We start from the raw sequence: 115,343 nt of genomic DNA, 5'->3' as shown, positions 1-115,343 counted from the left end.
CCGCCTGAAACTGAAACTAGTGGCTTAAATTTTGCAATAGAACAGTTAAGCATAGGCACAGTATCCGATGGTTCAGCTGATAATGAGATTAGTTTAGATTTAACTGGTCAAAGCATCGATTTAATAAATGGAATGGAGATTGATTTTAATCTGATTGTTTCGGGAACAAATGTCACTTATGATACTACTCAAAGTATTTCAGTAACTGGTGGATTCAGTTCTGATACAGAAATAGCTAGTGTTACAGTTGATAACAATTTATTCGATTTCACTGATGCAAATCAGGCTTTAGATGAAGAGCTTTTAACAGAGGTGCCTGAGGATATTGATAGTATCTCTTTAAATGGTGCCATTGCTAGATTTGTAATTGACGGATATGATATTGAGAATCTGCTTATCAATTTAGATAATGCTGAGTTTAGAGCTATCTATGAAGATGGTAGTGAAGCTACTATAACTCTATCCTCTATTAGTGGAGGGAGTGCAGTGATTGATAGTACTGATAAGGAGCTATCACTATTGAATGATAGTGGGAATGACTTTTTAGATTGGTTACAAGGCTTAAATCATAAAGAAGATATAACATCTATAAGACTTCTAGGAGATGCTAGAGTTGAAGCTACTGGTTCAGTTACTATCGATTCAGCTGATCAGCTGAATCCTAAAGTAGAGATAGAGGTTCCTTTTGATATTACTCTTAATAAGGATATAGAGGATAGAGCTATCCCCGAAACTGTCGATGATTCACTTAGTGATGATGATGTAGAGCAGATTGATAATTACTTTAAAGAGGGACAATTGATCATTGAAGATTTTAAAAATGATTTGCCTGTTGACGTAGAAGTAATTGTTTATTTAGGAAAAGTTGATGAGTGGGAAGGCAAAGATTTAGATGAGTATCTTGACAGTTTAAGTGAGGAAGAAAAAGAGAGCCAATTAGATAAGTTATATAAATCTGCTAACAAATTTAAAACCTTTACTTTAACTAAACAGGATAGTGGAGAGAAAAAGGTTGTAGATTTAACTGCTAGTGATGCCGATTGGTTAACTGATGATAATTTATATGTAGGTGTTAAATATAAGGTAACAGGTGACAACATTGTATTAAAGAGTACCGATGAGGTAACTATCAATAATCTTTATGCTAAATTAGTAGTCAAAGTCAATCAAAATAAAGAATAAAGTAGGGGGTGAAGAATAAATGCTTAAAACGATCTTAATAATGTCATGCTTTTTATTGGTACTGGTGCTAACATTTGATAATGATATAGAAGCTGCTTCTTCAGCTAAAACAATTGGTCTTGGTGATGAGTTTGCTACGTTGGTAGGAGCTGATGCTCTTTATGGAAATCCTGGAGCAGTCAATGCTACTTCAGATCGATTTACCTTTGAATTTGGACTAGCAGGTAGCCTGTGGAATAACTTGTTGGTCAATGAATATATTGATGAAGAGATGAAGGATGAGCTGTTAGCTGATGTTGAAGATGGATTTTTAGGCGGAGGAGAGTCTAATACTGGATTAAAAGTAATCCTAGGACCAGTAGCTATCAGTTCAGAGGGTAGAGGTGTTGGTTTATTTGATCTATCCTATGATGTAGCTGAGCTATTATTAAAGGGAAATGAAATTGATAAACCCTATGATCTTAATGGTAGTATAGGTTCTGGAGCAGCTTATGGTGATCTTGGGATTAACTTCTCTATCAGCCCTGAAAGCTTAAAAGAGAAGTTGGATTTAAAGGATTTAAGAATAGGACTTACCTATCATCACTTAACTGGAGCAATCTTCTCTTTAGAAGGTGATGGAACTACTATAATTACTTATGATGAAGAGGGGGATCCTGTAGTTAGGGGTGATGGATACTTTGTAGCAAAGTATAATGAACCAGATGGTATCAATGATAGTACAGCAACAGGTTCAGCCTTTGATTTTGGGGTCTATGCTAACTTAAATGATAAGTATAGTCTTGGGTTTAGTGTGATGAATCTAGGAGCTTTAACAGTAGACGGGATTCATGAGGTTAGATATGAGTATAATGAAGTTACAGAGGAGTTTGAAGAGGTTGGAGATAGTGAAGTCGTTAAGGATGAAGAACTAAAGTATAAATTACCAGCTATTATTCGCTTAGGTGGCAAGATGAACTGGACTGAAGACATTGATTTATTTGCAGATTATTCATATACAAGCTATAATGATGGTCAAAAAGACCATAAATTTGCTACTGCAACGGAGATGACATGGTTAAAATCCTTACCTTTAAGAACTGGAATAAGTTATTCTACCCTTGAAAAGGACTTTGACTGGTCAGCCGGAATAGGTTTAGATTTATGGGTCTTTGAAGCTGATTTAGGAGTTTCTGATTTAATGGGATTATTCAATGATTCCAAAGAGGTTGAAGGTGCTTTAAATCTTAAAATAGAGTTTTAAAATAAAGAAGAGGCAGATTGCTAGCAATCTGCCTCTTCTTTATCTTTATTAATCAATAACTATAAACCTAAAAGGCAAGAGCTAAATAGTAACGATAAAAGCTTTGCTATTGATTATCAGTTATTAGTGGTTTTAGTTATATTAAAGATTAAATAAAAGAAGTTAATAAAGTGTTTTAAAGAAAAATTATAATAAATTAATATATTTTTAACAAGGGAATTAATGTAATTACATAGAATTAATATAGGTAATCGTGAGATTAGAAGATGGGAGTGGCTATTATGTTGCAAAAAAGACTATATATAGTATTATTCGTAGCTATAATAATGATTTTTAACTTTACACTATCAGTCTTAGCTACAGATAGTGTTGTCGTTGAGACTGAAGGAAAAGCATATTTAGGTGATGATGGTCTAGTTAATGCTGAAAAAAAAGCCATTAATGATGGATTAAGAAGGGCAGTAGAGCAAGCTGTAGGAACTTTTATTAGTTCTTCAACTATGGTAAAGAATGCCCAGTTAATTGAAGATAAGATTTTAAAGAGTAGTCAAGGATATATAAAAGGGTATCAGGTAATCAATAAATCAATTGAAGATCATATCTATATAGTAAAGGTTAAAGTTGAAGTTGGCAGAAAAACTTTAGCTGGTGACCTAGATGCTTTGAAGTTGAATATAAAAAGGATTGGCAATCCAAGAATTATGGTTTTACTCTCCCAAAAAGTAGAGGATTATTATGTTGACTTACCAGATGGTTTAGCTGAAACCGAGATGATGAAGCAGTTCATAGAATCGGGATTTCAAGTAATAGACCGTTATAAGGTTGACTCATTAATCAATAGAGAAGAGCGAAGGACAATTATCGCTGGAGATTATGATTTGGCTGTTAAATTAGGTTCACAATTAAAGGCTGATTTTGTTGTGATAGCTAATCTTAGGTCAAACTATATTGACTTAAGAAAGACCCTAGATGGTATTGCTGGTAGCTTGAAGTCATATAATTCTCAAGTAGAAGCCCGTGTCATTAATGCATCTACAGCACAGGTGATTGCGGCTGTAACTGGTGATGGTAAGGGTGTAGGTGTTAATAAGGAGATGGCTGCTAAAAAATCAATTATAGAAGCTACAGAGAATATTACAGAAGAATTGATTGATAGGATAAGTAATGATTTAATTAAACAAGAGAAGACGATTCAATTACAGGTTAATAGTGTTAGCTCTTTAAAACAATTAAGTCAATTAAAGAATTCTCTACCTACATTATCTGGAGTAATTAATGTGTATTTTAGAGAATTTGCTAATGAGTTGCTCACCTTTGATATAGATTTAGAGCCTAGTGTAGAGGTTTTAGATATAGCAATAGAGTTGGAAGAAAAGCTTCCCTTTAGTTTTGAGGTTAAAAGTATGTCAGAAGCAAAGCTAGTTTTAGAGATTAGATAATTAAGTTAAGGGGGTTGTATAGAAATGAGTAAGAGAATTAATATCTTGTTAATTACTGTGATGATACTGTTGATGATGACTCAATTCTCCTTTGCAGAGGGGTTATTTGATGAAGATGATAATACAGTTACTGATTGGGAAAAGTCAGTAGTAAAGGCAACTGGGTATGGCGTTGCTCCTGATTATATTACAAATGAGGCTCAAGCAAAGATTATGGCTAGAGAGGCTGCTATTACAATGGCGCAAAGGAGGTTGTTAGAGACGATTAAGGGGGTTCAAATAGATTCTGAACAGACAGTTAAGAATGCTCAAGTTCAGTCTGATATCATCAATAAGAGGGTAAGTGGTATGGTAAAGGGTGCTCAGATTATTGAAGAGAAGAAGGTAGCCGATAATGTATACCAGGTTATAGTTCAGGTTAAATTCTATGGAAAAGACGGCATTATGAAAGCTATCTTTCCTAGTATAAGTGAAGAGAGTACTGAAACCTCTGATAATAATGATAGTTCTGATCTAGATTTTAATAATGACAGTCATGATTATAACAATTCAGAAGAAGTTGATACTTTGGTGCAGAGTGATTATACAGGAGTGATTATTAATACACTGAATATAGATGCCAAACCAGCTTTAGCCCCAAAGGTTTATGATGAGAGTGGAAGTTTAGTTTATGGTATAAGTAAGATTCAAAGTGATGGTGTTATTACTCAGGGGATTGTAGGCTATAATAGAAGTTTGGCAGATGCTAAGGCCAATCCAAGAGTGGGTAAGAATCCATTGATTATTAATGCTATAGAAGCTAAGGGAAGATATGGGACTGATTTAGTCTTATCACAAAAAGATGCTAGAACATTAGATCAAGTAGGAAGAAGTAATGGAGTTTTTAATAACTGTAAAGTAGTTATAGTTTTAAATTAAGTTTAATTTTGAGTGTTTTATTTTTAGTTGACTTAAATTATTATTAGGGGGTTAGTCAATGGAGATTAAATTGAATATTTTGCTCTTATTTATAATTTTATTGGTACTAGTTATATCAACCCCTATTGATGCTAAACAGACTTTAGTCGCGTTGATTCCTTTTAATAATTCTGATTTAGGGTGGAATGGTTTAGATAAAGATAATATTTTGGAAGGGGTTACACAATTAGTAACAGATAAATTGGTTCAAGCTGAAGGGGTTAAGGTTATAGAAAGAAGTGACCTTGAAAAGATACTTTCAGAACAAGAGTTAGGAAGTAGTGGATTAATCGATTCTACTAATGCTGCTGAATTAGGGAGAATATTAGGGGTAGATGCTATAGTGATAGGTACATTGACTCAGATGGAGATTAAAGAGAAAGCAGAGATTGCTTTTGGTCCCTTTAAGACTTCAGGGGTTGAAGCCAAAGTAGTGTTGACAGGAAGATTAGTCGATGCTAATACTTCAGAGATTATTACTTCTTTTAATGGTGTTGGCCAGAGAGCGGACCGTTCTTTTAAGATTTCTAGTTTTAATGGTCTAAGCTTTGGTAGTGAAGCCTTTAAAAAATCAGCTCTAGGCAAGAGCATTGAAGAGGCTACTGATGATTTTGTAAATAATATTGCTAAAAAGATCTCTTCAATTGCTTTGCTGAGGGGCAGAATTATTAAAATAATAGGAAGTAAGCTGATTATCAAAGTTGATAATACCGATAATTTAATAGAGGGTAATTATGGAAAATTAATCAGGATGATAGAAGTTGAAGAGTTGGAAGAAGCAGTAAGTATGCCCCTTGGTAGAGTTAAGATTATTAGTATCAGCAAAGGAGCAGTTATTGCGGAAGTTATAGAATCTGAAGATCTACCGTTGAAGGGTGATATTGTTGAGTTTGAGTAATGGAATCTTTGGATTAATATTTTCTAACATAAAGTTGGTACAATATACTTTTTATTAGTCATTATGATGTAGCATGATTTAATAAATTGAAGGGAGGATTTATGTTGAAAAGATTAAAAGTACTTATGTTATTACTTGTGGTCTCTATAGCTGTAATAGGTTGTCAGAATGATAAATTTATGAATTTAAGGGGTAATGTAACTGATAAGTTCACAGGAGAGCCTTTAGCTGGAATTACTGTAGAGCTTGGAAATAAAGTTGTCAAGACGAATGATAAGGGATATTTTATCTTTAATAGTATTCCTGTAATTGATAATCTAGATAAAAAAGATAGTGTAATCAGCTTGAGTGGTAAAGATTATCTTAGTAAAACTAAGCAGCTTCTCTTAGAAGAGGGAGATAAATCAATTTCTATTAAATTAGAACGAAGTTATATGAATTTAAGTGGTCAGGTGATTGATAGATTTAAAGGAGAGGCTTTAGCAGGTGTTACTGTTGAGCTAGGCAATCAGATGGTTGAGACTGATGCCAATGGTTATTTTAGAATTGAAAGAATTCCTGTAATAGATAATCCTTCTATTGAAGATAGATTGGTAAAGGTCAGTTCGCCAGGTTATAGGGTCTGTACTAAGGTGATTACACTAGAAGGAAGGGATAAAATATTTAATGAGAAGCTTGCTCTTGAGAATAAGAGAGAGGCTAAATTCTTTTTTGTCAGTGATAAAGGAAAGAGTAAGAGCATTTATATGACAGATATCTATGGTAAAAATGTAGTAAGATTAACCGATGATAAGGGTGATGATTGGGCTCCTAATTGGTCTGCTGATGGGGAAGAGCTTCTGTTCCTATCTAATAGAGATAGAGATACAAATATTTATGTAATGGATATAGATGGCTCTAATCTACGGCAGATTACCTTTACCGCAACAGATAAAGAGAGTCCAGTATGGTTAGATAAGAATACTATTTTATTTGCCTCTAATCGAGATGGTGACTTTGATATTTATAAGAGTGATTTAACAGGTAGTTATTTAAAGAGGTTAACTGATAATAATTATTATGATAGTCAGCTTGCTTATTCTCCTAAATATCATTCGATTGCATATATATCAGCAACGACTGGGGAGAAGAAGTTGCATGTGATGCAAGAGGATGGAGCTTCTAAAATCTTATTGAATAATGGATTTGGTACAGATTCTGCTCCAGCTTGGTCAGGGGATGAAGAAGAGATTATATTCAATAATTATAGTTCTGGCAAATCGATATTATATCAAATTGCTCCTAATGGGAGTTCCTTAAAGAAGATAATGAAAGTTAATAGAAGGATCTATAGTTATGCTTTTTGGGATAGAGATGAACAATTAATCCTATATGTAAGTGATGGCACAGAGGGTAAGGAGATTAATTTATTTACCAAACAAGAAAAGAATAGAAAGGTCATGTTTGCACCAAAAGTAAATTATAGTGATCCAGAGTGGCAAGATTAAGTTTATTATAAGTTCTTTTATTAACATAATAGAATCACATTACAGGCTAGTGATAGGTCAATAGTGTTAAGTGATGATTAAGTATATCATTTGTCGTTACTTTATACTATTACTTGTTACTGCCTGTTGTTATATCTGCTTCTAGGTTCGTGAACCTAGAATAAAATTTAACCATGATGTTATCGAGAGAAAAGGTGATATTTAGGAGGTGGGTGGGTAGTGGTTAGGAAAATCCAACTACCTAACCATCCAACCTCTAACTATCTAATAAAAAACTGTCGCACTATCTCCATTAAGTTTCATTTTGAATTCACATACCTATACATAATAGTGTATTAAATTATTATATTATTGAATTTAGAATTATTGGATAATAGTTGTTGGATTAATTAAATTTTATAATAATGGAGGATTTACTGTTCTTTGTGTAGAATATGCAATAAATAATCATATTCAAAAATAATTAACTCAGTATAATAAACTGCTGAATAGAGAAAGGGGAAATTTAAAATTGAAAGTCATGAGAATTATTTCGGTAATTTTAATGATATTTATGTTGGTTTCTTTTGTAGGAACTGATTATGCTCGTGCTCAGAGTATCTCTGCTAGTTCAAGTGGTTCAGATGGAACGGAAAAAGGAATAATTGGAGCTTTGGTTATCTTAGGAGTGTTTGGGATTTATAAGGTAATTAAAAATCATCGTGAAGAGCAATATCAAAACCACCTAAGTAAAGGAGAAATGTTCTTAGAAAAAGAGGAGTATGGCTTAGCTATTAAAGACTTGTCTCAAGCTAAAGATATTAAAGACAGTGCAGAGGTTAATAAATTATTGTATAATGCTAAAGAAGAGTATAAAAAGTGCCATTATCAATTAGGAAGTGACTATTTAGCAGAGGGAAATTGGGAGCTTGCTTATAATGAGTTTAAGAAGGTTAAGATTTATGATAATAATTATTTTGATACCAATGAAAAATACAACTTAGCATATCAAAAGCTTAGAGAGTTAAAGCTAAAGAGAATAGGGGTAATTGATTTTGAGGATACAACCTATAGATATAACTTAGGAAGTAGAGCAACTAGCCTATTTTCTGCTCAATTATTAAATAGAGATCCAAAATTTATTGAGATAATAGAAAGAAAACAACTTAAGGCTATTTTAGAGGAGCAACAATTGGGGGCAACTGGACTGATTGATTCAGCTACTGCCAAAGAGATAGGAAACATTTTGGGTGTTGATTACTTAGTAGTAGGTAAGGTCCTAAGTGGAAATGTAAATAAGGATGAGAGTTCTGAGTATGTTGAAACTTGGGATGGTGAGAAGAAAAAAAGATATCATGTACAGAAACAGGCATATACTAAGATTATATTTAAATTATTGGATGTAAGTGATGCTTCTATTGTCTTAAGTAAGACAGTTACTAAAAAATCCAATTATAGTGAATATTACTATAGAGATGAATCTATAATTATTCCTTCTGATGAAGAGATGATCGATAGAGTATTGACCAATGCTGTAGATGAATTTGCTCAAGATATATATGAGAAGTATGAACTATAAAAAGAAGTGCAGTTATGCACTTCTTTTTTGATTAACTTTTATATTTTTGGATATATCATAATAAATAATGATAACTAGGATATATTAGTATAAGTATATGAATCTATATTTTAATTTAAATCTGTTTTTATAGATATATATTTCAATACTTTATTTTTTTGGTATTTAGGTAGTTAGGGGGGAGGTTGTTAGGTTTAACCCACCACCCACCTCTTATGAGTTGGAAAAGATAACTCTACGTGTAAAGTATTCCTAAAAGGTTGCATTATCCCTATTAATTTTCATTATATTGATAGTAGGTTTTCAAGTTAATAATCAATATTGATTTGACAATTCTCTCTGAATATCGTAATATATAAATATAGTAATGTAGTTATTAGGAGGTACACAAGTGGAAAATATCACAAAGGAGATGGAAATATTAGAGGCTAAAGCTAAAGTCTTAAAGGCTTTGTCCCATCCCATTAGGTTATGTATAGTTAGAGGTTTGATGGAAGAAGAGGGATGTAATGTGTCTAAGATGCAGAGCTGTTTAGAGATTCCTCAATCTACTCTATCTCAACACCTTGCTAAATTGAGAAATTTAGGAATTTTAGAAGGAGAAAGAAATGGAGTAGAGATTAATTACTATGTAATTGATGAAGATGCTAAGAAGATAGTAAAGACATTGTTTTAAGTTTAAGTTTAATTATCTTTTTAGACTAAGATTTAGGCTTAAACTTAAATTTTATAGGTTATATTCTAAAATTAATATATATTGATATATAAATTCATTGAAGGAGGTTTTTAATAATGGGCAAGAAAGTGTTGATTGTTGGTGGTGTTGCTGGTGGAGCAAGTACAGCTGCTAGATTGAGAAGGGTTGATGAAGAGGCTGAGATCATCATTTTTGAAAAGGGTGAGCATATCTCTTTTGCTAATTGTGGTTTGCCTTATCATATTGGTGAAGTAATTAAGGAACGTGATAAGTTGTTGGTGCAGACTCCAAAAGCTATGGAAGCTAGATTTAATATTGATGTACGGGTAATGAATGAAGTATTGAGTATTGATAAAGAAAAGAAAGAGGTTAAGGTGAAGGATTGGGCTAAAGGTGAGGTTTATACAGAAAGTTATGATGCTTTAGTCTTATCTCCTGGTGCTGACCCAATTAAGCCACCATTAGCAGGTATTGATAATAAGAATATCTTTACTTTAAGAAATATTCCTGATACTGATCAGATTAAAGAGTTTGTTGATAATAATAAACCTGAGCATGCCGTAGTAGTTGGAGCTGGGTATATTGGAGTAGAGATGGCTGAGAACTTATATCATCGTGGTGTAGAGGTATCAGTAGTAGAGTTAGCTCCACAGGTTTTAGGACCAATTGATGAAGATATGGCAGCTATAGTCCATAATCATATGCGTAGTAAAGGAATAAATCTATATTTATCTGATGGAGTTAAAGCCTTTAGAGAAGAAAATAATAAGACTATTGTAGAGCTAGAGAGTGGAGTTGAGATTGAAGCTGATTTAGTAGTGATGTCTATAGGGGTTAAACCAAGTACTAAATTGGCTAAAGACGCAGGATTAGAGCTTGGAGAGACTGGTGCTATTAAGGTCAATGAATATTTACAGACCTCTGATGAGAGCATCTATGCTATTGGAGATGCTATTGAAGTAGTTGACTTTGTAACTAAGGAGCCTGCCCATATTCCTTTAGCTGGCCCTGCTAATAAGCAGGGAAGAATTGTAGCTAATAACTTATCTGGGAAGAAGGAAAAATTTATTGGGACTCAAGGTACAGCTATTGCTAAGGTCTTTGATTTAACTGTAGCTGCAACTGGAAATAATGAAAAGCAGTTGAAAAAAGCTGGGATTGATTACCAGGTTTCTTATACAAATTCTAAGAACCATGCAGGATATTATCCAGGTGCTATCCCAATGACTATTAAGATTATCTTTACTCCTGACGAAGGTAAGTTATTAGGTGCCCAAATAGTTGGTTATGAGGGAGTAGATAAAAGAATAGATATCTTAGCTACTACAATTAGATTTGAAAAGACTGTCTTTGATTTGCAAGAACTGGAGCTAGCCTATGCTCCACCTTTTGGTTCTGCTAAAGACCCAGTAAATATGGCTGGTTTTGTTGCAGGAAATATCTTAAATGGGATGGTTGATATAATTCATTGGCATGAGCTTGAAGATTTAAGTAAAGATACTATTGTATTAGATGTAAGAGAAGAAGTAGAGGTTCAATTAGGAAAGATTGATGATTCAATCAATATTCCCCTTAACAGTTTAAGAAATAGACTAGATGAATTAGATAAAGGTAAAGAGATTGTAGTTTATTGTGCAGTAGGATTGCGAGGCTATATTGGAGCTCGAATCTTAATGCAGCATGGATTTAAAAAAGTTAAGAATTTATCTGGGGGATATAAGTTATATAAAGAGATAATGAATGATAAAAAAAAAGTATTAAATGACTGCAATACTCCTGATTGTGATAAGTTAAACACAGCTTCTAATCCTGAAGAAGGTCAGCTAGTGGGAAAGCAGCTAGCAGATAAGCAAGGTGGCAAGAGGATCAAACTTGATGCTTGTGGACTACAATGTCCTGGTCCAATTATGCAGGTAGCAAATAAGATGAAAGAATTAGATGAAGGTGATATATTGGAAGTTATTGCTACAGATCCAGGATTTACAGCAGACATTGGAGCATGGTGTAAGAGTACAGGAAATAAATTATTAGACACTGGTCAAGGTGGTCATAATTTTAGTGCTACTATTCAAAAAGGGCAAGGTAGAACAGTAATTGCTACTGAGAATACTAAGAATAAGAAGACTATGGTTGTCTTCAGTGGAGAGCTAGATAGAGCAATTGCTTCCTTTATCATTGCTAATGGTGCAGCAGCGATGGGCAGTGAAGTTACATTATTCTTTACTTTCTGGGGATTAAATATTTTAAGGAAGAAGGAGAATATCAAAGTTGAGAAATCTATGATGGATAAGATGTTTGGCAAGATGATGCCCCAAGGAAGTGAGAAGCTACCATTATCCAACATGAATATGTTTGGGATGGGACCTAAGATGATTAGAAAGGTAATGAAGGATAAAGGGGTTGATTCCTTAGAGGCATTAATCGGGCAAGCAAAGTTAAATGGTGTTAGATTGGTAGCTTGCCAAATGTCTATGGATGTAATGGGAATCAAGAAGGAAGAGTTGATTGATGGTGTAGAGATTGGAGGAGTAGCCAGCTTCTTAAGTGATGCTGAAGAATCAAATATGAGTTTATTTATATAGAGAAAAGGTGCCTGTTGGCACCTTTTTTCTTTGTAGTTGAGTTTTTAATTAGATTATATGGGTATATTGCGACAGTTTTGTTACTAGCTTATAGCTACTGGTCATTAGCTAAGACCTTAAAAGCTAAAGGCTAGAAGCCAGCAGCGGATTTATCACAAAGGGCTGGTTTTTAGCCCTGAAGGAGTAGCTAATAAAAAAGTGTTTTAATATCTCTCTAGAGTATAACTATTAAATCTATTAAATAATCAAGATAAGGAGTATAATATAGATAAGAGGAGGGATTATATTGTCAAGAATAGATAATTATGAATGTCCTAAATGTGGTAATGGAAGCTATGAAACTGACCAGTTTGCAGCTACTGGTGGAGGATTATCTAAGATGTTTGATGTACAGAACAAGAAATTCACAACGGTGACCTGTGCTAGATGTAAGTATACAGAATTATTTAAAGCTGATGCAAGTATGCTAGGCAATCTATTTGACTTCTTTACAGGATAGTCAGCTGATTTTTTTAGTAGAATAACCTTAGCGGTATTAAAGTATAATAAATTAAGTATTAATTTAAATTTTTAGCAGGAGTTATTATTGTTATTGAGAATAATAGTAATAGTTACTAATTATCTGATAAGGAGGTAGATTGGATGATTAAGTTATATCAATTTGAAACTTGCCCTTTCTGTGCAAAGGTACGCAATAAGTTAGATGAGATGGGATTAGAATATGAAAAGATTGAAGTTCCTAAAGATAGGGAAAAAAGAACTAAAATCAAAGAGTTATCAGGTCAAATTAAGGTGCCAGTAATAGAAGATAGTGATGGAACTGTAGTAAATGATTCAGCAAAAATTATCGAATATTTGGAAGAAAAGTATAGTTAGTATCTTTAAGTTGCCTCAATTGAGGCAACTTATTTTTGATTTAAGGTAGAATCTAATTTATAATTATTTATATAGTTATGATTATATATCTAATGAAAGGGAGAGACGCTATGATTAAAACAGTTAGCTGGTTTGCCTACTTTTGGTTATATCAAATTGCATTATTAGGTTCACTATTAAAGATGAAGTTACTGGAGTTGAAGGGAAGAAATGAGTTAGTAAGAAATTATACTAATAAAGTAGCGAAGGCTTGGGCTAAGAGCCTAGTGGATTTTACAGGCAGCGAGGTAATAGTCAAAGGGAAAGAGAGGTTACCTGATGAGCCAGTATTGTTTGTAGCTAACCACCAAGGTTCCTTTGATATACCTTTATTATTAGGTTATATTAATAAGCCGATAGCTTTTATCGCCAAGTGGGAGCTTAGATATATGCCTTTTATCAGTAGTTGGATGAAGAATATGGAGTGTATTTTTATTAAGAGGAATGATTTTCGTCAGACTTTAAGGGCCTTTAAAGATGCAGGGAGAGTATTTGAAGCAGGGCAGTCTTTAGTTATCTTTCCAGAAGGAACAAGGAGTTGCTCCAATAAATTGGGGGATTTTAAAAGGGGAAGTCTAAAGATAGCTTTAAGGGAGAATATTCCCGTAGTGCCGATTACAATTAAAGGGTCTTATAAATTAAGGGAAGCAAATGGTGGATTGATAAAAGGTGATCGGGTAGAGCTGATAATTGGAGAGACTATATATGTCGATAAGCTAAGTAAGGAAGAGAAAGATGATTTGACCTTGATTGTAAGAGAGAAGATAAAAGATAATTTATAATTAATAATTAATATGACTTTATAGATAATGGTACAATTTTTTATTAGGTAGTTAGGTATAGAGGTGGGTAGATATTTAGGGGTTAACCTATCCACCCAGTAACCTTATAGCTATTATCTACTGAGTTTTATTATCAATAAAAGAAACTAGCTGTAAACTATCAACTGTACACTGAATATCTGGAGTGTTAGCTATGGAGCTTAATATTATACATGTAGATATGGATGCCTTCTATGCTTCCATTGAGCAGAGGGATAACCCTAAGTTAAAAGGTAAACCTGTGATTATAGGAGGAAGAGGCAAGCGGGGTGTTGTCAGTACAGCATCTTATGAAGCAAGAGAGTATGGTGTGTATTCAGCAATGCCTATTGTCAAGGCACGACAGTTATGCCCTCAGGGTATTTACTTACAGGGTGATCATTTGAAATATAGAGAGGTTTCTGGTCAAATTAGAGAGATTTTTTATAGATATACAGAGTTGGTAGAGCCTCTGGCTTTAGATGAGGCTTATCTTGATGTAAAGGGAAATCATAAAAATAGTATTAGAATTGCCAAAGAGATCAAAAGAAAGATAAAGAAGGAGCTTAAGTTAACAGCTTCTATTGGAGTTAGTTATAATAAATATTTAGCAAAATTAGCTTCTGACTTTAACAAACCAAGTGGCTTTAAGATAATTTCCCCTTTTGAGGCTAAAGAGGTCATCTTTCCTTTAGATGTAAATAATTTATGGGGGGTTGGTCCTAAAACTGCTCAAAGATTAAAGGAGCTTGGCTTTTATAAGATTTCTGATATAGCTAAAGGAGATAGAAGTTTACTGATAAGAGAATTTGGGAAGAGAGGTTATCAGTTATATAAACTAGCTCAAGGTGAGGATTATAGAAAGGTTACTCCACCTGGTTTACCAAAATCTTTAGGCAAAGAGACTACTTTTAGGTATGATACAAGAGATAAAGGGGTGCTAAGAGGTTATCTAAAGGATTTGAGCAAAGAGGTAGCTAACAGAGCAAGTAATAAAAATGTTAAGGGTAAGACGATTACTTTAAAAGTAAAATATGAAAATTTTGAAGAGTTATCAAAAAGCAGAACTATTGAAGGGAACATTTCTAAACAGGAAGACATTTATCGATTGGCAGAAATATTGCTTGAAGAGGTTGTTTTAGATAAGAAGATAAGGCTGATTGGTATAACTTTGTCGAATATAACAGAAGATGGAGTTGAGCAATTGAAGTTATTATAGCTTTGGTTATTTACTGAATACTAATGATAAAAAGATTAGAGATTTATTACTATTTTTAGAACAGATTAATTTTTTATTTGACATTTTTCAAGAATATGATATAATAAAAATTGTTAAGAGAGGCATTTGTTACTCTTACATAAAAATTAGAAATTATGAAGTCTTATAAATTAAAAATTAATTGCGTCCATTATTATAGATTTATTAAAAATTTGAGGGCAAGGTTACACTTTGTGAGATCCCCGGTTAACATGTTATTTATGTTAATTGGGGGTCTTTTTGTATTGTAATGGCTTCATAATCATATTCTAATTAATGGCTAAAGAATTGTGATTTTATAATATTCTATTTTTCAGAATAATTGGAATATTTAGGTAATTTTTTCAGTAAAGAAGTTGCTCTAATTACAGTCAATGAGTATTATAGTGTTTACAGAACTGTCTTTTTGGAAATAATGTAAACACCGCTTCTTTTTTAAGAAGCATATTATATATTAAAAAGATAACTTTATAAGAGGGGGAGAATTATGGCTAATCAAGAACCAAAAGTAGCATATTTTTGTATGGAGTATGGTATTACTAGTGACTTTAAAATTTATTCTGGAGGATTAGGAATCTTAGCAGGGGATCACATGAAAGCTGCTTATGATCAAAATCGTGACCTAATAGGAATTGGTATGTTATGGAAACAAGGTTATAATGAACAGATTATTAAAGAAGGAAGACCTTACAAAGCTTATCCAGTTGAGACAGAAAAGTATGATTTCTTACAAGATACTGGTGTAAAGGTAAAAGTAGAAATTAGAGAAAGAGATGTTTGGTGTAAGGTATGGAAAGTAGATTGCTTTAACAATGCTGATTTGTATTTATTAGATACTGACTTACCAGAAAACTATGCTGGTGATGAGTGGATTACAGATAGACTTTATGGTGGATTTAATGAGCACAGAATTGCTCAAGAGATGGTATTAAGTATTGGTGGAGTAAGAGCTCTTAGAGCTTTAGGTATTGAGCCTGATGTTTACCATTTCAATGATAGCCATCCTGTATTTGCAGGAATTGAGTTATTAAGAGAGAAGATGGAAGATGAAGGTATGTGGTTTGATGATGCATTAAGAGAGGTTAGAAAGAATGTAGTATTTACTACACATACTCCAGTTGCAGCTGGAAACGAAGTTCATCCACATAAATTATTAAAGTATATGGGTGCTTATTTACACTTAAATACAGAACAGATGGTAGCTATTGGTGATGCTCCATTCAGTATGACTGCAGCAGGACTAAGATTATCTAGAAATGCTAACTCTGTTGCTAGCTTACATGAGCAAACTGCTAACGAGATGTGGAGCCATGTAGATGGTGCTGCTCCAATCGTAGGTATCACTAATGGTGTTCATAGAGGTACTTGGACAGATGAGAGAGTAGTTAGTGCATTTGAAGGTGGAGATACTAATAAGATTTGGGATGCTCACCAAGCAGCTAAACAAGACTTATTAGACTTAATTGAAGAGAGAAATGGAGTTAAGTTAGATCCAAATAAATTATTAATTGGATTTGCTCGTCGTGCTGCTCCTTATAAGAGAAGTGACTTTATCTTCAGTAAGCCAGAAGTTATTGAAGAGTACTTAAAGTCTGGTGAAGTTCAAATCGTATTTGCTGGTAAAGCACATCCATTAGATAATAAAGGTAGAGAGATTGTTGCTAGACTTATTGAAATGGCAGACAAGTATTCTAATAGCGTAGTATTCTTAGAAGACTATGATATGGTTATTGGTGCTGCATTAACTAGAGGTTGTGACATCTGGTTAAACAACCCACGTAGACCTAAAGAAGCAAGTGGTACTTCTGGTATGAAAGCTGCTATGAATGGAGTATTAAACTTAAGTATCCTTGATGGATGGTGGCCAGAAGCTTGTAACCATGGTGTAAATGGTTGGGCTATCTCTCCAGACGGTGTAGAAGCTAAAACTGCTGAGGACTTCGAAGGTTCTTATGACGAAAAGATTGCTCAATTAGACGAATATGATGTAAACAATCTTTATGATATATTATTAAATCAAGTATTACCTACTTACGCTGACAAAGAGAAGTGGGTAGGAATGATGAAAGAAAGTCATAAAGATACTTATGTTAAATTCTCTGCAGATAGAATGTTAAACGATTACTACAGATTAGTTTACGCTCCAGAAAACAACTAATAATGTTTAATATCATTAGACTATTATAATAAATTTAAGCTTAGAAGGATGCCTATTTTGAATTTATTCAGGATAGGTGTTTTTCTGGTGCTCATATGGAAAAATATTGAAAACTATATTCTTCTATATATGACACGAAAAACAAATTAATTCAGCAACGCCCTGAGAAGGACCATAAAAATTAAAATCCCGCGAAGGGTTAGCTACTCAAACCCGTAGAGATTTATCCGAAGAAGTACTCTTGGGGTGAATTAGATATTAAAAGACTAAATTAAAGATTTAAAATCTTTTGGTTTAAATTCGCGTCTATTCGCGAGATTCAGCCCAGGACTACTTCTTCAGGAAGAGCACCTTCAGGGCGCGTTGCAAAAATAATTTTAGATTTTTAGAATTAAGCATTTTGTAAAATTGTATCTATTATGTTATAATAAAGATATAGAAAGCATATAATTTTATAAGTGATTTTCTACTATAAGACTATAAGAGAATAAGGAGGTCGAAAATCATGAGAAGTAAAGTAAAGTGTCAAGATTGTGGTAGTGTGAACTATACTATTGTTGAACATTGTTCAAATTGTAGTGGGGATTTGAAACAAAAAGGTGGATTAAAATCTAGGCGTTTAATCAGTTCAATTCTTTTATCTTTAAATTTTCCATTTATAGTTTGAGTTTATTTTAGATCAGGAGTCAGCTTGTATACAAGCTGACTCCTATTTATTATAGGTGTCTAATCCTAAAGTGAAGGCAATGGGGATATTAAAACATTTTTAGGTGTTCGATAGATAGGTGGTTGGATGATTAGGTTAAACCTAACTACCTCCTACGAGTCTAAAAAGATGACTCTTCGTGTAAACCACCCCTAACTATCCAACCACCAAAACATAAAGTGTCACATTATCATTCTATAATGGCATAGTTAGACTTTATTTAAAAATTGGATGATTATAGAATTATATCTTTATTTAGCTTTTGATATATTTAATAATTATGTTTTAAGCATATATTAATAGGTTATACATAAAAATATTCTTATAGTATAAATTAATTTTAACTACTAAGATATCTATTTTATTTGATTTCACTTTCTATTTAGAATATTAGTTGCTAACTTTCAATATATTCTAGATATAATATTATATTCTGGTAATACTAAGGTATAATGTATTATTTTTTACTCAAAAATTGATATTTAGATTTTATCGATCTTAACAGGTAGATAATCTATTTATTAGAATTTTTATTGTATCCTGTAACCTAAGTTTTAAGTGAATTATAAAGGAGTTTTTTGTAATAATGTCTAATCTTAAGTATAAGTAATAGTCGCTTATTCTTAATAATTTATTAGATTTATATAATTATTTAAAATAGAGGTGGTAAAGTGAATAACTACTTGGATAGATTTTCTGAATCTGAAAGAGTCTATTTGGAATATAGCGATGAACAGCTAGGTTGTCAATATACACCTGAGAAAACAATGTTTGCTGTCTGGTCACCCAACTCTGATAAAGTAAGTTTGGTATTATATGGTGAGAACTTTGATGAAGAAGAGGCTGACAAAGTATATGAGATGGAAAAGAAGGAGAATGGCGTTTGGACAGTAAATGTTTCTGGGAATCATAAGAATAAATTTTACCAATATAAAGTTGAGTGTGATGAAGAGGTTAATTATGCTGTAGATCCTTATGCTAGAGCTGTTTCTCAAAATGGAGTTAAAGGAGCAGTAGTTGATTTAAAAGAGACAGACCCAAGTGGGTGGGCAGGAGATAAAAGACCGATTTTTGAAGAAATTGAGGATGCAGTTCTTTATGAAATGCATGTAAGAGATTTCTCTATCTCTGAAAATTCTGGAATGAAATATAAAGGAAAGTATTTAGCATTTACTGAAGAAGGAGCTACATTAGCAGGTACAGATATTAAAACTGGAATTGATCATTTAAAGGAGTTAGGAATTACTCATATTCACTTATTACCCATATTTGATTATGGAAGTGTAGATGAGAGTAAAGATGAAGAGTATAATTGGGGCTATGATCCAATGAATTATAATGTACCAGAGGGTTCATATTCGACGGATTCAACAGATCCTTTAGCTAGAATCAAAGAGTTGAAAGAGATGGTCTTATCTTTACATAAGAATGGAATTAGAGTTGTAATGGATGTTGTCTATAACCATACTTATGCTACCTTGACTTCAAGTTTTGGTAAGTTGGCTCCTGAGTATTATTATCGTTTTAAGGATAATGGAGAATTCTCTAATGGTTCAGGTTGTGGTAATGAAGTTGCCTCAGAGATTCCTATGGTACGTAAATTTATCGTAGAGTCTGTTAAGTATTGGGCTGAAGAGTATCATATTGATGGATTTAGATTCGATTTGATGGCTTTACATGATAAAGAGACGATGAAATTAATTGAGAAGACTCTTAGGGAAATTGATTCTAATATTCTAATTTATGGAGAGCCTTGGATGGCTGACTATTCTCCATTACCTGGGGAGCTTCAAATGCGCAAAGGGGAACAGAGAAATTTGGGTATTGGAGTTTTTAATGATAATTTAAGAGATGCAGTAAAAGGAAGTACTAGAGGAGAGGATAGAGGCTATGCGACTGGAAAGATTAGCAATATAAACCATGTAAAAGAGGGTATTGTGGCAGCTATAAACTCTTTTGCTGCTAATCCCAATGAAGTTGTTAATTATGTTTCAGCACATGATGACTTATCATTATGGGATAAGATTGAGAAGAGTAATCCTGTAGATAGCCGAGCAAATAAGGTTAGGATGAATAATTTATGTAATGCTATAGTCTTGACCTCTCAAGGTATTCCCTTCTTACATGGGGGGGTTGAGCTTTTAAGAACAAAGTATGGAGTTGCTAATAGTTATAATTCACCTGATGATATTAATCAGATTGAGTGGGAAAGGAAGACTAAGAACTTTGAATCCTTTGCTTACAATAAAGGTTTAATTGAATTAAGAAGGGAGCATCCTGCTTTTAGGATGAGAGATTCTGAAGAAATTAGGGAGAAGTTAGAATTTTTAGAGGCTGCTGATGGCATAATTATCTATCAATTAAAGGATAATGCTAATAATGATAGCTGGAAGCAGATAGTTGTTATCTTTAATCCAAATCATGAAAGTAAAGAGGTAATACTGCCTGAAGATGATAAATGGAATGTAGTCGTTAAAGAGGAGAGAGCTGGGACTGAAGTATTAGAGGTCATTGATAATCAGAGAGTAATGGTACCTAAGATCAGTACAATGGTATTATATAAATAATTATAGGAGGAGTTAAATATGGGAACTATGAATCAATTTATTGTCTTTAAGTTAGCTTCTGAAGAGTTTGGAGTAGAGATTAATAAGGTGCAGGAGATTCTTAAACCACAGCCAGTCACTAAATTGCCCCAAGCAGCAGGTTTTATTGAAGGAATTACCAATCTTAGAGGAGATATTATCACTATTATCGATTTAAGAAAAAGATTGGACTTTCCCCTTAATGATCAAGGGGAGGATAGGATTTTAGTTGTTAAGATTAATGATATAGACGTTGGCTTTGTTGTAGATGATGCTTCTGAGGTAATTCGAATTGAAGAAGAGCAGATTGCTGCTCCTAAGAAAGGAATAGCAGGAATTAAGACTGAATACTTAGAAGGAATTGCTAAGTTAAAAGAAAGGTTAATTATTATTTTAGACCTTGATAAGATTTTAAGTACTGAAGATCAGATTAAGATAGAAGAAATAGCAGAAAACCATCAATAATAAAAGCTCCCAACTGGGAGCTTTTATTATTGATATATGGATTTAATCCTAAATAAAGTAAATCAGCCAATTTGTAAATTTATAAATTTTATTGTATAATTAATTAAAAATATTTATCATAGGAGGAGAGCATGGAGAAGTTATTAGCAGTGTTAGAGGCTTATAAAGAAAAAGCTATAGAGCGGAAGAAAACTTATAGTTTAGATCCAAGACCTTTAAGTAAAGAAGAGGTTGAGGCTGTTATTGAAGGTCTAACTTTAGATAATTTAGCGGAAGAGAATTTTGTTATATTTGAAGAAGAGAGTTTAGATAAGTTACTTTTGAGATTGATCTCTCAAGAGGTAAGAAGGGGAACATTCCCATCTTCTTATGCAAAGGCTGAGGGATTAGCTAAGTTTGTTAGAGGTCAATTAAGCAGTGATTACTTATCTAAAAATGATGCTTTAGAATTATTAGATAAGATGCAAGGGGGAGCTGCTGCTGTAGAGCTAGTTACTTTATTAGAAGAAGGTTACTATACTGAAGAGATACTAGATATACTTAAAGATACAGTATTGGTTAACCCTTCTGAGTTTAATAGATTAGTAGCTTTAGCTGAGGATAATAGTACAGTTAAAGATGTAATTAAGAGTTGGGCAGAAAGAAAGTTTGCTCAAGGCTGGAAGCTAGCTGACAAATATCAAGGGCTATCGATTAAGGTAGGAAACAATATTACTACAGGACATTTAAGTCCATCTAAGAATGCTGATAGTAGAACTGACCATCCACTACATGCACAGTTTATTATGGATGGTAGAGAAGATGAAGCAGACTTTATGGACAGGTTGAAAGCATTAAAAGAGAAGAATGAGAATATCTTCTTTGTAGCAGGTTCGGCACTAGGGGAAGGTTCTTCTAGAAAATCTGCTACTTATACTATGTTACAGGTCTTAGGTAAGCCAGTTGATGGTGAACCAGAGAAGAAGGCTGGAGGAGTAGTTGTTGCTAAGAGTATGGCTCCAATCTTTAAAATCTCTTTAATGGCATCTGCTATCTTACCAGTTATCTGTGATACAGATAGTATTAATGAAGGAGATAACTTAGAAGTAGATATAGAGAATAAAAAATTGATAATTAATGGAGAAGATGAGATAGATGTTAAGTTACCGATTCCTTTCCAATTAGATAAGATAGCTGCTGGAGGAATGACTTACTTTGATGCAGGTAATGAGTTACAGAAGTGGGCCGTTCAATATTGTTTAGATCATGATATTGATTTTGACCAGAGTAAAGTTCCTGCACCAGTAGAAAAAGAGGAAGAGAGAGTACCACAGACTCTTGCTCAAAAGATTGTAGCGATGAATAGATTAGATGGAAAGGATACCATCTTAGCAGGAGAGACTGCTGAAGTAAAAATCAGAGGTGTATTCTCCCAAGATACTACTGGTCCAATGACCTTAGAGGAGTATCAATTGATGGCAGGTGGAGACTTTGGAGCTGAATTTGTAGTACAGAGTTTATGCCATACTGGAGAATGTCCATCTAGTGAAGATAGAAACAGACATAAGTTCATTGATGAATTTGTGACAAAGCGTGGTGGAGTCTGTCTAGAGACTGGAGAAGGTATCATTCATACTATTGGTAACCGGTTTGTATTACCGACAGATGTAATTGTAGGAGGAGATTCTCATACTAGAACCCCAACTGGAGTATCTTTCCCAGCTGCTTCTGATATTATTGCTGGAGCAATGAAGTATGGTAAGCAGACTATGACTATGGACGAGTCTGTTAGAGTTATCTTCAAGGGGCAGCCTAAAGAAGGAATTACTGCTAGAGATTTAGTCTCTACATTGGTAGTTTATGCTGATAAGACTGTTGGTAAAGATATTTATACTGGTAGAATTATCGAGATGGAGGGTGTAGAGTTCTTAGATGCTGATGAGAGATATATCTTGACAAATGCAGTAGCAGAGAGAAGTGCTTCTGCTGGTACTGTTCCAGCTGATGAAGTGACAACTGAAGCAATTAAGAGTAATTTAGAGTACTTGAAATCTAGACCTGATGCTCAAAAGTCACCATCAGTAAAGGATACAATCAAAGCTATGGAAGAGTATCTAGCTAATCCAGTTCTACTTAAAGGTGATGACGATGCTGATTATGCAGCTACTATCGAAATTCCTTTAGGAGAGGTTACTGAGCCATTAGTAGCTAAACCACATCATCCTGATAATGTAGCACCTTTATCAGAGATAGCAGGAGTAGAATTAGACGAAGTATTTATCGGTAGCTGTGTCGGTGGGGATTTAGAGAGCATTAGAGCAGCGGCTAGAATAGTAGAAGGGCATAAGATCCCTCATGAAGTTAACTTTGTAGTCTGTCCTGCTTCTAGAGATATCTATAATGAACTAGCTAGTGATGGTAGTCTTGCTAAATTAACAGCAGCTGGAGCTACTATTACTATGCCTGGCTGTGGATTATGTATGGGTAATAAGCGTAGAATTGGTGCTGGTTCTACAGCATTAACTACTACAACTAGAAATTATCAATCTAGAATTGGACCAGCTGACTCTCAAACTTACTTAGGTAGTGCCCATGTAGCAGCTATAGCAGCTATTTTAGGTAAATTCCCTACAGTAGAAGAGTACTTTGATATGTTTAAGTAAGACTGATTTTGACTCTAAGATTAAGTATTAATAGATTAAAGCCCCTCTTGTTTAGCAAGGGGGGCTTTGACTTATGTAGATATTTTGGGATTAATAAAAAAGTTTGCTCACTTTTTAAAGTAAAAGTAGTGTAATATCCCTATAGTCCTCTTATCTATTAAAATATAATAATTATAATTATAGGGCAGAATTAATAGCAATGGACAGCTTGAAGATTATAGTTTAAAATAATACAAAAGGAGTGTAGGGATGTTAGAAGAGAAGGTCATAGTCATTACTGGAGCAGGAAGCGGTTTAGGCTAAGTTTAAGTTCAAGTATAATTCTTAAACTTAAACTTAGGTTTAATCTTATAATTTATAATGAGATTAATTCTAAGTCTTTGGGCAAATCAGCTAGATTTATGACTAGTTTTTTAGAATCATTATTCTCTTCTATTTGGCAGATAAAGCTACAACCATTATTAAAGTTTAGTTCGAGGTTATTATTATAGTTGACTTCCAATTTGCTTGGTAGGTTTAATTTATTAAAGCCAATTATCATCAGATCTGGTGAAGTGACTACTCTATAAGAGGATTCAACACCGATAATTAGTTTAAATATCTGGCGGATATGCTGTTCATCATTAATTTTTTCTAATAATTTGCTCATATCTAATAGAATATCTTCTGAATTATTCAGTATGTTTTTAAGCTGGGCAAGTAGGTGATTATTATTCTTGATTTCCTTGTTAGATTGATTGAGCTTTAACTCTTTGAGATTATCTATTTCCTTTTGGACAATTAGATATAGATCATCAACTTGACTACCTTCATAAAAGGTAATTCTTATATCTGCATTATTCTGCTTATTACAGTTAGTTATTCTGTCTATAATAATTTTGGTCAAATTGTCAGAGAATAATTTGGTTTTAATCCAAGCCAAGACTTTATCAGCAAAGTGATAATAATCCTCTTTTAGAGATTCTGGCAGCTTTTCAAATTTACTTAAGTCCCTTTGTTGTATTAGCTTACTACGATTAGTAAATTGTAGGATTATATTATTATCTTTAATTAAATCTTTGAATCTATGGCAGATAATAAAGTTTAGTAGTGGTATATCAAAGGAAAGATAATCTGCTTTAACCAAATCCAGTAGCTTAATCAGATTATCACTATTTAAATAGTAGTTACTATTATTTTCATTTACAGATTTTGAGTTATTATTGATGGTCAATCCTTTGAGATAGTCTTGTAAGAATTTTGGATTTAACTCAAAGTCTTCACTTAAATCCTTGAGTCTATAATAACAAGTCATAGTTAACTCCTCCTTTATATTAGATTGCTTTTGACAGGAGACTTATAATTTAATTATATTACAGTTTTTTAGAAAAACAATATAATATATGTAGTTGCTGATTTTATTATGAGACTATTATATCAATTAAAGTTTAGAAAGGGTGATAAAAATGAATTTTTCTACTGTATTTAATCAGACATTAATCTTATTTTTTCTTCTTTTATCAGGATTTATTATTAAAAGATTAAAGGTTGTTGATGAGCATCTTAGTAAGAACTTAACCAATGTTATTATCTATCTGACTTTACCAGCTTTAATTATTGATTCTATGAATTATGACTTCACTTTAGAGCGCTTAAGTAACTTAAAAAATATATTTTTGATAACTTTGGGTATCTACATAATTATGATTTTATTCTCTTATTTAGTAATCAGGCTATTGCCGACTACAGATAAAGAGCGTGATATCTTTCAATTTATCTTAATCTTCTCTAATGCAGGATTTATGGGTTATCCTGTAGTTGCTGTTATCTTTGGTTCTGAAGGATTGTTTTTAGCAGCGATTTATAATCTACTCTTTAATGTGATAATTTGGACTTTGGGAGTAATGATTATGAGCCGTAGCCATCAGGAAGATAAAGGGATTAATTTTAGTGAGCTACTTAATCCTGGGATTATATCGGTAGGAATTGGCTTTCTTTTATTTGTATTCTCCATTAAGTTACCTATAGCCATTGCAGAGACTTTGGAGATATTAGGTCATTCAACTACCCCTTTATCTATGTTGGTAGTAGGTTCTATATTGGCACAGGTTAAGTTGACAGAGATCTTTTATAATTGGAAACTATGGGCTGTTAGTGCCATTAGATTACTTATCCTACCTATTGGTGTACTGCTTATCTTAAAAGCCTTACCAATAGAATTAAATCCATTAGTTTTAGGTGTATCGGTAATCTTAACAGGAATGCCTGCTGCTGCTAATACAGCTATCTTTGCCCAAGAGTTTGGTGGCGATGCGGCTTTAGCTTCTGAAGGGGTATTTTTAAGTACATTATTATCAGTGTTAACAATTCCGTTGATAGTATATCTATTGTAGTTTAGAAAGGGAGGATTATGCTTTGTTAAGTAAAGATAAATTGGGCTACTTATTTATTATAGTTGCTATGCTAATTTGGGGTAGTATTGGGCTATTTGTCCGTTGGCTTCCTTATCCGTCAGAGCTAATTGTCTTCTATAGAGTATTTTTTGCTTTTTTATTTTTATTACTTATGTCAGTTTACAAAAATGATATGCAAATATCTTTAGAGAAAAATAATAAATATTTACTGATAGTTTCTGGAATAGTACTCTCTTTAAACTGGGTATTCTTCTTTCAAGCAATTAAGAATACAAGTGTCGCTAGTGCTACTTTAAGTTATTATACTTCTCCAGCCTTGCTTGTGTTACTATCAATTTTATTTTTAAAAGAGAGGTTAACTGGGAGAGGAGTGATATCCTTAGCTTTAGGGTTCTTAGGTATATTTATTATGATTTTGATCCCTAACAAGAATATAACTTTAGAAGGTATAACAGGAATAGGTTATGGTTTAATAGCTGCTTTTTGTTATGCTTTATTCACCCTTCTTTCTAAGAAGATCGATGGAATCTCTGTTCGACACTTAACTTTAGTGCAGACAGGTATCTCTATGCTTATATTATTTCCCTTTGCTTGGCAGGGAGAGTTACCAAAGCTCTCTTCACTTTTCTTATTAGCTATTATCGGAATTATCCATACAGCACTAGCTTTAATCTTATATCTAAAGGGATTGAGGTTGAGCAAGGTTCAACGCGATGTAGGAATATTAAGTTATCTTGATCCTTTAAGTGCAATCTTATTTGCAAGGGTCTTTTTAGGGGAGATACCTACTATCTCAACTTTTATTGGAGGAGTACTTATTCTAATTAGTAGTTACTTGGTGATTGGAGAATAGTTTATTTTATTATTTGAAGACTAGATATCCTAATGAATAGCATATTGTTAAAATTTATCATATTTGATTAAAAATGATTAGCTTATTTAGAATTAAAAAACTCTAATTACACATCCTAATCTTGAAAAGGAGGAGGATAATCAACATGCAAATTAGAGATATTATGACCAGTAACGTGTCCACTGTTGCTCCTAACTCTACTGTCAATGAAGCAGCACAGATTATGAAAAATCTTAATGTAGGTGCTGTTCCAGTTACTAATGGAGCTCAACCTGTTGGTATTATCACAGACCGTGACATTGCTATACGTAATACTGCTGCAAATGGAAATGCTAATGATCAAGTACAGAATTGTATGTCTGGAAACTTGGTCTATGGTAATCCTGAAATGAGCGTAGAAGAGGCTGCTCAGTTGATGGCAGAGAACCAAATCAGACGATTACCAATTGTGGAGAATGGAAATTTAGTTGGTATTGTTGCCTTAGGAGATTTAGCTGTCCAAGATAAGAGTGATATGGAAGCAGGTAATGCATTATCAAGTATTTCTGTTCCAAGTAAACCTCAGAAATGATCTATTTAGCTCTAGTCCCTACTCCCAGGAGTAGGGATTTTTCCTTTTTCAGTTCTAATTGAAGAATTAATTGACAAATCCCTTTAATTCTTATAATCTAAAGTTTAAAGTAATTTATTATCTTAGGTTTCGCCTAAAAGGCGACCTACCTTTTTCAGCCCAAGACTACTTCCTACGGGGCGTCCATAGATAAAAAAGTAGGCAAAAAATCATTTAAAAACAGGGAAAACGCTAACACCTATAACTAAAACTTGAGTAATTAAATTAATTAAAGTAGTTCTATGATGAACTATTTCCTTTTTAATAGACCGCTTACTTTCCCAACGAAACACGCTATACTTATATAAGAGATATTAAATTTATTTGGAATTTTTGATTTTAGAATAGCATTAGACTATAACTTAAATACCGCTTATGTTTCTTAAAAAAGTTCTTAAGTCTAAATTTTTAAAGTGAAGCAATATTTCTAAATTGTATCAATATAAAATTATTAATTAAATTATTTATAATAAAGGAGTTATCAACATGAAAACCTTATTAACTACATTAAATTCTAAATACATACATTCATCCTTAGCTTTACGGTATATCAAGAGCTACTGTGAAGATGAGTTTGATATTAATTTGGAGGAGTATACAATCAATCAGCATAGTGATGATGTTGTAGCTGAGCTTTATCGTCAGCAGGCTGATATTATCGCCTTTTCCTGTTATATCTGGAATATAGAGCAGACTTTAGAGATTATCAGTCTTTTAAAGAAGGTACAACCAGATGTAAAGGTTTTATTAGGAGGACCAGAGGTATCCTTTGACCCAATCAAAACAATGGAAGAGAATCCTAGTGTGGATTATATTATTTGTGGTGAAGGTGAGATTACCTTTAAGGAGTTTTTGAACAAGTTAACTACAACTGGAGATTTATCTATAGTAAAGGGTTTGGTCTATCGGGAGGATGATAAGATTATCAAAAACCCTCCTCGACCAGTTATCGATAATTTAGATGAGATACCATCTCCTTATCAGAGTATGGAGGGCTTAGAGAATAAGATAATTTACTTTGAATCTAATCGGGGTTGCCCTTTTAACTGCCAATATTGCTTGTCATCTACCTTATCTTCAGTGAGATATTTCTCTTTAGAGAGGGTAAAAGAGGAGCTATTAAAATTTATTAAGGCTAAGGTCAGACAGGTTAAGTTTGTAGATAGAACCTTTAACTGTAATCCAAGGAGGGCTTTAGAGATATTTAAGTTTTTATTAGAGAATAAGCCAAGTGACCATGAGATGAACTTTCATTTTGAGATAACAGCCGATTTATTGAGTGATGAGATAATTGAATTTTTAGCTAAAGTACCTCAAGGATATTTCCAGTTTGAGATTGGGGTACAGTCTACCAATTCAGAGACCTTAAAATTAATCGATCGGAAGATGAACTTTGAACGATTGAGTGAAGTGGTTAGAAAGTTATCTAAGCCTAAGAATATACATTTACACTTGGATTTGATTGCTGGACTACCACAAGAGGATTATCAGAGCTTTAGAAAATCCTTCAATGATGTCTATCAGCTTAGAGCAGGAAGGCTGCAGTTAGGGTTTTTAAAGTTAATCAAGGGTTCTGGCTTGCGTATAAGAGAAAAAGAGTATGAATATATCTATACTCCAATGCCACCTTATGAAGTTTTAGCAAATAAGAAGATAAGTTATAGTCAGATGTTAAAATTAAAGATGATAGAAGAGGTCTTAGAGACCTTTGGCAATTCCCATCATTTTGATTATAGTGTCGAGTTTATTGAGAAGAACTTCTATGAGAGTCCCTTTGATATGTATGAGTCTTTGGCTGAGTTTTGGGAGCAGAAGGGGTATTATCGATATTCCCATAAGTTAGAGAGTTTATATGAGTACTTACAGGAATTTTATCAAGAATACTGTCAAGATAAAGAGGAGATCTTCAATGAAATATTAAAGTTTGATCTATTGTTAGGAAGGAGAAAAGTAGATTTAGCAGATTTCTTAAATAAATATGAAGTTGAGGATTATAAGTCTAGATTTAAGGACTTTATCAATGATGAAGAGATGGTGAAACAATATCTACCTGAATTAACTGACTTAAGTTCGAGACAGATACAACGGCAGATTCAAGTTGAGACCTTTAAATATAATATTTTCGATATTATTAATGACTTCACTAAAGATATAAGAGAAGATTATACAGTTATTCTCTTTAATTATTATAATAAGGAAAACCTTTTGAATAAAGCTCTATTTAAGGAGATTGATCTTTAATATTTATTTATTCTATCAGCATAAGGTGTTAACTTAATAGATTATTATATGTTTTTATATAATTCTCAATAAATATCTGTATCTTAGAGGATTTATAGATTAATAATAGAATTATATAAGTAGAAGTTAAATTCTAAAATTAGTAGTAAGAGTTAAATTTTATTTAGTATATAGTCTTATAATTGATTAAGAAGTGGTAAGATTTAATTCTGCTTATAACAGTTCTAAGATTTAAGGCGATATACTTTTTTGTAATAATAGATCTACTTGTTTAGATGTAAGGCAATTTTTTATTTATGGCGATTTATGATAACTTTGTTAGCTTTAATATTAATCTTTAAGGCTTGAGCATAGAAAAAGCAAGGACTTATAAGAAATAATAAGTTTTACTAAGCCCTTATTGGACTAGACCAACAAATTTACAGACTTGCTATAGAGGAGGGGGCAAATTATGAACAAATTTAAAAAATTTATAAAAAAGTTGAAGATAAGAGATAATAAAGTGATTAATGGATTATTAAAAACTTTGACCAAGGTACTATCTAGTACAACGATTGTTAGACAGGTACAAGTAGGATTTTTGCTATTGATAGTGGTAAGTCTATTAACTGGAGGAATAATTTGGCAGAACACCAATCAAATTAGTGAGAGAATTAATGAATTAAATAAAAGAGTAATACCAACTGTTAAGTTAAATTCAGCGATATCTAGGGATTCATTTTTAAATCAGCTTAATATTTATCGGATATATACTGATTTAATGAGTCGAGAGGCCTTTGAAATTTTAAATAAAGATGACTCTTTAAAGAACCATCTTGATAGCTTGAGAGAACATATTAATGATGAGAAAATGCTCAGTAAAATAAATGAAGTTAGTGAATTAAATAATGAGTTTAAAGATGATGTTCAAGAATTATTAGAATTTGAAGGAAATGGTATTCGAAAGAAGATGAGATTGAAAAAGCTTGATGATCTTGTCCTCAGTATTAATTTAGCCAACCTTGATTTAAATAAAGATAGTTGGGAGCAATTAGATCAAGATATTAAGCAGGTAATTAACTATACTGACATCATTAAGGGAAGAGTAACTGTAATAGTATTATTGAGTCTTTTAATTGGAACTGTATTAGGAGTTATTATTTCTTATGGAGTTGCTAAGTTGACTACTATAATTAAGGAAAGAACAAATGAGGCTGTTAGTAAAGTAAAGACTGTGACCGAGACATCTCAAGAGATGGAAGGAATTGCTGATGAGGTTGATAAGGAGATTACCCAAGCCTTTTCAGTGATTAAGGATTTAATTTCTGGAAATGTAGAGGTGGCTGCTGCTGTAGATGAAGTATCAGTATCTTTACAGGAGGTTCAAGAAGGGGTTAAGCAATTATCTCAACAGGCTAAGCTGATCTCAAATGCTGGTAAGGATACTTATCAGAGTATAGAGAATACAAGTCAGAAGATAGAGTCAGGAACTAAAATCATTCATGAAACTGCTGATACAATGCAAGAGCTAAGAAAGAGTGCTGATAAGATAGGAAAGATCTCTGATAAGATTATGCAAATTACAGATCAGACCAATTTATTGGCATTAAATGCCGCTATTGAGGCTGCAAGGGCTGGTGAGCATGGTAGAGGATTTGCTGTGGTTGCAGAAGAGATTAAAGAGTTGGCAACTGAAAGTATAGAGGCTACTAAAGAGGTTAAAGGGATTACTAAAGAGATTGAAGGGGTGGTAGAGACTGCTGTTGCTGTAATGAGTAAGTCTAAGGATAGCTCTCAAGAGAGTATTATTGATATCTTTGATGAGATTAATAATTTATCAAAGCAAGTTGAAGATAAGATGAAAGCAGTAATGTCCTCCTCTGAGACCCAGGTTATCTCTAGTGAACAGCTCAACACAGTAGTTGAAGAGATTTCTGCTTCCAGTGAAGAGGTATCTGCTCAGACTGAAGAGACCTTGAATTCAGCTGAAAAGATAAAGGATTTAATGACTGAAGTAACTCATGCAATTACCAACTTATATTTTAAGATTAAAGAAGGTTCAGAGGTCTCCCAAGAACAATTGGAGGCTATCAATCAGGTAGTAGAAGCAAATAAAAGATTGAAAAAATAATCTATAATATTTTAGGCTAAGGTATTGAAATAAAGATTTAAAGTAGATATAATTTATAATAAGGTTACAATAGAATATAAAGCTAGGGGTGCCTAATTTTATAGGCTGAGAGGGGATTTATCCGATTATCTCCAACTCTTCAACCTGATCTGGTTAATACCAGCGTAGGGAAGCGATTTTAGATAGATAAGCTTGATAATAGATTGGGCTTCTTACTTAAAAATGCTCCCTGCGTAGGGAGCATTTTTATTTTATGAAGGAGGGAAAAATGAGAATAAAGGTAAATGGTCAAGAAGAGAGTTTAGAGCAAGAGATAAGACTGACAGAGTTTCTAAAGTCAAAAGGTCTAGAATTGGACCGCTTAGTAATTGAGTACAATAAAAGAGTTGTGAATAAAGAAGAGTGGGAAGAGATTCTTTTGAAGGATCAAGATAGCTTAGAGGTTCTTAGATTTGTAGGAGGTGGGTAAAATGGTAGAAGATAAATTGGTAATTGGTGGAGTGGAGTTAGAGAGTAGATTATTTACAGGGACAGGTAAATTTCCTAGTAAAGAGGTTATTAGAGAGACCTTAGAAGCATCTAACTCTCAAGTAGTAACAATGGCTTTACGCAGAGTAGATTTTGATAATCCAGAAGAGAATGTGATTAATTATATTCCTGAAGATTTTACTTTATTAGCTAATACTTCAGGAGCTAGAACAGCAGAGGAAGCAGTCAGAATAGCTAGAATTGCTAAGGCGGCAGGCTGTGGCAATTGGATTAAGATTGAGGTTATCTCTGATAACAAATATCTAATGCCAGATAACCAAGAGACGATTAAAGCAACAGAGATTCTTGCTAAAGAGGGTTTTGTTGTACTTCCTTATGTTAGTCCAGATTTAATGGTAGCTAAGAGGTTAGAAGAGGTAGGTGCAGCAGCAGTAATGCCTTTAGGGGCTCCAATTGGCTCTAATCGTGGTTTAAAGACTAAAGAGTTGATTAGAATCTTAATTGATGAGATTGAGTTGCCAATCATTGTGGATGCTGGAATAGGTAAGCCTTCTCATGCAGCAGAAGCAATGGAGATGGGAGCAGATGCAGTTTTGGTTAATACAGCTATTGCTACAGCAAATGATCCAGTTAAGATGGCACAAGCCTTTGATTATGCTGTGCAAGCAGGAAGAATAGCTTATCTGGCTGGACCAGGTGCAGTCAAAGATTATGCTTCAGCTTCATCACCATTAACAGGGTTTTTAAAAGGAGAGTAGTTATGAGTTTTTATGAAGAGTATAGAAGGGCAAAGAATATTGATTTGGATAATTTTTTTGCTAAAGTCAATAGATATGATGTAGAGAGGGTTTTAGCTAAGGATAGGTTGAAAGAGGAGGACTTTTTGGTATTATTATCGCCAGCAGCCAATGATTATTTAGAGGAGATGGCTCAGAAGGCTCATCAACTAACGGTTCAGAACTTTGGTAAGGTGATCTTCTTATATGCTCCTCTTTATCTAGCCAATTACTGTGTTAATCAATGTGCCTATTGTGGTTTTAATGTAAAGAATGGATTTAAAAGGGATAAGTTGACGTTAGAGCAGGTTAAGGAAGAGGCTAAAGCTATTGTGAATAAAGGGATTAAAGATTTAGTAGTGCTAACAGGTGAATCAAGAAAGCATAGTCCTGTTTCATATATCAAAGATTCTATAGAGATTTTAACAGAATATTTCTCCTCTATTGCTATTGAGGTCTATCCAATGGGGACTGAGGAGTATAGAGAGTTAGTGGACGCAGGAGTTGATGGGTTAACTATCTATCAGGAAACTTATAATGAACAAATCTATGATCAGGTACATATTACAGGTCCTAAGAAGGACTATCGATTTAGGTTAGATGCTCCAGAACGGGGCTGTCAAGCAGGTATGAGACGAGTCAATATCGGTCCTTTATTGGGTCTTGATGACTGGAGAAAAGAGGCTTTTTTCGCTGGCTTACATGCTAATTATCTACAGAATAAATATTTGGATACTGAGATTAGTCTTTCTTTACCAAGGCTTAGACCTCATATGGGTTTTTTTGAACCAAACTCAATTGTAGATGACCCTGCACTGGTACAGATTATCTTAGCTTATAGGCTTTTTTTACCTCGTTTAGGAATCAGTTTATCTACTAGAGAGAGTGATAAATTAAGGGATAATCTACTACCTTTGGGTATCACTAAGATGTCAGCAGAGTCATCAACAGCAGTTGGGGGTTATGCCGAGAATAGAGGGGTAAATCAATTTGATATCTCTGATGATAGAACAGTTGCAGAGGTAAAAGATTTGCTTCTAAATAGAGGCTATCAGCCTGTTTTTAAAGATTGGCAACAGATATAAGGCATAGCAGTAATCAGTGACGAGTAACGGGTGGATGGGTTAAAGTCAAAACATAAAAATATTATAAATTATACTTTAGACTTGGATATCTATAGTATAAGAGGAGAATTTAAATGAATGATTTTGAGAAGTCGTTAGCAGGTTATATCGGAGCAGAAAATTTAGAGAGGATACAAGGTGTTAAAATAGGAATTGGTGGTGCAGGAGGACTTGGTTCTAACTGTGCCTTTAATTTAGTAAGAAGTGGTTTTAAGCACTTTGTTATTGTAGATTTTGATAAGATCGAGTATTCTAATTTGAATCGCCAATTCTATTTCAGTGAACAAGTAGGTCGGGCGAAGGTATTGGCTTTAAAGGAGAATCTTTTAAAAATCAATCCTGATTTAGAGGTTGAAGCTATAGTAGAACGAGTAAGTAGTGATAATATTAGTCGATTCTTTGATGACTCTGATATTGTAGTAGAGGCCTTTGATGAGATCAAGAGTAAGAAGCTGATAGTAGAGCAATATATCAATTCAGATAAATTTCTAGTCTCTGCTTCAGGTTTGGCTGGTTGGGGAAATACTGATCAAATTCAGACTAAGAGATTCAATGATAATTTTTATATAGTAGGTGATTTTATCACAGAGATAAATGATGATAATCCACCGTTATCTCCACGAGTTAATATAGTGGCAGCTAAACAGGCAGATTTAATTTTAGAGGCTGTATTGGAGGGAAGAATATGAATAAGATAGATAAGTTGACTACAGATTTATATGGTATTACTGCTGAAAAGTTTTCTTTGGGAAGAAGCAATATTGAGGTAGTAGAGGAGATGATTGCTGCTGGAGTTAAGATTATTCAGTATCGGGAAAAGGAAAAAAAGATGCTCTATAAATATGAGGAATGTCAGAGGTTAAGAGAGTTGACAAAAGAAGCAGGGGTAACCTTCATTATTAATGATGATATCCATTTGGCTTTGGTAATAGATGCAGATGGTGTACATATCGGTCAAGAGGATTTACCTCTAGAAGAGGTACGAAAACTGCTTGGTGAAGATAAGATAATAGGTCTGTCAACCCATTCACCTCAAGAGGCTGAATATGCTGTGAAAAGGGGGGCAGACTATATTGGAGTAGGACCTATCTTTAAAACCTATACTAAAGAGGATGTTTGTGACCCAGTAGGTTTAGAGTATTTAGAGTATGTTGCTCAGAATATTGAGATTCCTTTTGTAGCTATCGGTGGGATTAAAGAGCATAATGTAGAACAAGTTTGGGATTTAGGTGCAAGATGTGTCTGTATGGTAACAGAGATAGTGGGAGCAGAAGATATTAGAGCTAAGATAGCTAGTATCAGAAGTAGATTGTAGTACATAGAAATTAATATAGATAAGCAACTGCATAAAGAATTTATAAATTTATACCAGCGTAAATCCTATTTATATTTGCTTGATTTAATGATTATGATATTAATTATAATCAGCCATCCTTCTAGATTTAGTTTTTATTTATCTAGATGGGTGGCTGATTTTTTATTCTACCTAATCCAATTTGTTTTTATAATTAAGCCAAATTATTACTAATCTTTTTCTAAGCATATTACAAAAAGAGCTAAGTTTATTCTATTTATCTATCTGTGTTGAAATTATATAATTAAGATGTAATATATAAGGGTAATAAGTATATTAGAAAATTATAAGTTACTATAAGAGAATAATTTCTATAAGTTGATTCAATCTTCCCCTTTTAGAAAGAATCTTAAAAATAGTGGATAGAGTTATTACTATCTACAGTTATATTTGCTTTTATAATGCTATATAGGTATAAGTCTATAAGTTGTTAAATCATAAGATCCTATATTGTACACCTATTTTTAAATAAGGCTACAATATGGGATCTTATAATTTATTGATGTGATTTTAATCTCTATAGTTAATCTTATTATCTATATATATAGATAATAAGATATATAACCTTGATTTTCAGGGGATTAAATTACTGAGTAGTCATAATTTAAACATCTCTTATAAGGCTTGATAATTACTTATGGATGTTTGAATTTAAGATATAAATACAATCAAAATAAAAAGATTAATTTTAGGAGGTAGATTAAATGAGTAAAGTAAAAATTATTGGAGAAAGTTTAGCAAATATGCCATGGGAGGAAAAGCCAGAAGGTTATGAGCAAGTTGTTTGGCGCCATTTAGCTAATCCAATTACTGATTGGAATCCAACTCCATCTGCTGCAAGAGTTTATAATAGTGCAGTAGTTCCTTTTGAAGGAGAGTTTGTAGGTGTCTTTAGAATGGATCATAAGAATGGAAGAGCACACTTACATTTTGGAAGAAGCAAGGATGCATTAAACTGGGAGTTTGAAGATGAAACTATTAATTGGGTAGATGCAGATGGCAATGAGGCTGAACCTGGTTATGCTTATGACCCGCGGGTAGTAAAGATTGAAGATACTTATTATATCTTATGGTGTAGTGAATTTCATGGACCAACAATTGGTGTAGGAATGACTAAAGATTTCAAGACCTTTACAAGATTAGAGGATGCTTTTGTTCCATTTAACAGAAATGGAGTTTTATTTTCAAGAAAGATCAATGATCATTTTGTAATGTTAAATCGTCCAAGTGATACAGGGCATACTCCTTTTGGAGATATTTTCTTAAGCCAAAGTAAGGATATGACTTATTGGGGTAAACATCGTCACGTCATGTCTAATGGTGGATCTGGCTGGTGGCAAGGTACTAAGATTGGTGGTGGACCTGCTCCAATTGAAACAACAGAGGGTTGGCTAATGTTCTATCATGGTGTTTCTGGAACTTGTAATGGCTATGTCTATAGTATGGGGGCAGCTATTTTGGATATCGATGATCCAAGTAAGGTGCTTTATAGAACTCGTGATTACTTACTAACTCCTGAAAAAGAATATGAAACTACAGGCTTTGTACCTAATGTAGCCTTCCCATGTGCAACCTTGCATGATGCTGATACAGGAAGAATCGCTATCTATTATGGTGCTGCTGATACTTATACTGCTGTAGCTTATTGTGAAGTAAATGAGTTGGTTGAATATATTAAAGCTAATTCTGAAGTTTAATCGATTATTAAGAAAATTATATTTTTAGATCTTAGCGATCACTTATATAGAATGACCAAATATGAAGATGTATTAGCCACAGATGAATACAGCTACTATGAAGAAATAGCCTTGGACTATAAATAAGGATAAAAACTAAAAAAGATAAGTACTTTCTTAGGTAAATTAAACTTAGATCTTGTATTTGTCTGTGGCGAGAATTTTAAGAAAATAGATAAAATTTCACAGAATATTTTTTATATTGTGACTTTTAGGATAATAGATTGATTAGTTCATTTATAAGATCAAATCTTTATCAATTTATGTATAGCCTTAATTCACTTTAGAGTAGTGATAGTAGGTTATTATACAGAAGATGGTAAGTTTTCATATCTTTATCGAATTAATATTCAATTAATTTTTTATTTTAAAAATTAATTGAATATTTTGAATAAATCGATTGATAAATTCAATGCTTATGCATGTTATTGAATGGGTGTTATAGGGCACTATTCAAAATAAGTTAAGAGATAAATAAGTGAATAAATCTCAATGCCCTATTTAAATATAAAGTCTTTCTTCTTAGAGTGTAAGTGCAGATAAGATGATAAGTAAATAGGAGTTTATACTCTACTCTAGTTGTATAATTCATTAAAATATCTGATTATAAGGGGGAAAATTTATGGATAAGAAGTTATTATTATTGGGATTGATAATATTGTTACTTATGATAGTAACAAATGTAGCATTTGCTGCAGAGGTGGTTTTAGATGGATTTGAAACAGGTAGTTACTTTGAAAAGTCAGAAAATATTCTTGCTGCTAATTTAAGTACTGACCATGCTACACAAGGTAACAATTCATTGAAAATTATTTATGGTGATATTTCTACATCTGGAAAAGCATTTTCTCAAAATACAAAAACAAAGGGGTGGGCAGGAGCAACAGCAATTAAGTTAGATATTTATAATGATAGTGATAATGCCTTCAACTTTGCTATGTCTATAAGTACAGGTGATAATTGGAATTGGAATGAATCAAAGACTATTTCTGTAAAGCGTGGAACTAATACAATCACCCTTCCATTAACTCCTGAAAATTGGAAGAATAATGGTAGTGGGTGGCAAATGGGGGCTGAAGTAGATCTAAGTAATGTTAAGGGATATGGGTTACTGATATATCCTGCAGGTATGGCTCTACCTTCTAATGCTATCTATGTTGATAATATTAGACTAGTAAAAGAAGATGCTGAAGAAAAAGTTGTTGAATTAGAGAGCGTTAAAGATCATTTCAAAAAAGAAAAAACAACTCCAAAGTCTTCTTTTCTTTCTAAATTTAATGTTAGTGGTAATGTAGAGGTAATTACTACTTCTGAAAATGTTCCTGCTGGAAAGAAACTTATCAATGGTATAATTGATTGGACTTCAACTAATGGGGAAATAGATAAATTAGCAGTAGATACTGGTGAATTTTCTTCTGTTAGTGAATATATTCATGTAAAAAATAATACTGATGGTAAATTCAATATTAATTTGGCTACAGATACTATTGATTTTGATAAGTATTCAGGCTTTAGATTGAAAGTTTATAAGCCAGTTGGTAAAGATATTACAATTAAACCATATGTTCAACATGGTTCAGATTGGAAATGGTCAGATGTTGGAGATATAGATGTAGAAGCAGGTTCTTGGCAGATTATTAGGATTAATAAGTCTGATTATGATGATGTTGATTGGAACAATATTAAACAATTTGGTTTCGAAATCGGTAGTGATTATGATGGTAGTGGATTATATATTGCCGATGTTTTAGCAATTGAAGAAGACTCCTATGGAGGAACTGAAACTACTGTAGAACGTGAAATAGAGTTGAATATTGCTTACAAACATAATCAAAATTGGGAGGTAAATTCAACCATTAATATTTCTGATAAAGGTCTTAATGATCCCATTATTGATTTAGGAGAAACAGAAGTAATTGGTAATATTGATGGGACAAAAATTAGAACCTTCTACAAAGATACTGCAGAAGATACAGGAGAGACTATGAAGTTATTTGCTGGTAGTGAATATGATGATGCTGCAGGTATTGAGGTAAATACTTTAGTTGGTCTGAATTCAATTCATACAGCAGTAATAGCACCAATTAAGGTAAATGAAGATGGAGATATTCCATGGTCAATGAATGAGATTGAGTTTGATATGCCATTGATTCTTAGTGAAGTCAGTATGCCAGTTGGAGATTATTCTACAATAAAGGCAGGTGGAATTTTACAATCTGATACAGATAATAATGAGGATGCTACAGCTTTTGTTAATGTAGAGCATAGTTTTGTTAGTGGTTTGAGTTTAACTGGGGAAGTAGCAGTTAGTGATGGAATATTTGAAAAAGAAAAAGAAAAAAGTGATTCTAAGTTTGAATCTATGGGTTGGTATGTTAAAGCAGAACAGAGCTTAGGTTCTTTATATTGGCAACTAGAAAGTAAAAGATATGGTGGTAATCTATTCAAAAATTACGCAGATATAGACCACAAAAATAAATTAGAATATGAAGGTAAAAATTATGCTAAAGCAGAGTATACTTTCTCTGAAAATGCTAAAACAGGTTTAGAGTTTAATAATTCATTTAATGGTTTGTATAAAGCTGAAAAGGAAGAGTATTTAAATGACTGGAATGAGCTTAGTCCAAAGTTATATTTTGACGGTAAATTGTTACCTAAGTTAGGTATATATGCTTCTTTAGAAGGTAAATGGGCTAATAAGTCTTATTGGGGTATAGAGGATTATTATCTAGATTATGAAAAGGCTTATATTAAAGCGACCCCTTCTTTAGATATTGAGAATTTAACTGGAAATATAGAGTTTTGGTTAGAAAGTGATAAAGACCCTGTAGAAGGTTCTGAGGATGAAATCAAAGAACACTTCCAGAAACCCAACTTCAAATTTAATTTAGGTTATCAAATATCTGAAGATTTAAAAACAGATATTAATTTATGGTTGGAAAGTAGTAGTAATGAAAATACTTTTGATAAGCCAGCTCTTAGAACTAGAGCAAATTATCAGGTAGTAGATGGATTTGATATTACTGGAGAATATACAGTAAGTAGAGAGGATAAAGATGCTGACTTTAAGCAAAACTTCTATGCTAATATTAATAAAGAGCTTAGTGCAGGAAACTTAGAATTTATTTATGGTAAAGAAGTTCTTGATGATGATAATGAGTTATCAAATCGTAAAACCTTAGATAAATATCAAGTTAAATATACAGTTAGTTTCTAAATTACTGCTCAACAGAGTCCCGATTGGTTTTTGGGGCTCTCCTAAATTTATTTGGTGTGATGAAGGATATCTAAAACTCGAGGAGGAATCTAGATTGAAAAATATCAAATCGATTATTGTATTGGCAGTGTTGGCTATGGCTCTTTTATTACAAGGGTGTAGTAGTGATACAACTTTAGAAAAATATAAATTAACAATTGGTATTAATGGGAGTGGAACAGGTACAGTTACTCCAAATGGTGGAACTTATGAATATGGTGAAAAGGTAAAAGTAACAGCTGAGGCAGCTGATGGGTCAACATTCAAAGGATGGCAAGGTGCAGGTTATGATGGTAATACTAATCCTACAATTACTGTAATCATGGATTCTGATGTTACTCTTACAGCAGTATTTGAAGAGGTTGTTGGTGGAAATACAGGAGGAAGTATAGAACCTAAGACATTATATGATTTTGAAGATGGTGTTGATGGTTGGAATGTAAAGGCTGATTGGGCTGACTCTGAAGTGACTCCACAAGTATCAACAGACTGGTCTGCTGAGGGAAGCCAATCTCTTGCTGCTAACGTTACTTTTGATGGAAGTCAATATCAATTGATTATATATCCATATCCTGCTTTAGATTTAAGTAGTTATTCTACTTTATCAGTAACTGTTAAAAGCACTGTTAGTGGTGCATATAGTAAATTATATGTAAAAGATGGAACTAATTGGGAGTACTATTCAGTAAATGCTGAAGGAGCTGTAAGTGATGAGGAAACTACTTTTACTATAGACTTATCAGATTATGATTACAGTGATAATATTAGGGAGATCGGTATAGAATTCATGTCCTTACCTGAAGATAATTCTACTGGAACGCTATACATTGATAATATTATTGGTGAATAAATTTAATTTTTAAAAGATTTAAAAACCCCCTATACAGAATTTCTATTATTATAGTAGAGTTCTGTATAGGTTTTTTAGTATCTGCCTGAGAAACATCCAAATCAGTTAAGTTCTAAGGATTAGTTTTTAATACTTTCTAATAGTAGGAGATACTAACATCACTAATAAAATTTATAATTATTAACTAACATGACACCATATCTAACTAACATAATCCCATTTAAAATCAGAGTAGAGATCATTACAATGTAAGTAAAGTAAGTAATTAGATAAGTACAAAGCAAACTTATAAAGTAACTAAATTATAGGAAAATTTATTACTTATTTTGATTAGGAGGTAGATACATGAATCAAGATTTATCTTTACAACAGGTAGAATTATCAACTAGTGCAATGTTGAAGAAAGTACTGATTTTGGCTTCTCCAGCAATTGTAGAAATGTTATTAAATACTTTAGTAGGAGTAGTTGATACTATTATGGTAGGGCGGGGGATTGGAGCAGAAGGTCTAGCTGCAATCAATTTAGCTAATCAAATTGTATTTCCGATAGTCTTTATCTTTTCTGCCTTTAATGTTGGAACGACAGCTATAGTCTCAAGATATATTGGGGCTAAAGCTAAGAGTAGAGCAAATAAGATAGCCAGTCAATCCTGTATCATCAATCTGGTAATTGGTTTGATTTTAACTGCTTTAATGTATCTTTATCATCAACCACTAATGGCTCTATTTAATGCAGAGCCTGAAGTAACAGCAATAGCTATTGATTATTTAAAAGTAGTAATTTATAGCCAATTTTTTATGTTCATTAGCTTTTCCTTAAGTAGTTCATTTCGTGGAGCTGGGGATACTGTGACTCCTATGGCGATTAATGGGGCTATTAATATCTTAAATATTATTGGTAACTGGTTACTTATCTTTGGAATTGGAATCTTTCCCGAGCTTGGAATTGTAGGGGCAGCAATTTCGACTACATTATCTAGAGCAATTGGTGCTATTGTATTTCTGATTATTGGTTTTAGTGGTAAGATGAAGATTAAGTTGGTTTTAAGATGGTTTAAATTAAAGCTGACTATATTTAAGAAATTATGGAGAATCAGTTGGTCGGCTGCTTTAGAACAATTATTTATGCAAAGCTCCTATGTTGTTTTTAACTATTTGATTATTGGTCTAGGTACCATTACTTATTCAGCCTTCAATATTATAGTTAGAATAGAATCAATACTCTTTATGCCGATCTTTGGCTTTTCAATAGCGACAACAACCTTAGTTGGTCAATATTTAGGAGCAAAAGGTAAGAAAAATGCTATCAAAAGTGTCAATACAGCTACAATTTGTGGTGGGGTTTTAGCATTTATAGTTGGGATTAGTTTTATTATATTTCCCGAAAAGTATATTAGTATTTTTATTGAAGAGCAGTCAGTTATTAAGACAGCAACATTACCATTAAGATTAACAGCAATTCAACAGATAGCTAATTCTTTTTTTATTATTTATTCGGGGGCTATTCGAGGGGCAGGAGATACTTTATCTATTATGGTGATTAATATAGTACGTTTGTGGATATTATTAATTCCTTTAACCTATTTAATTATCAATTATACACCCTATGGCTTAGTTGGTCATTATATAATAGCTGATATATGTATGATATTAATTACTTTTATAACTTATCTCTATTTTAAATCTGAGAGATGGATGAAAGTAGAAGTATAATCTTCTTAATAAATTTATATTACAGCTCATCTAATTATTGGGAGTTTATATGATCAATCGTAAAGATATTGCTAATTATTCTAAGTATATTACAAAGAAAGCTAAGTTTATTCTATTTATTTATATTTATTGAGATTATATAATTAGGTATACAAGAAGATATTATTAATAATATAAGGATATAATTTTATAAGATATTATAAGTTTTAGAAGAAGGAAGTATTTTAGCTTAAAAAGATTGAAAAGTAGATAGAATTTATTGTTTTTTAGTATTTTTGACTTTTAGATATTAATTTGGGTATAAGTATATAAGTGACTAACATCATAAGATCCCAGATTATACCCTTATCTGTTTTAGATAAGGGTATGATATGGGATTTTTAAAATTATTCGCAATTAATTCCATTGTTCTATAGCTGAATAATTAATATGGGTATTTTATTTACTATAGTCTTATCGATTTATAAAACTTTAATTGTTCAGTAATTTAATAAGATAAGGGGGAGTATTTTTGTGTCAAAAAAGAGATTATTAGTAATAGTTCTAATTCTATCTATGTCATCCTTAGGAATCTTATTTACTGGATGTTCTAAGCAAGAAGATAATAAAGCAGCAACTAATCAAGAAGGAAGCGGTAAATACGCTAAAAAGTATACTTATACTATTAATAGTATGTATGCAGGACAGCAAAAGGATAAGAACCGTTTTTATGACTTTATCTCTAAGAAGTTCAATATTGAGCTTGAAATTCGACCTGTTAACTGGGGGGATTGGAATGAAAAGGTAAGAATCTGGGTTGCATCTGGAGATATGCCCGAAGTATTAAGAATGGATCTACAAGGTTATAATTATCCAGAATTTGCAAGCTGGGCGGAGCAAGGTGTATTTAAAGAATTACCGGATGAGCTACTTAGTAATTATCCGAATTTAAAGAGATTAAATGAGCAATTAGTTAGTGATGAGTATGTAAAGGTCAATGACAAACGTTATGCATGGTTAGCTTCTATTCAAAAGGCGGATTATAATAATGTTTCTACAATGAAATTCTATTATAGAAAAGACTGGGCTAAAAAAGTTGGTATCTATCATGAAAATAATGAGTATACCTTTGAAGAGCTAAAGGCAATGGCTAAAGCCTTTGTAGAAGAAGATGTAAGTGGAACAGGTAAGACTAGTGGTATTGGTGGTATTGGTTGGGCCTTTCCTTGGTTTGCAGGAATTTACCAGACCAACCCAAGTTGGGAGGATTATACCCTTAAAGATGGTAAGTATGTCTGGGGACCAGGAGAGCCAGACATGGTTAAAAGTATAAAGGAAATCAAAGAATGGTATGATAGTGGAATCCTATGGAAGGATCAGCCTATTGCTCAAAATAATGATGCTGCAAACAAATTTATCAGTGGACAATTGGGAATTTATTTTAATAATTGGACCTCATATAGTTTATTTGAGGAGACTGTTAAGCCTTTTGAGGCTGCCAATCCAGGTTTAAAAGCTGAGGATGCTATTGCACCTATGTTTGTGAAAGGTCCACAGGGAACGCCACAGGAAAGAAAGATTATGGCAATTCAGGGTACAGATTATTGGTCTGCTACTATGTTTAGAGCAGATATGAGTGATGAGAAATTAAAGAGATGGCTAGAAGTTTGGGACTGGCTGGCTAGTGAAGAAGGTAGAAATTACACTCATTACGGAATCAAGGGGGAGGATTGGAAGTATGATGAAAATGGAAATGTTATACCCCTATGGCCGGAGAAAGAAGATGGTACCCTGCAAGCTCCTAGTGATATTAGAGCAGATTGGGTAGGAGTTGTTAATGATAGTCCAGAATGGGAATTTAGCAATCCTGGATATGGTGATTATACAAGAAAGATTATAGCTGATGTATATGATAGATTATCACAAGAGGATGTTTATTTAAAACCAACTGGAAAGGAACAGTACAAGGTTAATTTCTTTAGTGGACCAATGAAAAACAGATATGGTGCTTTCTCTCACAAGGTAAATGACAAGATTACTGAACTTATTGTTTCATCATCGGCTGATGATATTGAAAAAGATTGGAATGATTTTGTTAAGAGTATGAGACCTAAGGTACAGAAAGTTGTCGATGAATTAAATGAAAATTTACGATAAGTAATTAATTATAGGATATCTAAAGGAATTAGCTTCTTTAGATATCCTGATATAAGAGATATTATCTACAGTAATTTTGTTATTATCTGAACTTTTTTAATTATGTTAACATAGTCATATGAATTATTTATTACTTGCTATTACATTTAAAATTATTTTGAGCTTTAATATCAAAATATTCTGTCGATATTATTAATCAATATAAATAGGGGGTGTTTTTGATAATGAAAAATTTATATAACATAATGGCTTTATTTCAGGGGGATAGTGTTACTGATGTAGGTATCAATAGAGAAGAGTATGACTCTTTAGTCTATGGATATGATTAAATGGTTTATTTGCGCAAAATTCATAAAGTTTGGCTAAAATTAGTTAAGTCTTTATAAAATAACAAAAGCTAAAATATATTAAGATTGGTTATTATTATTTGCTCATATAAAATTTAATAAAAGATAAGAAATTATTTAAAATGGGGGGGATTATTTTGAAAACTAAAAAGGTATTATTAATATTGCTTACATTAGCTTTAATTTTTACTTTAGTAGGCTGTAAATCAGAAGATGTAAAAGATATAAATCTTTCTATTAACAAGATTGGTCAAGGAGAGGTTGTAACTGAAGGAGATATAGATAAGGACAATGGAGTAGTAACTTTAAAGGCTATTCCAGCAAAAGGTTGGGAGTTTAAAGAGTGGACTGGCAATTTAGAAGGAACTGAAAATCCAGTTCAAGTAGTAGTTGCTGATAACATGGATATTGCAGCAGTGTTTACCAAAACAGGTGAAGAAAGTACTATTAAATATGAAGCGGAATTAGGTATATTAAATGGTACAGAGGTATCATCGGATAATTATGGATATTCTGGGGATGGTTATGTAACTTCTTTGGATAATGAAGGGGATGCTGTAACTGTTAAGGTTAATATTGAAGATGAAGGAATGTATGATATTATCATGGGCTATAATGGTCCTAATGGAGAGAAAACAAATAATTTACTTATTAATGGTGTTACAAAGGGAGAAGTAAAGACACCTAAGACTACAGGGTTTACAGAAATATTAGCTGGTAAGGTCTGGTTGGATGCTGGAGAAAACAGTATAGGAATTGGCAAAAGCTGGGGATGGATTGATATAGACTATTTCAAAGTTAAGAAAGAAGAAAGCTCTCGAAATGAGCTAAACCCAACTAAAGAATTAGTAAATCCTAATGCTAGTAACGATACTAAGGCTTTGATGAGTTTTCTTGTAGATACTTATGGTCAGAAAATAATTGCAGGTGCTCAAAATTCAGAATCAGCAACTTGGTTAAATGAAAATATTGGTAAAGAGCCAGCTGTTTTGAGTTTGGATCTGATGGATTATTCTCCATCTAGAGTTGAGTTTGGAGCAAGCACAAATGATGTTGAAGAAGCTATAGATTGGTTCCAAAAAGGTGGAATTGTGAGTCTATGCTGGCATTGGAATGCTCCTAAAGATCTTATAAATGAAGAACCTGATAAACTATGGTGGAGTGGTTTCTATACTAAAGCAACTACTTTTGATGTTGAGTATGCTATGAACCATCCTGAATCAGAAGATTATCAATTAATCATTCGTGACCTTGATGCAATAGCAAAACAACTTAAAAGACTTCAAGATGCAGGTGTCCCTGTTTTATGGAGACCATTACATGAAGCTGAAGGTGGTTGGTTCTGGTGGGGAGCTAAAGGTCCAGAGCCGTTAAAGAAATTATGGAAGTTAATGTATGATCGTTTTACTAATTACCATGATTTAAACAATCTTATCTGGGTTTGGACTGCAGATGATGGTCAGGAATCTCCGGAATGGTATCCTGGTGACCAATATGTGGATATTATAGGTGCTGATATCTACCTAGACTCTCATAACTATAGTCCAAGTACAGCAAAGTTCTATAATTTAGTTGACATGTATCCAGGTAAATTGGTTGCTATGACAGAAGATGGTACAATCCCTGATCCAGAGCTTCTTCAAAAGGAAGCAGCAAGGTGGTCTTGGTTCTCTTCATGGTCTGTAGATCTATTATTAAGGGATAATACTCTAGAACATATTGAAAAAGTATACAATGATGACTATGTAATTACTTTAGATGAGCTTAAAAACATGGAGAACTATCCTTTTTAGAAATTTAGCTAATTCATTTTTTTACAAATTTAAGTTATATTTTAATATTATTTAACAATTAATTTATATGGATACACTTGTTTAGTTAAATCTCTGATAAATTAAGTGTGTCCATGATTTTATACTAGCATCATAATATATATTTTGGAGGGATTGAAGTGGCAATTATTTATAATGCAGAAAAGAAGGTATTTCATTTACAAGCAAAGGATACAAGTTATGTATTTGAAATATTAAATACTGGTCATTTAGGCCATCTTTATTGGGGGAAGAAGGTCAAAGCTGATCTTGATTTAACCCATTTGATTAGAGAACAGAGTAGAAAAGCTTTTTTAGCTTCTGAACAAAAGGAGTTATCTTTAGATCTGATTCCTCAAGAGTATCCTACTTATGGTTATACTGATTTTCGTCAGCCTGCTTATCAAGTTAAATTGGAAAATGGATCTAATATCTCTAATCTGAAATATTTATCCCATGAAATTATAGCAGGAAAAGAAAGATTAGAAGGATTACCAGCAACTTATGTAGAGGATAGTTCAGAAGCAGAGACGTTAAAGGTTACTTTATTTGATGAAGTAGCTAATTTAAAAGTGGTCTTATCTTATACTGTTTATCAAGATTTTGATGTAATTGCTAGGTCAGCTCGTTTTATCAATGAAGGAGAAGAGAATATTAATTTAGAACGAGCATTGAGTACTAGTGTAGATTTTAGAGATGCCGATTTTGACTTTTTACATTTATCGGGAGCTTGGTCTAGAGAGCGTCATGTTAAGAAGCGTCCGTTAGAGCAAGGGCTGCAAGCTATTGAAAGTACAAGAGGGGCAAGTAGTCTTCAACAGAACCCTTTTATTGCTTTAACTAGAAAGGATGCTGATGAACATCATGGTGAAGTTTATGGATTCAGCTTTGTTTATAGTGGTAACTTTTTAGCACAGGTACAGGTTAACTCCTATAAGCAAACAAGAGTTACTATGGGAATTAATCCTTTTGATTTTAATTGGTTATTAGAGCCTAATGAGACTTTCCAAACTCCAGAAGCAGTAATGGTTTACTCTGATCAAGGGTTAAATAAGATGTCTCAGACTTATCATAAACTATATAGAACTAGATTAGCTCGTGGTAAATTTAGAGATAAGGTGAGACCGATTTTGATCAATAACTGGGAAGCGACCTATTTTGATTTTGATGAAGATAAGATCTTAGATATTGCCAAGGATGGTAAGGAATTAGGGCTAGAGTTATTTGTTTTAGATGATGGCTGGTTTGGAAAGCGTGATGATGATAGTACATCTTTAGGAGATTGGTTTGTTGATGAAAGAAAGCTACCAAATGGTTTAGGAAGCTTAGGTAAGAAGATCAATGATTTAGGGATGGAGTTTGGTTTATGGTTTGAGCCAGAAATGATTTCGCCAGAAAGTGAGTTATATCGTGCTCATCCTGATTGGTGTATCCATGTACCTAATAGAACTAGAGGGCAAGCAAGAAGCCAGTTGGTCTTGGATTTATCTAGAGAAGAGGTATGTGATAAGGTAATTGAAATGGTTTCTGATATATTGGATAGTGCCCCAATTACTTATGTAAAATGGGATATGAATCGTAATATGACTCAGATAGGTTCAGCTAAATTACCTGCCCAAAGACAAAGAGAGTTACCTCATAGATATATGTTAGGGTTATATAGAATCTTAGAAGAATTGACTTCGCGTTTTCCTGATATCTTATTTGAAAGTTGTGCTAGTGGTGGGGGAAGATTTGATCCAGGAATGTTATATTACATGCCACAGACTTGGACTAGTGATGATACTGATGCAGTAGAGCGATTAAAGATACAGTATGGAACTAGTATGGTCTATCCAGTAAGCTCAATGGGAGCCCATGTATCAGCAGTACCTAATCATCAATTGGCTAGAGTTACTCCTTTAAAGACTAGAGGGAATGTAGCAATGTTTGGTAACTTTGGTTATGAATTAGATTTAACTAAACTTACAGTTGAAGAGAAAGAGCTAGTTAAAAAGCAGGTTGCTGAATATAAAGAGGTTAGAGAATTGGTTCAACAGGGAGAATTTTATAGATTAGTAAGTCCTTTTGAAGGAAACAATGATACGGCTTGGATGGTAGTTAGTGAAGATAAAAAGGAGGCTTATGTAGGATTTTATAAAGTTTTAACTGAGCCTAATGCTCCTTATTATACTCTGACATTAAAAGGTTTAGATCCTGAAAAGAATTATCGGATTAAAGGAATGGATAAAATCTATGGCGGAGATGAGTTAATGTACGTAGGTCTAAATCTGCCTAAATTATTTAATGGAGCAGCACCTAGTGATTTAGATATGATAGGAGATTTCCAAAGTACTATCTGGAGATTACAAGTTATCGAATAATAAATAGTTTATATAGGAATTGATAAAGGTTTCATTATATATTTGAAATTTAATTATCAGATAACCTAAATAAGTTGAATGGGGTGATTTTATGTCAAATAAAAAATTTATGACGACAATCTTGATTGTAGTTATAGCTTTAAGTAGCTTATTAGTATTTGCTGGCTGCTCTAAGCAAGCTGCTGATGATGTTTCTACTAACAAGTCTGGAGATGGCAAGTACGCTAAAAAGTTTACTTATACTATTAATAGTATGTATGCAGGCCAACAAAAGGATGGAAACCGTCTTTATGACTACATCTCTAAGAAATTTAATATTGAACTTGAGATTAGACCAATTAACTGGGGAGATTGGAATGAGAAGGTAAGAATTTGGGTTGCATCTGGTGATATGCCAGAAATATTAAGATCCGATGTGCAAGCTTCTACTCATTCAGAGTTTATTAATTGGGCTAAGCAGGGTATATTTAGAGAACTACCTGATGAGTTGCTTAGTAAATATCCTAACTTAAAGAGATTAAATGAAGAGTTAATTAGTGATGAGTATGTAAAGGTTGATGGTAAGCGTTATGCTTGGCTGGCTTCTATTCAAAAGGCAGATTATAATAATGTTTCTCAAATGATGTTCTACTATAGAAAAGATTGGGCTAAAAAAGTTGGTATCTATCATGAGAATAATGAGTATACCTTTGAAGAGATGAAGGCAATGGCTAAAGCCTTTGTAGAAGAAGATGTAAGTGGAACTGGTAAGACTATCGGTATTGGTGGAATCGGTTGGGCCTTTCCTTGGTTTGCAGGAATCTATCAAGTTGATCCAAAATGGGAAGGTTATATATATAAAGATGGTCAGTATGTATGGGGACCAGGAGAGCCTGAAATGGTTGAAGGTATAAAAGAGACAAAAGAATGGTATGAAAGTGGAATCCTATGGAAGGATCAACCTATTGCTCAAAATAATGATGCTGGAAATAAATTTGTTAGTGGAGAACTGGGAATCTACTTTAATAACTGGACTTCATATACCTTATCTGAAGAAATTATTAAGCCTTTTGAGGCTGCAAATCCAGGTCTAGAAGCTGAAGATACTATTGCTCCTATGTTTGTAAAAGGTCCAAAAGGCACACCGCAGGAAGGAAAAGTTTTAGGAATTCAAGGTTCAGATTACTGGTCTGCTACTATGTTTAGATCAGATATGAGTGATGAAAAATTAGCAAGATGGCTAGAAGTTTATGATTGGTTGGCTAGTGAAGAAGGTAGAAATTATGTTCACTATGGAATTAAAGGTGAAGATTGGAAGTATGACGATGCTGGAAATGTTGTGCCTCTATGGCCTGAGAAAGAGGATGGAACACTTCAAGGTCCTAGTGATGTTAAAGCTGATTGGGCAGGAGTTGTTAACGACAGTCCAAAGTGGGAATTTGAAAACCCTGGATACAGTGAATATACAAGAAAGCTTGTAGCTGAGGTATATGATAGGTTAAGACAAGATGATGTTTATCTAAAACCAACAGGTAAAGAGGAATATAAAATTAACTTCTTTAGTGGACCTATGAAGAATAAATATGGTACTTTCACTCAAAAAGTAAATGATAAAATTACTGAACTTATCGTTTCATCATCAGCTGATGAGATTGAAAAGGATTGGAAGGATTTTGTTGAGAGTATGAGACCTAAAGTACAAAAGGTTGTTGATGAATTAAATGAAAATTTACAATAATTGACTTAACTATAAAGATATCTAAAGGGATTAATCCCTTTAGATATCTTTATATAAAGCATATTAGCTGTTGGGGTAAGTCTGTTTTTAAAGCTTTACCTTTTTAATTATAGTTATAAGTTATTGAGTAGCTAAAATTTCTAAAACAAGGGGGAAGAGAGATGGTGAATGCTAAACTAATTACTGTTGATTGTAATTTAACAGCAGAGACTAAATCACTTTATAAATACTTACAGAATATCAATGAAAATCAAATCTTATTTGGACACCAAAACACTACAACCCAAGGAATGACCATTAATAAATTAGATGGTACTCAATCAGATTGTTATGATACTATAGGTGATTACCCTGCTGTTTATGGTTGGGATTTTGTAGATGGCTGGGATTTTGCTGAGCATGTAACTAAGGCTTATGAGCGTGGTGGGATCAATACCTTTAGTGACCATATGTTTAATTTTGTAACTGCTAAAGACTTCTATGACACAACTAAGGCTGTAGCTGAAATCTTGCCAGGTGGGAGCAAGCACCAAGAGTATAAGCAGTATCTTGATAGAACATCAAATTTTTTTAAAAGTCTTAAGGGCAAGGATGGAAAATTAGTACCTATTATTTATCGTCCCTTCCATGAGAATAATGGTAGTTGGTTCTGGTGGGGAGCAGATTTTTGTACAGTAGAAGAGTATAAGGCGATATTTAGATTTACTGTAGAGTATTTAAGAGATGAAAAAAAGACTCATAATTTATTGTATGCATACTCTCCAAATGGACATTTTGATGGTGTAGAAGATTATCTAGAACGTTATCCCGGTGATGATTATATTGATGTAATTGGGATGGATTCTTATGGGTTTGATTTAGAATGGCAAAGTAAATTAATGAATGATTTAGAGATTATAGTTCAAATTGCTCAAAATAGAGGTAAAGTAGCAGCTTTGACAGAAGTAGGTATAGCTGATAGTATGAAAGCTATTGGTGAAGAGAAGAGAGATAATTGGTATATGGATTTATTAGAAGCAATCAAGTCTAATCAACAGGCTAGGCAGATTAAGTTCTTACTAGTGTGGAGAAATGGAGCACCAGACCATTTTTGGGTACCTTATGGCGAGCATGAGATGAAGGCTGACTTTATTAAATTCTATCAAGATAGGGCAACAGTATTTAATGGTGATTTAGATTTTGAAAGGGTATATAAGAATTAAAGATTGAATTCTATTAATCTTATAGGAGGTAATAAGATGGTTTATTGTCCAGCAGAGGATAGATATGATAAGATGCAGTATAATCGTTGTGGGAAGAGTGGCTTAAAACTACCAGCTATCTCATTAGGACTGTGGCATAATTTTGGTGGAGTAGATAGTTTCGAAAATAGTCGCGCTCTAGTTCATAAAGCTTTTGATTTAGGGATTACTCACTTTGATTTAGCCAATAATTATGGACCACCAGCAGGTTCAGCTGAGGAGAACTTTGGTAGAATTTTAAAGAAGGATTTAGCAGATTATCGTGATGAGCTACTCATTTCTACTAAAGCTGGTTATGATATGTGGCCAGGGCCTTATGGTGATTGGGGATCTAAAAAGTATTTAGTAGCTAGTTTAGATCAAAGTTTAAAGAGGTTAGGTTTAGACTATGTAGATATATTCTATCACCATCGACCAGATCCTAATACACCACTTGAGGAGACAATGGGAGCACTTGATTTAATTGTTCGTCAAGGAAAAGCACTCTATGTTGGGATATCCAATTATAATGCCCAAGAGACCAAAAAAGCAGTAAAGATACTAAAGAATTTAGGGACACCTTTATTGATTAATCAACCTTCTTATTCTATGTTCAATCGTTGGGTTGAAGATGATGGATTATTGGATCTTCTAGAAGAAGAAGGAGTCGGTTCCATAGTATTTTCTCCTTTATCCCAAGGTCTATTAACTGATAAGTATTTAAAAGAGATTCCGCAAGACTCTAGAGCAGCAGGTTCCAGTCAATTTCTTACTAAGAATGATATTACTGCAGATAAACTAAATAAGATCAAAGCATTGAATGATATTGCAGTAACTAGAGGGCAGAGCTTAGCTCAAATGGCTCTATCATGGGTTTTAAGAAAGGGAAGAGTAACTTCTGCTTTAGTAGGAGCAAGTAAGTTATCTCAACTTGAGGAGAACGTTAAGATTGTAGAAAAGTTAGCTTTTAATGATGAAGAGTTAAAGTTAATAGCTGATATCTTGAAATGATAACTATCTTAAATTTTAAATTATAGGTATGTGAATTCAAAATGAAACTTATGGGGATATTGCGACACTTTTACTTTTTAAAAAGTAGACAAATTATTAGGTTCCGCCTAAGGGCGGGTTACGTTTTTCCTTGATGAAAAAGTAACCAAAAAATCAAGAAGAAAATTAAACTCACTACGCAATCAAAATATCAATTATTATCATTAATTATATTCTTTATTCAAAATTTAATTAAACCATAAATTCCAGTTCAATTTTTGCTTCGTTCAAACAAAAATTTTCTTCGGTTTTAAAGACCTTAACTATCAACTACACACTGGGGTTTAAAAGTGTCGCAATATCTCTCCATAGCGTCATAGTTAAATTTTATTCTAAATTCACGAACCTATATAACAGAAAAAATTAAGGTTAATTTTGTAAAGGAAGTGATTAATAATGAATCTCTTTGATATGCCATTAGAGGAGCTTAAAAATTATAAACCTGACTTGACTAAAGAGAGTAATTTTGAGGAGTTTTGGGAGAAGACAATTGAAGAATCAAAGGATCAACCTCTAGATGCTAAGCTTAATTCTGTTGATTATCCAGTAGAGCAAGTAAGGGTATATGATGTCTTTTTTGATGGCTTTAAAAACTCTAGAATTTATGGAAGATATGTACTTCCTAAAGAGGCTAGTAAGGATAACAAAGTTCCAGTGATAGTAATGTACCATGGTTATAACTGGAATAATGTAGTGATTAGTAATGTATTGAGTTTTTCATTAATGGGTTATGGAGTATTACTTGTTGATGTTAGGGGACAGGATATAAAGAGTCCTGACCATAACAATTATGACAATGGTGGAGCAGCAGGCTGGATGACTAAGGGAATTTTAAATCCAGATAACTATTATTATCGTTATGTCTACATGGATTGTGTTAGGGCAGTTGAGTTTGTAAGTAAAAGAGAAGAGATTGATAGTGATAAAATTGCCGTAGAAGGTGGAAGTCAAGGTGGAGGATTAGCTATTGCAGCAGGAGCTCTGTCTGATAAGGTAAAAGCTGTGATGGCAGATATTCCATACTTATGCCATTTTAGAAGAGCTGTAGAATTGTATGAGGGAAGTCCTTATAGCGAAATCTACCATTACTTTAAGCTTCATGATAGTTTGCACCAAACAGAAGAGCAGGTCTATAAAACGCTAAGTTATTTTGATGGTATGAATTTAGCAGCTAGAATTAAAGCAGATGTGCTAATGAGTGTAGGATTAGAAGATACTGTTTGTCCCCCATCTACAGGTTTTGCCCTTTATAATCATTTGGATACTAACAAGGAGATTAAAGTTTATCCTGAATATGGTCATGGTGGGTTTAATCAGCAAGGTGAAGAGAAGATAGTATTTTTAAAGAAGCGCTTTGGATAAGAAGAAATTTTGTAATTATAAAGATTTAGAGGACAAGCTTGTCATAGATTTATAAATCTATAAGTTAAATATAGGACTATATGGGTATATTGCGACACTTTTTAAACCAGTGAATAATTAATAAAGTATAAATAATAGTTAAGATTAAAACCACTAAACCTTCTAGAAAGATGAGTTTTTATTTATTCACTATTATTTATTATTTGTAAAAGTGTCGTAATATCTCTCTAAAGTTCAATTTTCAATTCACACATCTATAGAAAAAGAGCTAGGTTATAAATTGAGAATTTTATTGTAATCTAAAAGTCTTTTAAGTAAAATATAAACATAACTAAAAAAGGGGTGTTCAAATATGGGGCTTGGGAAACTTATTGGAATTCATAGTCCTTTTTATAGAATTTGCAATATGATTTATCGGTTAACTATCTTAAACTTTTTATGGTTTTTCTTTAGTTTACCTCTAATTACAATTGGTGCATCAACCACAGCTCTATTTCATGTTATTGATAAAATAATTGATGATAAGTCTATTTATTTATTTCGTGATTTCTGGAAGAGTTTTAAGAATAATTTTGTACAAAGTCTCTTAATTTCTGCAATAATATTTATATTTATATTTATTTTATTGATGAATATTTTAAATATTAATTTACTTGGTTCTATTGCCAAGGTATTTATTATAGTTCAATTTATTGCATTGATAGAGTTACTTATTTTAGTCATTTACGTATTTCCTATTCTCTCTAGATATTCATTAAAGACTATTGAAGTATTAAAAATGGCCTTCTTTATGGCAAACCGTCATCTGTTAACTACTATTTTATCTTTGTTTATTCCTATTATAATCTTCTTTTTAGTTTATTTAAGTCAATTCTTTCTATTTTTTTCTATCAGTTTATATTCCTTGATGAGTATGTATATTATAAAAAAGGTTTTTAACAAATATGAGCTAAAGCAGTTAGACAGTCAGATTAATTATTGAATTATATTTATTTAAAAGGAGTGATTTTTTTGTATAAATATAAAGTAGTTATTATTGATGATGAACCTTGGATTTTAGAAGGAATCTTTCAAACCTTTGCTTGGGAAAAATATGGTTTTAAAGTTATTAAGAAATTAACGAGTTCGATAGAAGGGCTGGATATAATCTTAAATGAAAAGCCCGATGTTGTTTTTACTGATATAAGGATGCCAGAAATCAGTGGAATTGAGTTAATGAAGTTAGTCCGTAAAGAGGGACTAGATACAGAGTTTATTATCATTAGTGGTTTTGATGACTTTTCTTATGCTCAAGATGCTTTAAGGCAAGGAGCCTTTGATTATCATTTAAAACCTATTAAAGCGAATGTAGCTGAGAAGATATTGGGGGATTTAGCTAAAATCTTGGAAGATAAAAGAGCTGATACCCTGACTAAGCAATTTGAAGAATTAGTAGAAGGAGAGGCTAATATAGAGGAGAAGTTAAAGAAGTTTGGTTTTAAAGAAGAAAGTACTTATTATCAAGTTATAGTGGCAATTGGTGAATCAGCTTCCTTAGAAGGTGATTTTATTTCATTTCCTGAAGGTATTACTCCCCTTAAGATAAAATTAAGTGATAATAAATATTTTTATTTAATCGGTACTGATTGTGATATTTATAAAAAGATTAAATTAACTATAAAAGAAAATATCAATGTAGGAATTAGCTCCTTAGCAAAAAATCTTGCTGACCTTGGGAAATTATTTCGGCAGGCTAATCAAGCTGCTTATAATAAATTCATATATCAAGAGAATGGCATTTATAGATATCAAGAGCAGAATATAGAGAAGATTAACAATATAATAGAAGAGATATTTTTACAAGTTGAAAATAAAAATTATAATGGAATTGAATTTATTTTAGATAGTTTTCCCAGTGTAGCTGAGGATAATGAAATGTTTATAAATGATATTGTTTATTTCTGGAATCAGATGGTAGCACACCTTAATGAAAATCTGTCAGATGAATTACAGAAGATAGATTTAGAGTTTTTAGAATATGAGAATATTATCGATAGATTTGAAGATATCGAATCTCTCTGTCAATATCTCAAGGATACTTTTATCTCTTTAAATCAAGGAGCTGAAATTATTGAAGAGGGAATTGATAATAAGAGTTTTAGAGCTATGATAGAATATATTGAAGAAAATTATCACAAAAATTTATATTTAAAGGATCTTGCTAATAAATTCTTCTTTAATCATACTTATTGCTGTCATTTATTTAAGAAGTTCACAGATAAGACCTTCTCTCAATACTTAACTGACTTAAGAATGAAAAAAGCAAAAGAGTTATTAAAAGATCTATCCCTTAGTATTTCTGAAGTAGCTAATAAAGCTGGTTATAATGATTACTATTACTTTAATAAGGTTTTTAAGAAATATTATGGAATCACACCTTACCAACATAGAAAGGGAATTGAATAGTTTATAGGGCTTTTATTTATAATTGACCTAGCTAGTTATCTTTTATGAGGGGGAGAGATATGAAAGAGTTTAGGAACTTTAAATTAAGGAGGCAAATTGCTTTTTTAATTGGTATTGCAATTGTTTTAATTGTTATGATTAGTTTCCTTTCTTATATTAATTTATACTATACAATGAAAAAGAAGGCTAAAGACTATACTACTAGTAGTATTAATCAATTAGAAGATAATTTAAGAATTATTAAGAAAGATATCAAAAATGTAGGGAATCTAATCGCTTATAATAGAGTTGTTCAAGAGTTTCTAACTTATGATGAGCCTCTGTATAAAGTCAGATTGAATAATTTTATAGAGAATATGTTCAATTATATAGCAAGTTTAAATGATAGTATTATTGATATAGCAATTATTAAAAAGAAAGGTAGTTTAAGTAGCTTTTTTCTGCATATTGATTATCATGATTATATGAAACTAGAAGAGCAGTATAAGATTACTAGTAAAGATTTTACCAAACCTATGTTTGTGACAGATATGGAGAATGGCAGAGATCATCTGTTTTATATAATGCCTATTTTTAATATTTATGATAGTTCTTATGTAGAAAATAAGATAGGGACTATTATAATATATTTTAATATTAATGATATTAGGAGTCTTATTAAGAAGCTTGCTATTTCAGATAAGACCTTTTTTGGAATTACAGACCAGAATGATAGGATTATAACATCCAACTTAGAAGAAGAAGAAGGAAATCTCTTTGAGAAGTATGGTTATTACATTGGTAGCGAAGATAGAATGCCAATTATTCAAAAAAAGTATATATCTGATCTTAATTGGAATGTTATTAGTATTATCCCTACTAAAGAAGTCACCAAAGAATTATCTTTTTTCAGATTATTGATTTTAATAATTGGGCTGATTATGGTGGTATTATTATTAGCTATTGGCTTTGTAATTAACCGTAATATTACAAGTCCAATCTCTACTATGGTTGATTCTATTAATAAAATTGGTGATGAACATTTAAAACAATATATCACAACCCCTATAGCAGAAGAAGTTAAAGGTATAAAGCATCAAATAGATTTAGACTTAGAGGGCGAAATAGGCTTTATTGCTAAAAATATAAATAGAATGCTTTACAAGATAGAGACTATAACTCAAGAGAATATTAAGAGTCAAAAAAATTTATATGAGATGAAGTTGCACAAAAAGCAGGCACAAATTTCTGCATTACAAAGTCAAATCAATCCTCATTTTTTATACAATACCTTGGAATGTATGAGAAGTATAGGTTATGTCTATCAAGTTGAGGAGATTATTGATATATCTACAGCTATGGCAGAGATATTTAGATATAGTATTAAGGGAGCAAATTTTGTTAATATAAGTGATGAGATTGAAATTATTGAAGAATATTTAAAGATTATGAATATAAGGTTTAGAGGTAAATTTGTGATTGATCTAGAGATTGAAGAGGAGTTACTAGATAGGAAGATGCCTAAGATGATCTTACAGCCTATTGTAGAAAATGCTATTTATCATGGCTTAGAATCAAAAGAAGGTAGAGGAAAATTGACTATTGAAGGAATATCTACTCAAGAGAATATAATTTTTAAAATAAAGGATAATGGAATAGGGATTGCTGCTGATGAGCTAAAAGTTTTAAAGGATTATTTAAAGGGTGAGTTTGAAGATGATATCCATACATCTCAGAAGAGAAGTATTGGCATGTTAAATATTAATAGAAAAATAAAACTCTTCTTTGGGAAAGAGTATGGATTAGAGGTAGATAGTAAGAAGGATGTGGGTACGGAAGTTATAATAAGACTGCCTTCATAGGTTCATGATAAGGTATCTAAGCTAGTTACAAAGAAACCTAAAGCTTATACATTTAATCTTAACTTAGAAAAAAGTATAATTAACTTATAAGAAGTTTATCGCTAAATAATAACTAATATAAGTCTAAGAGTTCATCGACCTATAGGTTCGTGAATCTAGAATAAAATTTAGCCATAATGCTATATAGAGATAATGCGACACTTTTTATAATGATAAATTTACTAGCCACAGGTTTCAACCTGTGGTGATGATGACATGTTACACTACGGGTTAAAACCCGTAGCTAAAACTTAAAGTGTCGTAATATAACCATTAAGTTTCATTTTAAATTCACCACCTATATTAGCTCTTAAAAAGAATTCTAGAATTGGTATTATTATTTAGCGTAAACTAAGATTAAATTTTATATTTTTAATAAAATTTCAGCAGATTATATGCAGAGTATATAAGGATATAAGAATATAAGGATATAATTCCTGTATTAAATTTATTTGTTTTGATAGAACAGATAGTATTTTAGATACAGGAATTTTAATTTTTCAATTAAAATTTATCTTTCAAAAGTAGAGGATAGATTATAGCTAAAATTAGCTTCAAATAGAAGAGATGCAGATTAGCAACTAAACATGCTGCCGATAAGGTTAACAAATTAGCAGCTACTAAGGAGTGATTATTTCAAATCAAAATATTAGTGGAATTAAGTATGAATTAAACAAAAATATTAAAAGGGAGGTAGGTAAAGGATGAATGCTTTACCAAAGTTAAAAACAGGTGATTTAAAAGCGAATACATCAACTCTTCTAAAGAAGATAATCAGATATAAGTATTTTTATTTGATGTTATTGCCAGGATTATTGTATTTATTTATCTTTAAATATATTCCTATGTATGGAATACAGTTGGCTTTTAAGAAGTTTATGTTCAATAAGGGGATTACTGGTAGTCCTTGGGTTGGATTAGAGAATTTTAGGTATATATTCTCAGAAGCTGAGTTTTGGAATGCAGTTAAAAACACAGTGATAATTGCTTTTATGAAGATAGGGCTAGGTTTTTGGATTTCAGTTGTTTTAGCTATTTTAATTAGTGAATTAAGGGCTCCTAAATTCAAGAAGAAACTACAGGTAGTTTATACATTTCCTCATTTTTTATCTTGGGTAATTGTATCTGGTATTGTAATTAATCTACTTAGTAATTCTGGAGCTATCAATAATTTATTGTCTATATTGGGATTTGAAAGGATATCTCCTTTGACTGATAAGGGAATATTTAGATACTTACTTATTTATTCTGAGGTATGGAAAGAAGCTGGTTGGGGGACTATTTTATATTTGGCAGCCATAACAGGAATAGATCCAACTCTATATGAAGCAGCAACAATAGATGGTGCTAATCGTTGGGAGAAGATTAAGTATATCACTTGGCCTAGTATTAAAGGGTTAGTTGTCGTTATGTTACTATTAAGTATTGGACAGCTGATGAATGCAGGATTTATGCAGATCTTTAATATGTATAATCCTACAGTTTATGATGTTGCAGATATTATAGATACCTATGTTTACAGGATTACCTTTGAAAGGGCACCTGATTTTGGGGTCAGTACGGCAGTTGGTATGTTCAAAGGAGTTACTAATTTAATCTTATTATTGACAGCTGACAAAGTGGCCAAGAAGATGGGGCATTCTGGAATCATATAGAGGAGGTTTAAAACTATGAAAAAGAAATTTACTAAGACAGATTTAGTAATAGGTACACTTTTAACTTTGTTTGCTATTGCTATCTTGTATCCCTTTTATAATTCAATTTTAGTTTCTTTAGTACCACAAGATGTTTATGTAAAGACACCTTTTATGTTATTTCCTAAAAAGATTACATTAAGTGCTTATCAATTTGTATTTAGCTCTAAATCAATAATGAATGGATTTTTGGTAACTTTATTTGTAACAGTAGCAGGAGTAATTTATAATATGTTCTTAACTGTTACAACTGCTTATGCTTTAACTAAAGATATACCAGGAAAAAAATTAATTATGCATCTAATTATCTTTACAGTTTATTTTGGTGGTGGCTTGATTCCCTATTATTTATTAATCAAAAACATAGGGTTGATGAATAATCTTTGGGTTATGGTTCTGCCAATAGGTTTTTGGCCGATGTATATGATTATAGTTAAAACATTTTTTGAAGAGTTGCCTGAAGAATTAGAAGAGTCTGCTAAGATAGATGGGGCTAATGATTTAGTAATATTATTTAAGATTATATTACCATTGTCCTTACCAGTATTAGCTACTTTTGCTTTATATTATGGAGTAGAGCGTTGGAATGAATGGTGGCATGGAATGTTATTTATTCAAACGGCTAGTAAGCAACCTTTACAGTTAGTGTTGAGAAATATTGTACAGAGTGCTGGTGAGATGACTCAAAACTTACCTGCTGGACAAGAGAAGAAGGTCTTTGCTGAAGGTGTAAAGATGGCTAGTATTATAGTGACTATGTTCCCTGTAATGTGTTTATTCCCATTTTTACAGAGATATTTTGTAGAAGGACTTACAATAGGAGCAGTAAAGAGTTAACTTTTATTAAAATAATGGCTTTAAAAAATAATCTTTTGTATCTCTTTTGAGGTAGGAAAGATTGTTTTTTTTATAAATATAGATAATATACTATATTTAGTCAACTGATTATGAACTAAATTATATTAAGCAACATACAGGAAAGCTTTTTTGGACAAATGATTTGTAAAAATATCAAGAAAGGATCTGATAAGATGAAGGAATTAAAGGTCTTTATCCAAAAATTAAAGCCTAAAGCTAATAATAGTAGAGATATTTTAGTAAATTCTTTGATGAATTTATTATCTGGTATAACTATCTTCAGACAGGTTCAGGTGGGGTTTTTAGTATTGGTATTTATCAGTTTGCTAACTGGTCAATTAGTTTGGCAGAATACTAATCAGATTAGTGATAAGATCAATAAATTACAACAAAGAGTTATACCAACTGTTAAGTTGAATTCATCAATAGCTAGAGATTCTTTCTTAAATCAGATTAATGCTTATCGGGTATATAGCAATTTGATGAGGTCAGATGATTTGGAGATTAATCCCTTAAATAATTATATTGATAATTTAAGAGAATATGTTGATGATGAAGAAATATTGATTAAACTAGATGATGTTAGAGAATTAAATAATAATTTTAAAGATGATCTTGTAGAATTAGCCGAGATTCAAGGAGACACTATTATAAAAAAGATGAAGTTGCAAAAGTTAGACAAACTTATTCTTAATATTAATTTAGCTAATTGGGATTTAAATCAAAAGAGTTGGGAGCAATTAGAGCAAGATATTCAACAGGTAATTAGTTATAATGATAATATTAAAAAAAGATTAATTATAATAGTCATCTTGAGTCTTCTAATTGGAATTACATTAGGAGTGATTATCTCTTGTGGAGTTGCTAAGTTGACTAGTATAATTAAGGAAAGAACACATGAAGCTGCTAATAAGGTAAAGTCTGTGACTGATAGATCTTTGGAGATGGAGGTGATTGCTGATGATGTAGATCAGGAGATTAGTCAGGCTTTTGCTGTGATTAAGGATTTAATCTCTGGAAATGCAGAGGTAGCTTTTGCTGTGGATGAGGTATCAATATCGCTACAAGAGGTTCAAGAAGGGGTTAAACAATTATCACAACAGGCTAAGCTGATTTCCAATGCTGGTAAGGATACTTATCAAAGTATCGAGAATACCAGTCAGAAGATAGAATCAGGGACTAAAATTATTCATAAGACTGCTGATACAATGCAGGAGTTGAGAAGAAGTGCTGATAAGATAGAAAATATTTCTGATAAGATTATGCACATAACAGATCAGACCAATTTATTGGCTTTAAATGCTGCTATCGAAGCTGCAAGGGTGGGTGAGCATGGTAGAGGATTTGCTGTAGTAGCAGAAGAGATTAAGGAGTTGGCAACTGAGAGTATAGAGGCTACCAAAGAGGTTAAAGGTATTACCAAAGAGATTGAAGAGGTGGTAGAGTCTGCTGTTGCTGTAATGAGTAAGTCTAAGGATAAGTCTCAAGAGAGTATTATCGATATCTTTGATGAGATTAGTAATTTATCAAAACAAGTTAAAAATAAGATGAAAGCCGTAGTTTCATCTTCTAAGACACAAGTTATCTCTAGTGAGCAACTTAATTCAGTAGTTGAAGAGATTTCGGCTTCTAGTCAAGAGGTAGCTGCTCAGACTGAAGAGACCTTGAATTCAGCTGAAAGGATAAAAGGTTTAATGACTGAAGTAACTCATGCGATTAGCAACTTATACTTTAAGATTAAAGAAGGAGCAGATATATCTCAAGAACAGTTGGAGGCTATCAATCAGGTAGTAGAAGCAAATCAAAGATTGAAAAAATAATTTATGATTAAGGATCAATTTAAGGAAAGTCCCTCTAACTTTAAGAAGAGTCTTTACTATTTAAAATTTTTAGGGAAAAATAAAATTTTCTATTCTACCTATATTAAAGAAGGATATAGAAAAGGCTAAATTTAAAGGTTTAAACAGTTATCAAATGGTTTTTGCGCAATTTTTTGCGCAAAAAATCGAGCAAAAATAAGGAAAAATAGAAAAAATACTTGCATAATCTTTTGCAATATATTATAATAAGATTAAGTTAGAGGGGAATAATAAATAATTTAATAAGTGAATATTACCTTAAATAGTTTGATAAATCGAACTTGCGCAAAGTTTGCGCAAGAAAATAAAAAGTAGGAACAGGTGATAATTATGAAAGTCACTATACAAGATATAGCTGATAAGGCAGATGTATCTCCCTCTACTGTTTCAAGAGTTCTTAATAACAAAGGAAGAATTTCTGAAAAAACGGAAGAGAAGGTATTGGCTATTGCTCAACAGTTAGGTTATAAATCTAGAAACAGTAATGGTAAATCTGAGGAATCTAAAAATATAGCTATAATCTTTAATAATAAATTGAATCAAAATTTAGCACTTAACCATTTTTATAGTTATGTAATGGAAGGTGTAGAAGTAGCTTTAAAGGATTACAATTACCATCTTTTCTTCAAGACTATTACAGCAGAAGATACCATAGCAGATATTAGTAATTGGATTGATGAAAAAGAGATTGCTGGTTTAATCTTTGCTGGTTATGAGATTGATAAGGATTTGATTTTAAGTGTTAAAAAGAAGGGTGTTCCAGTAGTTTTAGTTGATAATGATTTATGGGATGAGAACCTTGACTGTGTAGTCAATGATAATGTAAATGGAAGTAGAAAGATTATCAATCATTTAATAGAATTAGGGCATAAAAAGATAGCATTTTTATCAGGTCCTTTAAGTCATGTTTCATTAGATGAGAGATATATTGGATATAAACAGTCTCTTAAGCAGGCTGGAATAGAAAAGAAAAATGATTTCATCATCTTTTGTGAACCAAGCTTTGAAATCGAAGATGGCTATGAGGCTATAAAAGAGATGTTTAGTAGAGTTGAAGTTAAGCCTACAGCAATCTTTGGAGCTAATGATAAATTAGCTATTGGAGCAATGAAAGCGGTACAAGAGTTGGGATATTCAGTTCCTAAAGATATTTCTATAGTAGGCTTTGATGATATAGATATGTCACAGCATTTACTTCCTTCATTAACGACTGTGAGAATCTTTAAAAGAGAGATGGGTCAGATGGCTGGTAAGAGGTTATATGAATTAATTAATGGGATTGCAGTAAACCCTATGAAGTTGGTTATCTCTGTAGAAACTATTATAAGGGATTCTGTTGCAGAAGTTGATGAAGAATAAGGATAGCTTACTAATAAATATTATTTTATATAAATTGCTATAAGATTATAAGGGTATAATTTTATAAGAATATAACATAAACAAGAAGTAAGTAATAAAGGACACTTTACAATTATGTTAGCTTCATATCTTATAATAACTTCACCTTTAGATAATATAGAGGTGTATGAGCTAAACAGCTTAATTCTTATTTTGTAATTATTCAATATCCCCTAAATTGCGAATGAAATATAAAATAAGAAGTGCATAAGACTATAAGAGTATAAGTCCACCTTTACTTCTATCTTAAAGAGATGGTATTAATGCTATCTTTTTAAGATAGTCATAGAAGGTGGTTTTTTATTGAATTTTTAAGTTGTAAAGTGTTAGAAGCTTTAAGTAAAATTCAAATAGGAGGTAGGAAGGAATACTATAACACTTGTTAACCTCTAGCTGTAAAATCAAATTAAAGAAGGAGATTATTAATGTTTAACAAAAAAATATGACTTTAACATTAACTGTAGTCTTAGCTATTAGTTTAGTAGGTTGTTCTGGTGCTAATAATACTGCTGATACAGGTGCTTATCCTGAACAGATCAAAACATCCTTTATCTCTGGAAATGATCCAGATATTATGGTAATAAAACCAGGTTCTGGATCAAAAGCTTTAGTAACTTTCAAAGATGCAGGAAGAGGTTTGGATTTAATTGATATTTATCAAGAGAAAAGGTGAAATGATAGGTTTTATGAATCTAAACAGTTAACCTTGGTATTACTGGTGGTGCTTTAGATTAAATTTTGATAATTATTTATAGTAATTAATTTAGGAGGCGACATAAATGAGCAAAGTTAAAATTATAGGAGAAAGTTTAAAAAATATGCCATGGGAAGAGAAACCAGAAGGTTGTGACCAAGTTGTTTGGCGTCATTCAGCTAATCCAATTACTGATTGGAATCCGACTCCATCTGCGGCAAGAGTTTATAATAGTGCAGTAGTTCCTTTTGAGGGAGAATTTGTAGGTGTCTTTAGAATGGACCATAAGAATGGAAGAGCACATTTACACTTTGGCAGAAGCAAGGACGCCTTAAACTGGGAATTTGAAGATGAAACTATTAATTGGGTAGATGCAGATGGTAATGAGGCTGAACCAGGTTATGCTTATGATCCTCGTGTAGTTAAAGTTGAGGATACTTATTATATCCTATGGTGTAGTGAATTTCATGGACCAACAATTGGTGTAGGAATGACTAAAGACTTCAAGACCTTTACAAGATTAGAAGATGCCTTTGTTCCATTTAATAGAAATGGAGTATTATTCCCAAGAAAGATCAATGATCATTTTGTAATGTTGAATCGTCCAAGTGATACAGGGCATACTCCTTTTGGAGATATCTTCTTAAGCCAAAGTAAGGATATGACTTATTGGGGTAAACATCGTCATGTTATGTCTAATGGTGGATCTGGCTGGTGGCAAGGTACTAAGATTGGTGGTGGACCTGCTCCAATTGAAACTACAGAGGGCTGGTTAATGTTCTACCATGGTGTATCTGGAACTTGTAATGGCTATGTCTATAGTATGGGGGCAACTATTTTGGATATCGATGATCCAAGTAAGGTTCTTTATAGAACTCGTGACTACTTACTAACTCCTGAAAAGGAATATGAAACTACAGGCTTTGTACCTAATGTAGCTTTCCCATGTGCAACCTTGCATGATGCTGATACAGGAAGAATCGCTATTTATTATGGTGCAGCTGATACTTACACCGCTGTAGCTTATTGTGAAGTAAATGAGTTGGTTGAGTACATTAAAGCTAATTCTGAAGTATTTTAATTTTGATATTTAGTTAAATAATTATTTTGATAGCTTATGTTAGTAGAGGAGTTAATACAATAGAGAGATATTACAACACTTTTAGGAATCTGTAATCAGTTATCAGGAACCTGTAAACTATACTGATTCCAGATTCCTGGTTCCCGACACGAAATTGTCACAATATCCCCCATAAAGAGATTATTAGTATTAAAATTTACTTAGCACAACGTATAAAAATCATCTGAAGATAGAGTTAAAAGATTAGGCACTATGCTTCTCCTCAAATAAGTTTAGCAGAGATAGATTATGTGCCAAGAAGTTAATTTTTAAATATAAGGAGGAGAGAAGATGACTGCTTTGTTAAAGGGTCAATTTCAAAAACAGGTAGAGCAAGAGACTAAAAATATCTTTAATTTTTGGATAGATAATGCTATAGATACAGAGAATCAAGGCTTTTATGGAGAGATAACAAATGATTTGCTTATTAATAAGGAAGCAGAAAAGGGTCTAATTCTAAATTCTAGGATTCTATGGGCATTTTCCTTAGCTTATAGAGAATTAGAAGATCAAAGATATTTAGAGATAGCTGACAGAGCTTATGATTATTTATTACAAAATTTTTGGGATAAAGAGTATGCTGGAATGTATTGGATGTTAGATTCTCAAGGGAATGTAGTAAATGATAGAAAGCAGATCTATGGTCAAGCTTTTTCTATCTATGCTTTCTCAGAGTATTACCTGGCAACAGGAAAAGAGGAAAGTTTAGAACAGGCTATTGAATTGTTTGAATTAATTGAAAGGTATAGTTATGATAGTGAAAATAAAGGATATATTGAAGCCTGCTCTAGAGAGTGGAATGAATTAGAAGACTTGAGGTTAAGTGAGAAGGATATGAATGAAAAGAAATCTATGAATACCCATCTTCATATCTTAGAGGCATATACCAATCTATTTAGAGTTTGGAAGGATAAAAGATTAGAAGAGCAATTAAAAGAACTTATAGAAGTAACAATTGAATATATTATTGATTCTCAAACTTATCATTTTATACTATTCTTTGATGAAAAATGGACTTCTAAGTCTGATCTATTCTCTTATGGCCATGACATTGAAGGAAGCTGGTTATTATATGAAGCTGCTGAAGTATTGGGAGATCAAGAGCTTATAGAGAAAGTAGCAGAGATTGCTGTAAAGATGGCTGAGGTTACTTATGAAGAAGGTCTTGATGAAGATTGGGCAGTCTTATATGAAGGTGACCCGACAGGAATTATAGACAGTGACAAACACTGGTGGCCACAAGCTGAGGCGGTAGTAGGGTTTTTAAATGCTTATCAATTGACAGACGAAGATAAGTATTTAGAAGTTGCTAAGAATATTTGGAGCTTTATTGAAGAGAGGATTATAGATCAAGAGTATGATGAGTGGTTCTGGATGGTATCTAAAGAGGGAATAGTAAATAATCAGATCTCTAAAGTTAATTCTTGGAAGGGGCCATACCATAATGGTAGAGCTTGTTTTGAGATTGTTAATAGATTAGAAAAGATAAAAAGGGAGATGAACTAAGATGACAAAAGCAGAGTTCAATAATAGATTAAAGGCTCTTTATAAGAATTATCAACAGCTAATCAGTAGACCTAATGAGAAAGAAGAGTTAGGGAATGGAATCTATGATAGATATAAATATCCAGTAGTAACAAATGAGCATGCTCCATTACATTGGAAGTATGATTTAAATTATAAGACTAATCCTTATTTGATGGAGAGATTAGGAATTAATGCTACATTTAATCCAGGAGCAATCGAATTAGATGGGAAGTATTATTTGGTAGTTAGAGTTGAAGGTAATGATAGAAAATCCTTCTTTGCAGTAGCAGAGAGTGATAATGGGATCGATGGTTTTGAATTCTGGGATTATCCAATCCTAATGCCTGAGACTGAAGACCCAGATATTAATGTCTATGATATGAGATTGGTTAAGCATGAAGATGGCTGGATTTATGGATTATTCTGTACAGAAAGAAAGGATCCTAATGCTCCTAAAGGGGATACTTCAAGTGCAGTAGCTCAAGCTGGAATTGCTAGAACAAAGAACTTAAAAGATTGGGAGAGGCTGCCTGATTTAAAGAGCCCTTCTGCTCAACAGAGAAATGTAGTATTACATCCAGAATTTGTTGATGGCAAGTATGCTTTCTATACTCGACCACAAGATGGGTTTATCTCTGCTGGAAGTGGCGGAGGAATAGGTTGGGGCTTGGCTGAAGATATTGAGAATGCTGTGATTGAGGAAGAGATCATAGTTGATGAGAGAATCTATCATACAATCAAAGAGGTTAAAAATGGTCAAGGAGCAGCACCTATTAAGACCGATAAAGGGTGGTTGCATATTGCCCATGGTGTTAGAAATACTGCTGCAGGCTTAAGATATGTAATTTATGCTTTTATGACCGATTTAGAGAAACCTTATCAAGTAACTCACAGCCCAAGTGGACACTTGATTGCTCCTAAGGGTGATGAGTTTGTAGGGGATGTAGGAAATGTTGTCTTTACTAATGGAGTGATAGCTCAAGATAATGGAGAAGTATTTATCTATTATGCCTCTAGTGATATGAGATGCCATGTAGCGACTACTACAGTTGATAAACTAGTTGATTATGTGACTAATACTCCTAAAGATCCATTACGTTCCCATGCTTGTGTAGCTCAACGGAATGAATTGATTGCTAAGAATTCAGAATTGCTTGGAGAAGATGGGTCTATTGCTGATTTGATTGACTAATAATTTTGGATAGATAGTAATGAGTTATATATAGATATAAAGTCCATACTAAACTTTCTCATTGTCTTTATAATACTCAATTCTAGGGAGTGATACTTATGGAACAATTTAGATGCAATCATTGTAATAAGAGATTACTTGATTATGACTTTAAGGGAAAAGTTGTTGTTAAATGCCCTAGATGTGGAAAAATTAATAAATTAGAGAGGTTCTAGAAACCCACTACTAAGTAATCAAGATTTTACTTAGTAGTGGGTTTTTATATATTAACTAGTTATAAGGAGTAAGTAGAATTATTACTTAGGATATAATGGGACTTTAATCTAGTAGCAGTTATAAGATAATAATTAATAGTTATTGTTCCATTAACTATAAAAGAGTAGAGGAGCAATAAGTTAATAAGTTTAGAAGCGCTCTCTTCTTTGAGGATGCAATAAAGCATCTATGATGAGTTAATCATCAATATAAAAACATAACAAGGAGGAGAATATTTATGAAGAAAAAAGTTTTTTCATTGGTATTATTCATGTTAGTCTTGACTTTAGCAACAGGTGTAGCATTTGCTGCCGAAACAGAAAAGAAGCAGGTGGAGGATAAATCTTCTACTTCTAAACTAAAGATGAGTGGTAGTGTAGAGGTAATTGTTAGTTCAGATGATGAAGATGATGCTCAAGAGCTTGATACTGAAGCTGATATTAGATTGAATATGGATTATGATTTCAATGATAACTGGCAATTAGCCACAGAGCTTAAGCTTGCTGATAAAGATTCAAGTTTAGCAACCTTTGATTATGGTGATATTGAAAGGATTGGAACTGATAGAGATTTAGGAAGTGCAGTCTTTGGTTTAGGCAAGACTGAATTAACTGGTAAGCTTTCTGGTGGAGATTTTAGAGCATTTTATAGGAGTAATGGAAGGGATTCTGGAGACCAGTTAGGCTTATTCTCAGCTAAAGATTATGCAGTAGTAGATAAAGTTCGTAACGAAAGAGATTGGTATTCTGTTAATGGCTGGGGACCAGGTGATAAAGATGATTATGAAGGAGACCAAGAGATAGAAAATCAAACAGCGGGTATTGATTTCTCTAAAACAGTTGGATCAACTGAAGTCTATGCTAGTATCTTAACTAAAGTAAATAGAGATGCAACTGAGAATACAGAAGCATGGGATTTGAATGGAATTCAAGAAGAATCACAATTATTTATGTTAAAAGCTAAAAGAGCTTTAGGAGATTCCACTACAATGACAGCAGGTCTGTTAGGTGAAGCTGGAGATGACAAGTTTGAGTCAGATAAGATGGATTTAATAGACAATGATGCTACAGCATATGTAACAGCAGATCATAATATATCCCAAGGATTATTTAAAGGTGTCAATGTGGCTGGAGAGTTAGCTGGTAGTGAAGCTGATGGAGATGCAATTGGTTGGGCTGCTAAGGCTGGTAAGTCCTTTGGTAATGTTTATGTTGAAGCTTTCTGGAAAGAGTAAGGTAAAGACTTATGGCAAAAATATATTGGTGATTCCAGTGCTAATTTTAAAAAGCATGGTAAGCGTTATCTTAAGGCAGATGTTAATTTAGCAAATGATATGAAGACTGGATTTTATACAGACCAGTGGTATGGTTATAGTCGAGATAATGATGATGAGATTAATTTTATCAGCTGGTATGGTAAGGTTTATTATGATTGGAAATTTAACCAGAAAGCAGGTCTAAAATCATACTTCTCAGGTAAGCTATTTAAACAGCCAGCTAGTGATGATGATGACTATGATAGAATGGAAGACTATAAGTGTCAAATTGCTTTAAATTATAAGCCAACTACTAGATTAAATACAGACTTTATAGTTCACACAGACGGTGAATTAGATTGGGAAGCAAATGAATTTAGAGGTACTAAGACCGTTATGGTTAAGACAGATTATACAATTTTTGAAGGATTGAGCTTATATACAGAACTCTCTACTAATAGCTTAGATATTTATGCTGGTAACTATGCAACAGATCATAAAGAGTTATTAAGTGATGGAGATTTTACTACAAACTTCTATACTAAGTTGACTAAACAATTAAATACTGGCCAGATAGCATTCTCTTATGGTAAGACTACTTTTGATGAAAATGACAAAGATAATGATGGTGATAGTACTGAGGTCTACTCTGGAAAGACTCAAGATTACTATGAAGTTAAATATACAGTTAAATTCTAATTAAGTTTACAACAACAAAGTGCCAAAGATTTTTTTGGCACTTTGTCTAATTTAATTATGGTTCAACAACAAACTTTGTGATTAAAGATAATCTTATTTACAAGAAAAAAATAGAAATTAAAGTTTAAAATATATTTAAAAAACTAAGATTAGTAGCAACAAATTAACGCGAATCCCACGAATTAGAGATTAAAAGACTAAATTAAAGATTTAAAAGTTCTTGATCTAAATTCGCGTTAATTCGAGAGATTCGTTGCAAAGAAATGTTTAAAATAATTTAAATATGGTATTTTCACAAAACTCGTTGAAGAACCTTAATTATTATTCAGCACATAGGAGGGTAACTATGCTAAAAAATAAAAAAATAATACTAGTCTTATTTACATTAATTTTAACCTTCACCTTAGTAGGATGTAGAAATGTATCTGTAAAAACCAATCAAATCGGTCAAGGTAAGATAACTGTTGATGGAGAGGTAAATCAGCAAAATGATACTGCAATGATAAAAGCTATTCCAGCTGCTGGATGGAAGTTTAAAGAGTGGCGGGGAAGTTTAACAGGAACTCAAAACCCAGTAGAAGTAGTGGCAACTGGTGATATGAATATCACTGCTATGTTTGAGAAAGCTGAGTTTGTGCGGGCTGAAGGTGATAAATTTATGTTGGGGGATCAAGAGTTCAAATTTGTAGGAACTAATAATTATTACTTCCACTATAAAGATAAAGAGATGGTTGATGATGTTATTGAAGATGCCAAGGCAATGGGAGTTGAGGTAATCAGAATTTGGGGCTTTTTAGATGGAGAAGCTCATGATGGGAATGTAATGCAACCAGAGCTTGGTGTTTATGATGAGAGTGGATTTAAAAAGCTTGATTATGCAATTAAGAAGGCAGGAGAAGAAGGTATTAAATTACTTATACCTTTTGTTAATAATTGGAATGATTTTGGTGGGATGAATCAATATGTCAAATGGGTAGCTAGTGCTGATGAGCATGATGATTTCTATAGCAATGAAGAGATTAAAAAAGCCTATAAAGATTATGTCAAATATCTCTTAAATAGAAAGAACACTTACACAGGATTGACTTATAAAGAAGATCCTACAATCTTCTCTTGGGAGTTGGCTAATGAACCAAGAGCTGCCTCTGATAAATCTGGAGATACTTTGGTCAATTGGGCAGAAGAGATGAGTGCTTATGTTAAGAGTATAGATAGCAATCATCTGCTGGCAGTAGGAGATGAAGGTCACTTTATTCACCTTGAAGGTAAGGAATATCAAAATATTAACGAAGAGACTGGCGAGATTGGTCAGATATATGGTTATGGTGGCTGGGAAGGTGTTGATTGGAAGCGATTAACTAGCCTTTCTAATATTGACTATGGTACAGTCCATTTATATCCAGATCATTGGGGAGATGATTGGTCAGATCAGATTAACGCTGGATTGAAGTGGATTAAGACCCATGCTGAATTTGCTAATCAGATTAATAAGCCAGCTATAATAGAAGAGTATGGAATCAATGCTGAAAGTGATGCCAATAGAGACTTAGCTTATGACTTATGGAATCAAGCTATTTATGAAAATGGTATAGATGGGAGTGTGTTCTGGATTTTAAGTGGTATCGATACTGGAAGTGGTGCTGATGAGGATGGCTTATATCCAGATTATGATGGATTCCGTATTGTTGAAGGGAGCAAGACTGCTAATTTACTAGCTGATTATGCTACTTTATTTAATACAGGGATAGATAATAGAAAGCCTGCTTTATATTTGAACAGTCCAAAAGCAGTAACAGATGTTAAAGGAAAAGTAGAGGTTAAAGCAACTGTATTAGCTCGAGGTATAGAGGTTTCTAAAGTTACTTATAAGACTCCTAAGCAAGAGGTTGAGCTAGTAGCTCAAGGAGAAGGAATTTATGTTGGTACTTGGGATACAAGCAAAGAAGCAGAAGGGGAAGCTGTAACTGGAATAGTAGAGGCTAAGTTAGCTGGCGGTACTCTTTTAGAGAAATCTGTTGAAGTAACAGTTAGAAATAAAACTGCTATGTATGTATTGGGAGAAGATATTGACTTTTCTAATGACTTAGAAGGTTGGATAGCAGATAAGGATACTTTAATCTCAAAGGTTGTACATTCTAATTTCAATGGAGGAAGTTTAAAAGTAGATGTTAATTGGTCAGGTGGTAGCTGGGATGAAACAAGAGTAGTTCATTGGTCGTTACAGGGGTTATCAGATTATAATAAAGTTTCTTTTGAAATTTATCTACCTAAAGCAGGTTTATCTGCTAAAGGTAAAATCAAACCATATGCTGTAGTTGAACCAGGGTGGTCTACTATTGGAATGGGTGATTTTGATGTGACTGTAGCAGATGCAGAGACTGTAACTATTGATGGTAATGAGTATCTATATATTAAATGTGAAAAGAAATATGATATGAGTGGAAAAGAGCATATGAGAATAGGGATAGTAGGTGAAAATTTAGAATATGCAGGACCAGTTTATCTAGATAATATTAAATTGTATCAAAAGGTATATAAGTAAGTTGCTATATATACGGCGAAAAAGAATCATTAGCCACAGTGTTTTAACCTGTGGCGATATTATGAGTCCTACAGAAGCTACGGGTTAAAACCCATAGCTAATTGAAATGTTAAATCTTTAATGCCATATATATATAAGATAGTGTGAGTATGGGATGTTTTATAATATCATACTCACCCTAATTAATTTGACTGCTTCTAATACTAACTACTTGGGAGGAGCGTTAATATGAAGAAGATGCTTTATTTAATCATTCCTATAATAGTTGTAATTACCTTAGTTACTGATATTGCTGGGGCTGTAGAAGAGAAGGATATGGTATTGGTTAAAGCAGGTAGCAATGTAGTCAAAGTTAATTATGATTATTATATAGGTAAGTATGAAGTTACAAATAGAGAGTTTGTTGCTTTTCTTAATGGAGCTGGGGTATCAGCAGAAGGTTATTATCAAGGAAGACAGATAATAGCTGTTAATGATTATCAAGCTATAGAGTATAAAAAGAGTCAATTTCTTGTAAAAAAAGGGAAAGAAGATTATCCAGTAATCCTTGTCAGTTGGTATGGAGCTATATTTTATTGTAATTGGTTAAGCCAACAAGAGGGTCTTGAGCAAGTATATGATAATGAAGGTGAATTATTAATTGAAGATATCTCTAAAGCCAAAGGGTATCGCTTAGCAACAGATAGTGAATGGGAGTATGCTGCTCGTGGTGGGAGAGATGGTAATGATACTATTTATGCAGGTGCTAAGAACTTAGATAAGGTAGCATGGTATTGGGAAAATAGTCAGAATCAAGATAATAATTTATTCTTAGGTAAAGGTGTTCACCCTGTAGGTCAGAAGTCAGCCAATGAATTAGGAATTTATGATATGAGTGGAAATGTAATGGAATGGATTTATGCTTGGGAATCTACTTCTAAATTTGAGAGAAGGGTTTTAAGGGGTGGTTCTTGGTTTTATAATAAGTATGCTGCTCGTATCTTTTTTGATGATAGATTGAGTAACTTACCTGATAATATGAGTTTTGATAATGGTTTTAGGATAACATGTACTCTGCTTAGATGACTTTTAAGTTGTTTATAAAATATATCTTTTTGGATAAGTAAAAATTAATGGTTATATTTATATTTTCACCATGAATTTTGAAATTAGGTTTCGCCTAATGGCGACCTACCTTTTTTCTATAGATAAAAAAGTAGGCAAAAAATCATTACAATCAGGAAAAACACTAGTACTATTAATTAAATTTTTATGGTTACTGAAATTTTATTGATTATATTTAATTTTTTGTTTAATCACATATACCGCTTACTTTTCCAAAACCTAAAAGATAAAATAAAAAAACTCTAGTTAAGAGAAAAGATAATTGTTCAATAGTCTAAAATAAGGTGTAGAGTAGAATATTTGTTCTTAGTTTATTGTTTTTGCTATTATAGAATTTTATCATAAGTCTATAATTTAACTAAAAAGGTAGTAGTAAGTTTGCTATATATAAGAAATTATAAAAATTTATAGAAAGGGGATGATTATTTTGAAGAATTTAGACTTTATCAAAAACAAGTTCAATAATTTAAACATTGGTGCAAAGTATATAATAACTATAATACTTATCAGCTTACTTTTCATCCTCTCTACTACTATTGTTTATAATTTATTATTGTCTTTAGAATCTGATATTGTAGAACTTAATAATAAAAGTGACTTATCACTTATGGTCAAAAGGCTAGAAACTCTGTTCTCTAAGAAGAATACGATTACTGCCGACTATATTATATCTCAAGGGAAAAATATTGAATTGAAAAGGGAGTTTAGAGAAGCAACTGAAGAGGTTAACCAACTTTTAGAGAGATTAAGATTAGAGCTTCAAGGGGAGAAGATCGATCAATTTTTAGCAGCAATCATAGAGAAAGATAGAGTTAATAATCAAATATTCAATGAAGATATTATATCTAAGGTAGAGAAGAGTAGAAGCAGTATCTCTCTATGGTTATTAAGGAATAAGATATCAGTTAATACTGATAATTTAGAGATTGTATTAAAAGAATTCGATAAGTTAATCAATCAAGATAGAATAAAGGCTATGACAGCTGCTGACAGGAGTATTGATAATACTATTTTTATCCTAATTATTTCGGTATTAAGCTCGATTGCGTTAGGGGCAGTGTTGATAACTATAATTAGTAAGGTGATTAAGAAAAATTTGAATAAGATTATTAATATCAGTAATCAGGTTGCTTTAGGGAACCTAAGTGTTGAAAAGATTGATTATAATAGTGAAGATGAGATAGGTAAGCTATCAAAATCTATTAATACAATGGTAGATAACTTAAGAAATATCATTGGCAAGATAACAACAGCTGCTGAAGATACCTCTACTACTAGTGAGGAACTACATGCCATCAGTGAAAATACTAGTACTGCTATTAATCAGATAGCAGCTTCATCTCAAGAGTTTTCCTTAGGTAATAAAGAACTTGTAGATTATTATAAAGGGGTAGTAAGTGCAGCTAATGAGGTTAATGATCTATCCCAAAATGGATTGGTGGAGATGAAAAATACCCAGATAGAGATGAAGGATGTATTGGATTCATCCTATGAATCTAGTCAATTAATTGCTAATCTCAGTCAAGCAACTGAAGAGATAGAGGATATAGTTGAGGTTATCTCTAATATCTCTGAGCAGACAAATCTATTGGCATTAAATGCAGCTATTGAGGCTGCTAGGGCAGGACAATATGGTAGGGGATTTGCAGTAGTAGCTGATGAGATTAGAGCTTTATCAACTCAAACTAGAGACTCTATAGATGATATCAGATCTATTACTGAGCGAGTTGTTATGGAAACTAAAAAGGTCTTAGCTAGTATAGAAGCTAATAATTCTCAGATTGTTAAAGGCTCTAAAAGATTAGATGAATCAGAAGATACTTTTAACACAATCGCCAAGAAGATAAATGGTGTTTTAGATGAGATGAAGAGAATAGCTCAATTCAGTAATGAGCTATCTATTGAGAGTAAGCAAATTTCTGATGTTACTAAAGAGCAATCGATAGCTATGGGTGAGATAACTGGATCGGCAGAAGAGCTATCTGCTTTATCACAGGAATTAGACCAGTTAATTAAAGAGTTCAAATTGTAGTTTTTAATTTCAATAAAGTTATTTCTAAGATAAAAGTTATTAAATAAGGGGGGAGTATCGATAAAGATTAAGAGCAGTTTATACAAAGATATTCTTACTCTGAGAGCCAAATTATGTGCTTATGATTTGAATCAAGCAGACGATGAAGAGTTATTAGAATTAAGTAAAGAATTAGATAAATTGATTCTGCTATATTTACAAGAACAATTAGATATAAACTCTATAAGTACTGAGGATTAGTTTGCTTTCATTGATAGCTTTTATGGCTAGGTCTTAGATAAGTAGTTGGGATTGTAGAAAAGATACTGATAATGGAGGTGTAATGATGATAAGTTTGAGTTTAAATGGAAGTTGGAAGATGAGAAAGTTAGCTGATCAGGAGTGGATTAGAGCAGAAGTACCAGGTTCTGTCTTAAATGATTTATTAGTAGCTGGGATAATAGAAGATCCCTTTTATACAGACAATTATTTTGATCTGTCTGCAAATGAAACTAAGGTATTGGAGATTAAAAAAGAAGATATTTATCAAGATATTAGCCTAGAAGATTTAAAAGAGCAGTTAAGGGTAAGGTCTTTATGGGAGAGTTATAGATAGGGGGTATTGCGACATTTTTGGTATTAGGTGGGTAGTTGGTTGGATGGTTAGGTTTTTCCCAACTATCTACCCCCTAACTACTCAACCACCAAAGAACAAAGTGTCCCATTATCTCTCTAAAATGCCATTTTAAAATCACTCTATTAAGGAGGTGATGTCTATTAGATCTATTAGATGTAACTAGTTTTTAGAAGCTAATATTGTCAAGGGCAGTTATGATGGTCAATTCTTTTTTTAGTTTGTTTGTAAAGAATCTCAGTATTGCTTACTTATAATTTAAATCTATATAGTGCTAAATCACATATTAATTATCGATATCTATTTAATCAATTAATTTTATAATTATAACAAAGGTTATAATTGTTTATCAAAGCTATAAGAAATATATTAATCCTATAATATTATGTACTTATAGAATTAGTTATTTAAATAGGGGAGTTGGTTATAAGTTTATAATTATTTAAGTGAGTGTTTATTCCCGCCTACTAAGTCGAGATTGCAATCAGCATTTATACTGAGGACAATTATTAAAAACTTAGGAGGAATTTCAATGAAAAGAAGAATGTTGGCTTTAGTATTTTTGTTGGCATTATCTTTGGTAGCTACTAATGTCTATGCAGCAGATGGGTTTTATGTACAGAATGGAAGGTTATATGATGCTAATGGTAATGAATTTGTAATGAGAGGTATCAACCATGCTCATGCTTGGTGGAAGGGTAATGAAGATGTAGCAATTCCAGCGATTGCAGCTACAGGAGCAAATACAGTCAGAGTAGCCTTGGGAGATGGAGAGACATGGGGTTATGATGATATTAGTACAGTAAGCCATATTATCGATTTATGTGAGCAGAATAATTTAATAGCTGTTTTAGATGTTCATGATACTACTGGTCTAGATAGTTCGAGTAGTTTAACAAATGCTGTAGATTATTGGATTAGTATGAAGGATGTTCTGATTGGTAAAGAAGATACCGTGATTATCAATATTGCCAATGAATGGTATGGTACTTGGAATGGTTCATCCTGGGCAGCAGGATATAAGCAAGAGATTCCTAGATTGAGAGCAGCAGGATTAAATCATACATTGATGGTAGATGCTGCAGGCTGGGGTCAATACCCACAGTCAATCCATGATTATGGAACAGAAGTATTTAATGCTGATCCACAAAGAAATACAATGTTTTCAATCCATATGTATGAATATGCAGGGGGAACTGCACAGCAAGTCAAGGATAATATCGATGGTGTAATTAATCAAGGTTTAGCTCTTAGTATAGGAGAATTTGGGATTAGGCATACCGATGGAGATGTTGATGAAGCAACTATTATGAGCTATTCTGAGCAAAAGGGTGTAGGCTATATCGGATGGTCATGGTATGGAAATGGTGATAATTGGATTTACCTTGATATAGTAACTGATTGGTCAGGGTCTAGCTATACTGAGTGGGGAAATGTTTTAATTAATGGATCCAATGGAATTAGAGAGACTTCTGCCATTGCTTCAGTGTTTGATGCCTCTAATGGAGATAGTGGAGATGGTTCTGGCACATGGACTAATGTTGTAGCCCAAGCAGAAGATGGTTACCTTTCTGGTGTAGGTAATAGTACTAGTCGTTCAGGATATAATGGCTCTGGATATGTTACTGGGTTTGATAATACAAATGATTATGTACAAGTAACAATTAATGTAGAGTCAGCAGGCAACTATAACCTTAAAATTAGATATGCTTCACCATATAGTGATAAATACAACTATGTGATTGTAAATGGCCAGAACTTAGGTGAGAAATTCTTTGCACAGAACTCGAACTTTGTTGATCTAGATCTAGGCAATGTTTATTTAAATGCTGGTCAAAATACAATTAAAGTACAATCAAGTTGGGGCTGGATAGATATAGATCAATTTGTAATAAGTAATTAGATAGTTTAGTAAAAATCTGCAGATTAATAGTAGGTTAAAGATGATAGTTTGAAAAACAATAGGAAGGACATTAATGTCCTTCCTTATCAAAATTATATATTATTCTATGGATAAAATTGATTAGATATTTGATGTACAATGATTTAAACTAATAAAGGTATCATTATTGACAGCTTAGATATATTAATTAAATTTAAAAACTATAGTAGTTAGGTAGTGATAAAATGTACTTTAAAATTTTTAATTTATTATTTTTTATAGCCATAGCAGGATTAAGTTATATCAATATTTATTTTAAATTTTTAGGCTTTACACCAAGCCAGATTGGTTTAATTAATGGGATTGCCAAAGGGGTTGCTTTATTGACTTTGCCAATTTGGGGTCTTATATCTGATTATTATCGGATCAATAAAAGATTACTAATGTTTGCTATTATAGGTATGATATTATTTGGTTTTTCTTTTTTATTAACTGATAATTTCTTAATAGTTATTTTGATTATGACCATCTTTTCAGTCTTTTGGAATCCTATCACACCACTAGCTGATGCCCAACTATTAGGCTATTTAGGCAAAGAAGGTTCTAAGTATGGAAAGTATAGAATCTGGGGTTCTTTAGGGTATACCATATCGGTAGCAGTGGTAGGGTATTTATTAGAGATAATTGATCCTAGCACCATTTTTTACTTGTGTGGATTCACCTTAGTATTTGCTCTAGTAGCAGTTAAAGCATTACCAGAGAGTAATGTGGAAATGGAGATTGCTAGCTTTAGTGATTTTAAATTTTTATTAAAAAATGAGGGTCTATTATCTTTTATAGTTTTTGCTTTCTTTATTAATATAACCTTTCATATAAATAATACTTATTTTCCGATATATCTAATTGACCAGGGAGGTAAAGAGTTCTTAATTGGATTAGCTTTGATGATCTCTGCTGGTAGTGAAATGGTTATATTTTATTTCTCTGAAGAGATTATCTCTAAGTTTAAATTAAAGAATATTTTATTGGTTTCTTCCCTAGCTTATGCTTTAAGGTGGTTTATATTATCGATCTTTGCTGTACCAAGTATAATTTTGACTTCACAGTTACTACATAGTATTACCTTTGGTCTATTCCATGTAACTGCTATTAACTTTATAAATTTAAATAGTGGAGATAAGTTTAAGGCTACCGGCCAAAATTTATATGCTACTACTAGTGGTATCAGTGCTATCTTTGCCAGCTTAATTGGTGGAGTGATCTATGATAAGTTAGGAGGAAGTAGTCTTTATCTTTATCTCAGTCTGGTAGCTGTACTAACAGGTATAATTTATTTTATATTCTTAAATAGCCAAGATAAAATTAAAGCTGTTTAATAGATGTTGAAGATTTAAAGGTTACTTATAAAAGTCAAATTTTAAGTTATGTTTGATAGTTTGAAAGTGACTTCTTTAGAACAATTAAGGTTCAACAATGAACTTTGTGATTAATACTAATTTTAGATTTTAATTAAGATTCAAAAATCAAACCTCAAACATATAAAATATGATTTTTTAGTCACTAATGTACACTAATTTTCACGAATCAAAACAATTTTTTACTTTTATAAATTATTTTATTTTTATGTTTTTATTAGTGTGGATTCGTGTTAATTCGTGGCAAAAAATAATGTTTTAAACTATTTTTCACAAAAGTCGTGGAAGAGCCACAATTAAATATTATAAATAAAACTGTTTTGAGAAGATAGTTAGATAATATAAACAAATATATGGAGATTGATTTAGTAATTTTTAACTAATAATAATTTAATTAAGGTGGTGCCTAAATGAGTAAATTATATTTTCCAGAAGATTTTGTGTGGGGAGCAGCAACTGCCTCTTATCAGATTGAAGGGGCTTATCAAAAGGATGGTAAAGGGGAGTCTATTTGGGATAAGTTTAGTCATACTTCAGGTAAGGTCTTAAATGGTGATACAGGGGATATTGCTTGTGATCATTATCATCGCTACAAGGAAGATGTACAGTTGATGAAGAAGTTAGGTCTTAACTCTTATCGTTTTTCAACCTCTTGGCCTAGAATATTGCCACAGGGAACAGGAAAAGTTAATCAGAAAGGATTAGATTTTTATAAAAGATTGGTTGATGAATTATTAGAAGCTGGAATTGAACCAGCAATTACTTTATACCATTGGGATTTACCTCAGGCTTTACAGGATAAAGGGGGCTGGGGCAATAGAGATACTATTAATTATTTTGTAGAATATTCCCAAATAATGTTTGAGCATTTTGGGAATCTGGTTTCGCGTTGGATTACTCATAATGAACCTTGGGTAGTTGCTTTTTTAGGTAACTCTACAGGAGAACATGCCCCAGGTTTTAAAGATCACAAATTGGCTTTACAAGTAGCACACAACTTATTAGTTTCTCATTGTCTAGCGGCAAGAGGATTTAGAGAGTTAGGCTTAGAAGGTGAGATAGGAATTACTTTAAATCTTAATTCTGTATATCCCTTAACTGATAGCAAAGAGGATCAACAAGCAGCAGAGCTAGTAAATGACTATAATAATGATTGGTTTTTAGATCCATTATTTAAGGGAAAGTATCCAGATAAGTTAGCTCAAATTTATCGAGAAGAGTATGGAGAGCTAGATATTAAAGCAGGAGATATGGAGATTATTCAAGAGCCAACAGATTTTTTAGGTATTAACTATTACAGTAGAGCTTTGGTTAAACATAATTCTGAGGCAGGTTTATTACAAGCAGAATATATGAGAACAGAGGAAAGTGGATATACTGCAATGGATTGGGAAATTTATCCTAAAGGTCTATATGACTTATTGATGAATCTATATCAAAATCATACAAAGCTGGACTTATATATTACAGAAAATGGAGCAGCCTTTGATGATCAAGTAGCAGCAGATGGGAAAGTATATGATCAAAGGAGAAAAGATTATTTAAAAGCACACTTTATTAAAGCTCATCAAGCAATAGAAGCAGGAGTACCTTTAAAAGGCTATTATGTCTGGTCTTTAATGGATAATTTTGAATGGGCGTTTGGATATGATAGAAGGTTTGGGATTATACATGTTAACTATGATACTTGTGAAAGAACTTTAAAGGAAAGTGCTCATTGGTATAAAGAAGTAATCACTAATAATGGAGTTGATAAGTAATAGTCAGAGAAGTATTAAGATTAAAATTAAAGGGGGATAGAAATGTTAACGATAATAGAGAATGAATTAATTAAGGTTAAGATAGCTAGTCAGGGAGCAGAGATGACTAGTCTAGAGCTAAAAGAGGATAATCAAGAATATTTATGGAAGGCTGACCCAAGGTATTGGGGGCGCCATGCACCAGTATTATTTCCGATTGTAGGTAAGGTAAAGAATGATCAGTATAAAGTAGATGGTGAAGTTTTTAAGCTGACTCAACATGGATTTGCTAGAGACAATGAATTTGAATTAGTTGAGCAGGAGGAGCAAAGGGTAGTATATAGGCTAACAAGTAGTGAAGAGTTGTTAAATAAGTATCCTTATCAGTTTGAATTAGAGATTGAGTATAAATTAGTAGCTAATCGAGTTGAGGTCACTTATAATGTGAAGAACAAAGATCAAAAAACTATCTACTTCTCTATAGGAGCTCATCCAGCCTTTAATTGGCCTTTAGAAGAAGGAGAGAATAAAGAGGACTATTATTTAGAGTTTGAAGAGAATGAAAAGCTAAGGGCTTCTTTATTAGATGAAGGATTATTGAGTGATACCACTATAGAATTTTTAGCTAATAATAATAGCAAGCCTTTAGCTGAAGAGTTATTTCGAAATGATGCTTTGATTCTAAAAGATCTAAAATCAAAGTCAGTCTCATTAAAGAGTAAGAGCTCTGACAGAGAGGTTAAAGTAGAATTTACTGGTTTTCCATATATGGGTATCTGGTCACCACCAGCTGGAGCGCCTTTTATCTGTATTGAGCCTTGGTATGGGGTTGCTGATTTGAAAGATTCTGATGGTAACTTGAAGACTAAAGAAGGGATTGAAGTTCTACAGCCTGAGGCAGAATTCTCTTGTATGTATAGTATAAGTATCAAGTAGCTGTTAGCTTCTAGCAGCTAATAAAAAAAGAAAATGGGTGATGAGATGGATAAATCTTATGTAGTAGGTGTTGATTTAGGTGGTACCAAGATTTTAACTGCTCTAGCAGATTTAGAGGGAAATATTATAGCTAAATGTAAAGTACCTACAGAGGCTAAGCAGGGTAAGGATAGAATCTTTGCTAACATCAAAAAAACTATTTATAATGTTTTAGAAGAAGCTAAGATTGATATGAAAGCAGTTAAAGGAATTGGATTAGGTAGTCCAGGTCCTTTAGATGTCAAAACAGGACTAATTGTTAATCCTCCTAATTTAGATTTAGAGAATGTAGATGTCTTAGCAGAGTTATCAGAATTTAAAGTACCAGTATTTTTAGAGAATGATGCCAATACTGCTACTTTAGCAGAGAAGTGGTTTGGAGCAGGAAAAGATGTGAGTGATTTGATCTATATAACTATCAGCACTGGTATTGGTGCTGGAGTAATAATTGATAATAAGATCGTTCATGGAGTAAGTAGTGGAGCAGGTGAAGTAGGGCATACTACTTTAGACCCCCATAGTGATCTGCAATGTGGTTGTGGGAATTATGGTTGTTTTGAGGTATTAGCTTCTGGTACTGCTTTAGGTAGAATGGGTCAAGAGGCTGTAAAATCAGGTAAAGATACTTTAATTGCTCAATTGGTAGATGATCTAGCAGAGATTAATGGTGCTACTGTGGCAGAGGCTGCTTACAAGGGTGATCAGCTAGCCCAAGAGATAATTGATGAGATAGCAAATTATTTAGGAATAGGGCTAGCCAATCTAATTAATAACTTCAACCCTGAAAAGATTATTATTGGTGGTGGAGTTATTGCTTCTTGGGATTTATTTGAGGCTAAGGTCAAAGAGACTGTTCAAGCTAGAGCTTTAGATTTCTTAGCAGAAGCTACAACAATCACTACTGCTCAGTTAGGTAGTGATGTAGGAGCTAAGGGTGCAGTGGCTACTGCTTTAGTGAATCTAGATTTATTATAACAATATAGAAAGGATGATAAAATAATGTATCCATTAAAGTTTGAACCTATTTATAAGGAGAAGATCTGGGGAGGAAGAGCCTTAGAAGAGAAATTCTCTAAGCAGTTACCTAAAGGAACAATCGGAGAGAGTTGGGAGATAGCAGCCCATGAGAATGGTACAAGTGTAATTAGTAATGGTAAATTAGCAGGAAAGAGCTTAATGGTAGCAATCAGAGAAGAGAGAGAGAAGATTCTAGGGGCTGAAGCTAAAGAGGATTATTATGAAAAATTCCCATTACTTATCAAAATCCTAGATGCCAATGATAAGCTATCAGTACAGGTGCATCCAGATGATGAGTATGCTTTTGAACATGAAAATGGAGAGTTAGGTAAAACAGAGATGTGGTATGTGATCGATGCTCAAGAAGATGCTAAATTGGTCTATGGGGTTAAGCCTGAAGTAGATAAGGATGAGTTTGCTGCTTCTATTAAAGAGGGAAGATTAGAAGAGAACTTAATTGAGATAAATGTAGAGGCTGGAGATGTTCTTTATATGCCATCAGGAACTGTCCATGCCATTGAAGAAGGTATCTTAATTGCTGAGATTCAGCAAAACTCAGATACTACTTATCGTGTTTATGACTGGAATCGAATGGGGCAAGATGGGAAGCCTCGTGATTTACATATTGAGTCTGCCTTAGATGTAATTGAATTTGGCGCACAAGCCGAAGAGAAGGTAGTTGGCTTAGAGATAAAAGAGGATGGTTATACCAGAACTATTTTAGTAGCCTGCCCTTACTTTACTACAGAAACTCTGGAGATAAGTGAGAAGTATAGTGCTGATACTAACAATGAGCGTTTTTATGTATTGATGGGATTAGAAGGTAAGGCAAAGCTTTCTTACGAGGGTGGAGAGTTGGAACTAAAAGCAGGAGAAACCTTATTATTACCAGCAGCCCTTGGTGAATATGAGCTTGTAGGAGAGTGTAAGTTGATTAAATCTTATATTAGAGATTTAGCTGAATTGAAAAAAGAGTTAGAGGAGTTAGGTTACTCTCAAGAAGAGATTAAGCAGATTAAAGGTCTTTAAATATTGCTATTGATAATAGTGAAAATATAGGATAAAGGGAGGAGTTATAATGGATTACCAAAATAAATATCAAGCATGGTTAAATAATGATTATTTCGATCGAGAGACTAAAGAAGAGTTAGAAAAAATTAGTGGGAATGAAAAAGAGATTGAAGATAGATTTTATACTAGTTTAGACTTTGGAACTGGTGGATTAAGGGGAGTTATTGGTGCTGGAACCAATAGAATTAATAAGTACGTAGTTAGAAAAGCTACTCAAGGATTAGCCAATTATATTGCTAAAAATGGTGATAAAGCTAAGGGAGTTGTTATCTCTCATGACTCTAGATATAAGTCTAGAGAATTTGCTATAGAAGCTGCATTGGTATTAGCAGCTAATGAGATTAAGGCTTATTTATTTGATGATTTACGTCCAACTCCAGAATTATCCTTTGCCCTTAGAGAATTAGGTGCTACTGCTGGTATAATGCTGACAGCAAGTCATAATCCGCCAGAATATAATGGTTACAAAGTCTATTGGGAAGATGGAGGTCAGATTGTTCCACCTCATGATAAAGGTATTATTGCTGAAGTCAATGCTATTGAGAACTTTGAAGAGGTAAAGATTACTGCAGAAGAAGTTGCTAGAGAAGAAGGATTATTTGAGATTATTGACCCTAAGATGGATGATAAGTATATCAAAACTTTAAAGGATTTATCTTTAAATCCCGAAGTAATCAAAGAAGTAGCTGATGATTTTCATCTTGTTTATACCCCATTACATGGGACTGGTAATATCCCTGTACAGAGAATCTTAAAGGAATTAGGTTTTAAGAATTTACATGTGGTCAAAGAACAAGAAGCACCAGACCCAGAATTTCCTACAGTAGCTTATCCTAATCCAGAGGAGCCTAATGTTTTTGAGATGGGGATTAAATTAGCTGATCAAACAGATGCCCAATTGGTTATGGCTAATGATCCAGATGCAGATAGGGTAGGTATTGCTGTCAAGGATACTGATGATAATTGGGTCTTTTTAAATGGTAATGAAGTTGGAATATTATTGACTGAATACATAATTAAGTCTTTAGATGAGGTGTCTGATAATTCTGTGGTTATCAAAACTGTGGTAACAACTGAGATGATTAATCCTATTGCTAAAAAATATAACCTTGATGTAATGAATACCTTGACAGGATTTAAATATATTGGTGAAAAGATTAGAGAATTTGAAGAAGGAAAGTATGATAAAGAATATTTATTTGGTTTTGAGGAAAGTTATGGTTATTTATATGGGACTCATGCTCGCGATAAAGATGCTATAGTAGCAACAATGTTAATTGCTGAGATGGCAGCTTATTATCAAGCTCAAGGTAGTTCACTTTATCAAGAGTTGATGAGAATGTATGAGGAGTATGGCTATTATAAAGCAGATCTAGAAGCAATTAAGATGCCAGGAAAAGCAGGAAAGGAAAAGATTGCTTCTTTATTAAAATCTCTTCGTGAAGATAGTCCAGCAGAAATCAATGGACAGAAGGTAGTAGTTATCAAGGATTATTTGGTCAGTAAAGAATATGATATAACTATTGGAGAAGAGAAAACTATCGATTTGCCAGAATCTAATGTATTACAATTTTTATTAGAAGATGATAGCTTAGTAACAGTTAGACCATCTGGGACAGAACCGAAAATTAAATTCTACTTCTCCGTTGTAGGAGATAGCAATTTAGCTGCTGATGAGAAATTGGCTAATTTAAAGGAAGCTGTAATGGAGTTAATTAAATAATAAAATACTAATGGCGGGCAATTAGCTCGCCTTTTTTAATAAGTGATGAGTAAAGAACAGATTTTTTACTCATTTAAATATATGTTTTTTAGAGAATGTGATACTTTTACTTTAGTGTACAGTTTACAGTATGCGGTTGATAGTTAAGGTTTTTAAAAGTGAAAAAAATTTCTGTTTGAGCGAAGCAAAAATTAAATAAAAACTTTAGAGATTAGCTGAAATCTAATTAAAGAATATAGTTAATGATATCGATAAGCAATTTGGTTGCAGAGTGAGTTGAATTTTTTTCTTGATTGGATTCATCACGAAGAGTTTTTGTTCTTTAAAACTCGTAGGTTTGGTTACTTTCTCATCAAGGAAAAACGTAACCAGCCCTTAGGCGGAACCTAAGATTTTGTCTACTTTTTAAAAGTAAAAAGTGTTCAATATACCACTAATATTTCATTTTGAATCTAGATACCTATAGAATTGAGGGAGTTATTTGTAAAGAGTTTCCGTATTAAAGTGGAAGGTATTATGGCTTTTAAAGCCTAGAAAAACAAGGGTTTATGTAGTATAATAAGATTAAGCTTAAAGAAGATAGTTAACTAATTTCCTCATTAGTAGGGTTTTTCCGGAAATAATAGTGGAAAACTACAACAAATAATAAGGTGATAAAGATGCTAGCATTACCAAATGAAAGAAGTACTAAGATATTGTCAATTTTATTAGATCAAGAAGAGGCAATCACTATCAAAGACTTAGCAGAGGAGTTTGAAGTATCTGCTAGGACAATTAGAAGTGATCTAAAGAAGCTGGAAGATGTCTTAAATAATGATGAAATTAAGTTGATTAAGAAACCTAGAGTGGGAGTTTGGTTGGAGGTTAAGCCTGAATATAAGAATGAATTAAAGAATGAACTCTTTAGTTCTGAAAGTTATAAAGACCCTTTTTCTTCAGAAACTAGACAGAAGTATATTCTAAAATGCTTATTGCAGTCTGAAAATAAGTATACAATGAAAAGTTTAGGAGAAGAGTTATATGTTAGTAGAACTACTATTTATAATGATTTAGAAGATGTGGAAAAATGGCTGAATAAATATGATTTGATTTTAGAGAGAAAGCAGAATTATGGAGTTGAAGTTAAAGGGGAAGAGAAGAATTGGAGAAGAGCAGTAGCTGATCTATTGGCTCAATTTAAAGATAATCAAGAATTAAAAGCGATGCTAGAAGATGTAACTGACCCAACAATAATAGATAGTAGAATAGATAATAAAACTTATCAACAATTACGAGAACTTTTTAAAGATATTAATTTTAGAAAAATTGAGAATATTTTAGAGCAGATAGAAAGAGAGTCAGACTTTGTATTTACTGATGAAGCTTTTGTAGGATTAGTTATTCATATTGCTATTAGCTTAAAGAGGTTAATTAGAGGAAAAGATATTAAAATGGAAAGAGAACAATTAAATTCTTTAAAAGAGACAGAAGAGTTTGAAATTGCCAAGGTAATAGCTAAGAGTTTAGAAGAAGAGTTGGATGTGCAGATACCAGAAGCGGAATTAGGCTATATCTCTCTCCATATTTTAGGCTCCAAGGTACAACAGAATATTATCAGTAAAGATATAAATGATGTTCTAGAGAATACAGACCAGAAGGTAATTGAAATTGCTAAGGATATTATTTATATGGCAGGTGATGTGTTGGGAGTTAATTTAAGCGAGGATGAGCAGTTACTATTAGGATTGGTTTTACATTTAAGACCTGCTATTAATCGCTTAAAATATGGAATGAGCCTTAGAAATCCAATTTTAGATGAAATCAAGAATAATTATCCTAGTATCTTTGGGGCTGCTTGGGCTACTAGTATAGTTTTTGAGAAGCATTTAGGAATTAAAGTCAATGAAGAAGAGATTGGCTATATAGCATTACACTTAGGTGCTGCTTTAGAGAGAAACAACAATAAGATTAAAGTGATTGTTGTATGTAGTAGTGGGATTGGTACTTCTCAGTTAGTAGCAACTAGATTAAGAAAGAGGTTAGCTGGGATAGAAATAGTAGATTTAATATCGGTACATGAATTGAAGAATAGAGAATTAGAAGGTGTGGATATAATTGTTAGTACTATTCCAATAAATGATATTTCTAAACCTCTAGTACAAGTCAGTGCTTTGTTGACAGAAGATGATATTAAGTTGATTAAAAGTAAAATTAATTATTTAATCAAAGATAAAGAGAATCAAAAGTTAAAATTAGAATCGGTATCTGATGAGATTAAAGAGTTGTTTGATGATGAGCTGATCTATATAAATTTAGATTTGGATTCAAAAGAAGAGATTATTAGAATGTTGAGTACTGAGCTTTTAAATAGAAAATTACTTGATGAAGGATTTATAGTTTCAGCATTGGAGAGGGAAAAGATAACATCTACTGCTGTAGGAAATGAAGTGGCTATTCCCCATGGTAAAGAAAGTTACGTTTTAAACTCTAAGATAGCAGTAGCTACTTTAGCCAAGCCAGTAAAATGGGGAAATGAGAAAGTAAGTATTATTCTCTTACTGGCTTTAGAAAAAGAAAAATCTAAGAATTTTTTCAGATATTTTCATAGAATCCTTGATAATAAGCAAGTATTAGAAGCAATTAAAAGAGCTAATACAAAAGAAGATATAAAAAATTTATTATTTAAGAGGTGATAGAGGTGAGTTCTTTAATAAATGAAGATTTAATTGTCCTTGATATGGAAGGTGAAGATAGAGATAGTATAATCAAATCATTAGGCGAACTAATTGATAAAAATGGTAATTTAAATTCAGTAGATGAGTACCTTCAAACTGTATTTGAGAGAGAGGAGAAGTCAAGTACAGGGGTTGGTTATGGAATTGCTATTCCTCATGGTAAATCTGAGGGAGTTGACCAGCCAGCAATAGCCTTTGCAAGGCTTAAAGAAGCAGTAGAATGGGAGTCCTTTGATGATAAACCAGTAAAATTGGTCTTCTTATTGGCAGTTCCAGCTAAGAGTGAATCAAATGATCATTTAAAGATTTTATCAACCTTATCTAGAAATTTATTAAATGAAGAGTTTAAAGATAGTTTAATGTCTGCTCAAAATGCAGAGGATGTTAATGATATCTTATCTAAAATGTTTTCAATAATAAATAATTAAAAGGAGTGATATAAATGAAGATTTTAGCAGTTACAGCATGTCCTACAGGGGTGGCACATACTTATTTGGCAGCAGAATCATTAGAAAAGAGTGCTAAGAAAAAAGGGGTAGAAATTAAAGTAGAGACTCAAGGTTCAATTGGAATTGAAAACCAGATTACTGAAGAGGATGTAAAAGAGGCTGTAGCAGTAATCATAGCAGCAGATGTTAATATATCTAACCCAGAAAGATTTAAAAGTATGCCGAAGTTAAAACTTGATGTCCAAAAAGCAATTAAGCATTCTGATCAAATTATTGATAAGATAGTTCAAAAGTTTGGGGAATAGAATTTTGAGGGTTTTGTAATATAATACCTAGTCTTTTAAGGAATAAGTAATATAGTAATTATGAAATCCTCTATATAATTCTTGACATAGGCCATTGAATAAATTAGCTAATATTTAATAAAAGTAAATGATATTGATATATTTAATAAGGTTATAAGGTTAAATTAATTTGATTTATTCAATAGTCTAAATATAAATTAAATAGAGGTGTAATTTTATGAAAAAAACATTTTCGGATTTGAAAAAACATCTTTTGACAGGAACAAGTCACATGATTCCATTTATTGTGGCTGGAGGAGTACTTTTATCATTAGCAGTAATGCTCAGTGGAAAAGGTGCTGTACCTGATAGTGGAATATTAAAAGATATATCTGATATGGGGATTGCAGGGTTAACTCTTTTCACTATTGTACTTGGTGGTTATATTGCTTATTCTATAGCTGATCGACCTGGATTAGCTCCTGGAATGATTGGTACTTGGATAGCGGTCAATAATTACAAGACAGGATTTATTGGAGCAATTATTGTAGGGTTTTTAGCTGGTTATGTAGTTAATATGCTTAAAAAAATTAAATTACCATCTAACATGAGATCACTTTCAACTATTTTTATCTTTCCTTTATTTGGAACATTTATAGTATGTGGGGTTGTAATGTGGGTAATAGGAACTCCTATTGCAGCTATGATGAACTTCTTAAATACTTGGCTTAATTCGATGCAAGACAGTGGGAAAGTACTTCTTGGAACTATTTTAGGGGGTATGACTGCTTTTGATATGGGAGGACCTATCAATAAAGTAGCAACTTTATTTGCTCAAACACAAGTTGGAGAGCATCCATGGCTGATGGGAGGTGTTGGAGTAGCTATTTGTACACCACCAATTGGAATGGGATTAGCGACATTCTTAGCTCCAAAAAAATACTCTTCTGAAGAACAAGAAGCAGGAAAAGCAGCATTACTAATGGGGATGATAGGTATTAGTGAAGGAGCAATTCCTTTTGCAGCAGCAGATCCTTTAAGAGTTCTACCTTCAATTGTAGTAGGTGGAATTATAGGAAATGTGATTGGTTTTTTAATGGGAGTTTTAAATCATGCACCATGGGGTGGATGGATAGTTTTACCTGTAGTAGAAGGGAAAATGTTCTATATAATAGCTACTTTAGCAGGTTCTTTTGCTACAGCAATTATGGTTAATCTACTCAAAAAAGAGAAAGTAGAAGATGATAAAGAGGGTTTAATTGAAGAAGATGTAGAAGAGGCAAATCTAGAATTAGAATTTGATATGAGCTAGGGATTTAATTATTGCCATTTAAAATTTTAGAATATTATGAAAATTAAAAATTGCCGAAAACATCATTTTTAGGAAAAGTAAATATTAAATCTCATAAAAAGGGGTGTAATCATGAAAAAAACATTGAATGAAATTAGACAACATTTGATGACTGGTGTATCTCATATGATTCCTTTTGTCGTTGCAGGTGGAGTATTAATCGCCTTTTCAATTATGTTAAGTGGTGTAAAGGCTGGCTCAGGAGCAGATGTAACTAATCCAATCTTAGAGAATTTATTAAATTTAGGTGTAGCAGGATTTACAATGATGGTTCCAGTTTTGGCCGGTTATATAGCTTATTCAATTGCTGATCGACCTGGTTTAGCTCCAGGTATGATTGGAGGTTATTTAGCTGGACAGATAGGAGCAGGATTTTTAGGTGGTATTATTGCTGGTATTATTGCTGGTTTTATAGCAAATTGGATTAAAGGTTGGTCTGTACCTGAAATTTTAAGACCTATCATGCCTATCTTTGTTATTCCTCTATTATCTACAATTATTGTTGGAAGTTTATTACAATATGTAGTAGGTGTACCGATTAGTAACTTCATGGCTGGATTGACAGGTTGGTTAAAAGCTATGAGCGATGGTAGTCAAATAGTATTTGGAATTATCTTAGGGGCTATGATTGCTTTTGATATGGGTGGACCGATTAATAAGACAGCCTTCTTGTTTGGTGCTGGATTAATTGAGCAAGGAGTTTACACAGTTATGGGTCCAATTGCTGTTGCAATCTGTATCCCGCCATTAGCAATGGCATTAGCAACAACTTTAGCACCAAATAAGTATACATCCCAAGAACGCCAAGCAGGTAAAGGTGCCTTTTTTATGGGGTTAATAGGAATTACTGAAGGAGCTATACCTTTTGCTGCGGCAGATCCAATTAGGGTTATTCCTTCTATTGTAACTGGTTCTGCTATAGGTGGAGCAATTGCTGCTGTGAGTGGAGTAGGCGATCATGCTCCTCATGGAGGACCAATAGTTTTACCAGTAGTTGATAATAGATTAATGTTTATTGTGGCTGTTGTAGTAGGAGTATTAGTAAGTGCATTGATGGTAAACATGTTGAAAAAAGAGGTTACAGATGAGGTACCAGAGGTAGAAGCAGAGGTAGAAGCAGAGGAAGATGAGTTGGATTTAGAGTTTGATTTAGATTAGTAATAAGAATTTTTATAAGATAATAAGTAGTTAGAGCAAATAAGAATTGTCTAAATTTAGACAATTCTTATTTGAATTTAATCTTGCTTAAAGAAAGGATGATAAAATAATGTATCCATTAAAGTTTGGACCTATTTATAAGGAGAAGATCTGGGGAGGTAGAGCCTTAGAAGAGAAATTCTCTAAGCAGTTACCTAAAGGATCAATTGGAGAGAGTTGGGAGCTAGCAGCCCATGAGAATGGTACAAGTATAATTAGTAATGGTAACTTAGCAGGAATGAGTTTAATGGAAGCTATTAAGCAAGAAGGAGAAAAAATATTAGGTACAGAAGCTAAAGAAGATTATTATAAAAAGTTTCCTTTGCTTATCAAAATCTTAGATGCCAATGATAAACTATCAGTACAGGTGCATCCTGATGATGAGTATGCTTTTGAACATGAAAATGGAGAGCTAGGGAAAACAGAGATGTGGTATGTGATTGATGCCCAAGAAGATGCTAAGTTGGTCTATGGCGTTAAGCCTGAGGTAGATAAAGAAGAGTTTGTCTCTTCAATTAAAGAGGGAAGATTAGAAGAGAATTTAATAGAAGTTAACGTGGAGGCTGGAGATGTGATTTATATTCCAACTGGAATGGTTCATACTACTCATAAGGGAATTTTGATTGCAGAGATTCAGCAGAACTCAGATACTACTTATCGTGTTTATGATTGGAACCGGATGGGGAAAGATGGTAAGCCTCGTGAATTACATATTGAAGCTGCTTTAGATGTAATTAAATTTGGTACAAAGCCTGAAGAGAAGGTAGTTGGTTTAGAGATAAAAGAAGAAGGTTATGTTAGAACTATTCTGGTAGCCTGCCCTTACTTTACTACAGAAACTTTGGATATTGCTGAAAAGTATAGTTCTGATACTAATCATGAGCGTTTTTATGTATTGATGGGATTAGAAGGAAAGGCAAAGCTTTCTTATGAAGGTGGAGAGATGGAACTAAAGGCAGGAGAAACCCTTTTATTACCAGCAACCCTTGGTGAATATGAGCTTGTAGGAGAGTGCAAATTGATTAAATCTTATATTAGAGATTTAGCTGAATTCAAAGCAGAATTAAAGGAATTGGGTTACTCTCAAGAAGAGATTAAGCAAATTAAAGGTCTTTAATAAAAGGTTGAGTTTGAGGCTAAGTCTAAGTAGAACTGATTTAGCGAGATAGAAGATCTGCTTAAACATAATCTTAGACTTAGCTTAAATTTATATTTTAAAATACCTATCATAATTTATTTTATACTTAGGTCTATACTCCGCTGTTTCCTTATCAAATTTATAATCATTAGTTAAATCTACCCCTGCGTTCTTTCTTGCTATAATATCCTTAATAGCATAAATAAGATGGTCAACCTCTGAGGGACTATTATAGCAGCCAAAGCTGACTCTAATTAAACCATATTTATGGGTATAAATTCCCTTAGCAATATCATCTTTCACTCGAGCTATCTCTTCATCACTCAGACCAAACAGATGATGAATATAAGGGTGTGCACAAAAACAGCCATTTCTAACCCCAATTCCAAATTCATTGGCTAAAATAGATGCAACTAAAGTATTTTCTAGACCTTTGATATTAAAGGGGATCACTCCTACCCGTTCACTTAGTTCTCCAGAACCCATTGAACCATAAAGTATTACTTCATCAATTTTTTCTAACTCTTTTAAGGTATAATTTAGTAAAAATTCTTCGTTTTTGATGATTTTTAGCCATTTTAGTTCATTAATCATCTTGATACTCTCTCCCAAAGCCAATGCTCCTACTATGTTGGGAGTACCTGCCTCTTCCTTATCAGGTAAGTCACCCCAGATTACATCTTTTAAAGTAACAGCCTTTACTGTGCCACCTCCTGTATAATCTGGTTTGTTTTCTGCAAAGGTATCCTTTGCTCCAATTAAAACCCCTGTGCCAAAAGGGGCATACATCTTATGTGCTGAGAAGACAAGATAATCTATATGTTCAGGATTACTATTTTCTTTCATATCAATGGGGCGATGAGGTGCTAGTTGGGCTGCATCAATTAAAATTTTACTATCATATTGATGAACTAATCTAGCAATTTTATGGATAGGATTGATGTAGCCAGTAACATTGGAAGCACCACTGATTGCAACAAGTTTTATCCTTCTTCTATATCTCTTTAATTTTTTCTCTAAATCATCTAAATCTAATCTCCCCTCTTTATCCAAGTTGCTATAGATTACTTTGCATTTATCGCGCCATGGTAGTAGATTAGAGTGATGCTCCATTGGAGTTGTAATCACTATATCTCTATATGATAGATGCAAACTATTTGATAACTTATTGATTGCTTCTGTAGTATTTTTAACAAAAATTATAGTATTGTCATCTTTATTTGCGCCAAAAAAATCTGCAACTAAATTATGTACTTCATCATAAATCTCTGTAGATATTTGGGATTTAAACCCAGTGCCACGGTGAACATTGGAGTACCAAGTTAAGAACTCTTTTACTTTATAAGCAACTCTTCTAAAACTGGGAGTACTAGCAGCATTATCGAAGTTGATGTATCTTACTTTTTGTCCATCTATCAAAGGTACTTTAGCATTAATACCTATAATTTCCTTTCTAACTTTATGTAAAAAAGTTTTGTCTAACATCCTTTCCCTCCTATTTTGGGTTTTAGATTATTTTATGAGTTAAGTTATTAGACTGTGAATTGATAGTGAATAATTGTTTTAAAAAGTTGTAATACTAAGGAAGAAATTTATTATAAGAAAGGATGGGATAGAATGAAAGTACAAGTAATAAAAGATGACTGTATCAGCTGTGGATTGTGTGTCAACTCTGTACCAGCAGTCTTTGAATGGGATGATGATGAGAAAGCAATAGCAATCACTGATCATGTACCAGATAAGTTAGAAGCAGAGGTTGAAGATGCAATCGATTCTTGCCCTACTGACGCTATTGAAGAGATATAATTTAAAGCAAGGCATTGAAGAATGTCTCTGAAATTAAGGTGGTGTGATATGGGATATATCTCGCTTGATTTTAGACCAGCAATTACTAAAGCTGAGCTGGCAAAGTTAAGAAAGCTAGCTGCTGACATGGAAGTAGGACAACATTTATCTATTACCTTAGAACGACAGGATGCCCACCAAGCCGATGAAATTCTAAATATCTTAAGAGAGAATAATTATAATTGCCAGACCAAAGGTGGGCATTCTGATGATGATTTCTTTATTAAAGCAAAAAAGGAAGACTAAAAAGGCAGCCTTTATGGCTGTCTTTTATATATTTCAGTTAATTTTAATAATAGAGTTATAATTATAAATAATTGTTAAAGAAGGGGATGGCTTAGATTTATAGAATCTTAAAATATAAAGGTAATTGAGAAGGGAGTGGAGTTATGGGACTATTTAAATTATTAAGAGAAAGATTTATTGAATCTGCTAATAAGAAAAAGATTATTTTAAAATTTAAGGATGATTATATTAAACTAAATAAGAAAATATTGGTTATTTTTAGTATAATTACTTGTCTGATGTTAGTTATAGTATATTTAATAAGTTATAATCTCTTTTTAAGTAGCTTTTATAAGTTAGAAGAAATGGATGCAGTTAGACAGAGTAGACAAGTTATAGGTGCTTTAGAGCAGAACTTATTGCAATTAAAGGCACTTAATCAGGATTATGCAGCTTGGGATGCTACTTATGAGTTTATTATAGATCGAAATTTGGAGTATATAGATGAAAATTTAATGAATGAAACCTTCTATACAAATAATTGGAGTATCTTTATCTTAGTAAATGAGCAAGGAAAGATTATTTATAAGAAAGCTGTTAATTTGAAGAATAAAGAAGAAGTTATTGTAGATAAAGAAATATTAGAAGATTTAAAAGAGGGCTCACCGCTATTTGATTTTTCAAAGCCAACAGATAATATTACAGGAATTATCTCCACTTCACAAGGCTATATGATGGTCTCTTCCCACCCAGTTACAACTGGTTATTTTAAAGGACCAATTCGTGGTTCTCTTATTATTGGTCGTTATTTGAATCAAGGCTTAATTAATCAATTAGCAGAACAGACTAATTTAGCAGTTACAATGGAAACTTTTAAGCAGAGGCAAGCAGGTAAAGAGATGGAGAGTCTAGATTCAGATTTAATTGGTAAAGTTGATATTTGGCTTAAAGATATAGATGACACATATATGTCTGGCTATTCAACGTTATATGATATATATAATAGACCAGCTCTTACTTTAAAGATAAGTAAGGTTAAAGATATCTATCATCAGGGTTATCTTAGTATGTTATATTTTATGGGAGGAATTTTAATTGTAGGAGTTATTTATTTCATAAGTACTTGGTCTTTTATGAATAAATTTATCTTCAATCCCTTGCAGCTATTAATTGAAGGTATAAATGATGTCTCTAAAAACAGGGATCTATCAACTCGACTTACTATTGGATCTAAGGGAGAATTTTCAACTATTAAGGTTAAGTTTAATAATATGTTGGATATTTTAGAGAAATCCCACAAAAAGATCCTTCATCAATCACGCCATGATGAGTTAACTAATTTGCCAAATAGGTCTTATTTTTATGAACAGATAAGTGAGCAGTTATCTTTAACTAAAGGTGATGAGATTAATGCTGTCTTTTTTATTGATATTGATAAATTTAAGAGTATCAATGACTCCTTTGGTCATGAGATAGGAGACTTATTATTACAAGCTATTAGCAAAAGATTAGAGGAGAATCTTCCAGAAGGTAGTATCAGCTCTCGAATTGGAGGAGATGAATTTATAATCTTCATTCCTAAGATTAAAGATAAGAAGTTTGCAGAAGATGTAGCTAAGAAAATTATTTCAAATATAAAAGTACCTTATTATATTAGTGGAAAAGAGTTGATCATTACTTTAAGTATTGGAATTAGTCTTTATCCAATTGATGGAACTGATATCGACTTTTTGATTAATAATGCTGATTTGGCTATGTATAATGTTAAGAATAGAGGAAAAAATGATTTTGAATTTTATAATATAAATATGAGAAATAAACTATCAAAAGAGATGTTAGTTAAAGCATTAAAGGAAGACGAGTTGGAGCTTTACTATCAGCCTAAAGTTAATGGACTTACAGGAGATATTACAGGTATGGAATCATTGTTGCGATGGAACCATCCCGAAAAAGGATTTATCTCTCCTGTAGAATTTATTCCTATAGCAGAAGAGACAGGTCTGATTATATCTATTGGAGAATGGGTACTAAAGAAGGCCTGCGAACAGACTAAAAGATGGAATCTAATGACTAATTCTACTTTAGTTATTGCAGTAAATATATCTAATATCCAATTTAGGAAGGTAGATTTTATTGAGATGATAAAAAGGGTTCTAAAAGAGAGTGGGTTGAATCCAAAATATTTAGAGTTAGAGATAACAGAGAGTGTAGCTGTAAATAATGAAGAAGAAGTTATTAAGAAGTTAATTATGCTTAAAAGGTTGGGGGTTTCAGTTGCTATTGATGACTTTGGAACAGGTTATAGTTCATTAAGTTATTTGCAGAAACTACCTATCGATACCCTAAAGATAGATAAGGTCTTTGTAGATGATATTGTTAAAGATGATACTATTGCTAAGATGATTATTAATATGGCTAAAAATTTAGAGATTTCTGTAATTGCTGAAGGTGTAGAAAGAGAAGATCAATTAAATCAACTTTTAAAGATTGGTTGTGAATCAATACAGGGATATTTATTTAGTAAACCACTATCAACTGAAAAATTTGAAGAGTTATTAATAAAAGAGCAGCAAATAAAAATAAATCAATGAAGTATTATAGTTGAAGAAAGGGGAGGATGATTATTACTTTAACTACTGAAATTAAAAGTTATGCTAAATCTATTGGAATAGATGATATTAAAATTACCAATGCTGAATCCTTTCCAGAACTTAAAGAATTCTTAATAGAGATGAGAGAGAAAGAGTATTTGTCTACCTTGGTTCATGATGATTTAGAGAAGATAAGTAATCCTAAAGAAATAGTCTTAGAGGCTAAATCGGTAATTGTTTGTGCTATCTCTTATAGTGTTGATGATAAATATATATTTGAAAGTAGAATAAGGGCTAAAGAAGAGTTAAGAGGAAGCCTCTCCCGTTTTGCTTGGGGGCAGGATTATCATCGGGTGTTAGGTGATAGACTAGATAAGCTGATTGAGTTCATTAAAACTAAGAAGCAAAGGATAGAAGCATTTAAGTTTGTTGACACAGGTCCTACTGTTGATAGAGCTTTAGCCAGAAGAGCAGGGATAGGTTGGCAAGGTAAGAACTGTAGTATTATCAACCCTGAGTATGGCTCGTGGATATTCTTAGGGGGGGTAATTACTGATTTGGAGCTAGAGTATGATTCACCTATAGAAGATAAGTGTGGTGATTGTAGAAGGTGTATCGATGCGTGCCCTACAGGAGCTTTAGTAGATGCTTATACTTTAGATAGCCGTAAATGCTTAGGATATATCACCTTAAGTAAAGGTTATTTGGATGAGAAGCAGCGAAAGAAGATGGGAACTAGATTATGGGGCTGTGACACCTGCCAAAGTGTCTGTCCCCAGAATCAAGGTGCTAAATTAGGAGATCATGAAGAGTTTAGCCCCCAAACTTTAGAGGCTTATCCTGACTTAATTTCCTTATTGACCTTAAGCAACAAAGAGTATAAAGATAAATTTATGATTACTCCTATGAACTGGAGAGGTAAGCGGCCAATTCAGCGTAATGCTGCTATAATTTTGGGAAATCTAAAGGATAGGAGAGCAGTACCCTATCTTTTAGATGCTTTATCTGACCCTAAACCGATAGTCAGAGCCAATGTAGCTTGGGCTTTGGGGGAGATTGGTGATGAGAGTGCTTTAGATAGATTGGAGAAGGCTCTCCTAAAAGAGAAGGATAAGCAAGTGATTGAGGAGTTAGAGAAAGCTACAGAGAGATTAGGAATTGTTGGTCAGGAATCAGAGAACAGTTGAATATATTGATTTTAGCTTTCTGCTTCCTGATTGTTAAATATAAGTTGTGGCAATGAATTGAAAGTTGTCAAATATTCTTATTTGTGAGTTTGGTCTTAATATATCTTTATGTTATAATTAAATTATCATTGTAGAGTGGGAGGGTGAATTAGAATGTGTCGGTTAAACCCACGGGTGGACTTTGCTTTTAAGAAATTATTTGGTAGTGAAGAGAATAAGGATATCCTAATATCCTTTATCAATTCAGTTTTAGATGAAGAGGAACAGATTAAGGACTTAGTTTTGAAGAATCCATATAATGCTAAGAACTTTAAAAATGATAAATTATCAATTCTAGATGTCAAAGCAGTAGATGAAAAAGGTGTCTGGTATAATATTGAGATGCAGATAACAGACCAAGATTATTATGATAAGAGGGCATTATATTATTGGGCAAGATTATATACAGGCCAGCTAGAGTCAGGGATTAATTATGATAAACTAGAGAAGACTATAGTGATTAATGTACTTAACTTTAATTGCTTGGATGAAGAAGAGTACCATAATGTCTATCAATTATTGAACCGTCAGTCTAAAGAAGAGCTGATAGATCATTTGGAGATTCACTTTATTGAGTTAGAAAAGTATAATAAAGACCTATCAGAAGTACAGACAGCATTAGATAGATGGACAGAATTTTTAAAGAGAGCGGATCAATATGATAAAGATCAAATTCCCTCTCAACTAGCTGAAGTAGAAAGTATAGAAAAAGCGATAAAGGTCTTGGATACAATAGGCTTAACCAAAGAAGAAAGAGAAGTCTATGAAGCTAGATTGAAATGGTTAAGGGATGAAGAGATGGCGTTGAAAAAGGCTGAGAGAAAAGGGATGGAAAGAGGTATAGAAAGAGGTATAGAAAAAGGTATAGAGAAAATAGTCAAAAGCATGTTGGAGAAAGGAATAGGAGTGGAAGAGATAATTCAAATGACTGATTTAGATAAAGAGTCTGTAAATAAGATTAAAGAAAGTTACAATATTTAAATAAGGCATTCTGGGCAACCTATAAATGGGTTGTCTTTTTTATTAAAGTTTGATATTAATATTTTTAAGTTATAATATCGTTCCTATTGATCTTGTAATATTATTGGAGAGAGTATGTTAATCAGTTTTTAAAGAGGTTGACAATAGCTGTTTTTTTATGTATATTATATGTAACTAGCTGGAAAATTTTTTAAGAATATTGTTAACCGCAAAAGACATAGGTTAACTAAAAAGGAGAGGTTATTATGTTACAGGAATTAAAGAACAAAGTCTTAGCAAGTGAGGATATCACTAAAGAAGAGGCAATGTATTTAGTAAATTTAGATGAGAGTAGAACAATGGAGCTATTAGCAGCAGCTAATGAGATTAAGAATAAATTTATCGGTAAAAAAGTAGACTTATGTTCGATTGTTAATGCTAAATCTGGTAGCTGTTCTGAGGACTGTACTTTCTGTTCTCAATCGGCTCACTATAACACAGGGACAGTGACCTATCCATTGATGGCTAAAGAAGATATTTTGGCTAGAGCCAAAGAGATGGAAGGTAGTGGAGCAGAGCACTTTGGAATTGTAACCAGTGGCCGAGGAGTAGTCAGTGATGAAGATTTTGAGAATTTAATAGAGGCATTTAGATTGATCAGGGAAGAGACTAGTTTAGAGGTCTGTGCTTCTTTAGGGACTCTTGATGAGAAGAGAGCAGAGAAGTTGGCTAATGTAGGACTAAAGCGATATAATCATAACTTAGAGACTTCTGAAAGTTATTATGCAGAGATCTGTACTACTCATACTTATGCTGATAGAGTAAATACGGTTAAGTTTCTAAAAGAGAGAGGGATGGAGGTCTGTAGTGGAGGAATTATCGGTTTGGGAGAAAGCTTTGAGGATAGAATAGATTTGGCTTTTACTGTCAAAGAGTTAGATGTGGATTCGGTGCCGATTAATATCTTAAATCCTGTAGAAGGAACACCTCTAGATAGTAATGATCCAGTACCACCAATGGAAACCTTAAAGACTGCAGCTATTTTTAGATTTATCCTACCTACCAAGGTGATTAAGTTATGTGGAGGAAGAGAGACTAATTTAAGAGATTTACAGTCATTGAGTCTATTGTCTGGGATAAATGGTCTCTTAATTGGAAACTATTTGACTACTGAGGGTCGAGCTACAGCAGAGGATCTACAGATGATTAAAGATTTGGGATTAGGGGAATGATTATTAAATTTTAGAATTAAATTTGGTGTTTTATGGGTATATTGCGACACTTTACTTTTAAAAAGTAGACAAATTCCTTAGGTTGCGCCTAAGGGTGCCTTACTTTTGCACCCCAAAAGTACTTCTTCGGAGAAGAACACTTCTCAGGGCGACATTGCTCTAAAAGTAAGCAAAAAGTCTAGAAAAGAATTGAAACTCACTATGCAATCAAAGTACTACTTATTAATATTAATTATATTCTTTATTTAAAATTTAATTAAACTCTAAATTCTAGCTCAATTTTTGCTCTGTTTAAACAATAATTCTTTTCGCCTTTAAAGACCTTAACTAACTGTCAACCGTCCCTACGAGTCTAGAAGACAAGACTCTTCGTGTAAACCACTGTACACTATAAACTCACACGAAAGTGTTGCAATATCTCTATTAAGTATTACTTTAAGAGTTAATTTTATGTTTATTATCAAACAAAATAAAAATTTTATCTATATTGTAAACCGGATATTTTTATTGTTAACAATAAGATTAATAGGAAGGGATAATTGTCTATGAAACTGATGGTAGTATTTCCGGGTTGGGGGACAAGTAGGAGTTTATATCAAGAGTTAAAATTGGTGGGCTATGAGCTATTTATAGTTGATTTTTTTGATAAGAAATCTTTGATGCAAGAAATTGCTAGTCTAAATCCAACTGAAATAAATTTTTTAGGATGGTCGTTGGGTGCAATAATGGCTTTAAAATATTTAAATGGTTTTAAAGTTAATAAACTGATACTGCTGGCTCCTACCCTTTATTTTTTAGAAAATCAGCCTAGCACAGTCATAAAGAAAATGATTAGAGACCTTGCCAGAAATAAGTTGAGAACATTAGTTAATTTTAGTAGACTTAATTTTTATGATAAAGGTTTATATCAAGATTATCTGACACAATATAAAGGAGAAATAAAAGAACTAAGTAGCAACTATCTAAAAGAAGGGTTAGAATTTTTATTAGAAGAGGATTTAAGAGATATAAGTATTATTGAAGATATAAGACCACTTGTAATAATGGGCAAAGAGGATCAGATAATAACTAATTCTAGCTCTAAGCAGGTTTTGGATTGTTTTATCTATTATGATTTTTACATGTTAGAAGGAGTTGGTCATAATATCCTATATGAAGCAGAAGTAGAGGTAAATAACTTGATAAGGGAGTATTTAAATGATTGAAAAAGAGGTGGTAAGAGATAATTTTTCTAGAGCAGCCGACAGCTATGATCAATATGCAGTTGTACAGAGGTATATGGCTAAGAAGCTAGACAATTATTTACAGGATATAGATGAAGTAGATAAGGTATTGGAAATTGGGGGAGGGACAGGTCTCTTTACAGAGTTACTTATTAACCGTTTTTTAGGAAGTAATTATCTGATTGTTGATATTTCACCTAAGATGATTGCCAAATGTAGAGATAAATTTAGAGACTATCAGCAGGTGAAATATCTGTTAGCTGATGGTGAAAGGCTTAAATTAGAGGAAAAATTTGATTTAATAATCTCTAATGCTACCTTTCAGTGGTTTGAGAATTTAAAACTAGCTCTTATAAATTTAAAAGAGCAATTAAATGAGGATGGAGAGATTTATTTTTCTATCTTTGGAGATAAGACCTTTCAAGAATTAAGAAGTTGTTTTCAAGAGGTAAAGGGAGAAGACAGTTATTCCCAAAAGTTCTTTAGTAAATTTGAATTAAGGAGAATTTTAGCAGAAGAATTTAGAGCAGTTGAGATAAGAGAGGAAGAGTATATTGAAAGATTTCCTAATGTGAGGGATTTTTTAAGGGCGACTAAGAAAATAGGTGCTAATAGTGCTAAAAAAGATAAGCCACCTTTGACTCCAGGATTATTAAAGAAGATAGAACGTAAATATATGGAGAAATATAGAGAGGATAATCAAATTATTGTAACCCATCACTTATTGTTTGTTAGATTACAAAAATAGATTCAGATAATAATTTTTGACATAGCTAGATAGAGGTGAGTTAATGAATTTTTGGAATCAAGAATTAAGTTTATTAAAAGCAGAGGGTTTACATAGAGAATTAAAGAGGTTAGAAAGCTCGCAATCTCCACGAGTGATTATTGATAATCGAGAGGTTATTATGTTAGCCTCTAATAATTATTTGGGATTATCGACTGAACAAGAAATCAAAGAAGCGGTTATTAGAGTTATACAAAAGTATGGAACTGGTTCTGGAGGCTCCCGCTTAACCACTGGTAACTATGACTTACATGAGCAGTTAGAAAAGGAGTTAGCTGATTTTAAAAATACTGAAGATGCTTTAGTCTTTAATACTGGCTATATGGCTAATCTTGGTGTGTTGGCTACAGTAGTAGGATCAGAGGATGTAATCATCTCTGATAAATTAAATCACGCCAGTATTATTGATGGTTGTCGCTTAAGCAAGGCTAAATTTTTAGTGTATAAACATGGTAACCTAGCAAGACTAGAAAATATATTAAAAAGATCTAGTAAATATAGGAGAAGATTGATTGTAACTGATGGGGTTTTCAGTATGGATGGTGATCTGGCACCTTTACCAGAGATAGTAGAATTGGCTGAAAAGTATCAAGCTTTAGTAATGGTAGATGACGCCCATGGAACTGGAGTTTTGGGTAGTAAGGGAGCAGGGACTATTGAACACTTTGGGCTTGAAGGTAAGATAGATATTCAGATAGGTACTTTAAGTAAAGCTTTAGCAGCAGAAGGTGGTTTTGTAGCAGGTAGTAAAGATTTAATCGAGTTATTACGGAATAAAGCAAGGTCTTTTATCTATTCTACAGCCTTAGCACCGGCAACGATAGCAGCTAGTTTGGCCTCATTAAGATATTTACAGTCTCATCCTGAACTGTTTAAGAATTTATGGCGAAATGTCAATTTATTAAAAGATGGCTTAGAGGACTTAGGTTATGAGCTGTTGCCTAGTAATAGTGCTATTATCCCAATTATGATTGGTGATAGAGAGAAGACAATGGAGTTAAGTAAAGCTTTATTAGTAGAAGGGGTATTGGCATCAGGAATTAGACCACCTACAGTTGCAGAAGGAACCAGTCGAATTAGAGTTACAGTGATGGCCAGTCATAGTGTGACAGACATAGAAGAAGTATTGGACATTTTTGCTAGAGTGGGACGAGAATTAAAGTTAATAAGATAAATTCCAATGTATAGTTTACAATTGACAATTAAGGTCTTACAATAAATAGTTTATAAAATTATGGGGATTTATGACTTTTCTTCCTATTATATTGAGTTTATTATTATCTGTAAGACAACAAATTAGAAAGTAGTGGTGATTAGAATGAATAGAGGATTTTTTATTACAGGAACAGATACTGATGTAGGTAAGACAGTAGTTACAGCGGGGTTATTAGCTACTTTGCGAAAGAGGGGCTATGATATAGGATTAATGAAGCCCTTTCAAACAGATTTTATAGAAGCTGAGAGAAGACTACTATCTCCAGATTTAGAATTTGTACTAAAATTTGTAGATTTAGAGACAGATTATGATTTGATGAACCCGATTCGTTTAAGAGAGCCTTTAGCCCCTAGCGTAGCAGCAGAGGTTGAAGGGGTAGAGATTGATTTGACTAAGGTAGATAGAGCTTATGAAGAGTTATTAGAACTACACCAAGGTCTAATAGTTGAAGGGGCTGGAGGATTGATGGTACCTCTGGCTAAGAATTTTCTGACACCAGATTTGGTAAAGAGTTTTGAATTACCGATAATCATTGTAGCTAGACCTAATCTAGGTACGATTAATCATACAGTCTTAACGGTTAAAGTAGCTAGAGAGCTGGGTATCAAAGTGTTGGGTGTGATTATCAATGGACTTAAGGAAGCAGAAGCAGGGATTGCAGAAAAGACCAATCCAGAGGTAATTGCTGAACTAGCAGATGTACCAATATTGGGGATAGTTCCGTACATAGAGGATTTAGATAGTAATGCTGATAAGGTAGATTTGGCTAGGATTTTTGAAGAGAATGTTGAGATAGATAAGATAACTAACAGTTTGCAGGTGACACTGAATATTTAAACCATTGCTTAGCAGAGAATATTGTGGTTAAAGCTGTAGTTAGTTTAAGTATAAGTTTAAGCTTGAGTAAGTTTAAAAAGATAGATTAGATGGTTGACTTAAGCTTAGACTCAGACTAAAAGGGAGGAATTAGTATGATAGAAGAATTATCGTTATTAGAGAAGAATAAGAAGTATGTTTGGCAACCTTTTACTCAGATGAAAGAATGGGTAGAGAATGAGCAATTGATTATAGAACGGGGAGAAGGGGTTAAACTCTATGATACTGAGGGTAATTCATATTATGATGGTGTCTCTTCTATCTGGTTAAATGTCCATGGGCATCAGAAGAAGGAGTTAAATGATGCGATTAAAGAGCAGTTAGAGAAGATTTCCCATACTACTATGCTAGGTTTGGCAAATGTTCCTGCCACAGAGTTGGCTGAGAAGTTAGTTCAGATTACTCCTGGAGGATTGAATAAGGTCTTTTACTCAGATAGTGGCTCCACAGCAGTGGAGATTGGGCTAAAGATGGCTTTTCAATATTGGCAACAGATTGATGAGGATTGTGGGTCTAAGGATAAGTTTATTACCTTAAAGAATGCTTATCATGGTGATACAGTAGGATCTGTCAGTGTAGGTGGAGTAGATCTCTTCCACAAAATCTACCGACCATTATTGTTTGATAGTCTTAAAGCACCATCACCTTACTGTTATCGCTGTAGCTTTGGTGAAGAGGAGGGTAAATGCAATTTTAGCTGTATTAAAGAATTGGAAAGAATGATGAAAGATCACCATAGAGAGATAGCGGCTTTAGTAATTGAACCACTGGTACAGGGAGCAGGGGGAATGATTACAGCTCCTAAAGGTTATCTAAGTAAAGCTAGAGAGCTATGTGATAAATATAATATTTTGATGTTAACTGATGAAGTTGCTGTAGGATTTGGAAGAACAGGGAAGATGTTTGCCTGTGAACATGAAGGGGTTAGTCCTGATATTATGACAGTAGCTAAAGGAATCAGTGGCGGTTACTTACCTATTTCAGCTACATTAACCACTGATGAGATTTATAATGCCTTTTATGATGATTATGCTAGTCAGAAAACATTCTTTCATGGACACTCCTTTACAGGAAATCCCTTAGCCGCAGCAGTCTCCTTGGCTAATATAGATTTATTTGAAAAAGAAGAGATAATCAAAAAGCTGCAGGATAAAATCAAATTGGCTCAAAATAAATTAGAGTCTTTTAAAGAATTAAAGCATGTGGGAGATATTCGCCAACAAGGGTTGATGGTTGGAATAGAACTGGTTAAAGACAAAAAGAGTAAAGAAGAGTACCCTTGGGAACAGAGAAAAGGGGTTAAGGTCTGTATGGTAGCTAGAGAGAAAGGAATGATCATTAGACCATTGGGTAATGTAGTAGTTTTTATGCCACCACTATGTAGTACTAAAGAGGAATTAACTGAGATGCTAGAAATAATCTATGAATCAATAGTAGAGGTGACTGAATAATTAAACTGTCTTTAGCACAGATTAAAAGTATTCACCGTATAATATATAAATTGAGGTAATAGAGAGATAATGCGACACTTTTTTATTATCTACTAGCTGCTGGCTTCTAGCCTTTAGCTTTTAAGGTCTTAGCTAATAACCAGTAGCGTAGCTATAAGCTAGTAGCAAAACTGTCGCAATATACCCATTAACAGACAATTATCATATTAAAATTTAAAATTTCAATAATTTGATATAATCAAAAGGTATTAAATATACTTGACAATACTATAAATAATTGTTACAATTGTTAAAAATAAGATTAAAGATAAACGTACTTTAAATAGAATATTGTTAAAAGCTATGAAGGAGTTAAGTAAGTTAATGGTAGCCTTTACAGAGAGGAGATGTCACCGGCTGTAAGCATCTCTAAAGGTCATTAAGTGAAATTTCGCTCTGGAGCTGTATAGCTGAACTTTTTAGTAAGTTATACCGGCATTTCTGTCGTTATTGAAACTAGTGGGACTAGAAGTTTAGTAGTCCAATTAGGGTGGTACCACGAAATTCAAGCCTGCCTTGTTTCGTCCTAAATATAAGGATGACAAGGTGGGCTTTTTATATTTTAGTGTGAGTGTGAGTAATGAGTATGAGCAAAGAGAAAGAATAGTATTCAATTAAAATTTTTTAATGATTTTGAATTTACTCATACTGACCACTCACACCCACACTATCAAAAAAAGAGGAGTGGATAAAATGTTAAGTAGTGTAGAAGTGGAGAAGCATCAGAAGATTGTAGAGCTAGGAGATATCAAGATTGGTGGCGATGAGTTGGTGATTATGGCAGGTCCTTGTGCTGTAGAGAGTCGAGAGCAGTTATTGGAGGCAGCTAAATATGTTAAAGAATATGGTGGCCATATTTTACGAGGCGGGGCTTTTAAACCACGTACATCTCCATATAGCTTCCAAGGTTTAGGGGAAGAAGGATTGAAGTTGTTAGCAGAGGCTAGAGAAGAGACTGGACTTAAGGTTGTTACAGAATTAATGGACTCTGATGATATAGAACTAGTGAACCATTATGCTGATATTATACAGATAGGTTCACGTAATATGCAAAATTATGGTCTATTAAAGAAACTAGGAAGATTAGAGAAGCCTATTCTATTAAAAAGAGGCTATTCAGCAACAATTAAAGAGTGGATATTGGCAGCAGAATATATCATTGCCCATGGTAACTCTCAGGTTATTCTCTGTGAAAGAGGAATTAGAACCTTTGAAACTGCTACTAGAAATACCCTAGATTTAAATGCTATAGCATGGATTAAGGAGATGACTGATTTACCAATAATTATAGATCCAAGCCATGGGACTGGAAAACGGAGTTTAGTAGCTCCTTTAGCTAAAGCAGGAGTTACTGCTGGAGCTGATGGCATTATAGTTGAGATGCACCCATATCCTGAAGAAGCCTTGTGTGATGGTGAACAGTCTTTAAGACCTGAAGAGTTTGCTCAGATGATAAAGGAGCTTGATAGAGTAGCACAGGCTGTAGATAAGAGGTTAGTTGTGTAAATTTGAAACTTCTATATTAAGGCAACCTTAGAGTTGCCTTTTTTTAATTAGTTAAATTACTGGCATTAATTAAATTTGATTAACTTGACCAAAATTAAAAAAATGATATAATAATAGATGGTGTGTATTTATGAATATTAATTTTATTTATAAAATTATTAATATCAAGTCATCATAGTACATAGATACTTCTTGGGATTTTAAAGGTCTATAATGAATAATTTATATTTTATTATAAACCTTTTGAAATAAATATTAAAGGATTTTGGCAATTAATGTCGAAAAATAAACTTGTTTGGGACTTGTTTATTTTGTACCTTTAAAACTTAATTTTGGGGAAGGAGAGATTTACTTGTCGTTAGATATGGTATTTTCTTTATTAGGTGGTTTGGGGCTTTTTATTTATGGGATGAAGCAGATGGGAGATGGCTTACAAAAATCTGCTGGTAACAAATTAAAGCAATTAATAGGTCTATTGACTACTAACCGTATAGCTGGTTTACTAGTGGGGACTGGAGTAACAGCTATTATTCAAAGTAGTAGTGCTACAACAGTAATGGTAGTAGGTTTTGTTAATGCAGGTTTAATGACTTTAAAACAGTCGGTTGGGGTAATCTTTGGTGCCAATATTGGGACAACTATCACAGCCCAGTTGATTTCTTTTAAATTAAGTCATTATTCATTACATGCAATCGCTATCGGTGCTGTATTGTATTTATTTAGTAAGAATGATAAACTCAAGCATTTAGGACAAGTTCTTTTAGGCTTTGGTATCTTATTCTTAGGAATGACAATCATGAAAGATACAATGAAGCCCCTTAGAAAATCTGAGGCTTTTGTTCATTGGATGAGAACCTTTAGCCATGTTCCTATTTTAGGTGTATTAGTAGGAACTATGATGACAGTAATGGTGCAGAGTAGTAGTGCTAGTATCGGTATCTTAATCAGTTTATTATCTGTAGGAGTATTAGATTATCATGCTGCTGTACCGATTTTATTAGGAGATAACATTGGTACTACTATTACAGCGATATTATCAAGTATTGGGACTAATCGTAATGCTAAGCGTGCTGCAGCAGCCCATACAGTATTTAATGTAATTGGTTCTCTTGTCTTTTTAGTAACTTTATATATTATTCCAAACTTTACTGGGATTTTAGAGAACTTCTTTACTAACAGAGCCTTAAGTGCTGGTCATGAGGTTAATGCAGTTAGAATGATTGCTAATACCCATTCGGCTTTCAATATTATCAATGCACTTATCTGGTTACCTTTTGTAGGATTCATTGTTAAAATTGTAAATTATATTGTTCCAGGTGAAGATGATGATATTAAACGTGGCTTAAGCTATCTTGATGAGAGAATGTTAGAGACTCCTAGTGTAGCAGTAGAGCAATTAAAGCGTGAAGTGGCTCGTATGTTAGAAATCTCTACTGATATGGTTAGAGATGCGAAGGAAGCGTTTCTAAATGAGAATAAGGACTTAATAGATTCTATTCGCAAAAAAGAAGAGATTGTCAATGAGTTAGAGGAGGAGTTATTAGTCTTTTTAACTAAGATACCTCAAGCTAACTTGTCGGAAGAGGATATTAAAACAATCGATATGTACTTTATCATTATAGATGCGATTGAAAGTGTTGGTGATGATGCTGATTCATTATCGAAGTTACTTATTGAGCATATAAATAATAAGAATGAATTCTCTGAAGATGCTAGAGATAGTATTCAAAATATCTTTGATATTTCCTTGGATATCTTGGCTAAGACTTATGAATTGATTGAGAAAGAGAGTATGTCAATAGCTACTGAATTGATTCAGGCTGAACAATACGTAGATGATTTACAAAGAGAATATCGTGAGGAACATATGAAGAGATTAAATCAAGGTTCCTGTATACCAGGTGCTGCTATTGTCTATTTAGAGATCCTTGAAAAATTAGAGCATATCAGTGACCAATCTGCTGATATTGGTCATAGCTTTATTGAAAAGAAATAAATGATAATTTTAAAAACTCCTCTGTTATCAGCTGATAACAGAGGAGTTTTTTTATTGCAAAAAAAAATAAAAAATCTGCCCAAAAGGCAGTTCTTTTTTTATAATTATTAAATTTAATGGTGGACCTGGGAGGATTTGAACCTCCGACCTATCGGTTATGAGCCGAGTGCTCTGACCAACTGAGCTACAGGTCCAGAGTGTTGAAATTTTTGCAACGACAATTAATATTATAACTAAAATACTTTTGACTGTCAAGGATAAAATTAATATAAATTTTAATATCAAGATTAAGCACATTTTTAAACTGAATGAATAAGATAGTTACAAGTTTAGTAACAAAGGATATCTCCTATTATATAGGAATTAGGAGGGAATAACTATGGTAAATTTATTCAGAAGAATAGCTTGTGCTAGAATTAAAGGTGGTCCTCTAGCACCACAGATAAGGGGAATAGTCTATTTTATCCCTGTAGCAGATGGCACCAAGGTCTCTGTAGAGGTTAGTGGTTTACCTCCTTATCAACCAGCTAGAGATGGAGAAGATCCAATTGGGCCCCATGGCTTTCATATCCATGAGTTTGGCAGTTGTAAGATAGGAGATCCTAATGATCCTTTTCAGGCAGCAGGAGGGCATTACAATCCTGATAATCAACCCCATGGTGATCATGCAGGGGATCTACCTGTATTATTCTCTAATGATGGCTATGCTAGAATGAGTGTTTTTACTAATGAATTTGAGGTAGAAGATGTTGTGGGGCGTTCAGTTATTATACATCAAAATCCTGATGATTATCGGAGCCAACCAGCGGGTGATGCTGGAAAAAGGCTGGCTTGTGGAGTGATTGAATGGGATTAAGCTATATAATTCAAGAACGGTATAATTGCTTCGTTCTTGAATTTATTTCTTTTAATTGGACAAACTATGGCAAAAATGGTTAGAGAAGATGGAGGGATTACATGTTAAGAGAGCGAAAGGTTAAAGAGCCTTGTGTAGCTCTAGGAGAAGGGCTTGAAGGTGATGTGATTCAAGGGCTTTTGGCTATGTTACCTACAGATAAAGTGATTACTGCTAAGGATAGAGTAACTATTACACCAAATTGGGTAAATTATAACACACCTCAGACTGGAACAGTAGTAGGTCCTGAATCTCTAAGAAAGTTGATTCAATATATTAAGGAGAAATCTCCCGCTAGAATAGTTGTTGCTACTGGCTCTGGTGGAGCAGATACAAAGGATGTAATGAAGAAGACAGGATATCAACAGATTATTGAGGATGAGGGTGTAGATTTTGTTGATTTAAATTATGGTCCTTATGAGGAGTTTGAACTTGACCATCCAATTATTAAAAAGATTAAGTTGAATAAGGTATTGACTGAAACGGATTTTTTAATCTCTTATACTCAAATAAAGCACCATGAAGAGGCAACAGTCTCTTTAGGAATAAAGAATATTGCTCTAGCATGGCCTCCAGCTGAGATTCATGGATTTCCTAAAGCAGATAGAGGAATCCATGAATACTTACATGAATTTATAGCGGCTATGGCAAAATTAATTCCTATAGATTTGACGATTTTAAGTGGTGATAATGGGATGATAGGTACAGGTCCTTCTCATGGTAAGCCTGTCAATGCTGATTTGGTAGTAGCAGGTACAGATCCTATTGCTACTGATGTGGTAGGGGCAAGACTATTAGGTTTTCGTCAACAAGCTGTCTCCTATCTCCATCAATTGATTAGATCAAAAGTAGGAGAAGGGGATTTAAGAAATATCAATCTAATGGGAATGCCACTAAATCAAGCAGAAGAGAAGTTCAGCCAAGCTGCCTATGGATATAAGATAGTATTAGATAAATATGAGATTCTGCCACTCCATTTAAGGTCTAAGACCCATTGATTTATCTCCTCTTTAATGGGATAAGGATTGATAAAATAGATAGATATTGTAACACTTTTTAATAGCCACTAGCTACTAGCCTCTAGTTTTATAAGTTCTTAGCTAATAGCAGATTTATCACGGAGGGTTTATGATTTTTAAACCCGTAGGAGAGGTCAGAAGCTAGTAGCTAAACTGTCGCAATATCCTTATTAAATATCACTACTTACATTAAAGCTTAATTAGCATAGCAGATGATTATACCACTTTAATAAACACAGAATTAAATCTCCTGTAATATTATAAAAGAAGAGTATGGAAGGGGGAGATTTAATTGTATAAATTAACTAATAAAGAAGAGTTTATAGTTGTCACTGGAAATGATATAATAGATGAGGTGGAGTCCAAAGCAATTTGTAGAAAAATCAACGAACTATTGGAATTTGAGGTAGGTAATAATAGTTTGTTGTTAGATGTAAGAGGAGTTAATTTAAATGATAGTCAATTTGATATCTTTATTCAATATCTGTCTAAGATAAAGGTAAAGAGAATTTCAATTGTTTTGCCAGAGTTGGTCAATAAGTTTAAATTTAGATTGTGGAAAAGAAAGTATAAAAATTATGCTGAGATAGAGCAGTTTATGACATTAGAAGAGGCTCAAAATTGGTTAAAGAAGGGGTAGTTGTTGATGATAGCAGTGAGTTCTTGTTTATTAGGTGAAGATTGTAGGTATAGTGGAAATAATAACTATGATCGTAGAATAACAGAATTACTAGAGGATGAAGAGGTTATCAGTATCTGTCCTGAAGTGCTAGGAGGATTAAGCACGCCTAGACCGCCTGCTGAGATTCAGGGTGGTGATGGTAAAGGTGTATTGGAAGGTATTGCTAGGGTTATAGACAAAGAAGGGAATGATGTTACAGTTAGTTTTATTGAAGGGGCTAGAGAATCTTTAGCTTTAATTAAAGAGCATGGTTGTAGCTTGGCAATATTAAAGGCTAAAAGTCCTTCCTGTGGTAGTAGAGTGATATATGATGGGAGCTTTAGTGGAAATAAGAAGGCAGGGGTAGGAGTTACTACTGCATTGCTACAA

General features: G+C 32.9%; 88 protein-coding genes, 1 tRNA gene, 1 pseudogene, 1 riboswitch and 1 other annotated feature (2 of these 92 cut by a window edge). Of the genes and pseudogenes, 87 read left to right on the top strand and 3 right to left on the bottom strand.

Features of this window, described 5'->3' with window-relative positions; translation table 11 throughout:
- From BX659_RS00745 to BX659_RS00665, 18 genes are all read left to right on the top strand, one after another.
- Positions 1-1,182: the 3' portion of a hypothetical protein gene (locus BX659_RS00745; RefSeq protein WP_097016516.1), read on the top strand. Its footprint begins 849 nt before the window's first position; the window shows 1,182 of its 2,031 coding nt (coding positions 850-2,031); its start codon lies off the left edge, out of view; it ends in the stop codon at positions 1,180-1,182.
- Positions 1,183-1,201: 19 nt separating this feature from the next.
- The gene (locus BX659_RS00740) at positions 1,202-2,425 is read left to right on the top strand and encodes a DUF5723 family protein (RefSeq protein WP_097016517.1); all 1,224 of its coding nucleotides are present in this window, start codon (positions 1,202-1,204) and stop codon (positions 2,423-2,425) included.
- Between the two features lie 281 nt (positions 2,426-2,706).
- Positions 2,707-3,864: a hypothetical protein gene (locus tag BX659_RS00735; RefSeq protein ID WP_097016518.1), complete on the top strand. Its 1,158-nt coding sequence runs from the start codon at positions 2,707-2,709 to the stop codon at positions 3,862-3,864.
- Between the two features lie 24 nt (positions 3,865-3,888).
- On the top strand, positions 3,889-4,782 hold the full coding sequence (locus BX659_RS00730) for an LPP20 family lipoprotein (protein WP_097016519.1): 894 nt from the start codon (positions 3,889-3,891) through the stop codon (positions 4,780-4,782).
- Positions 4,783-4,840: 58 nt separating this feature from the next.
- Positions 4,841-5,719, top strand: coding sequence for a CsgG/HfaB family protein (locus BX659_RS00725; RefSeq protein WP_097016520.1), 879 nt, complete (start codon positions 4,841-4,843; stop codon positions 5,717-5,719).
- A gap of 104 nt (positions 5,720-5,823) precedes the next feature.
- Entirely contained in the window at positions 5,824-7,206 is a 1,383-nt protein-coding gene (locus BX659_RS00720; RefSeq protein WP_181186395.1) for a DUF5050 domain-containing protein, read from the top strand.
- A gap of 520 nt (positions 7,207-7,726) precedes the next feature.
- Positions 7,727-8,764, top strand: a complete 1,038-nt coding sequence (locus tag BX659_RS00715; RefSeq protein ID WP_097016648.1) for a CsgG/HfaB family protein — start codon at positions 7,727-7,729, stop codon at positions 8,762-8,764.
- A 391-nt stretch (positions 8,765-9,155) separates the two neighbouring features.
- On the top strand, positions 9,156-9,440 hold the full coding sequence (locus BX659_RS00710) for an ArsR/SmtB family transcription factor (protein WP_216358741.1): 285 nt from the start codon (positions 9,156-9,158) through the stop codon (positions 9,438-9,440).
- A 116-nt stretch (positions 9,441-9,556) separates the two neighbouring features.
- Positions 9,557-12,043: a CoA-disulfide reductase gene (locus BX659_RS00705; protein ID WP_097016522.1), complete on the top strand. Its 2,487-nt coding sequence runs from the start codon at positions 9,557-9,559 to the stop codon at positions 12,041-12,043.
- Positions 12,044-12,329: 286 nt separating this feature from the next.
- A complete protein-coding gene (locus BX659_RS00700; protein ID WP_097016523.1) occupies positions 12,330-12,542 on the top strand; it encodes a zinc ribbon domain-containing protein in 213 nt (70 codons plus the stop codon).
- A 143-nt stretch (positions 12,543-12,685) separates the two neighbouring features.
- Complete coding sequence (locus tag BX659_RS00695) at positions 12,686-12,919, top strand: glutathione S-transferase family protein (protein ID WP_097016524.1); 234 nt, start codon at positions 12,686-12,688, stop codon at positions 12,917-12,919.
- Positions 12,920-13,029: 110 nt separating this feature from the next.
- Entirely contained in the window at positions 13,030-13,740 is a 711-nt protein-coding gene (locus BX659_RS00690) for a lysophospholipid acyltransferase family protein (protein WP_097016525.1), read from the top strand.
- A 193-nt stretch (positions 13,741-13,933) separates the two neighbouring features.
- On the top strand, positions 13,934-14,977 hold the full coding sequence (locus BX659_RS00685; protein ID WP_097016526.1) for a DNA polymerase IV: 1,044 nt from the start codon (positions 13,934-13,936) through the stop codon (positions 14,975-14,977).
- Between the two features lie 526 nt (positions 14,978-15,503).
- On the top strand, positions 15,504-17,174 hold the full coding sequence (glgP, locus tag BX659_RS00680; protein WP_097016527.1) for an alpha-glucan family phosphorylase: 1,671 nt from the start codon (positions 15,504-15,506) through the stop codon (positions 17,172-17,174).
- 505 nt (positions 17,175-17,679) lie between these two features.
- Complete coding sequence (locus BX659_RS18865) at positions 17,680-17,841, top strand: hypothetical protein (RefSeq protein ID WP_172431805.1); 162 nt, start codon at positions 17,680-17,682, stop codon at positions 17,839-17,841.
- A gap of 710 nt (positions 17,842-18,551) precedes the next feature.
- A complete protein-coding gene (pulA, locus tag BX659_RS00675) occupies positions 18,552-20,447 on the top strand; it encodes a type I pullulanase (protein WP_253250653.1) in 1,896 nt (631 codons plus the stop codon).
- An 18-nt stretch (positions 20,448-20,465) separates the two neighbouring features.
- Entirely contained in the window at positions 20,466-20,930 is a 465-nt protein-coding gene (locus BX659_RS00670) for a chemotaxis protein CheW (RefSeq protein ID WP_097016528.1), read from the top strand.
- A gap of 131 nt (positions 20,931-21,061) precedes the next feature.
- A complete protein-coding gene (locus BX659_RS00665; protein WP_097016529.1) occupies positions 21,062-23,572 on the top strand; it encodes a bifunctional aconitate hydratase 2/2-methylisocitrate dehydratase in 2,511 nt (836 codons plus the stop codon).
- A gap of 355 nt (positions 23,573-23,927) precedes the next feature.
- Here BX659_RS00665 and BX659_RS00660 read toward each other — a convergent pair whose 3' ends face one another.
- Entirely contained in the window at positions 23,928-24,866 is a 939-nt protein-coding gene (locus BX659_RS00660; protein WP_097016530.1) for a hypothetical protein, read from the bottom strand.
- Between the two features lie 151 nt (positions 24,867-25,017).
- Between BX659_RS00660 and BX659_RS00655 the strand changes: the two genes are divergently transcribed.
- The 52 genes and pseudogenes from BX659_RS00655 to manA all read left to right on the top strand — a co-directional run bounded on the left by BX659_RS00655 (position 25,018) and on the right by manA (position 95,184).
- A complete protein-coding gene (locus BX659_RS00655; RefSeq protein WP_253250654.1) occupies positions 25,018-25,944 on the top strand; it encodes an AEC family transporter in 927 nt (308 codons plus the stop codon).
- A gap of 22 nt (positions 25,945-25,966) precedes the next feature.
- On the top strand, positions 25,967-26,818 hold the full coding sequence (locus tag BX659_RS00650) for a DMT family transporter (protein WP_106231491.1): 852 nt from the start codon (positions 25,967-25,969) through the stop codon (positions 26,816-26,818).
- A gap of 145 nt (positions 26,819-26,963) precedes the next feature.
- A complete protein-coding gene (locus BX659_RS00645; protein WP_172431806.1) occupies positions 26,964-27,389 on the top strand; it encodes a CBS domain-containing protein in 426 nt (141 codons plus the stop codon).
- Between the two features lie 525 nt (positions 27,390-27,914).
- Positions 27,915-29,669: a B12-binding domain-containing radical SAM protein gene (locus BX659_RS00640; protein WP_106231489.1), complete on the top strand. Its 1,755-nt coding sequence runs from the start codon at positions 27,915-27,917 to the stop codon at positions 29,667-29,669.
- A gap of 451 nt (positions 29,670-30,120) precedes the next feature.
- A complete protein-coding gene (locus BX659_RS00635) occupies positions 30,121-31,779 on the top strand; it encodes a methyl-accepting chemotaxis protein (protein ID WP_097016533.1) in 1,659 nt (552 codons plus the stop codon).
- A 74-nt stretch (positions 31,780-31,853) separates the two neighbouring features.
- Positions 31,854-31,967: riboswitch (TPP riboswitch) on the top strand.
- Positions 31,968-32,047: 80 nt separating this feature from the next.
- On the top strand, positions 32,048-32,248 hold the full coding sequence (thiS, locus tag BX659_RS00630) for a sulfur carrier protein ThiS (RefSeq protein WP_097016534.1): 201 nt from the start codon (positions 32,048-32,050) through the stop codon (positions 32,246-32,248).
- A gap of 1 nt (position 32,249) precedes the next feature.
- The gene (locus tag BX659_RS00625) at positions 32,250-33,026 is read left to right on the top strand and encodes a thiazole synthase (protein ID WP_106231488.1); all 777 of its coding nucleotides are present in this window, start codon (positions 32,250-32,252) and stop codon (positions 33,024-33,026) included.
- 2 nt (positions 33,027-33,028) lie between these two features.
- Positions 33,029-34,129, top strand: a complete 1,101-nt coding sequence (thiH, locus tag BX659_RS00620; RefSeq protein WP_106231486.1) for a 2-iminoacetate synthase ThiH — start codon at positions 33,029-33,031, stop codon at positions 34,127-34,129.
- 113 nt (positions 34,130-34,242) lie between these two features.
- Positions 34,243-34,857, top strand: a complete 615-nt coding sequence (gene thiF, locus BX659_RS00615) for a sulfur carrier protein ThiS adenylyltransferase ThiF (RefSeq protein WP_097016537.1) — start codon at positions 34,243-34,245, stop codon at positions 34,855-34,857.
- Positions 34,854-35,483, top strand: coding sequence for a thiamine phosphate synthase (thiE, locus tag BX659_RS00610; RefSeq protein WP_097016538.1), 630 nt, complete (start codon positions 34,854-34,856; stop codon positions 35,481-35,483). The genes thiF and thiE overlap by 4 nt, the downstream gene beginning before the upstream one ends.
- A gap of 743 nt (positions 35,484-36,226) precedes the next feature.
- Positions 36,227-37,219, top strand: a complete 993-nt coding sequence (locus BX659_RS00605; RefSeq protein ID WP_097016539.1) for a glycoside hydrolase family 130 protein — start codon at positions 36,227-36,229, stop codon at positions 37,217-37,219.
- Between the two features lie 661 nt (positions 37,220-37,880).
- Positions 37,881-40,475: a hypothetical protein gene (locus BX659_RS00600; RefSeq protein ID WP_097016540.1), complete on the top strand. Its 2,595-nt coding sequence runs from the start codon at positions 37,881-37,883 to the stop codon at positions 40,473-40,475.
- A 94-nt stretch (positions 40,476-40,569) separates the two neighbouring features.
- Complete coding sequence (locus BX659_RS00595; protein ID WP_097016541.1) at positions 40,570-41,364, top strand: InlB B-repeat-containing protein; 795 nt, start codon at positions 40,570-40,572, stop codon at positions 41,362-41,364.
- A gap of 345 nt (positions 41,365-41,709) precedes the next feature.
- Positions 41,710-43,077 (top strand): MATE family efflux transporter, encoded by a 1,368-nt coding sequence (locus tag BX659_RS00590; protein WP_097016542.1) that lies wholly within the window; start codon positions 41,710-41,712, stop codon positions 43,075-43,077.
- A 513-nt stretch (positions 43,078-43,590) separates the two neighbouring features.
- Positions 43,591-45,213, top strand: a complete 1,623-nt coding sequence (locus BX659_RS00585; protein ID WP_106231484.1) for a hypothetical protein — start codon at positions 43,591-43,593, stop codon at positions 45,211-45,213.
- 484 nt (positions 45,214-45,697) lie between these two features.
- Positions 45,698-47,353: a glycosyl hydrolase gene (locus BX659_RS00580; RefSeq protein ID WP_181186394.1), complete on the top strand. Its 1,656-nt coding sequence runs from the start codon at positions 45,698-45,700 to the stop codon at positions 47,351-47,353.
- Between the two features lie 158 nt (positions 47,354-47,511).
- Complete coding sequence (locus tag BX659_RS00575; protein WP_097016545.1) at positions 47,512-49,734, top strand: alpha-galactosidase; 2,223 nt, start codon at positions 47,512-47,514, stop codon at positions 49,732-49,734.
- 91 nt (positions 49,735-49,825) lie between these two features.
- Positions 49,826-51,451, top strand: a complete 1,626-nt coding sequence (locus BX659_RS00570) for a hypothetical protein (protein WP_097016546.1) — start codon at positions 49,826-49,828, stop codon at positions 51,449-51,451.
- A gap of 161 nt (positions 51,452-51,612) precedes the next feature.
- The gene (locus tag BX659_RS00565; RefSeq protein WP_097016547.1) at positions 51,613-52,653 is read left to right on the top strand and encodes a glycoside hydrolase family 26 protein; all 1,041 of its coding nucleotides are present in this window, start codon (positions 51,613-51,615) and stop codon (positions 52,651-52,653) included.
- Between the two features lie 36 nt (positions 52,654-52,689).
- Positions 52,690-53,682: an L-glyceraldehyde 3-phosphate reductase gene (mgrA, locus tag BX659_RS00560; protein ID WP_097016548.1), complete on the top strand. Its 993-nt coding sequence runs from the start codon at positions 52,690-52,692 to the stop codon at positions 53,680-53,682.
- Positions 53,683-54,117: 435 nt separating this feature from the next.
- Positions 54,118-55,083, top strand: coding sequence for an acetylxylan esterase (locus BX659_RS00555; RefSeq protein ID WP_097016549.1), 966 nt, complete (start codon positions 54,118-54,120; stop codon positions 55,081-55,083).
- Between the two features lie 352 nt (positions 55,084-55,435).
- Complete coding sequence (locus BX659_RS00550) at positions 55,436-56,065, top strand: YesL family protein (RefSeq protein WP_097016550.1); 630 nt, start codon at positions 55,436-55,438, stop codon at positions 56,063-56,065.
- Positions 56,066-56,094: 29 nt separating this feature from the next.
- Positions 56,095-57,528, top strand: a complete 1,434-nt coding sequence (locus BX659_RS00545) for a response regulator (protein WP_172431808.1) — start codon at positions 56,095-56,097, stop codon at positions 57,526-57,528.
- 59 nt (positions 57,529-57,587) lie between these two features.
- Positions 57,588-59,369 carry a sensor histidine kinase gene (locus tag BX659_RS00540; protein WP_181186393.1) on the top strand — a complete coding sequence of 594 codons (1,782 nt, stop codon included), beginning with the start codon at positions 57,588-57,590 and terminating at the stop codon, positions 59,367-59,369.
- A 743-nt stretch (positions 59,370-60,112) separates the two neighbouring features.
- Positions 60,113-61,063 (top strand): ABC transporter permease, encoded by a 951-nt coding sequence (locus BX659_RS00535; RefSeq protein WP_106231478.1) that lies wholly within the window; start codon positions 60,113-60,115, stop codon positions 61,061-61,063.
- A 15-nt stretch (positions 61,064-61,078) separates the two neighbouring features.
- Complete coding sequence (locus BX659_RS00530; RefSeq protein ID WP_106231476.1) at positions 61,079-61,939, top strand: carbohydrate ABC transporter permease; 861 nt, start codon at positions 61,079-61,081, stop codon at positions 61,937-61,939.
- Between the two features lie 194 nt (positions 61,940-62,133).
- Positions 62,134-63,780, top strand: coding sequence for a methyl-accepting chemotaxis protein (locus BX659_RS00525; RefSeq protein ID WP_181186392.1), 1,647 nt, complete (start codon positions 62,134-62,136; stop codon positions 63,778-63,780).
- A gap of 369 nt (positions 63,781-64,149) precedes the next feature.
- Entirely contained in the window at positions 64,150-65,178 is a 1,029-nt protein-coding gene (locus BX659_RS00520) for a LacI family DNA-binding transcriptional regulator (RefSeq protein WP_106231473.1), read from the top strand.
- A 481-nt stretch (positions 65,179-65,659) separates the two neighbouring features.
- Positions 65,660-65,890 carry a hypothetical protein gene (locus BX659_RS00515; protein WP_097016557.1) on the top strand — a complete coding sequence of 77 codons (231 nt, stop codon included), beginning with the start codon at positions 65,660-65,662 and terminating at the stop codon, positions 65,888-65,890.
- 106 nt (positions 65,891-65,996) lie between these two features.
- Entirely contained in the window at positions 65,997-66,992 is a 996-nt protein-coding gene (locus BX659_RS00510) for a glycoside hydrolase family 130 protein (RefSeq protein ID WP_097016558.1), read from the top strand.
- A gap of 330 nt (positions 66,993-67,322) precedes the next feature.
- On the top strand, positions 67,323-68,537 hold the full coding sequence (locus BX659_RS00505) for an AGE family epimerase/isomerase (RefSeq protein WP_097016559.1): 1,215 nt from the start codon (positions 67,323-67,325) through the stop codon (positions 68,535-68,537).
- Position 68,538: 1 nt separating this feature from the next.
- On the top strand, positions 68,539-69,750 hold the full coding sequence (locus BX659_RS00500) for a glycoside hydrolase family 130 protein (RefSeq protein ID WP_097016560.1): 1,212 nt from the start codon (positions 68,539-68,541) through the stop codon (positions 69,748-69,750).
- A 98-nt stretch (positions 69,751-69,848) separates the two neighbouring features.
- Positions 69,849-69,965: a Com family DNA-binding transcriptional regulator gene (locus BX659_RS00495; RefSeq protein WP_097016561.1), complete on the top strand. Its 117-nt coding sequence runs from the start codon at positions 69,849-69,851 to the stop codon at positions 69,963-69,965.
- Positions 69,966-70,243: 278 nt separating this feature from the next.
- Positions 70,244-71,239, top strand: coding sequence for a hypothetical protein (locus tag BX659_RS00490; RefSeq protein ID WP_097016562.1), 996 nt, complete (start codon positions 70,244-70,246; stop codon positions 71,237-71,239).
- A 99-nt stretch (positions 71,240-71,338) separates the two neighbouring features.
- Positions 71,339-71,959, top strand: a complete 621-nt coding sequence (locus tag BX659_RS00485) for a hypothetical protein (RefSeq protein ID WP_097016563.1) — start codon at positions 71,339-71,341, stop codon at positions 71,957-71,959.
- Between the two features lie 346 nt (positions 71,960-72,305).
- Complete coding sequence (locus BX659_RS00480) at positions 72,306-74,501, top strand: InlB B-repeat-containing protein (protein ID WP_097016564.1); 2,196 nt, start codon at positions 72,306-72,308, stop codon at positions 74,499-74,501.
- A 228-nt stretch (positions 74,502-74,729) separates the two neighbouring features.
- Positions 74,730-75,566, top strand: coding sequence for a formylglycine-generating enzyme family protein (locus BX659_RS00475; RefSeq protein ID WP_097016565.1), 837 nt, complete (start codon positions 74,730-74,732; stop codon positions 75,564-75,566).
- Positions 75,567-76,032: 466 nt separating this feature from the next.
- Positions 76,033-77,637 (top strand): methyl-accepting chemotaxis protein, encoded by a 1,605-nt coding sequence (locus BX659_RS00470; RefSeq protein ID WP_172431811.1) that lies wholly within the window; start codon positions 76,033-76,035, stop codon positions 77,635-77,637.
- 325 nt (positions 77,638-77,962) lie between these two features.
- The gene (locus BX659_RS00465) at positions 77,963-78,232 is read left to right on the top strand and encodes a glycoside hydrolase family 2 protein (protein ID WP_097016567.1); all 270 of its coding nucleotides are present in this window, start codon (positions 77,963-77,965) and stop codon (positions 78,230-78,232) included.
- Between the two features lie 550 nt (positions 78,233-78,782).
- The gene (locus BX659_RS00460) at positions 78,783-80,153 is read left to right on the top strand and encodes a cellulase family glycosylhydrolase (protein ID WP_097016568.1); all 1,371 of its coding nucleotides are present in this window, start codon (positions 78,783-78,785) and stop codon (positions 80,151-80,153) included.
- Positions 80,154-80,377: 224 nt separating this feature from the next.
- Positions 80,378-81,508, top strand: coding sequence for an MFS transporter (locus BX659_RS00455; RefSeq protein WP_097016569.1), 1,131 nt, complete (start codon positions 80,378-80,380; stop codon positions 81,506-81,508).
- A gap of 449 nt (positions 81,509-81,957) precedes the next feature.
- Entirely contained in the window at positions 81,958-83,307 is a 1,350-nt protein-coding gene (locus tag BX659_RS00450; protein ID WP_097016570.1) for a GH1 family beta-glucosidase, read from the top strand.
- Positions 83,308-83,349: 42 nt separating this feature from the next.
- Positions 83,350-84,222 (top strand): aldose 1-epimerase family protein, encoded by an 873-nt coding sequence (locus tag BX659_RS00445; protein ID WP_097016571.1) that lies wholly within the window; start codon positions 83,350-83,352, stop codon positions 84,220-84,222.
- 33 nt (positions 84,223-84,255) lie between these two features.
- Positions 84,256-85,236 carry an ROK family protein gene (locus BX659_RS00440; protein ID WP_258176075.1) on the top strand — a complete coding sequence of 327 codons (981 nt, stop codon included), beginning with the start codon at positions 84,256-84,258 and terminating at the stop codon, positions 85,234-85,236.
- A gap of 24 nt (positions 85,237-85,260) precedes the next feature.
- The gene (locus BX659_RS00435) at positions 85,261-86,307 is read left to right on the top strand and encodes a type I phosphomannose isomerase catalytic subunit (RefSeq protein WP_097016573.1); all 1,047 of its coding nucleotides are present in this window, start codon (positions 85,261-85,263) and stop codon (positions 86,305-86,307) included.
- 49 nt (positions 86,308-86,356) lie between these two features.
- Positions 86,357-88,072: a phospho-sugar mutase gene (locus BX659_RS00430; protein ID WP_097016574.1), complete on the top strand. Its 1,716-nt coding sequence runs from the start codon at positions 86,357-86,359 to the stop codon at positions 88,070-88,072.
- A 659-nt stretch (positions 88,073-88,731) separates the two neighbouring features.
- The gene (locus tag BX659_RS00425; RefSeq protein WP_097016575.1) at positions 88,732-90,744 is read left to right on the top strand and encodes a BglG family transcription antiterminator; all 2,013 of its coding nucleotides are present in this window, start codon (positions 88,732-88,734) and stop codon (positions 90,742-90,744) included.
- A gap of 5 nt (positions 90,745-90,749) precedes the next feature.
- Positions 90,750-91,214 (top strand): PTS sugar transporter subunit IIA, encoded by a 465-nt coding sequence (locus BX659_RS00420; RefSeq protein ID WP_097016576.1) that lies wholly within the window; start codon positions 90,750-90,752, stop codon positions 91,212-91,214.
- A 14-nt stretch (positions 91,215-91,228) separates the two neighbouring features.
- The gene (locus BX659_RS00415; protein WP_097016577.1) at positions 91,229-91,540 is read left to right on the top strand and encodes a PTS fructose transporter subunit IIB; all 312 of its coding nucleotides are present in this window, start codon (positions 91,229-91,231) and stop codon (positions 91,538-91,540) included.
- 241 nt (positions 91,541-91,781) lie between these two features.
- Positions 91,782-92,768: pseudogene (locus tag BX659_RS00410) on the top strand (PTS fructose transporter subunit EIIC); the annotation flags it as partial.
- A gap of 174 nt (positions 92,769-92,942) precedes the next feature.
- Positions 92,943-94,028 (top strand): PTS fructose transporter subunit EIIC, encoded by a 1,086-nt coding sequence (locus tag BX659_RS00405; protein WP_097016579.1) that lies wholly within the window; start codon positions 92,943-92,945, stop codon positions 94,026-94,028.
- A gap of 109 nt (positions 94,029-94,137) precedes the next feature.
- The gene (manA, locus tag BX659_RS00400; RefSeq protein ID WP_097016580.1) at positions 94,138-95,184 is read left to right on the top strand and encodes a mannose-6-phosphate isomerase, class I; all 1,047 of its coding nucleotides are present in this window, start codon (positions 94,138-94,140) and stop codon (positions 95,182-95,184) included.
- A 90-nt stretch (positions 95,185-95,274) separates the two neighbouring features.
- Here the strand turns inward: manA and BX659_RS00395 are convergent, their stop codons facing one another.
- Positions 95,275-96,690, bottom strand: coding sequence for an aminotransferase class V-fold PLP-dependent enzyme (locus tag BX659_RS00395; RefSeq protein WP_097016581.1), 1,416 nt, complete (start codon positions 96,688-96,690; stop codon positions 95,275-95,277).
- Between the two features lie 132 nt (positions 96,691-96,822).
- Here BX659_RS00395 and BX659_RS00390 point away from each other — a divergent pair, with 132 nt between their 5' ends.
- The 13 genes from BX659_RS00390 (at position 96,823) to BX659_RS00330 (ending at position 112,378) form a co-directional block, all read left to right on the top strand.
- Complete coding sequence (locus tag BX659_RS00390) at positions 96,823-97,011, top strand: ferredoxin (RefSeq protein WP_097016582.1); 189 nt, start codon at positions 96,823-96,825, stop codon at positions 97,009-97,011.
- Between the two features lie 48 nt (positions 97,012-97,059).
- Positions 97,060-97,296, top strand: a complete 237-nt coding sequence (locus BX659_RS00385; protein WP_097016583.1) for a hypothetical protein — start codon at positions 97,060-97,062, stop codon at positions 97,294-97,296.
- A gap of 143 nt (positions 97,297-97,439) precedes the next feature.
- Positions 97,440-99,866 (top strand): EAL domain-containing protein, encoded by a 2,427-nt coding sequence (locus BX659_RS00380; RefSeq protein WP_097016584.1) that lies wholly within the window; start codon positions 97,440-97,442, stop codon positions 99,864-99,866.
- A gap of 26 nt (positions 99,867-99,892) precedes the next feature.
- Positions 99,893-101,053, top strand: a complete 1,161-nt coding sequence (gene queG / locus BX659_RS00375) for a tRNA epoxyqueuosine(34) reductase QueG (RefSeq protein ID WP_253250656.1) — start codon at positions 99,893-99,895, stop codon at positions 101,051-101,053.
- A gap of 153 nt (positions 101,054-101,206) precedes the next feature.
- Complete coding sequence (locus tag BX659_RS00370; protein ID WP_097016585.1) at positions 101,207-102,073, top strand: Rpn family recombination-promoting nuclease/putative transposase; 867 nt, start codon at positions 101,207-101,209, stop codon at positions 102,071-102,073.
- Between the two features lie 245 nt (positions 102,074-102,318).
- Entirely contained in the window at positions 102,319-103,284 is a 966-nt protein-coding gene (gene bioB / locus BX659_RS00365) for a biotin synthase BioB (RefSeq protein ID WP_097016586.1), read from the top strand.
- Positions 103,285-103,838: 554 nt separating this feature from the next.
- A complete protein-coding gene (locus tag BX659_RS00360) occupies positions 103,839-104,489 on the top strand; it encodes an alpha/beta hydrolase (RefSeq protein WP_181186391.1) in 651 nt (216 codons plus the stop codon).
- Positions 104,482-105,255: a malonyl-ACP O-methyltransferase BioC gene (gene bioC / locus BX659_RS00355; RefSeq protein ID WP_097016588.1), complete on the top strand. Its 774-nt coding sequence runs from the start codon at positions 104,482-104,484 to the stop codon at positions 105,253-105,255. Before BX659_RS00360 ends, bioC begins: the two co-directional genes overlap by 8 nt.
- Before the next feature lie 43 nt (positions 105,256-105,298).
- The gene (gene bioF, locus BX659_RS00350; protein ID WP_097016589.1) at positions 105,299-106,468 is read left to right on the top strand and encodes an 8-amino-7-oxononanoate synthase; all 1,170 of its coding nucleotides are present in this window, start codon (positions 105,299-105,301) and stop codon (positions 106,466-106,468) included.
- Positions 106,469-106,612: 144 nt separating this feature from the next.
- Complete coding sequence (gene bioD / locus BX659_RS00345) at positions 106,613-107,347, top strand: dethiobiotin synthase (protein WP_097016590.1); 735 nt, start codon at positions 106,613-106,615, stop codon at positions 107,345-107,347.
- A 134-nt stretch (positions 107,348-107,481) separates the two neighbouring features.
- Positions 107,482-108,837, top strand: coding sequence for an adenosylmethionine--8-amino-7-oxononanoate transaminase (bioA, locus tag BX659_RS00340; RefSeq protein WP_097016591.1), 1,356 nt, complete (start codon positions 107,482-107,484; stop codon positions 108,835-108,837).
- Between the two features lie 333 nt (positions 108,838-109,170).
- Positions 109,171-109,408 (top strand) — a binding site (T-box leader).
- A 95-nt stretch (positions 109,409-109,503) separates the two neighbouring features.
- Positions 109,504-110,382, top strand: a complete 879-nt coding sequence (gene aroF, locus BX659_RS00335; RefSeq protein ID WP_301178917.1) for a 3-deoxy-7-phosphoheptulonate synthase — start codon at positions 109,504-109,506, stop codon at positions 110,380-110,382.
- A gap of 352 nt (positions 110,383-110,734) precedes the next feature.
- Entirely contained in the window at positions 110,735-112,378 is a 1,644-nt protein-coding gene (locus BX659_RS00330; protein WP_097016593.1) for a Na/Pi cotransporter family protein, read from the top strand.
- A 117-nt stretch (positions 112,379-112,495) separates the two neighbouring features.
- On the opposite strand, the gene BX659_RS00325 is transcribed toward BX659_RS00330, so the two are convergent.
- A tRNA-Ile gene (locus tag BX659_RS00325) sits at positions 112,496-112,572 on the bottom strand.
- Positions 112,573-112,757: 185 nt separating this feature from the next.
- On the opposite strand from BX659_RS00325, the gene BX659_RS00320 reads away from it, so the two are divergent.
- From BX659_RS00320 to BX659_RS00305, 4 genes are all read left to right on the top strand, one after another.
- Complete coding sequence (locus BX659_RS00320; protein ID WP_097016594.1) at positions 112,758-113,234, top strand: superoxide dismutase family protein; 477 nt, start codon at positions 112,758-112,760, stop codon at positions 113,232-113,234.
- Positions 113,235-113,335: 101 nt separating this feature from the next.
- Positions 113,336-114,271, top strand: coding sequence for a DUF362 domain-containing protein (locus BX659_RS00315; protein WP_097016595.1), 936 nt, complete (start codon positions 113,336-113,338; stop codon positions 114,269-114,271).
- 313 nt (positions 114,272-114,584) lie between these two features.
- Positions 114,585-114,932, top strand: a complete 348-nt coding sequence (locus BX659_RS00310; RefSeq protein WP_097016596.1) for a hypothetical protein — start codon at positions 114,585-114,587, stop codon at positions 114,930-114,932.
- A 6-nt stretch (positions 114,933-114,938) separates the two neighbouring features.
- A protein-coding gene (locus BX659_RS00305) for a DUF523 domain-containing protein (RefSeq protein WP_097016597.1) crosses the window boundary here: on the top strand, positions 114,939-115,343 show its 5' portion. The gene runs 60 nt beyond the window's last position; only the first 405 of its 465 coding nucleotides appear in the window; the start codon lies at positions 114,939-114,941; its stop codon lies beyond the right edge, outside the window.

The organism is Orenia metallireducens (assembly GCF_003001995.1).
In the GTDB taxonomy this organism is placed as follows: Bacteria; Bacillota; Halanaerobiia; order Halobacteroidales; family Halobacteroidaceae; genus Orenia; species Orenia metallireducens_B.
Note: the sequence above shows the minus strand (reverse complement) of the source record. Positions and strands in the feature narration are given on the sequence as shown.

What these genes read in the sequence shown, in the direction of transcription:
- BX659_RS00605 (WP_097016539.1), top strand. Translation starts at nt 36,227, where the DNA reads ATGAGTAAAGTAAAAATTATTGGAGAAAGTTTAGCAAATATGCCATGG.
- BX659_RS00645 (WP_172431806.1), top strand. Translation starts at nt 26,964, where the DNA reads ATGCAAATTAGAGATATTATGACCAGTAACGTGTCCACTGTTGCTCCT.
- aroF (WP_301178917.1), top strand. Translation starts at nt 109,504, where the DNA reads ATGATTTTGAATTTACTCATACTGACCACTCACACCCACACTATCAAA.
- BX659_RS00600 (WP_097016540.1), top strand. Translation starts at nt 37,881, where the DNA reads ATGGATAAGAAGTTATTATTATTGGGATTGATAATATTGTTACTTATG.
- BX659_RS00485 (WP_097016563.1), top strand. Translation starts at nt 71,339, where the DNA reads ATGAAGACTGGATTTTATACAGACCAGTGGTATGGTTATAGTCGAGAT.
- thiF (WP_097016537.1), top strand. Translation starts at nt 34,243, where the DNA reads ATGAATGATTTTGAGAAGTCGTTAGCAGGTTATATCGGAGCAGAAAAT.
- thiH (WP_106231486.1), top strand. Translation starts at nt 33,029, where the DNA reads ATGAGTTTTTATGAAGAGTATAGAAGGGCAAAGAATATTGATTTGGAT.
- thiE (WP_097016538.1), top strand. Translation starts at nt 34,854, where the DNA reads ATGAATAAGATAGATAAGTTGACTACAGATTTATATGGTATTACTGCT.
- BX659_RS00440 (WP_258176075.1), top strand. Translation starts at nt 84,256, where the DNA reads ATGGGTGATGAGATGGATAAATCTTATGTAGTAGGTGTTGATTTAGGT.
- BX659_RS00510 (WP_097016558.1), top strand. Translation starts at nt 65,997, where the DNA reads ATGAGCAAAGTTAAAATTATAGGAGAAAGTTTAAAAAATATGCCATGG.
- BX659_RS00465 (WP_097016567.1), top strand. Translation starts at nt 77,963, where the DNA reads ATGATAAGTTTGAGTTTAAATGGAAGTTGGAAGATGAGAAAGTTAGCT.
- BX659_RS00740 (WP_097016517.1), top strand. Translation starts at nt 1,202, where the DNA reads ATGCTTAAAACGATCTTAATAATGTCATGCTTTTTATTGGTACTGGTG.
- thiS (WP_097016534.1), top strand. Translation starts at nt 32,048, where the DNA reads ATGAGAATAAAGGTAAATGGTCAAGAAGAGAGTTTAGAGCAAGAGATA.
- mgrA (WP_097016548.1), top strand. Translation starts at nt 52,690, where the DNA reads ATGGTTTATTGTCCAGCAGAGGATAGATATGATAAGATGCAGTATAAT.
- BX659_RS00390 (WP_097016582.1), top strand. Translation starts at nt 96,823, where the DNA reads ATGAAAGTACAAGTAATAAAAGATGACTGTATCAGCTGTGGATTGTGT.
- BX659_RS00705 (WP_097016522.1), top strand. Translation starts at nt 9,557, where the DNA reads ATGGGCAAGAAAGTGTTGATTGTTGGTGGTGTTGCTGGTGGAGCAAGT.
- BX659_RS00735 (WP_097016518.1), top strand. Translation starts at nt 2,707, where the DNA reads ATGTTGCAAAAAAGACTATATATAGTATTATTCGTAGCTATAATAATG.
- BX659_RS00550 (WP_097016550.1), top strand. Translation starts at nt 55,436, where the DNA reads ATGGGGCTTGGGAAACTTATTGGAATTCATAGTCCTTTTTATAGAATT.
- BX659_RS00570 (WP_097016546.1), top strand. Translation starts at nt 49,826, where the DNA reads ATGTCAAATAAAAAATTTATGACGACAATCTTGATTGTAGTTATAGCT.
- BX659_RS00320 (WP_097016594.1), top strand. Translation starts at nt 112,758, where the DNA reads ATGGTAAATTTATTCAGAAGAATAGCTTGTGCTAGAATTAAAGGTGGT.
- BX659_RS00590 (WP_097016542.1), top strand. Translation starts at nt 41,710, where the DNA reads ATGAATCAAGATTTATCTTTACAACAGGTAGAATTATCAACTAGTGCA.
- BX659_RS00445 (WP_097016571.1), top strand. Translation starts at nt 83,350, where the DNA reads ATGTTAACGATAATAGAGAATGAATTAATTAAGGTTAAGATAGCTAGT.
- BX659_RS00685 (WP_097016526.1), top strand. Translation starts at nt 13,934, where the DNA reads ATGGAGCTTAATATTATACATGTAGATATGGATGCCTTCTATGCTTCC.
- BX659_RS00385 (WP_097016583.1), top strand. Translation starts at nt 97,060, where the DNA reads ATGGGATATATCTCGCTTGATTTTAGACCAGCAATTACTAAAGCTGAG.
- BX659_RS00405 (WP_097016579.1), top strand. Translation starts at nt 92,943, where the DNA reads ATGAAAAAAACATTGAATGAAATTAGACAACATTTGATGACTGGTGTA.
- BX659_RS00660 (WP_097016530.1), bottom strand. Translation starts at nt 24,866, where the DNA reads ATGACTTGTTATTATAGACTCAAGGATTTAAGTGAAGACTTTGAGTTA.
- BX659_RS00665 (WP_097016529.1), top strand. Translation starts at nt 21,062, where the DNA reads ATGGAGAAGTTATTAGCAGTGTTAGAGGCTTATAAAGAAAAAGCTATA.
- BX659_RS00455 (WP_097016569.1), top strand. Translation starts at nt 80,378, where the DNA reads ATGTACTTTAAAATTTTTAATTTATTATTTTTTATAGCCATAGCAGGA.
- bioB (WP_097016586.1), top strand. Translation starts at nt 102,319, where the DNA reads ATGTTACAGGAATTAAAGAACAAAGTCTTAGCAAGTGAGGATATCACT.
- BX659_RS00315 (WP_097016595.1), top strand. Translation starts at nt 113,336, where the DNA reads ATGTTAAGAGAGCGAAAGGTTAAAGAGCCTTGTGTAGCTCTAGGAGAA.
- BX659_RS00370 (WP_097016585.1), top strand. Translation starts at nt 101,207, where the DNA reads ATGTGTCGGTTAAACCCACGGGTGGACTTTGCTTTTAAGAAATTATTT.
- BX659_RS00430 (WP_097016574.1), top strand. Translation starts at nt 86,357, where the DNA reads ATGGATTACCAAAATAAATATCAAGCATGGTTAAATAATGATTATTTC.
- BX659_RS00670 (WP_097016528.1), top strand. Translation starts at nt 20,466, where the DNA reads ATGGGAACTATGAATCAATTTATTGTCTTTAAGTTAGCTTCTGAAGAG.
- BX659_RS00565 (WP_097016547.1), top strand. Translation starts at nt 51,613, where the DNA reads ATGGTGAATGCTAAACTAATTACTGTTGATTGTAATTTAACAGCAGAG.
- BX659_RS00715 (WP_097016648.1), top strand. Translation starts at nt 7,727, where the DNA reads ATGAGAATTATTTCGGTAATTTTAATGATATTTATGTTGGTTTCTTTT.
- BX659_RS00490 (WP_097016562.1), top strand. Translation starts at nt 70,244, where the DNA reads ATGAAGAAAAAAGTTTTTTCATTGGTATTATTCATGTTAGTCTTGACT.
- BX659_RS00555 (WP_097016549.1), top strand. Translation starts at nt 54,118, where the DNA reads ATGAATCTCTTTGATATGCCATTAGAGGAGCTTAAAAATTATAAACCT.
- BX659_RS00505 (WP_097016559.1), top strand. Translation starts at nt 67,323, where the DNA reads ATGACTGCTTTGTTAAAGGGTCAATTTCAAAAACAGGTAGAGCAAGAG.
- bioA (WP_097016591.1), top strand. Translation starts at nt 107,482, where the DNA reads ATGATAGAAGAATTATCGTTATTAGAGAAGAATAAGAAGTATGTTTGG.
- BX659_RS00450 (WP_097016570.1), top strand. Translation starts at nt 81,958, where the DNA reads ATGAGTAAATTATATTTTCCAGAAGATTTTGTGTGGGGAGCAGCAACT.
- BX659_RS00500 (WP_097016560.1), top strand. Translation starts at nt 68,539, where the DNA reads ATGACAAAAGCAGAGTTCAATAATAGATTAAAGGCTCTTTATAAGAAT.
- BX659_RS00655 (WP_253250654.1), top strand. Translation starts at nt 25,018, where the DNA reads ATGAATTTTTCTACTGTATTTAATCAGACATTAATCTTATTTTTTCTT.
- BX659_RS00495 (WP_097016561.1), top strand. Translation starts at nt 69,849, where the DNA reads ATGGAACAATTTAGATGCAATCATTGTAATAAGAGATTACTTGATTAT.
- BX659_RS00475 (WP_097016565.1), top strand. Translation starts at nt 74,730, where the DNA reads ATGAAGAAGATGCTTTATTTAATCATTCCTATAATAGTTGTAATTACC.
- BX659_RS00460 (WP_097016568.1), top strand. Translation starts at nt 78,783, where the DNA reads ATGAAAAGAAGAATGTTGGCTTTAGTATTTTTGTTGGCATTATCTTTG.
- BX659_RS00635 (WP_097016533.1), top strand. Translation starts at nt 30,121, where the DNA reads ATGAACAAATTTAAAAAATTTATAAAAAAGTTGAAGATAAGAGATAAT.
- bioF (WP_097016589.1), top strand. Translation starts at nt 105,299, where the DNA reads ATGAATTTTTGGAATCAAGAATTAAGTTTATTAAAAGCAGAGGGTTTA.
- bioC (WP_097016588.1), top strand. Translation starts at nt 104,482, where the DNA reads ATGATTGAAAAAGAGGTGGTAAGAGATAATTTTTCTAGAGCAGCCGAC.
- BX659_RS00520 (WP_106231473.1), top strand. Translation starts at nt 64,150, where the DNA reads ATGAAAGTCACTATACAAGATATAGCTGATAAGGCAGATGTATCTCCC.
- BX659_RS00690 (WP_097016525.1), top strand. Translation starts at nt 13,030, where the DNA reads ATGATTAAAACAGTTAGCTGGTTTGCCTACTTTTGGTTATATCAAATT.
- BX659_RS00360 (WP_181186391.1), top strand. Translation starts at nt 103,839, where the DNA reads ATGGTAGTATTTCCGGGTTGGGGGACAAGTAGGAGTTTATATCAAGAG.
- glgP (WP_097016527.1), top strand. Translation starts at nt 15,504, where the DNA reads ATGGCTAATCAAGAACCAAAAGTAGCATATTTTTGTATGGAGTATGGT.
- BX659_RS00540 (WP_181186393.1), top strand. Translation starts at nt 57,588, where the DNA reads ATGAAAGAGTTTAGGAACTTTAAATTAAGGAGGCAAATTGCTTTTTTA.
- BX659_RS00515 (WP_097016557.1), top strand. Translation starts at nt 65,660, where the DNA reads ATGACTTTAACATTAACTGTAGTCTTAGCTATTAGTTTAGTAGGTTGT.
- BX659_RS00380 (WP_097016584.1), top strand. Translation starts at nt 97,440, where the DNA reads ATGGGACTATTTAAATTATTAAGAGAAAGATTTATTGAATCTGCTAAT.
- bioD (WP_097016590.1), top strand. Translation starts at nt 106,613, where the DNA reads ATGAATAGAGGATTTTTTATTACAGGAACAGATACTGATGTAGGTAAG.
- BX659_RS00640 (WP_106231489.1), top strand. Translation starts at nt 27,915, where the DNA reads ATGAAAACCTTATTAACTACATTAAATTCTAAATACATACATTCATCC.
- BX659_RS00480 (WP_097016564.1), top strand. Translation starts at nt 72,306, where the DNA reads ATGCTAAAAAATAAAAAAATAATACTAGTCTTATTTACATTAATTTTA.
- BX659_RS18865 (WP_172431805.1), top strand. Translation starts at nt 17,680, where the DNA reads ATGAGAAGTAAAGTAAAGTGTCAAGATTGTGGTAGTGTGAACTATACT.
- BX659_RS00425 (WP_097016575.1), top strand. Translation starts at nt 88,732, where the DNA reads ATGCTAGCATTACCAAATGAAAGAAGTACTAAGATATTGTCAATTTTA.
- BX659_RS00625 (WP_106231488.1), top strand. Translation starts at nt 32,250, where the DNA reads ATGGTAGAAGATAAATTGGTAATTGGTGGAGTGGAGTTAGAGAGTAGA.
- queG (WP_253250656.1), top strand. Translation starts at nt 99,893, where the DNA reads ATGATTATTACTTTAACTACTGAAATTAAAAGTTATGCTAAATCTATT.
- manA (WP_097016580.1), top strand. Translation starts at nt 94,138, where the DNA reads ATGTATCCATTAAAGTTTGGACCTATTTATAAGGAGAAGATCTGGGGA.
- BX659_RS00525 (WP_181186392.1), top strand. Translation starts at nt 62,134, where the DNA reads ATGAAGGAATTAAAGGTCTTTATCCAAAAATTAAAGCCTAAAGCTAAT.
- BX659_RS00730 (WP_097016519.1), top strand. Translation starts at nt 3,889, where the DNA reads ATGAGTAAGAGAATTAATATCTTGTTAATTACTGTGATGATACTGTTG.
- BX659_RS00725 (WP_097016520.1), top strand. Translation starts at nt 4,841, where the DNA reads ATGGAGATTAAATTGAATATTTTGCTCTTATTTATAATTTTATTGGTA.
- BX659_RS00415 (WP_097016577.1), top strand. Translation starts at nt 91,229, where the DNA reads ATGAAGATTTTAGCAGTTACAGCATGTCCTACAGGGGTGGCACATACT.
- BX659_RS00435 (WP_097016573.1), top strand. Translation starts at nt 85,261, where the DNA reads ATGTATCCATTAAAGTTTGAACCTATTTATAAGGAGAAGATCTGGGGA.
- BX659_RS00535 (WP_106231478.1), top strand. Translation starts at nt 60,113, where the DNA reads ATGAATGCTTTACCAAAGTTAAAAACAGGTGATTTAAAAGCGAATACA.
- BX659_RS00695 (WP_097016524.1), top strand. Translation starts at nt 12,686, where the DNA reads ATGATTAAGTTATATCAATTTGAAACTTGCCCTTTCTGTGCAAAGGTA.
- BX659_RS00395 (WP_097016581.1), bottom strand. Translation starts at nt 96,690, where the DNA reads ATGTTAGACAAAACTTTTTTACATAAAGTTAGAAAGGAAATTATAGGT.
- BX659_RS00530 (WP_106231476.1), top strand. Translation starts at nt 61,079, where the DNA reads ATGAAAAAGAAATTTACTAAGACAGATTTAGTAATAGGTACACTTTTA.